The organism is Pseudomonas sp. B1(2018) (assembly GCF_003097365.1).
Taxonomy (GTDB): domain Bacteria; phylum Pseudomonadota; class Gammaproteobacteria; order Pseudomonadales; family Pseudomonadaceae; genus Aquipseudomonas; species Aquipseudomonas laurylsulfatiphila.
This window is the reverse complement of sequence record NZ_PYUK01000001.1, coordinates 1-115,343: the sequence shown is the minus strand read 5'-3', so window position 1 is coordinate 115,343 and position 115,343 is coordinate 1. Positions and strand designations below refer to the sequence as shown.

Below are 115,343 nucleotides of genomic sequence, written 5' to 3'. Positions count from 1 at the left end.
CCTCCCTGGGCATGCTGGTCAAGGAAAACGGTATCTACCGCAATGCCGATGTGGTTGAGGACCTGATGGCCACGGACGACTGGCAACGTTTCAAGGATACCGTGGCCTTTGAAAACTACATCGTCTATGAAGGGCAGTTAGACTTTACCGAGGCCCTGCAGAAAAACACCAACGTCGGTCTGCAGCGTTTCCCAGGCGAAGGGCGAGACCTCTATCACCGCCTGCACCAGAATCCCAAACTGGAAAACGTGTTCTATCGCTATATGCGCTCGTGGTCCGAGCTGGCCAACCAGGACCTGGTCAAGCACCTCGACCTGTCGCGCGTGAACAAATTGCTCGACGCGGGGGGTGGGGACGCGGTCAACGCCATCGCCCTGGCCAAACACAACGAGCACCTGAACGTAACGGTACTGGATATCGACAACTCCATTCCGGTCACTCAGGGCAAAATCAATGAATCCGGGCTCAGCAACCGGGTAAAAGCCCAGGCACTGGATATCCTGCACCAGCCCTTCCCCGAGGGTTACGACTGCATTCTCTTCGCCCACCAATTGGTGATATGGACCTTGGAGGAAAACACCCAGATGCTGCGCAAGGCCTACGATGCGCTGCCAGAAGGCGGGCGTGTGGTCATCTTTAACTCCATGTCCAACGATGAAGGCGACGGCCCGGTCATGGCCGCACTGGACAGCGTCTACTTTGCCTGTCTGCCTGCCGAGGGCGGCATGATCTATTCCTGGAAACAGTATGAGGGCTGCCTGGTGGAAGCCGGCTTCAAAAACCCCATGCGCACCGCGATTCCAGGCTGGACTCCACACGGCATCATCATGGCCTACAAGTAATTCTTCCTCCTCCGACTCCATTGGGGCCGGAGGAGTCATTTCCACATTTCCGTATTGACGCCACCTGGCGATAGGGACACCGACATGGCACGGCCACCCAAGACAAATGTTGCGATGCCGCAACAGATAAGACAGCTTCTATACAGTCAACTTATTTCGCAATCGATTCAAACCTTCTGTGAACTGCGTCTGCCTGATGTTCTGCAAGCAGCCGGCCAGCCCACCTCCATCGAACGGCTGGCTGAGCAGACACACACCCATATCAGCGCCCTGTCACGCTTGTTGAAAGCCTTGAAGCCATTCGGGCTGGTGAATGAAACCGACGAAGGTTTTTCCTTGACCGCTCTCGGCGCCAGTCTGACCCATGACGCCTTTGCTTCCGCTCAGCCCAGTGCCCTGTTGATCAATGGTGAAATGGGCCAAGCCTGGCGTGGTATGGCGCAGACGATCCGAACCGGCGAATCCAGCTTCAAGATGCAATTTGGCATCAGCTTGTTCGAGTATTTTGAACAGCACCCGGAACGCCGGGCCATCTTTGACCGTTCCCAGGACATGGGACTGGACCTGGAGATCCCGGAAATACTGGAGAACATCAACCTGCAGGACGGTGAGATCATTGTCGATGTAGGGGGTGGTTCAGGGCATTTGCTGTTGCACATGCTGGACAAGTGGCCCGAAAGCAAAGGCGTACTCTTCGATTTACCCGTCGCGGCAAAAATCGCGCAGGAACATCTGCACAAGATTGGAAAAGCTGGCTGCTTCGAAATCGTCGCCGGGGACTTCTTCAAGAGCCTGCCAGACAATGGCAGCGCTTACCTGCTGTCCCATGTCTTGCATGACTGGGGCGACGAAGACTGCCAGGCCATATTGGCCACCTGCCGACGGAGCATGCCGGACAATGCGCTGCTGATTGTAGTGGACCTGGTGATTGACCAGGATGAAAGTGCTCAGCCCAATACCACGGGCGCAATGATGGATCTTTACATGCTGTCTTTGTTCGGTATCGCCGGTGGCAAGGAGCGCAATGAGGTTGAATTCAGAACCCTCGTTGAAAACAGCGGCTTTATCGTCAAACAGGTAAAGCGCCTGCCAAGTGGGAACGGCATTATCTTCGCCTACCCGAAATAAATGATCACCATCGCCCCTCGCCACTTTCGAGAGGTGCTCTTTATTTACGGGTCATTTCCCACCTGCATGACTACAAGGAAAACACATGTCGACGCTGGTCTATTACGTAGCTGCCACCCTGGATGGTTATATTGCCACTCAACAACACAAACTGGATTGGCTGGAGAACTTTGCGCTGGGGGATGATGCAACGACCTATGATGATTTTTATCAGACGGTCGGAGCGGTGGTCATGGGGTCGCAGACCTATGACTGGATCATGTCGAACGCTCCTGATGACTGGCCCTACCAGGATGTACCCGCCTTTGTCATGAGCAACCGGAATCGGTCAGTCCCTGCCAATCTGGATATCACCTTCGTACACGGTGATGCCGGGGTCATCGCGGCCAAGGCCAGGCAAGCGGCGAAGGGCAAGAATGTCTGGCTGGTCGGTGGCGGCAAAACGGCAGCCTGTTTTGCCGACGCCGGGGAATTGCAGCAGCTGTTCATCACCACCATTCCGATCTTTCTCGGCACCGGCGTTCCCGTACTGCCCGTTGACCGCGCGCTTGAAGTCGTTCCCAGAAAACAGCGTGCGCTGCAGAGCGGTGCCATGGAATTCGTCCTGGACGTGAAAGCGGATTAACGCCCGCAAGACGATCAGGTATCGAAACTCGCAGCGTCGGCCCCCAAGGGAAAAACCAGTGAAGCGTTTGGTATTAAGTTTATGTTTGCTGGCCGTTGTCGCTCTGGCGAGTGTTCATGGAACAGGGATGGTGAAAACCGCCGCCCTGACAGCCGCCGATGCTAGCGATATCGGATATCTGAATGTACTCAATAACTTGGGCGTCATCGCCGCCGCCCCCCACCCCACCGCATCACCACGCCAGGCCGCTGTCAGGCACTACTTGCAGGAAACGATTGCGGGTATGGGTTACCAGGTGGTTGAGCAACCCTTTCGATTTACCATCGAAAGCATGGTGTACCGGCAGAAAATGCTCTACGCCGAGCTGAACGAGCACCAGCGCCAAGCATTCGATGCCGAGCTGGCTCGGGTGGGCGCGGACAGTTTTGAAAAGGAAGTGCGAATCCGCTCCGGCCTGCTGGAAGGCGACAGCGGCCAGGGTATCAACCTGATAGCCTCACTCCGCGTACCGGGAGCGACCGCGACGGTCCTGTTCATGGCGCATTACGACAGCGTTGGCACCGCCCCTGGGGCCAGTGACGATGGCATGGCCGTCGCCTCGATACTCCAGCTGATGCGGGAAACCGTTACCCGTAACGATACCAAAAACAATGTTGTCTTTCTATTTACCGATGGCGAAGAACTGGGCCTACTGGGAGCGGAGCACTACGTCTCGCAGCTCAGCACGCCGGAACGTGAAGCCATCCGCCTGGTATTGAACTTCGAAGCCAGGGGTAACCGGGGCATCCCTTTATTATTCGAGACCTCACAGATGGACTACAGCCTGATCAGGAATCTGAACGCAGGGGTTAGGGACATCATATCCTTCTCATTCACCCCCCTGATTTACAAGATGCTGCAAAACGACACGGACTTTACGGCCTTTAGAAAAAAGAACATCGCGGGGTTGAATTTTGCGGTCGTGGAGGGTTTTCAACACTACCACCACATGAGCGACACGGTGGAGAACCTTGCGCCAGAAACCTTGTTTCGCTACCAAAAGACAGTGCGTGAAGTGGGCAACCACTTTATCCAGGGTATCGACCTCTCCTCCCTGAGCGCTGACGAGGACGCAACCTATTTCCCACTGCCAGGCGGCACGCTGCTGGTACTCCCTTTGCCCGCCATGTATGCGCTGGGCATCGCCTCGTTCGTGCTCTGCGGTCTTTGGGCGCAACGCTGCCGCACTCGCCGCCAACATCAGGGCAAGAATTCCGTGCTGCGGCCCATGGCCATTATCCTCTTCGGCATTGCCTGCGCAGTACTTGCATTCTACGTCCCCAGCATTGCCTATCTGTTCGTCATCCCCGGCCTGATTCTGGCTTGCGCCATGTTGTTGCGAAGCCTCTCCATCTCCTATTCGATCATGCTGCTGGGCGCTTATGCCTTCGGGATACTCTACGCGCCTATCGTCTACCTGATTTCATCAGGTCTTAAGATGCCGCTCATTGCCGGGGTCATTGCACTCCTCCCCCTATGCCTGCTGGCCGTGGGACTGGTCCCAGTTTGGGCGAAGCTACAATCTGAGGACATTTAGCTTTTCTGGGGTTTTTGATCGGTCTCACGCAAAGCGTCGTAGAGCACGGTCTTCCCGATTTTTAGCCGTATTGCCACTTCACGATCGTTGACCCCCTGTGTCAGCAGTACCCTCGCACTTTGTAATTTACGGATCGATTCGGCCGCACAGCGTTGCCGGAATTGGTCGATAAATTTGGCGGGAATGTCCTGAAACACTGCCGGCGCCAAGCCAATAACGTTGATGCACTTGAGCTTGGCGATGGCGACCAATACGCTGTCCAAGCTGGCCTTGCCGGGGTCGGTCTTGAGATTACTGAACGAGATGGCAGTAGCTTGCTCGCTATGCGTGTCGTCCGGGTCGACTTCCTCGTCGCCCAGCAGTCAGTCGAGAGCAGCCTTGTCATCTGCACTCAAGCCCGTGAATGATCGCTTGCTGCCTTGTTTCGTAGCTGCGCACGGAAGAACGGATGACACGATCAAGGTGATCGCCGGCGGGTGGTTCCAGGCGTGGCGCTTCGCCCGCGCCGACCTGCTGGCCGAAGTCCGTGGTTTTGCGCCGATCGCTGCGATCCAGGTCGAGTACAGCCTCGCCGAACGCACCGCCGAGCGCGAACAACTGCCGATGGCCGAAGCCCTTGGCCTGGCCGCGACGCTGTGGTCGCCGCTGGGTGGCGGCTTCCTCACCGGCAAGTATCGCAACAGCGAAGGCGACAACCGCGCGAACAAGCTCGGTGTGCTGATTCATGCCGAAAAAAGCGCCCGCGTTACCGCCCTGCTCGACACCTTGATCGACGTCGCCGCAGAACTCGACGCCAGCCCGACCCACGTGGTCATTGCCTGCATGCGGGTCTTACTGATTAGGCTGAATGCCATGTTGCGGGACGGCACCGAATGGCGGTGACGAGTGGCATGGTGAAGACAGTTGCTCCCACATTTTGATCGCACTCACCTTTCGAACCACTCCCGACGCTCGCTGAAGGTGTTCTCGATCAACTCGACGACCGTCCGCACCTGTGCTTCACCCTGTGACTCGGCGTTGACCGCCATCCACACCTGACGCCGCATCGGCCGGTCAAACAGGCCCGGCAAGGCCACCAGGCCGCGGTCAAAGTGGCTCATGTAGTGCGGCAGCAGGCCGACGCAGGCGCTGCAACGGATCATCTCCAGCATCAGTTCATAGGATTGCAACTGCACTGCTCCCGCCAGGCGTTGGTCCACCAGTGCATTCCATGGCCGCAAGCTTTCAACCTGGCAGTTCTGTTGCCATTGCACCAGGAGGAAATCGGCCAGTTCCTCCTGGCATTCCGGCCTGGAAGCCACCCGTGAGTAACGCTTGGCAATGTGCGGCAGGTACTCCAGTTGCGCCAGAGACCGGGGTTCGGTGGTGGCAAAGCTCGGACCCGGCAACGGCGATCCGGTTTCGCCCAGCCACACCACCACGTCGGCGCTGACCGCTTGCAGGGCCAATTCGCTGTCGAGCGTCTTGATGTCCAGGCGCACGCTGGCATTGCGCCGCAGCAGCGCCACCAGGTCACGCCCGAGAATGTCATGCAGGATCGAATCGGCCACGGCCAGGCGAATCAACGGCTGTTCGATCACCGGCAAATCGCGCTCATGGGCCAGGGCGATCAATTGTGCGTGCAGGCGCAAGCCATCGCGACTGAGGCTCAAACCATTGTCTGACGGGTTGAACAGTGAGCAGCGCAGCTGTGTTTCCAGCAGCGCCAGTTGCCTGCGCAGGCGGGTGGCCTTGATGTTCAGGCTGCGCGCGGCCTGCATGAAACAACCGCAACGGGCACTGACGGTGAAGCACAGCGCCAGTTCGGGGTCGATACCCGCGGCCAGCTGGCGCCAGGACGTATTTTTATCGATGGCTACACGATACTCGGCAGCACCCCGGTGGGCGCTGGTTTCCATGACTGACATCGAGGACTCCCTGTCGACATGACACTGACAGCTCCATCCTGCGGATCATTGATGAACCTGCTGTGACAATGACTCAGGCGCTGGGGGTCTGGCGAAAGCTCACGGCCAGGCGATTCCAGCTGTTGATGGTGGTGACGGCGATGGTCAGGTCGACCATTTCGCTTTCACTGAACTGCTCCCTTGCCTGCGCGTAAACATCGTCCGGCACGTGGCTTTGCGAGAGCAAGGTGACGGCTTCGGTCCAGGCCAGCGCGGCTCTTTCCCGCGGATTGAAAAAGTTGCTGTCGCGCCAGACCACGATGGAATACAGGCGGCGCTCGCTTTCGCCGAGGCGCCTTGCATCCACCGAGTGCATGTCGGTACAGAAGGCACAGCCGTTGAGTTGCGAGGCGCGAATCTTGACCAGGTGCAGCAGGCCCTGCTCGATGCTCAGGCTGCTGGTCAGGGCCTCCATGGCGATCATGGCCTTCATCGCTTTGGGGGACGCGCTGTAGTAATCCAGGCGGGGCTTCATGGAGCGTTCTCGTGCGGCCTTGAGTTGATTTTCACGGTAATCGCTGGCGCGCGAGCATGACAGATCCAATTTCGCGATTTCCCCGTGGACCAGGGCCTGCAGACCAATTGACGGTTTTTCCACTGCGCAACTTCTGCCGACCGAGCGGATAAGGGTAATCTTGCGCGACGCACACGCGCCTCAACAGCCCCGGAGTCTCGCCGGCATGGAACTACATGTTGTCATCAATGGCCGCAAGGACCTGGCCGGCCAGTTGTATAACCAACTGCGCAGCGCCATCGAGTCCGGACGCCTGGCCGCCGGGACGCAACTGCCGCCCAGCCGTTTGCTGGCTGAACAATTGGGCATTTCACGCAAGACCATTTCCGATACCTACGCCCAGTTGACCTACGAAAACTTCCTCACCGGGGTAGTCGGCAAAGGCACTTACGTCAATGCGCGCACGTCGAAGGTGCAGCGTAAACAGAACTACACGGAGCTTGGCGGCTTCGAGGTGATCGAGTCCTGGCGCAACCTGCCGGTATTCCTGCGTCATCCGACCCTGGAAGGCTCGCTGCGCTACGACTTCATTGGTGGCGCCACCAGCAAGGGCCAGTTTCCCCAGGATGACTGGCGACGCTGCACCTCCCACGCGCTGCGCCAGATTGCCGGCTCCAAGGGCTTGTACAGCTTGCCTGAGGGCTTGCCCGCCCTGCGCAACGCCATTGCGCGGCACATCGCGTTCTCCCGCGGGGTCAATTGCCAGGACGAGGATGTGGTGGTGTGCAACGGCGCGCAGCAGGCACTGGACCTGATTGCGCGGGTACTGATCAGTCCGGGCAGCCTGGTCGCCATGGAGGACCCCGGCTACCCGCCGGCGCGGCTGCTGTTCGGCACCCATGGCGCCACGGTGATCGGCGTGCCGGTGGACGCCGAAGGCATTGTGGTGGAGCAGATTCCTCGCGGCACACGCCTGATCTACGTCACCCCGTCGCACCAGTTCCCGCTGGGCATTGCGATGAGCCAGGCACGCCGGGAAGCACTGCTGGCCAAGGCTCACGAGCTGGGCGCGATCATCATCGAGGACGACTACGACAGCGAATTCCGCTACGAAGGCCGACCCACCGACTCCCTGCAAAGCATGGACGAACGGGGGATCGTCGCTTACGTCGGGACCTTTTCCAAAACCCTGCTGCCGGAACTGCGGCTTGGCTATGGGATCCTGCCGCCAGCGATCCTGGAGGCCGTGGTGCGCGCCAAACAGCTCACCGACCTGCACACGTCGACCCTGCCGCAGTGGGCGCTGGCCAAGTTCATCGCCGAAGGCTGCCTGCTCAAGCACATCCGCCGCTGCCATACCATCTATGCCGGGCGCCGCGAGCGGATCCTGACGCGCATGGCCGGCGACCTCTCACCCTGGCTGGAGGCGGTGCCGTCCACCGCCGGCTTTCACATGGTGGTGATGTGCAAAGTGCCCCTGGATATTCCATTGGTGATCGAACTGGCGAAAAAAGTCGAAGTCGGGCTCTATGCCATCGACAGCTTTTTCTATCAGCAAGCGCCCAAGGCCGGGTTTTTCCTCGGTTTTGGCGCCATTGAGACCCTGGACATCGACACCGCCCTGGACCGTGTGCGCGACATTTTGCAGCAGATGGCCTGACGGATTGGCCTGCGGCTTTATCGGGCGATTGGCTATTGGCGGTCCGCAGGGTCAGGCCTATCCTGCATAGGCGTTAACCCTCAATGAGCAGGATTCGTCCGGCCTGATTCAGGAGTGTGAGCAATGTCCCATGAAGTGATCAATACCGTACAGGTACGTGCCGTCGCCGGCCGCTCGGATGAACTGGGTAAGCAACTGCAAAAGATTGTCGAAACCCTGCGTGAACTACCGGGCTGCGAATCCTATATGGTCGACCGCTGCCCAGAGGACAGCAATCGCTGGACGGTCAGTGCCCGCTGGCAATCGGAAGCGGCCATGAAGTCGCATTTCAACTGCCCCGAAGTCCAGGGTTTCATCGGCCTGATCGACAGCCAACTGGCCAATGCCGTGGACTTCAACAGTTTTCCGATCGTCTGAAAACAAGATCAAGAGATCGCAGCCTGCGGCAGCGCCTACATGGGCTGCGATCTTTGCTTTGGTCTCCTCGCCTTCCGCCATATTGGCTGTTTAACCGCTACCGCTTGCGCACTACTGTGGTTTGCAACAACTAACCACCGCAGGTAAAGAACCATGAACATGCTGCGTTTGCGTGCTGCTTCCCTCGCCGCCCTGGCCCTGATTGTGTCCGCATCGGCCTTTGCCCATGACCCTTCGGAAAAGGTCACCGTCTTGCAGGACCAGATGCTTAAAAATGCCCCGGGCAAAAAGGCTTTGATGATCGAGGTCGACTACCAGCCAGGCCAATCGTCCATTGCCCACAAGCACGACGGCACGGCCATGGCCTATGTGCTTTCGGGGGCGATCACGTCTCAGGTGAAAGGCGAAAAAGCGGTCACCTACAAGGCTGGTGAGTATTGGTACGAACCCGCGGGTTCGGAACACCTGGTCTCGAAAAACGCCAGTACAACCAAGCCGGCGAAGCTGTTGGTGTTCATGGTATTGGCCCCCGACGAGAAAGTGTTGATCCCATTGGAAAACTGATGGCTGAACGTACAGCCATAAATAAAAAGGCTCGAATTGCGAATTCGGGCCTTTTTATTTCCCGAGGCAATTAACCGAAGACTGTTAAGCCAAACAAAACTATTGGCCAACGGATAAGTTCGGACATTGGCTATTTAAATAAAACAGCCAGGGTTTAGTCTTGAGTCACCGCCGGCACAGCACCGGCAACTTAAACTTTCGACCAAGCTGTTTCACTGGAGAAACACCATGAAACTTGCACTTGCCAGCACATTGACCTTAACGATTGTTTTAACCGGTTGCTCGATCCCTACTGCGCCCACGGCGGTCTCTTCACTCAATGGCATTTTCACCGAACCGGTAGGCCGCAGCGGAGCCACCCTGATTAACAACGGCAGCCAGGTCTCGTTGGGCATCGTCTACAGCCAGAATACCCAGACGAACCGTGCCTATCTGCGGGACTACCAGGCCAACGCAGGCACTGGTTTCGGCCAGAGCCTGCTGGTGCAGCCAATTCATGACGCCTATGTAGCCACTTCCAAGCCAGACCTGGCCGTGGATTGGGTCAAGGCCTCCCTGCAGCGGCAATTCGGTTCGGTGACCGTGTATCCGGATATGCAGAGCCTCAGGGCGGCGAAGCCGGACGTGATGGCGGTGGTCGACACCCGCAGCCAACTGATTACATCGCGCAGTTCAGATATCCAGTCGGATGTCAGTGCGGACTTTTACGACAAGAGCTTTAACTATATCGGCACTGCACAAGGGCATGACGCCAAAGCACTCAGTCCCGTGTGGGCTGACTACAAACGTAGCGAAGAGATCGTTGCCGACATCAATGAACAACAGAATGTGCAAATCAGGGCACTGCAGAAGTTTGACCAGTCGCTCAGCGACTTATTGACAACCCCCTCAAAGGAAATATCAAAACTCGACTCTAAAACAGAGAAAAAATTTTATTAACACTGAAAACTTGTCGCGAGCAAGTTCCCTACCACAGGTGATCGAACTCGCCTGGAAGAATTCGGTCACCTGTGCCGCCCACAAACGTCAGAACCTGGATCAAGGGGCTATTTAGTCACATCAAGAAATCATCGAGCACTTCACTCACAGTTTGGATACCATTACTTTGAACTGGCACAAAAGCCACTTCAACTTAATTCGAAATAAAGGAATATTTATGAACAAAGACCAAGAACGGTCCTTCGTTGCTCGCCTGTCTAGCGATTTCAGCAATATGAGCTTTTTTGACCAACAGTTGGACTCCAGCCTGTTTAACTCTTCCGGATTTTCCTCTCCGTATCCACCAAACATCATCACAACAAACGAGTTTGTCCTTGATGGCAAACTATTCCCGGTGGCAAACGACCGGCGCACGCCTAAACTTATTGTACATTTCCGGTGTTATGACGATTACTACAACCTGCAAATCCTCAACGAGCCGTACTCCCTAAAATACTTCAGTAAAGACAGTCAAGGTATCCTCGGGGCTTTCCCTGCAGCGGGGGGAGAAACAACATCATTCAATTTGTTGGACGACAACCACAACATCATTACATTGGATGATTTAGCTTCAAACGAGGCGACCATTTATCTTAAGGCACGGAGCGGAGAAATTATCAAAAAGAGCATCTGGGGTAAGCCGATCAATAAAGCAATATTTACTGACAAGAGCGGAGATATCTCTGCATTTCAGCTAACGATCCTTGAAAGAGAGGTCGCAACGCCGAAAAGTCCGGCAGATTACGCCTGAACAATAGATAACACTCACCTTAGTGAGCCACATCCAAAAGGCAATACTGGCAGCGCGAGATAAAAAAAGCCCCGCATCTCTCGATGCGGGGCTTTTTCATTCAACGCCTGATCAGGCCGCCGGTTCCAGCTCGGCGGCGACTGCGGCAGGCACTATCGCTTGACCGCTCAACGCCAGGTCCAGCAGTTCGCGGTTGGCCACCGCGTACATGGCGTAGTCGGTGCCGCTGGCGGCACGGATTTCCACCAGCATGGCGCGCCAGCGTTCGATCATGCCTTCGTGCTGCGCCATCCACAGGGAGAGCCGTGTTTCCACGTCCTGGGTGCCGTCGCCCTGTTGCAGGACCGAGATAGTGATCGCGCGTTGCTGCCAGTCGACGTCATCGCGGAACGCTTCACGGGCCAGGGCCTGCCAGTTGTTTTCAACCGGCAGAGCGCTGATCTGTTGCATGTACCAGGTGATGTCCAGCGCGCTGCCCACGGCGAAGTAAGCCTTGGCCACCTCGGCCGGATCCTGGCCGGTCACGTCGGAAGCCTCGATGATCGGCAGCAGGGTGTACAGGTGCGAAGTGCCAGCCACCATACGCGCCAGCAACTCCGGCACACCGGCTTCGACGTAGGCCTGATAACGGCGCTGCCAGGTTTCACGGATCTCGCCACTGAGCAGCTCGTCGAGCTTCAGGCCCAACTCTTTCAAGTGCGGACCAAAGTGCGCGACGTCACGGGCAGCGTTCTGCTCGTTGCGACGGGCACGCAGGAACCAGCGCGTGGCGCGACGGCCCAGGCGCATCAGCTCGTCCATCAGCTCCAGTTGAACGTCGGCCGAAACCTGGTAATCCAGGTTTTCGATCTGACGGAACCAGTGCGGGAGATGGAAAATGTCACGCACGATCACGTACGCGCCGGCCACGTTCGCCGGGCTCATGCCGGTCGACTCTTTGAGTCGCTGAACGAAGGTGATGCCCATGTGGTTGACCAGATCGTTGGCGATCTGGGTGCTGACGATTTCGCGCTTCAGGCGGTGACGGCGCATGGCCACGGAGAACTTGCTCACCAGGGTTGGCGGGAAAGCGGTTTCCATGTCGCGGGTCAGGTAGTCGTCGTCCGGCACCAGGGAGCCCAGCAGTTGCTCCTTGAGGTCGATCTTGCTGTAGGAGATCAGCACCGACAGCTCGGCACGGGTCAGGCCATGGCCTTCCGCGACACGCTCGTTGATCGCTTCTTCCGACGGCAGGAACTCGATGGCACGATCCAGCTTGCCACGGCCTTCCAGGTCGTTCATCAGGCGCTTGTACTCGGCAATCCGCGGCAAGGCGCGACGGGCTGCCAGGGACAGGGCCTGGGTCTGCTTGTAGTTGTTGCCCAGCACCAGACCACCGACTTCGTCGGTCATGCTCGCCAGCAACTGGTTACGTTGCTTGTCGGTCATGTCGCCGGCCTGAACCACTTCGTTCAGCAGGATCTTGATGTTCACTTCGTGGTCGGAGCAGTCCACGCCACCGGCGTTGTCGATGAAGTCGGTGTTGGAACCGCCGCCATTGAGGCCGAATTCCACACGACCCAGTTGGGTCATGCCCAGGTTACCGCCCTCGCCCACGACTTTGCAGCGCAGTTCGTTGCCGTTCACGCGCAGTGCATCGTTGGCCTTGTCGCCGACATCGGCGTGGCTTTCGCTGCTGGCCTTGACGTAGGTACCGATACCGCCGTTCCACAGCAGATCCACTGGCGCCTTGAGCAAGGCGTTCAGCAGTTCGGTCGGGGTCAGCTTGTCGGCCTCGATGTCGAAGCGCTCTTTCATCTGCGGGGAAATCGCGATGCTCTTCGCGCTGCGCGAGAAGATGCCGCCGCCTTCGGACATGATGCTGGTGTCGTAGTCCGACCAGGCCGAACGCGGCAGGTCGAACAGGCGCTGACGCTCGGCGAAGCTCGACGCCGGCTCAGGGTTCGGATCGATGAAGATGTGCAGGTGGTTGAACGCCGCGACCAGCTTCAGCTTGTCGGACATCAACAAGCCGTTGCCGAACACGTCACCGGCCATGTCGCCGACACCGACCACAGTGATGCTGTCTTCCTGGACATTGATGCCGCGCTCGCGGAAGTGGCGCTGTACGCCGACCCACGCGCCCTTGGCGGTGATGCCCATCTTCTTGTGGTCGTAACCGGCCGAACCGCCGGACGCAAACGCGTCACCCAGCCAGAAGCCGTAGTCGATGGCGATGCCGTTGGCGATGTCGGAGAAGGTCGCGGTGCCTTTGTCCGCCGCCACGACCAGGTACGGGTCATCGTCGTCATGACGCACGACGTTGGCCGGCGGTACCAGTGCGCCGTCCTTCAGGTTGTCAGTGATGTCCAGCAGACCCGAAATGAAGATGCGGTAGCAGGCGATGCCCTCGGCCGCGATCTCGTCACGGCTGCCGCCCAGTGGCAGGCGACGCGGCAGGAAGCCGCCCTTCGCACCCACCGGCACGATCACCGAGTTCTTCACTTGCTGGGCTTTTACCAGGCCCAGCACTTCGGTACGGAAGTCTTCTTCACGGTCGGACCAGCGCAGGCCGCCACGGGCAACGTTGCCAAAGCGCAGGTGCACGCCTTCGACGCGCGGCGAGTACACGAAGATTTCGAACTTCGGTACCGGCTTGGGCAGCTCGGGAATCAAGTGCGGGTTGAACTTGAAGCTGAAGTACGACTTGTTATGGCCGTTGGCATCGGTCTGGTAGAAGTTGGTACGCAGGGTGGCCTTGATCAGGTCCAGGTAGCGACGCAGGATGCGGTCTTCGTTCAGTACCTGGACGTCGTCCAGGGCGCTGAGAATCGCGTGTTCCAGACGCTGTTGCTTGTCGTCCAGGTCATCGCTGGTCAGCTTGCGCGCCAGGTAGAAGCGGGTCTTGAACAACCGGGTCAGCTCGCGAGCGATGTCGGTGTGGTTGTTCAGGGTGCTGGCGATGTAACCCAGGTCGAAGCCCAGGCGGATCTGCTTCAGGTAACGGGCGTAGGCACGCAGCAGCGCCACGTCACGCCATGGCAGGCCGGCGGTCAGTACCAGACGGTTGAACGCGTCGTTCTCGGCATCGCCACGCACGATGTGGACGAACGCGTCCTGCAGCGTGTCGTTGAGCTGCTGGATGTCGAGTTCCAGGCCTTCGGCGGCAGTGAACGCGAAGTCGTGAATCCAGAATTCGCGGCCGTTGCTGTGACGCAGGTGATACGGGAACTCTCCCAGCACGCGCAGGCCGAGGTTTTCCAGGATCGGCAGGACGTCGGACAGTGCCAGCGGCGTATCGGCGTGGTACAGCTTGCAATGCAGCTGGCGCTGGCCGGCGACCTGGCCCAGCGGCTGATAGAAGCTCATCACCAGCGGGTTCTTGTCGCTCAGGCTCAACAGGTGCTGCATGTCGACCACAGCGGAATGCGCAGCGAAACGCTCGCGGTAACCGGCCGGGAAGCCTTTCGGAAAGTCGGCCAGCACGTTGGTGCCCTGGGCTTCACCGAAGCTCTCGACGGTCAGTGCGGCGTAGTCGTCCTGCCAGCTGCGGCAGGCCTGCACCACTTCTTTTTCCAGCAGCAGCGGGTCGATGTCGAGGCGGTTTTTCGGGTCGACGCGCAGGATCAACTGCACGCGGGCCAGCACGGACTCGGAGAAGAAGGTCCAGAATTCGCAGTCGGTGGCTTTAAGGCGATCCATCAGCACTTGCTGGATCTTCTGGCGCACTTCGGTGGAGTAGATGTCGCGCGGCACGTAGGCCAGGCAGTAGCAGAAACGGCCGTACGGGTCTTTGCGCAGGAACACGCGAATCTTGTTGCGTTCCTGGATCTGCACGATCGACATCACGGTGCTGAACAGCTCGTCCACCGGGGTCTGGAACAGATCGTCGCGCGGCAGCACTTCGAGCACCTGCGCCAGTTCCTTGCCCAGGTGGGCCTTGGCCTGGAAGCCGGAGCGGTGTTCGATTTCCTCGACCTTGCGACGAATGTACGGGATCACCCGCACGCTCTCGCCATACACCGAGGAGGTGTACAGGCCCATGAAACGGCATTCCTTGATGACCTTGCCGTTGGCGTCGATTTCGCGGATCGACACGTAGTCCGGGTAAGCCGGGCGGTGTACACGGCTTGGGTGCGCGGCCTTGGCGAACGACAACAGGGTCGGTTCGCGCAGGTAGTTCACGGCGTAGTCTTCGATGCGCAGGTCATCGTAGGTCAGGCCGGCACGCAGCAGCTTGGTCAGGCCGAGGAAGGAGTCCTTGTCGTAGACGATATGGCCGCCATCGGCTTCGTCGCTGACCACGAATTCTTCATAACCGAGGAAGGTGAAGTGGTTGCCCACCAGCCATTCCAGGAAGCTCTTGATTTCGTTCTTCTCGTCGCCATCGACGGCAAACTGGCTGTTGTCCAGCTTGGTCAGGATCTCCTGGACCTTGGCCTTCATCGGCTCGAAATCGCCGACGGCCACGCGGACTTCACCGAGCACCTGCTCCAGCTCTTTGCTGAGCACATTGAGCTCGGCGGTGTTGGCGCAGCGGTCGATTTCCAGGTACATCAGCGATTCTTGCTGAATGTCGTCGCCCTGGGTGCCTTTAGGCAGGATTTCCAGCAACTCGCCCTTGCTGCCACGACGCACGCTGAGCACGGTGGTTTGCAGGGTATGGATGCTGTAGCCGCGGCGGTTCAGCTCGGTACGCACCGAGTCCACCAGGAATGGCAGGTCGTGGTGCAGCACTTCGACCGCCGTGTGGGTCGACTGCCAGCCGTGGCGTTCGTAATCGGGGTTGAAGACGCGCACTTGCGGTTGCGCGTGATCGAAGCGCTCAAGCAGGCGCCATGCAGAAAGGGTGCAGCCAGCAAGGTCGGACAACCGACGCTGGGTCAGCTCGTCAAGGGAAATGATGCCGAAGAATTGTTCAGCGAACAGCGCCACTTGTGGCAGTGCCTGTTCACTGATGTGCTGCGCCAGTGCCGCTTGCAGTTGGTGCTGGAAGTCGGCTTTGCTGGCTGCGGTGAAGAACGCCATCTGTGGTACTCCGCTTGGGCTTGTTATTGATGAAAGCGTCACGCGAAACCCCTTTCGGGGCTACGTTTCAAAGCTAGCCGTCACCCGGTTCCTGATTCTCGGGCAGAGGAAACAGGGTGACAGGTGGGTGAAGCTGGACGAGACACTCAGGTCACATTCACCTTCCGTGAATGGGCATCTGCAAAAACGACTGGCCCCGGGTTGCTCCAATGTCTTTACAGGTATCCATTGGTTGCGCAGCTTAACCAGTGCGGCAAGGCCCATGCTTGCGGCGCTGCGACATATTCGGTCATCGGCACGCTGCTCAAGGCATGCGCATCGAACAACACTAGCATTCGTACAGGAAAATGACGGTTATCCATCCGGTTTTACGGGACATCCGTACCAGAAATGACCAGTAACACTCTCCCCGCTCACAACCCGGTCACTGATACGCGAACGAGCAGAAATGTGCGCAGGCTGGCAGAATCGCCCCTTGTTGCGTTTACCACGCCCGTCGAGCCAGGAATTTCCCATGAAAATGAAAACCGCCCTCTTGATCGTCAACCCTTGCGATGACGAAGAAGACGACATGGCCATGCTTTGCTGCCACAGCGAACAGGGCGAAATGTTCCTCATGAGCCGCTACCCGGATGAAGACGAACTGGAAATCACCCTCGACGGCGAGCCTTCGACCCTGGAGGGCGTGAAAGTCACCCTCAGCCCTGCCCTGCTGAAGATCGAAATTGCGGCGGCAGATGCCGATGCGCTCAATGGGGACGATGTGCTGGAAATCACCTTTGATGCCGACATGACGGATCTGGCTGAAGTGGAAGAAACCCTGCAGAACATTCTCAAGGGTACCGGCACCTATATCAGCCAGATTTGATGGCGTCTGGGCGGGCGCCTTCGCGAGCAAGCCCGCTCCCACAGTCGACCGCGTTATTCCGGCAAGAATGCGATCAAATGTGGGAGCGGGCTTGCCCGCGAAGAAGCCCGAGAGAACACCCCCAACCTGCAACCTGTAGAAAGCTCCTACAACGATTGCCAACCATTTCCTGCACTTTGCGCAAAATGCCGTTAGTCGCCGCCCCCCGCGATGGATTAAAGTAACGCCCCCAGCCCTGGCGTATGTCGAACGTCCTCGGCCACCCTTTTGCAGGAACAGTCATCGATGGAACATCGTGAAGCGCTGCTCGCGCTGCGAACCTTTCTTTCAACGCAGATTCTCGGCCAGGAAAAACTCATCGAGCGCTTGCTCATCGCCCTGCTCGCCGACGGCCACATGCTGGTCGAAGGCGCCCCTGGCCTGGCCAAGACCAAGGCCATCAAAGAACTCGCCGAAGGCATCGAGGCTCAATTCCACCGCATCCAGTTCACCCCTGACCTGTTGCCGGCCGACATTACCGGCACCGAAATCTACCGCCCGGAAACCGGCAGTTTCGTGTTCCAGCAAGGCCCGATCTTCCACAACCTGGTTCTGGCGGACGAAATCAACCGCGCCCCGGCCAAGGTCCAGTCGGCGCTGCTCGAAGCCATGGCCGAACGCCAGGTCAGTGTCGGGCGCAGCACCTACGAGCTGTCGCCCCTGTTTCTGGTGATGGCCACGCAGAACCCGATCGAGCAGGAAGGCACCTACCCCCTGCCTGAAGCCCAGCTCGACCGCTTCCTGATGCACGTGAAAATCGGCTTCCCGGACGCAACCGTTGAACGCAAGATCCTGCAACAGGCCCGTGGCGAAGCCCTCAATGGCGAAACCAAGCCCGAACGCCGGGTCAGCCAGCAGGCCATTTTTGCCGCGCGCAAGGAAATCCTCGGCTTGTACATGGCCGACGCCGTGGAGGAATACCTGGTACAGCTGGTCATGGCCACGCGCATCCCGGCCAAGTTCGACCCGGAGATGGCCGAGTGGATCGCCTATGGCGCCAGCCCGCGCGGTTCGATTGCCCTGGACCGCTGCGCCCGCGCCCACGCCTGGCTGGCCGGCCGCGACTTCGTCAGCCCGGAAGACATCCAGGCCGTGCTGTTCGACGTGTTGCGCCATCGCATCATTCTTTCCTTTGAAGCCGAAGCCGCTGGCATCGATCAGGACCGGGTAGTCCAGCGGATTCTCGACGTCGTAGCCGTCGCTTGACCCCGATGAACGCCAGCCTGCCGCCCGAGCCGGGCATCCGTGTCAGCCTCGCCGACCTGATCGAGATGCGCCATCGCGTGCGTGAAGTGCAGTTGTTTTCCACGCCGAGCCAGCGCAGCCCGCTGATCGGCCTGCACCACTCCAAACTGCGCGGACGTGGCGTCGACTTCGATCAGGTGCGGGTCTATCAAGCCGGCGACGATGTGCGCACCATTGACTGGCGCGTGACGGCCCGTACCCAGGAACCCCACACCAAGCTGTTCCACGAAGAACGTGAGCGACCGATCTTCATCATGGTCGAACAGAGTCGCCGGCTGTTTTTCGGCTCGGGCCTGATGTTCAAGTCGGTGCTCGCCGCCCAGGCCGCAAGCCTGATCGGTTGGGCCGCCCTGGGGCATAACGACCGGGTCGGCGGGCTGGTGTATGGCGACAATGAGCACTACGAAATCAAGCCTCGGCGCAGCAAGCAAAGCCTGCTGCAGTTGCTCAACCGGCTGGTGCGGGTCAATCAGTCGCTCAACAGCGAAAGCGAACCGGACCGCGATGCCTTTGGCATTGCCCTGCGCCGCGCCCGGGAAGTGTCGCGCCCTGGCAGCCTGGTGATCGTGATCTGCGACGAGCGCGCCCTTTCGGACAGCGCCGAGCAACAGCTGAGCCTGTTATCGCGCCACTGCGACCTGTTGTTGCTGCCGTTGTCCGATCCGCTGGACCATGCCCTGCCCGCCGCGGGTCTTTTGCGTTTCGCCGAACGCGGCGCGCAACTGGAACTCGACACGCTGAATTTCGACCTGCGCCAGACTTACCGGGCCCAGGCCGAAGCACGTATCGCCCGCTGGGAACTGCTCGCGCAGAAACTGCGGGTGCTGATGATGCCGTTGAGCACTCAGAGCGAAATGGTCGAGCAACTGCGCGAGTACCTGAACCCACAGAAACCGGGGAAAGGCCGATGAGCAGCCTTGATCAACTGCAACCGCTGATATCCCCGCCACCAGTGGAGTTCTGGCCCCCGGCACCGGGTTGGTGGCTGCTGCTGCTCGTGGTCCCACTGATCGGTCTGGGCCTGTGGAAGCTGCGTCGCTTCATTCCGCAAAAACGCCCCGTGGTACGTGCCGAACAGCCGCTCGATCCGGTACGCCTTGCGGCCCTGGCCGAGCTGGCACTGATGCCCAAGCCTTACGACGGTGCGCCGGCGGGTGCCTGGCTGCAGCAACTCAACGGCCTGCTCAAGCGCCTGTGCCGCAACCACTATCCCTACAGCCAGAGCCACACCCTCAACGGCCGCAAATGGCTGGCGTTCCTCGACAATCGCTGCCCGGCGGCCGGCCTGACCCGCTGGATGGTGCTCGTGGAAGGCGCCTACAAACCCGAATGCAAACTCGACGACAAGGCCATTGCCGGCCTGACCCAAGCCGTCGATACGTGGATTCGCAAACATGTTTGAATTCGCCTGGCCGTGGATTTTTGCCCTTGCGCCGCTGCCGTGGCTGATGCGCATCGTATTGCCGGTGGCCGACAGTGGTGAACCGGCACTCAAGGTCAGCTTCCTCAGCGACCTGGAAGGCCTCGCCGGGCGACGCGCCCGGGCCAACCTGCCAGCCTGGCGCCAGCAGGCACCGTTCATCCTGCTATGGCTGTTGCTGCTGGTCGCGGCGGCTCGCCCGCAGTGGCTCGGCGAGCCCCTGCCGATTGCCGCCAGCGGCCGTGACCTGCTGGTGGCAGTGGACGTTTCCGGGTCCATGGATTTCCCTGACATGCAATGGCAGGACGAAGACATCAGTCGCCTGTCACTGGTCCAGCATCTGCTCGGCGACTTTCTCGAAAGCCGCGAAGGTGACCGGGTCGGGTTGATCCTGTTCGGCAGCCAGGCCTACTTGCAGGCACCGCTGACCTTCGACCGCCACACCGTGCGCGTCTGGCTCGATGAGGCGCGCATCGGCATCGCCGGTAAAAACACCGCCATCGGCGATGCCATCGGTCTGGCCCTCAAGCGCCTGCGTTTGCGTCCGGCCACCAGCCGCGTGCTGATCCTGGTGACCGATGGTGCCAACAATGGCGGTGAAATCGACCCACTCACCGCTGCGCGACTCGCCGCCAAGGAAGGCGTGAAAATCTACCCGATCGGCATCGGCGCCGATCCAGAGCAAAGTGGCACGGTCGGCTTCCTCGGCGTCAACCCGAGCCTGGACCTCGACGAACCGTCCCTCAAGGCCATCGCCGAGGCCACGGGTGGCCAGTATTTCCGTGCTCGCGACGGCAAAGAGCTGCAGGCAATCAAGGACACCCTGGATCAACTGGAGCCCGTGGCCCAGCAACCCACCCAGGCCCGCCCGACCCAAGCGTTGTACCACTGGCCACTGGCCCTGGCACTGTGGCTGAGCATACTGCTGGTGGCCCCCGTGCTCTGGCCGGACAACCCCTTGCAACGCCTGTTCACCAAGGATCTGTTCTTGCAAACCCAACTGCTGCCTGACTGGCGCCAGCGTCTCAAACGCCTGCGCCTGCGGAGGCGTCGATGAGTATGCTGTGGCCGTACTGGTTCCGCCCCTGGTGGCTGCTGTTGCTGCCGGTGCTTGGCTGGTTGCTCTGGCAACTGTGGCACCGCAAGAAGCGCGCCGGGCGCTGGCAAATGATTCTGCCACCGGCCTTTCACGCCGCACTGCTCAGTGGCGGCAGTGGCGGCAGTGGCCGTGACAGTAAACTGCCCTGGATCGCCCTCGGTCTCGCGTGGCTGTTGACCCTGCTCGCCCTGCTCGGTCCGGGCTGGCAGCGTGTCGAGCAGACCAGTCAAAAGCCCGCCGACCCGCTGGTGGTGGTGCTCGAGCTGACCCCGGAAATGCTCGCCACCGACGTCATGCCCAACCGCCTCGAACAGGCGCGACGCAAGTTGTTCGATCTACTGCAGATTCGCAGCGACGCGCAAACCGCCATCGTCGTCTACGCCGGCAGCGCCCACACGCTGGTACCGCTGTCGGATGATCTGTCCACCAGCCGCAATCTGCTGGACGCACTGAAACCGTCGTTGATGCCAGAGACCGGGCATCGCGCCGATCTGGCGGTGCTCAAGGCCCTGGCGCTGCTCGAACAAGCGGCGCTGGGCGACGGCCGGATCCTGCTGATCGGATCGTCCCTGACCGAACAGGAACGGCTGGGCATCCGTCATGCGCTCAGCGGCAAATCGACTCAATTTCTGATGCTTGGCATCGGCACCGCCGAAGGCTCGCCCATCACCCAGGAGGACGGCAGTTTCCTCAAGGATGAACAAGGGGCCATTCTCGTGCCGCGCCTGGACGAGCCAGGCTTGAAAGCTTTTGCCAACGACCTGGATGGACGCTTTCGCCAGGCGCGCCTGGACGACAGTGACCTGCATGCCCTTGGCCTGTTCGACGGCCCGCGCAACCTGCGCAACGACGGTCAGACCCTGCGCCTGGACACCTGGGCCGATCAAGGTTACTGGCTTTTGCTACCGCTGCTGTTGCTGGCGGCCTGCGCGGGGCGTCGCGGCTGGCTGCTGTGCCTGCCGCTGCTATTGGCGTTGCCTCAACCGAGCTACGCCTTCGACCTCGCCGACCTGTGGTTGCGTCCTGATCAACAAGGCGTGCACCTGCTCAAACAAAAGCGCCCGGCCGAAGCCGCCCGGCGCTTCGAAGACCACCAGTGGCAAGGCGTGGCGCTCTATGAAGCCGAAGATTACGCCCGCGCCGCCGAGCGGTTCGCAGAAGGCAACGATGCCCACGCCCACTACAATCGAGGCAATGCCCTGGCCAAGAGCGGTGAGCTGGAGGCGGCCCTGGACGCGTACGAACAGGCACTTGAACGTCAACCGGACTTGCGCCCGGCGCTGACCAACAAGGCGCTGGTGGAAGAGCTGCTCAAGCAGAAAAACAGCCCGCCTGCCCCGGAACCGGACCCTTCCGCCGGCAATGAACCCCAGGCCATGCAACAACAGACTCCACCCGGCGTCTCATCGCAATCTTCGGACAGCGGCGAGCCGCAGGCGCAAGAACCGCCGGCCGACTCCCACACTGTGCAACCGCCGGTGTCGCCGCCCAGACCGGGTGCCAATGAAGTGCCCGGCAGCGAGCTGGGTGACGAACAGCACACCACGCCGCCCTTGCGCCCTGCCACCGACAGTATCGAAGGTGAACAGCGTCAGGCACTGGAGCAGTGGTTGCGGCAGATCCCGGATGACCCCGGCGAGCTGCTGCGGCGAAAATTCTGGTACGAACAGCAACAACATCAGGATCAGGAAAAAACTCGATGACCCGCTTCACCGTTTTATTGCTCGCGCTGATGCACGGCCTGTTGTTCTGCACTGTCCAGGCACAGGCTGCAGAGCTGGCCGCCAGTGTGGACCGCAGTCGCCTGAGCTCAGGCGAGACGGTCGAGCTGACCCTGGAATCCACCGACGTGACCCAGTTCGGCAAACCCGACCTGACACCGCTGGAGCCGTTGTTCGAAGTGCGCGGCACCCGCCAGGTCAACCAGTTGAACACCCTCAGCGGTGAAAACCAGGCCGCCACGCGCTGGATCATCACCCTCCTGCCGCGGCAAAACGGCAGCGTCGTGATTCCGCCCCTGCAACTGGGCGAACTGCAGAGCCAGCCGATCACCCTGCAAGTGGTCGAAAGCGAAACACCGGACAACCCGAACAAACGCGCCCCGGTGTTCATCGATGCCAGCCTCGATCAAACCAGCGTGTACGTTCAGGCCCAGGCAGTCCTGACCCTGCGCATCTACCACTCGGTGTCGCTGTACGACGACAGCAGCCTGCCCCCCTTGCAGATACCTGACGCACGCATCGAACAATTGGGCGAATCACGCACCTACGAAAAAGACATCGATGGGCTGCGCCACGGTGTGATCGAAATGCGCTACGCGATCTACCCGCAACACAGTGGCGAACTGATCATTCCGGCACAGGTCTTCAACGCTGCGCTGGTCGATGCGCAACCGGTACAGGACAGCGCCACCCAGGGACCGAAATCCGACAAGCTGATGCGCGTCACCTCGGCCGAACTGCTGTTAACGGTCAAGGCCAAACCCATCACCTGGCCGGCCGATGCCCCCTGGCTGCCAGCGCGCAGCCTGACCCTGAGCGAAAGCTGGAACCCGGAGCCGGACCACGCCCAGGTCGGCGATTCACTGACCCGCAGCCTGACGGTGACGGCCGAAGGCTTGTCCAGCACCCAACTGCCACCGCTGCCCGGCACCGACGTCGGCGGGCTGCGCCGCTACCCGGATCAACCGGTGCTCGGCAACCAGAACAGCGAACGCGGCCTGGTCGGCAGCCGTGAAGACCGCGAGGCGCTGGTGCCGACACGCACCGGCGCCATCGAGCTGCCCACCGTCGACGTGGTCTGGTGGAACACCTTCGAAGACCATCTGGAACACAGCAGCCTGCCCGCCCGCACGCTGCACGTGGCGGCCAACCCGAGTCTGGTGGTCGACACCCCGGCCGGCGTGTCTGCGGTCGAAGCCGGCGCCGACAGCGAAGCCCTGTGGCGCTGGAAGCTCAGCACCCTGTTCCTGGCCTGCACCACCCTGCTCGGCTTCGGCCTCTGGTGGCGTGGCCGCTGGCAACCGGCGGTGGCGCGCGCCGCCCAAACCGGCCCGAGCCCGCGCACGGTACTCGACGACCTCAAGCGTGCCTGCCTGGCCAATGATTCCCACGCCACCCGCCAGGCCCTCGACGCCTGGGCCCGGCAACAACCGGAAACCCTGGCCGACATGGCCGCCCGCTTCGTGCCCCTGTCCAACGCCCTCGACGGCTTGAACGGCGCGCTCTACAGCGAAACCGGCCAGTACTGGCAAGGTGACGAGCTGTGGCGGGCGATCAAGGCGATCCCGATGGCCGAACGGGTGCAGGATGTGGTTGGCGACAGTGGGTTGCCGCCGCTTTATCCCAAATAACTCGCCCTTGAGACAAAGAGCGCCACCTGTGGGAGCGAGCTTGCTCGCGAATGCGGTGCGTCAGACACATCATTGTTGAATGGGCTAACGCTTTCGCGAGCAAGCTCGCTCCCACAGTTAATCGGGTATTGCCTTAAGATCGGAGCTGCCACAGGTTGAGTGCCTGACCACCTTGGGAGTGTTTACCAGTAAACTCTCCCCCCCTTTCGCCGCCTTCATTTTTCACGCGGCCATTACCTATTTTGTAGCGGAGTCCGCCTTGCGCTTGTTTCACACCTCCGACTGGCACCTGGGGCAAAACCTGCACGGCCAGGATCGCGATTTCGAACACGGTTGTTTTCTCGAGTGGCTGTTACGCCAACTGAAGTTGGATCAGCCGGATGTGCTGTTGATCGCTGGCGATATCTTCGACACGGTCAATCCGCCGGTCAAAGCCCAGGAGCGGCTCTACGACTTCATCGTCAGCGCCCATGAGCAGCAGCCGTCGCTGACCATCGTGATGATTGCCGGTAACCATGATTCCGGCTCGCGGATCGAACTGCCGGCCCCCTTGATGCGCCGCTTGCGCACCCACGCGCTCGGCCGTGTGCTGTGGCTGGACGACGGGCAGCTGGATGCCGAGCGCCTGTTGTTGCCGTTGCCTGACGCCAGTGGTGCGATCGCCGCCTGGTGCCTGGCGTTGCCGTTCCTGCGCCCGGCCGAAGTCACCGGCGCGCATTTGGGCGACAACTACCTGCGCGGGATCGGTCAGGTGCACGAATGGCTGATCGAAGCGGCCAACGCCAGGCGCACGCCAGGCCAGGCACTGATCGCCATCAGCCACGCGCACATGGCGGGCGGTTCGGTGTCGGAAGACTCCGAGCGCAGCCTGATCATCGGCAACGCCGAAGCCCTGCCCGCCAGTCTGTTCGGGCCGAGCATCAGCTACGTTGCCCTCGGTCACCTGCACAAACCGCAGAAGGTCAACGGCGAGGAGCGAATCCGCTACAGCGGCTCGCCGATTCCGCTGTCGTTCTCCGAGATCAGCTATCAGCACCAGATTCTCGACATCAAGCTCGACGGCGAAACTCTGGTCAGCGTCGAGCCGAAACTGATTCCCCGCGCGGTCAACCTGCAACGCATCGGCCCGGCGCCCTTGAGCGAGATCCTGCTGCAGCTGACGGACCTGCCGGACATCGACCTGTTGGCCGACATCCACCGCCAACCCTGGCTGGAGGTGCGGGTGCGCCTCGATGAACCGCAGCCCGACCTGCGCAATCAAGTGGAAACCGCCCTGCAAGGCAAGGCCGTGCGCCTGGTGCGCATCGCCGCCGAGTACGCCGGCAATGGCGGCCGTGACGGTGTCGATGAGGGCAGCACGCTGATCGAACTGGACCAGCTCACGCCCCAGGAGCTGTTCAGCCGCGCCTGGCAGGACAACTACGGCAGCGAGGTCGACGAGCAGACCCTCAAGGACTTTGCCGAGCTGTTGCAAGACGTGCAGATGGAGAGCGAACAGCCATGAAAATTCTCGCGATCCGCCTGAAAAACCTCGCCTCCCTGGCCGGGCCGTTTGAAATCGACTTCACCGCCGAACCCCTGGCCAGTGCCGGACTGTTCGCCATCACCGGCCCCACCGGTGCCGGCAAAAGCACGCTGCTCGATGCTTTGTGCCTGGCGCTGTTTGGCGCCGTACCACGCCTGAACAACACCGGCCGCGACGCCAAGGTACCGGACGCCGACGGCGAAATCGGCACCGGCGACCCGCGAACCCTGCTGCGTCGCGGCACCGGTGAAGGCTATGCGGAAGTGGATTTCGTCGGAGTCGACGGCCGCCGATACCGCGCCCGCTGGGAAGCCAATCGCGCTCGGGACAAGGCCGCCGGCAAACTGCAGGCCAGCCGCCAGAGCTTGCGTGACATCGATCAGGACCAGTTGCTGGCCAGCCAGAAAGGCGAATACAAGGCTCAGCTCGAAGCCGCGCTGGGGCTGAACTTCGAACAGTTCACCCGCGCCGTGCTGCTGGCGCAAAGCGAGTTCAGCGCCTTCCTCAAGGCCGACGACAACGACCGCAGCGAACTGCTGGAGAAACTCACCGACACCGCGCTCTACACCCGCCTCGGTCGTCGCGCCTTCGACAAGACCAAGGAGGCTCGCGAGGTTCACAAGCTGCTTCAGGATCAGGCCAGCGGAGTGACGCCGCTGGCGCCGCAGGCCCGTGCGGAACTGGATGAGCGCTTCAATGCCGCGCAGCAACAGCTGAAATTGCAGCAGGCACAACTCAAACAGCTTGAGCAGCAGCACACCTGGCTCAAGGATTTGCGTCAGTTGCAGGACGCTCAACTCGCCGCGACCGAACAACTTCACGGTGCCCAACAGCAGTGGGAAGGATTGGCCGGCGAACGCTTGAAGCTGACACGGCTGGAACAACTCGGCCCGCAACGGCATCAGTTCGCCCGCAAAACCGAACTCGATGCACTGCTGACGCCACTGGCCGCCCAGGTTGCTGCCCATACCCGGCAGCAGCACGAGCTGACTGAACGCCAGACGGTGCTGGAGCAGAACCTCTCTGCCACACAAATTGCCCTCAGCGAAGCCCTGCAACGACAAACCGACAGTGCTCCGCTACTGCGTCAGGCCTTCGAGGAACAAAGCACCCTCGCCCGCCTGGCCAGGGACACCGCCCTCAGCGCCGACGCGAAGCACACCGCAGAACAAACCTGCATCCAGGGCCAAAGCGCCATTCAAGCCTTGCTGGAAAAGCAGAACCAGGTTGCCGAACGTTTGCAGCGTATCGCCACCGAGCTTGAGCAAAGCGGCCATCTGGCGCCGCTCAGCGACGCGTGGAATGCCTATCGGGATCGCCTGCAACAGTTGATGTTGATCGGCAACCGCTTGAATAAAGGTCAGGCCGAGCTGGCGACCCTCGAACAAACCGCCACCCGCTGCGGCGAAGAGCTCGCCTTGCAAAAGCAGCAACTTGAAGTGCTGTTCAAGGAGGCCGGCGCGGAGCCGGACGCCGTGGCCGAGCAGATCGGCATCCTCGGCAACCTGTTGCAGGACAACCGTAAACAGCTGCGCGCCATCGAAGACCTGACGCGGCTGTGGGCCAGCCAGCAGGAACTGGACAAGCGCGGCGCCGAACTGCAACAACGTCAGCTTGCCGCGCAACAGGAACGTGAGCGCCTGACTCAGGACGGGGTGAAAACCAAAGCCGAACTGACGGTCGCCGAACAAGCCTTCAACGTCACCCGGGAACTGCTGGAACGCCAGCGTCTGGCCCGCAGTGCGAGTGTCGAAGAGTTGCGCACACAGTTGCAGGACGACCAGCCGTGCCCGGTCTGCGGCAGTCACGAGCATCCTTACCATCAACCCGAAGCGCTGCTGCAAAGCCTCGGTCGCCACGATGAAAACGAACAGGCCCGCGCGCAGCAAGCGGTCGACCAGCTCAAGGAAAAGCTCACCGAACTGCGCGCAGAGGTGGTGGGCGTCATCGCCCGGCAAAAGGAGCTGCTGCAACAACAGGAGCAACTGGACGCCCAACAACAAGCCTTGGCACCGAGCCTCGACGCTCACCCACTGGCCCCACAGCTGCTGGATCAGGACACCGAAAAGCGCGACGCCTGGCTGACCCGGCAAAACGATCAGTTGAACCAGAGCATCACTCAGGACGAACAACGTCAGCGCGCCCTGCTCACCCTGCAGCAGGACGCCGCGCGCTTGACCCAGCAATTGCGCCATGCCGAAACCGCGCATCAGCAAGCAGCCCAGCACCTGAGCAACCAGCAGCGCGAACTGGACAGCGACCGTCAACGACTCGACGAGGAACTCGCCGCATTCGGCAACCTTCTGCCAGCCGAAACCCTCGAAGCGCTACGGGTGGAGCCTGCTGCGACGTTCATCCAGCTGGATCGGCAGATCGCCGAACGCCTCACACAGCTCGATCAGCAGAAAGAAGAACTTGCCGAGCAGCAACAGCGCCAACAGACGCTTGAGAAAGAACAGGATCGCCAGCAAACCCGCGTGCAACAGCAGCTAATCGCCGAGCAGCAATTCAGTGCACTGGCCGAACAGCAAACGGCTTGCCAGCACCGACTTGCCCAATTGCTGGGCGAGCACGGCAGCGCCGAGCAGTGGCAGCAAGGGCTGGAAAGCGCCGTAGAGCAAGCGCGCAATGCCCAGGCAACAACGGCGCAGGAGCTGCAGCAGGTACGTACGCAACGGGTGCAGATCGCCGCCGAACTCAAGGCGCAGCAGGAGCGTTTGCAAGCGCTGGAAAACGAAGATCGCGATCTCACCGACAAGATCGCCGACTGGCGCGGCCGACATCCTGAGCTGGATGACGGTGGCCTCGAAGATCTGCTGCGGGTCGACGACATGCAAGTCAGCGAACTGCGCCAACGCTTGCAACACAACGAAAAAGCCATCGAACAGGCCAAGGTGCTGCTGCAGGAGCGTGATCAGCGCTTGCTCGACCATCAAGCCCAGCACAACGGCCACCTCGATGCCGAGCAACTCGCCACTGCCCTCACCGACCTGCAACATCAGTTCGCCGTCAGCGAGCAGCACTGCGCCGAACTGCGCGCCGAGCAGGTCGAGGACCAGCGCCGGCAGAACGCCAATCAGGCCCTGGCCCAACAGATTGCCGACGCCTACAACGAGTATCAACGCTGGGCACGCCTGAATGCGTTGATCGGCTCCGCCACCGGCGACACCTTCCGCAAGATCGCCCAGGCCTACAACCTCGACCTGCTGGTGCATCACGCCAACGTGCAATTGCGCCAACTGGTGCGCCGTTATCGCCTCAAGCGCGGCGGCAGCATGCTCGGGTTGCTGGTGATGGACACCGAAATGGGTGACGAACTGCGTTCGGTGCATTCGCTGTCCGGTGGTGAGACCTTCCTGGTATCGCTGGCACTGGCCCTCGGCCTGGCCTCGATGGCATCGAGCACACTGAAAATCGAGTCGCTGTTCATCGACGAAGGCTTCGGCAGCCTCGATCCGGAGTCCCTGCAACTGGCCATGGACGCCCTTGACGGCTTGCAGGCCCAGGGCCGCAAGGTCGCGGTGATTTCCCACGTACAGGAAATGCATGAACGGATTCCGGTGCAGATTCAGGTCCGCCGTCAGGGCAACGGCCTGAGCACCCTGGAGGTGAAATGAACACGCTGTATTCCTTCCGCCGCTGCCCGTACGCCATGCGTGCACGCATGGCCCTGCGTTATTCGGCAGTGGCCGTGGACATCGTCGAAGTCAGCCTGAAGGCCAAGCCCGCCGAGATGCTCGCGCTGTCGGGCAAAGGCACGGTGCCGGTGCTGAGCGCCGATGGCCGGGTGATCGACGAAAGCCTCGACATCATGCGCTGGGCGCTGGCACAGAACGATCCGCAAGACTGGTTGCTCAAGGATGATCCTGACGCAGCGGCGCAGATCGCCCCGCTGATCGAACAGAACGATCAGGTGTTCAAGGTGCACTTGAATCGCTACAAGTACGCCGAGCGTTATCCCGAGCAGCCGATGGAGGCGTATCGCGCCGAGGGCGAGGTGTTTTTGCAAAGGCTGGATGAGTTGCTGGAGGGGCGCGACTATTTGCTGGCCGACCATCCAAGCCTGGCCGATGTGGCGCTGATGCCCTTCGTGCGGCAGTTCGCCCACGTCGACCGTGAATGGTTTGCGCAGACGCCGTATCGGCGGTTGCAGGATTGGTTGCAGCGGTTTCTGGAGTCTGAACTGTTTACCAGTGTGATGCGCAAGTAAGCACGACCCCTGTGGCGAGGGGGCTCGCCCCCGTTGGGCTGCGAAGCAGCCCCAAGCTTTTTCTGGTCATCCGGATTTACGGCCGCTTCGCGACCGAACGGGGGCAAGCCCCCTCGCCACAGGCAGCCCCCCTCACCACAAAAGCCCTTCAACGACAGCAGGGCTCAAGCCAACACCTCACACATCCCGATCGCCGAGCAATCGACCTGGAACGGCCCGAAAACCACGCCTTCATTCCTGATCGGCGGATTGCCGGCCAGCATGCCCTGCGCGTTGGCGTTTTCGATATTGCGGGCAATGTTGTGATTGGCTTCGATGGCGCGCGCCACCGAGCCCGCCGAGCCCTGTCCGATCCCCAGCAGGGAGGATCCGTTGGTCATGAACGCCAGGAAGGCGATGACCCAGAGTCTGTGCCCTTTCATGCGCCGGCGACTCCTGCGAGTTCAGCCTGATCAACGCTGGCGTTTTGCGCGCGGTGATCAAACTGGATGCCGGGATGAGCGACCTGGATCGGCGCTTCGAAGCTGGATTGTGACTGGGCTGACAGGCTGACCCACAGCACCATGGCAAGGTACAGGCCGATCGCTACATAGGCGCCGTGTTTGGCAGAAGTGAGAATTGCGCTGGCCATGATGTTCTCCGCAGGCATGTTTCAATGCCCACAGAATCGATCAAAAAAGCCTGGGTCACCACTCAGGGTTATCCATAGTGATCATCAGCTTCGTTGATCATCAAGCCAGACTATTTCAGTCTTCAATAAAACTCATCAAGCGCTCGCGCGCAGCTTCCGGTTCTCCAGAAACAGCGTCGGATGCCGACAAAATAGGGGTGGAATAGAGAAACAGAAGAACCAATGCCAGACGCGTCACCATGCTGCCGATCCTTGCCGTGAGGAGGAGTCAAAAAATCAGCGTCAATTTAAACGGATGGCCATGTGATATCAAGCGCGACATTGATAGCAAACTGATGCTGTCGCAAATGCGTTATGCAGGAGCGACATCACTCTGATCGTTTTCAACAGCTGTCGATCATCAGTGACTTCGCTCCTGCATAAAGGCAGGGGGGGAAGTTCAGGCTTGGGTCTTGTGATCCAGCGCGGCGTAGAAGTTGGCGCTCTGTTGCAGGTATTTCTGGGTGTAGCTCTGGGTGTGGGCTTTTTTGTCGCTGATTTCAACGTTGGCACTGGCTGGCAGCGCAACGGTGGCAGAAATGGCGGAAGCGGCGATGACAGAGAAGATGTTGAAGTTCATGGCGGTATTCCTCGGATTCAGTTGGCTTGCTTGCCCGGTGGGGCCGTGAAGCAAACTTAACCCTCGAGGGTTCATGCCTTGAAATGCTTTGTAGCAGTACCAGATATCAGCGTCATTGATAAAAGCAGGCAGGCCCCATCAACCGGGGCCTGCGGCTTATTGACGCGGTAGAAACTTCAGGTCGCTCGGGGCGCCCATCGGCAATTTTTGCACGGTTTTACCCAACAGACCGCTCTTGGCGTCGCGTTCGACGACGACAATCTGGTTGCTCTTCTGGTTGGCGATCAACAGGAATTTGCCGCTCGGGTCGAGGCTGAACTCCCGCGGATGATCGCCTTCTACCGCCCGGCGCTGCAACTCGGCAAGGCGTCCGGTTAGCGGATCAATGGCAAACACCAGCAGTTGATTGGCCGTACCACGGTTGCTGACGTAGAGGAACTTGCCATCGGCCGAGGCATGCAGCGCCGCGGCCGCCTTGTCCGAGACGGGTTGCCCGGCAGCCAGGTCGACCATCTGCGTCTGCTCGAGCGTGCCGTCGTGGTAATCGAACACCGCCACCTGAGCGCTCATTTCCATGGTCAGCCAGGCATGTTTGCCATCGGCGCTGAACAGTAAATGACGCGGCCCGCTACCGGGCGGCAGTTGCACGAATGCCGGGTTGGCCGGGGTCAATGGCAGCTGCGGATTGGCCTTGGGGTCGAAGCGGTAGGCAAACACCTTGTCGGCGCCCAGGTCGTTGGAGAACAGGTATTTGCCGTCCGGCGACGGGATGGTCGAATGCACGTGGGCCGAGGCCTGGCGTTCTGGATTGACTCGGCTCGCCGGGTGGCTGCTCATCTGCACCACCGGTTTGAGTTGGCCATCGGCCGCCACCGGCACCACCGCGAGGGTGCCACCGGGGTCTTCGGCCACCGAATAATTGCTGACAAACAAATGGCTGCCATCGACGCTGAGACTGGAATGGGTCGGCTCGTTGCCCAGGCTTTGCACCTGGCTGATCAGGTTTAGCGCATGGGTCTTGGGATCAATCGCGTAACTGCTGACGCGCCCGACCGGATCAGCCTGGCCCGGGCCATTTTCGTTGACCACGAACAGGTGGCGCTGGTCTTTCGAGAGGGTCAACCACGATGGATTTTCGCTCTTGACCACTTGCAAGGGCGTGGCGTTGATCTGCCCGGTGGTGCTGTCGAAAGCCAGGCGATAGATCCCCTGGCTTTGACCGGCGGTGTAGGAGCCCACCAGCAGTTGATCCTCCTCGGCGGATGCGGCCTGGACGCCCATCGCGCCGATGCTGCCGGCCATCAACAGCGGCCAGAGGTTACGCATCATCCTGGTCATCATCTTCGTTGTCACCGCTGACGATATCGCCCAGGCACACCAAACGGTGTTCGCCCGAGTCACCGGTGATCAACCAGCTTTGCAGCGTGGTGTCGAAGGTCGCGGACTGAACCTGCGTCGGGGTGAACTCCCAGTGTTTGGCCACACGGCCATCCATGCATTCAATGTGCAGGTTGTCGAACTCGTCGAGGGCGAATTCGAAGGCATGCAGTCCGTCGATTTCGACCATTCCGCAGTGTTCGAGGGCATTGAGCAAGGTGTCGGTTGGGGCAGTCATGGCAATCAGTCTTTAAATGAGAAAGACGCAATGATAGCTCAAGCACCCGACCAAAGTTTCACACAAACCTGTGGGAGCGGGCTTGCCCGCGATGGCGGTCAATCAGTCGACAACGATGTTGCCTGACCCTCCGCTATCGCGAGCAAGCCCGCTCCCACAGGGATTGTGGTCAGCCGCTAGAGGGCGTCGCGCGATGGTTGCCCATCCACCAGTCGCTGGATGCGCAGCGGATTGCCGTTCTTCAGCGCGTCCGGCAGCAAGCTGTCCGGGTAGTTCTGGAAACACACCGGGCGCAGGAAACGATCGATGGCCAGTGTGCCCACCGATGTACCGCGCGCATCGGAGGTTGCCGGGTAAGGTCCGCCGTGGACCATCGAGTCGCAGACTTCCACGCCAGTCGGATAGCCATTTAGCAGGATTCGCCCGACCTTCTGCTCCAGCAATGCCGTCAGCCCGGCGAACTGCTCGAGGTCTTGCGGCTCACCAATGACGGTGGCGGTCAATTGGCCGTGCAGGCCGTTCAGGGCCGCCGTCAGTTGCGCCTGATCCGCGACCTCGACCACCACGGTGGTCGGCCCGAACACTTCCTCTTGCAGGACCTCATCGCCATCGATCAGCAGGCGGACATCGGCCTTGAACAAGTGCGGCTGGGCCTGATTGCCCTGTTGCGGATTGCCGGCCAGGTGTTCAATTCCCGGATGCGCCAGCAGTTTTTGCAAGCCTTGACCGTAGCTGCCCAGGGTACCGGCATTGAGCATGGTTTGCGCCGGCTGGTCGCCCATCAGCCCGGCCACTTGCTGCACAAAGGCGCTGAACGACGCCGAGCGAATGCCGATCACCAGACCCGGATTAGTGCAGAACTGCCCGCAGCCCTGCACCACCGAGGCCGTGAGGTCCCGGGCAACAGTGTCGGCCCGCGCCTGCAATGCCTGGGGCAAGACAATCACCGGGTTGATGCTCGACATCTCGGCGAACACCGGAATCGGTTGCGCACGTGCCGCGGCTATGTCGCACAGGGCTCGACCACCCTTGAGCGAACCGGTGAACCCCACGGCCCGGATGGCCGGATGCTTGACCAGCGCCTCGCCGACACCGCCGCCGTAGATCATGTTGAACACCCCGGCCGGCATACCCGTTTTTTGCGCAGCGCGAATGATCGCATCTGCCACCTGCTCGGCCGTGGCCATGTGGCCGCTATGGGCCTTGAACACCACCGGGCACCCGGCGGCCAGCGCCGAGGCGGTATCGCCGCCGGCGGTGGAGAACGCCAGCGGAAAGTTGCTGGCACCAAACACCGCCACAGGTCCCAGGCCGATGCGGTACTGACGCAGGTCCGGACGCGGCAACGGCTGACGCTCCGGCAATGCCCGGTCGATTCGCGCGCCGTAGAAATCACCGCGACGCAACACTTTGGCGAACAGGCGCATCTGCCCGCTGGTACGCCCACGCTCGCCTTGAATCCGGCCTGCGGGCAACGCCGTTTCACGGCAGACGACAGCGACAAAGTCGTCACCGAGGGCGTCCAGTTCATCGGCGATGGCATCGAGAAACTGCGCCCGTCGCTCCGCACTCAGGCTGCGATAGGCCGGATAGGCGGCCGCTGCTGCGTTGGCCGCCGCATCGACCTCCTGCGGTGTCGCCTGAAAAAAATCGTGGGGCAAGGCCTCCCCCGTCGACGCATCGACACTCTGCAACTTGATGCTGCCGGCGGCGCTGCGTTGGCCGCCGATGTAGTTGTGACCAATAATCCCGATCATGGGCAAATCCTCAAAGTGTGCCGACAGTGCCGGGTTCGAAAGCCGCCGGGACCGGGGCGATGCCGTTGATCAATGGTGCGCCGAACTCGGCCTGGGTGATCTCGAACACGTCACCCGGTCGGGTGCGAATGCCGTCGGCAAAGGACAGGGTCGCGGTGCCGAAGAAGTGAACGTGCACATCCCCCGGGCGCAGGAACTGGCTGTACTTGAAATGATGGAATTCCAGGTTGGCGAGGCTGTGGCACATGTTCGCCTCGCCACTGAGGAACTCGTTCTGCCACAGCACTTCGCCGTTGCGCAGGATGCGGCTGGTGCCCGCCAGATGCTGTGGCAATTCACCGACCCGCAGTTCCGGACCATAACTGCAGCTACGCAATTTCGAATGGGCCAGGTACAGGTAGTTCTTGCGCTCCATGACGTGGTCGGAGAACTCGTTGCCCACGGCAAAACCCAGGCGATACGGCTTGCCGTCGTGACCGATCACGTACAGGCCGGCGATCTCCGGTTCTTCACCGGCATCTTCGGTAAATGGCGGCAATGGAAACGGCTGGCCCGGCCTGACGACGATGCTGCCATCGCCTTTGTAGAACCATTCCGGTTGCACACCGGCTTGATCCGCCGCCGGCTTGCCGCCCTCCACGCCCCATTTGAATATGCGCATGGTGTCGGTCATCGCGGTTTCGTCGCCGCTTTGCTGGTGCATCTTGTCCCGGGCCGACGCGCTGCCCAGATGGGTCAGGCCCGTACCGCTGACCAGCATGTGCGCCGGGTCCGGATGGTCCAGCGGCGGCAGGATGCGCCGTTGCGCCAGCAGATCGGCATAGTCCTGACTGATGCCCAGCCCCAGGCTCTGCACCTGTTGCTCAAGGCTCGCGCCCGCCTCGATCGCCGCCAGTGCCAGGTCGCGAACAGTGCGCGCGCCCTGCACTTCACGGACCAGGCCGTTGTCGACCACGCCGACACGGCGTTCGCCGTTACTCAATTCGAATTGAACCAAATGCATGAGTTTTCTCCTGTTAACCCAGAATCTGGGCAAACATGCCCCCCTGTGGGAGCGGGCTTGCCCGCGATGACGGCGGCACATTCAACATTGATGTGCCAGACAGATTGCTATCGCGGGCAAGCCCGCTCCCACAGAGTCCGTGGTGAATGACTGTTTCCTGTCAGGTACGGGTGGCCCCACGCGCGCTGGCGGCAAACTCATCGGCCGGCAACACGTGCTTGCGTTCCAGCAAGCGATACACCACACCGGTCAACACCAGCCCGAACACCATTACGCACGACAGGAAATACAGGCCCGAAGCCAGGTTGCCGGTGTATTCCTTGAGTGCGCCGATCACGAATGGGCCGAGGTAGCCGCCGAGGTTGCCCACCGAGTTGATCAAGGCGATCCCCGCCGCCGCACTGGCGCCGGCAAAGAAGCGGCCCGGCAAGGTCCAGAACACCGCCGTGCAGGAGAACAACGCGAACGCCACCAGGCACAGCGCCGCCAGTTGCAGTACCGGCACCGACAGCCAGGCGCTGAGAAACAGGCCGATCGCACCCAGCACGTACAGCACGGCGAGGTGGCCGTAGCGGTCATTCAGGCGGTCGGAACTGCGCGGGATGATCAGCAGGCCGACGATGCCGAAGATGTACGGCACCGCGGAGACGAAACCGGTCATCAGGTCGCTGCCGCCGAACTGCTTGATCAGGGTCGGCAACCATAAGCCGAGGCCATAGATGCTCAGGGTCACCGGCAGGTAGAACAGCGCCAGCAGCAGAACGCGCTTGTCCTTGAGGGCGTGCAGCGGATTGCCGTGTCGGGTCTGGCCGTACGCGTCCAGGTCCTTTCTCAGCTCGCCGCTCAGCCAGTCTTTCTCCGCCTGGTCCATCCACTTCACTTGCTGCGGGCCGTCCGGCAACCAGCGCAGCACAGGCCAGGTCAGCAGGATCGCCGGGGTGCCAATGACAATGAACAGCCACTGCCAGCCGTGCAGCCCGAGCACGCCGTCCATACCCAGCAGGCCGCCGGACACGGGGCCGGTGATCATCATCGCAATGGGTTGCGAGAGGATGAACAGCCCGAGGATCTTGCCGCGATGGCGCACCGGGAACCATTGGGTGATGTAGTACAGAACGCCCGGGAAGAATCCGGCCTCGGCGGCGCCAAGCAAAAAGCGCATCAAATAGAAGCTGTTCGGCCCCTGGACGAAGGCCATGCCGATGGTGATGGCGCCCCAGGTGATCATGATCCGTGCGAACCAGCGCCGTGCGCCAAAGCGGTCGAGCATCAGGTTGCTGGGGATTTCCAGCAGGAAGTAGCCGATGAAGAACAGCCCCGCGCCAAGTCCGTAGGCCGCATCGCCCAGACCGATGTCGGCGCCCATGTGCAGTTTGGCGAAGCCCACTGCGGAGCGGTCCACGTAGGCGATCAGGTACAGCAGGATCAGGAAGGGAATCAGTTTCAGCGTGATGCGACGGATAAGCCGCAGTTCCTGGCTCATGAGATCGGTCTCCGATTGTTGTTGTTATGGAACCTCGGGGGACGCCTCTCGCGAAAAACTCGCCAGGACCATCCCTCCGTTTGAGCGGACTATATAGTAATACTATTTACTCAACAACACTTCCAAACATCGCAATTTGAGCTTATGTTACGCCTCAGCTCGAACAATATAGTCATACAATAAGAGAACCGATCATGTCTGATAAGAAACCCACCCTGCGCTCGGCCCAATGGTTTGGCACGGCCGACAAGAACGGCTTCATGTACCGCAGCTGGATGAAGAATCAGGGCATCGCCGACCACCAGTTCCATGGCAAGCCGATCATCGGCATCTGCAACACCTGGTCGGAACTGACTCCGTGCAACGCGCATTTCCGCCAGATTGCCGAGCACGTCAAACGCGGCGTGATCGAGGCCGGTGGCTTCCCGGTGGAGTTCCCGGTGTTCTCCAACGGCGAATCCAACCTGCGTCCTACCGCCATGCTCACCCGTAACCTGGCGAGCATGGATGTCGAAGAAGCCATACGCGGCAACCCGATCGATGGCGTGGTGCTGCTGACCGGATGCGACAAAACCACCCCGGCACTGCTGATGGGCGCCGCCAGTTGCGACGTGCCGGCCATCGTTGTCACCGGCGGGCCGATGCTCAATGGCAAGCACAAGGGCAAGGACATCGGCTCCGGCACCGTGGTCTGGCAGCTCAGCGAACAGGTCAAGGCCGGCACCATCAGCATCGACGACTTCCTCGCGGCCGAGGGCGGCATGTCCCGCTCGGCCGGCACCTGCAATACCATGGGCACGGCCTCGACCATGGCCTGCATGGCCGAAGCACTGGGCACCTCCCTGCCCCACAACGCCGCAATCCCGGCCGTGGATGCGCGCCGCTATGTGCTGGCGCACATGTCCGGCATGCGTGCCGTGGAGATGGTGCGCGAAGACCTGAAACTGTCGAAGATCCTCACCAGGGAAGCCTTCGAAAACGCCATTCGCGTCAACGCCGCCATCGGCGGTTCGACCAACGCAGTGATCCACCTCAAAGCCATCGCCGGGCGCATTGGCGTGGAGTTGGACCTCGACGACTGGACCCGCATCGGTCGCGGCATGCCGACTATCGTCGACCTGCAACCGTCGGGACGCTTCCTGATGGAAGAGTTTTATTACGCCGGTGGCTTGCCGGCAGTACTGCGTCGCCTCGGCGAAGCCAACCTGATCCCGAACCCGAATGCCCTGACCGTCAACGGCAAATCCATCGGCGAGAACACCCAAGACGCGCCGATTTATGGCGAGGACGAAGTGATCCGCACCCTCGACAACCCGATCCGCTCCGATGGCGGCATCTGTGTCTTGCGCGGCAACCTGGCACCGCTGGGCGCCGTGCTCAAGCCGTCCGCCGCCACGCCGGCACTGATGCAGCATCGCGGACGTGCGGTGGTGTTCGAGAACTTCGACATGTACAAGGCGCGGATCAACGACCCGGAACTGGACGTGGATGCCAACTCGATCCTGGTGATGAAGAACTGCGGGCCGAAGGGTTATCCGGGCATGGCCGAAGTGGGCAACATGGGTTTGCCAGCCAAGCTGCTGGCCCAGGGTGTGACCGACATGGTGCGTATTTCCGATGCGCGCATGAGCGGTACCGCGTACGGCACTGTGGTGCTGCACGTGGCGCCGGAAGCGGCGGCTGGTGGACCGTTGGCCGCAGTGAAGGAAGGCGACTGGATCGAACTCGATTGCGCCAGCGGTCGTTTGCACCTGGATATTCCGGATGCAGAACTGGCTGCGCGCATGGCCGACCTGCAACCGCCGCAGAACCTGATTGTCGGTGGGTATCGTCAGCTGTACATCGACCATGTGCTGCAAGCGGACCAGGGTTGCGACTTCGACTTCCTGGTCGGTTGCCGTGGGGCTGAAGTGCCGCGTCATTCACATTAAAAGCAAAAGATCGCAGCCTTCGGCAGCTCCTACAGATTCAGGTCAGCCGGATCTCTGTAGGAGCTGCCGCAGGCTGCGATCTTTTCAAGGGCTGGATCACCCAACGCCCGCGCCTGCTATCATGCGCGACACCTATTCGCACAGGACCGCGCCACTCCCCATGGATTACCGCAAACCCTCCGACCGCAAAAGCATGCACTCGCGCATCGTCCAGGAACTGGGCATGCAGATCGTCTCGGGACGCTTCCTGCCGGACGACAAACTGCCCGCCGAAGCGCTGTTGTGCGAAGAATATGCGGTCAGCCGGCCGGTGCTGCGCGAAGCCACCCGAGTATTGGTTGCCAAGGGCCTGGTGTATTCCCGCCCGCGCGTCGGGACCGTGGTCAAGCCGCGCAAGGACTGGCACATGCTCGATCCGGACGTGCTGCACTGGCTGATGCAAAGCAGTCCGCAAAACCAGTTTTTCGACCTGCTGACCAGTGTGCGCAGCATCATCGAACCGGCCGCTGCCGCCCTCGCCGCACAATTCGCCACCGAAGCGGACATCGCGTCCATCGGTGAGGCCTACCAGCGCATGGAAGCCGCGCCGACACCGGAGGCGCTGTTGCAGCCGGACCTGGACTTCCACAGTCGCATCGCCGACGCCACCCACAACGACTTGCTGGCCAACCTGTGCAACATGCTCTCGGTGGCCATCGCCGAAGCCTTGAAGCATTCGAACCAGCGACCGAACCTGCATGAACTGGCGCTGCCGCGGCACAAGGCGATTCTTACCGCAATCGAAAACCGTGATGCTCTGGGCGCACGGCATGCGACGCTGGTGCAGCTGGATGATGCGCGCAGTGCGTTGAATGTGGTGCTCGGCGCCGATCCTTCGTAAATCAAAATCAAAAGATCGCAGCCTTCGGCAGCTCCTACAGGTGTACACCATTCCCCTGTAGGAGCTGCCGAAGGCTGCGATCCTTTGATCTTCACGCACACAAAAAAGCCGCAACCAAGGTTGCGGCTTTTTCATTTCAACATGGATCAGTGAGCAAACAACGAGTTACCCTTCTGCCCCGCCAGTTTCTCCGGCTTGATCAGGAACCGCGCCAGTGCCGGCAACAGCCACAGCGCACCGAACATGTTCCACAGCAGCATGAAGGTCAACATCAGCCCCATGTCGGCCTGGAACTTGATGGCCGAGAAGATCCAGGTGCACACGCCGATCGCCAGGCACAGACCGGTGAACAGCACGGCCTTGCCGGTGGACTTCAGCGTCTGGTAGTACGCCTCTTGCAGCGGCAGGCCGGCACGCAGGAAGCTTTCCAGGCGGCTGTAGATGTAGATGCCGTAGTCCACGCCAATCCCCACCCCGAGCGCCACGACCGGCAGGGTCGCCACTTTCACGCCGATGCCCATGAAGGCCATCAGGGCGTTGCCGAGTACCGAGGTCAGCACCAGCGGCAGCACGATGCACAAGGTCGCCGCCCATGAACGGAAGGTGATCATGCACATGACCGCCACGCAGATGTACACCAGGATCAGGATGGTCAGCTCGGACTTCTTGATCACCTCGTTGGTGGCCGCCTCGATCCCGGCGTTACCCGCAGCGAGGATGAACTCCAGGCCGTCCTTGTTGTTTTCCTTGGCGAACTCCTGCACCGCATGCACCGCGCGATCCAGGGTCTCGGCCTTGTGATCGTTGAGGAACACCAGCACCGGCGCCAGGGAGCAACTGTTGTTGTACAGGCCGTCGGCGCGGGCGATGGAGTTGTTCAGCACATCAGGGTTACGCGACAGGGTTTCCCATTTCAGGTTGCCCTCGTTCATGCCCTTGATCATTTGCTTGGACACGGTCACCAGGGAAATCGCCGACTGCACGCCTTCGGTGTTCTGCATCTTCCACATCAGCTCGTCGATCGGCGCCATGGCTTCATAGCGCGAGCAGCCTTCGGACTTGGTCTTGACCATCACCACCAGCACGTCGGAACTGGTCGAGTAGTTGTTGATGATGAAGTTGTTGTCCTTGTTGTAGCGCGAGTCCGGACGCAGCTCCGGGGCACCCTGGTCGAGGTCGCCGATTTTAAGGTTCTGGCTGTACCACAGGCCGCCGCCGAAGGCGATCAGCGCCAGCAGAATGGAAACCGGTGCGACTTTGGCGCTGGCAAAATTCGCCAGCAGGCGCCAGAACGGATGTTCGCGGGTGGCGTCTTTCTTGCTGCGGGCCACGGCACGCTTACTGATACCGACATAGGAAATCGCCACCGGCAGCAGGATCAGGTTGGTGAACACGATCACCGCCACACCGATGGATGCACCGATGGCCAGCTCACGGATCACGCCGATATCGATGATCAGCAGCGTGATGAAACCCACGGCATCGGCGAGGATCGCGATCATCCCCGGCAGGAACAGTTGACGGAAGGTGCGACGCGCCGCCGTCAGGGCGTTGTCCGCTTCACTCGATTGCAGGGCGATCCCGTTGATCTTCTGCACGCCGTGGGAAATACCGATGGCGAAGATCAGGAACGGCACCAGCATCGAATACGGATCGAGTCCGAAGCCGAAGAAGTGCATCAGGCCCAGTTGCCAGACCACGGCCACCAGCGTCGTGCTCAACACGGCGACGGTACTGCGCAGGCAATTGGTGAACCACAGCAGGAGGATCAGGGTAATGACGAAGGCGATGCCGAAGAACATCACGACCATCACCAGGCCATCGATCAGGTCACCGACCTTCTTGGCGAAACCGACGATGTGGATCTTCACATTCGGGTTCTGCGCTTCGAACTTGGTGCGGATCTTGTCTTCAAGCTCGTGGGAGAACTGGCGGTAGTCCAGCGCCAGCAGCTTGCCCTGGTCCTGCGGGTCCGGGTAGGACTCCAGCAACGGAATGTCGACGATGCTCGATTTGAAATCGTTGGACACCAGGCGCCCGACCTGACCGGACTTGAGCACGTTGTTGCGCAGCAAATCGAGACTGGCCTGGGAGCCGTTGTAGCTCTGCGGAATCACTTCACCGCCGGCGAAGCCCTCTTCCGTCACTTCGGTCCAGCGAATGCTGGGGCTCCACAGCGACTTCAGACCGGAACGGTCGACACCGGAAATATAGAACACCTCGTCGTTGATCTGACGCAGGGTCTCCATGTATTCCTTGGAGAAGATGTCGCCATCGGTGGCTTCCACCGAGATCCGCACGGTGTTGCCCAGGTTCGCCAGATCGTTGCGGTGCTCCATCATCTTCTGGATGAAGGGATGCTCCAGCGGGATCATTTTTTCGAAGCTGGTGGACGGACGGATCAGCGTCGCCTGCCAGAACAGGAAAATACTGACCAGCAGGCAGATCGTGATCACTGCCGGACGGTTGTTGAAGATCAGGCGCTCGAGGAACGTCGCCTTGTCCTGGTGATGTGTACTCAAGGAAGTCATAGCTCCGCCTTCTTATTATTAACCCGGCTCATTTGCCCGACTCGGTACCGTTTGGCGAGGTGACGCGAACGCCGCCCTGCCCGGCCAGAACCAGATTGCCATTGCCTGCCGCCGCCACTGCCGAGACCGAAATACGGTCCGGACGGTTGACCACTTTGAAGGTTTCGCCATTGTCACTGCTGCGAATCACCGAACCGCCGTTGCCGACGATCACGATCGAACCATCGTCGAGCAGCGTGCCGCCGGACAGCCCGAACTCCAGGTCGCCGCGCTCAGCCTTGAGCTCGACTTGCTCCCAGGTGCTGCCGAAATCCGTGGAGCGATAAAGGTTGCCGCGCAGACCGTAGGCCAGCAGCGTATTGGCCTGCGCCGTGCCGATCACGCCAAACAGCGAACCTTCGTACGGACCTTCGAGCTTCTCCCAGGTCTGGCCCCAATCAGCGGAGCGGAACATGCTGCCCTGCTCGCCAACGATGAACAGCCCGGCATCCTTGACCGCGGCGATCGCGTTCAGGTGGTACTGGTCTTCGTTGTCCAGGCGGTCGCTGGCGTCTTCCCAATGCTTGCCACCGTCGGTGGTTTCCATCAGCGAGCCATAAGCGCCCACGGCAAAGCCGCTGTCGACGTCCTTGAACCAGACATCAAGCAGCGGCGATTCACGATTCAGATCTTCGAATTGCTTGGTCCAGGTCGCGCCGCCGTCCTCGCTGGCGAGGATCTGCGCGTCATGGCCCACGGCCCAGCCGTGCTTGTCATCGACAAAAAACACCGACGTCAGCAGGGCCCGGGTCGGAACCTTGGCCTGGGTCCAGGTCGCGCCCTGGTCATCGGAATACAGGATGTGCCCACGATCCCCGACCGCCACCAGGCGCTTGCCGGCGTGGACGACATCGAGCATCAGGCTTTTGGCAGCCTTGGCCGATTCAATGGAATAAACAACATCGGATGCTGGCGCCGCCGCGGCCAGCACAGGTGCCGACAGCATGGCAGAGCCCAACAGCGAGAGCGCTGTAGCCAGCAACGCTAATTTGCGCAGTGCCGGCGGGCGGCAGATACCCACACCCATGACAGGCTCACTCATAGACCTTCTCCCATTATTATTGTTAGGTCGTTCAACCTTTCTGGGCGCCGCAAGGATGCGTGTCTGGACCGGCTGTTTCAGAGCATAGTCCTGAAACCCGCCATCCAGAGCCCCTTCGGAAGCTGGCTTATCCTATCGGTGTTTTTTAATGTCTGACAATCGACGCCACGTTATCTTTTGTTAACCGAGGGGGATGGGGGCTTGGTCTGAATGGTTGGGTATCAGGTGGGGTGATGGGGGGGGGGATTGCTTGACCAGTTCAAGCTCGCTCCTACAGAGCCCGCCGCCATCCATGGGCAAGAAGATCAAAAGATCGCAGCCTGCGGCAGCTCCTACATTGACCGGGTACACCGCCAATATCGTGGACGGACAAAAATCCCCGCAGGAGCTGCCGCAGGCTGCGATCTTTTGATTTTGATTTTTGACAATATCGAAAGGGCGGAAGATCAAGATCAAAAGATCGCAGCCTGCGGCAGCTCCTACAGGCCGAGCGTTAGCTCGCCTGCAGCTCTTGATCTTGATCCACCCGCCCCCTCGGAAGGCTGAGTGGAGGCGTTCATCCGGGGGGTAGGCGCGCAGCGCCGTTCGGCGCAGCCGAACACATCGAGAGGAGGTCGAGCGAAGCCGACCGGAGGCGATGCCCCCGGATGAATGCCGGAGCGAAGGAACGCCGAGCTTTAGCGAGGGGCCGTACGTAAGGGGCGAGACCTTTTGGTTCCTTTTGGGGCGTTTGCCAAAAGGGACTCGCCGTAAGGGCGAAACCATAAGCCGCCGTTACCAAAAAAACGGATATGTACTCAATCAACCAAGAACCTGGTCGGCCCGAAGGCCGCCAAGGTCAACAACTGACTCAAGCCAAACTCTTGCTGACCACCTCAAACACATCACTGGACAACTGCCCCGAAGCCCGAATCCGCTCCAGCTCGCCCTTCATCAAAGCCTGCCGAGCGCTGTCGTACTTGCGCCAGCGCGTCAAAGGCGCCAACTGCCGAGAAGCAATCTGCGGATTGAACCCGTTCAGCTCGATCACCAGATCCGCCAGGAAGCGATACCCGGAACCATCCGCCGCATGGAAGTTGATCAGGTTCTGCCCGGCAAACGCACCGACCAGTGCCCGCACCTTGTTCGGGTTCTTGATGTTGAACGCAGGATGCTGCATCAACTGACGAACCCGCTCCAGACCACCCGGCAACACGCTGCCGGCCTGGACACTGAACCACTGGTCCATGACCAGCGGGTTGTCCTTGAAGTGTTCGGCGAAACTGGCCAGGGCCTTGGCCTTCTCGGCCTCGAACGGCGAGTTGACCAATACGGCGAGGGCAGTCAGGCGCTCGGTCATGTTGTCGCACGCCTCGAACTGCTCCAGCGTCGCCGCCAGAACCTCCGGCTTGCCGCTGAGCATCAGGTACGACAGCGCGATGTTCTGCAAGGCACGGCGGGCAAAATGTTCCGCCTCGGCCACGTACGGTGTTTGCTTCGAAAGTTCGCGGTTGGCCTGGTAACGCAGCCACAAGCCTTCGAACAACGCGTCAGCCAGTTGCTTGCGGGCAAATTCACGGGCGCTGTGAATCGCTTCGACATCCGCCACTTCGCTGATTTCGGTCAGGTACGCTTCGCTTGGCAGCGAGAGCATTTCGGCGACCATGGCCTGATCCAGCGACTCATCCGAGAGCACCGTGCGCAGCGCCGACACCAGACGCTGATCGAGCACCAGCGCTTCGCCCTTCTGCTGCTGGGCGATCAATTCCTGCAGCACCTGCACAGACAGTTGCTGGCCGGCATCCCAGCGGTTGAAGCCGTCGCTGTCGTGCTGCATCAGGAACATCAACTGGTCGCGGTTGTACGGGAAGCTCAGTTTCACCGGCGCCGAAAAGCCACGCAGCAACGACGGCAGCGGTTGTTCGGCGATATCGACGAAGGTGAAGGTCTGCTCGGCTTCGGTCACGGAAATGACCCGCGAAGTGCCTTGCGCGGCGGCCTCACCGGACAGACGCAGGGCAATCGCTACCCCTTTGGTATCCAGCAGCCCCAGCTCGACCGGAATCACGAACGGCAGTTTTTCAACCTTGTCCGGGGTTTCCGGGCAGCTCTGGCGGAAGGTCAGGCTGTAGGTTTTCGCCGCGGCATCAAAGGACTCGCTCACCGCCAGACGCGGTGTACCGGCCTGGCTGTACCAGCGCTTGAACTGGGTCAGGTCGACGCCATTGGCATCTTCCATGGCCTTGATGAAGTCATCGCAGGTCACGGCCTGGCCGTCATGGCGTTCGAAGTACAGGTCGCTGCCTTTGCGGAAGCCTTCGGCGCCGAGCAAGGTGTGGATCATGCCGACCACTTCCGAGCCCTTTTCGTACACGGTCAGGGTGTAGAAGTTGGAAATCTCGATGAAGCTGTCCGGGCGCACGGCGTGAGCCATGGGGCCGGCGTCTTCGGCGAACTGGTGGGTACGCAGGTACGCCACGTCCTGGATGCGCTTGACCGTGGCCGAGTTCATGTCCGAGGAGAAACCGGCATCGCGGAATACGGTGAAACCTTCCTTGAGCGACAGCTGGAACCAGTCGCGGCAGGTCACGCGGTTGCCCGACCAGTTGTGGAAGTATTCGTGGGCGACGATCGCCTCGACCCGCTGGTGCGCGGCGTCGGTGGCGGTTTCGGCCTTGGCCAGCACAGCGCTGGAGTTGAAGATGTTGAGGCCCTTGTTCTCCATGGCGCCCATGTTGAAGTCATTCACGGCGACGATCATGAAGATGTCCAGGTCGTACTCGCGACCGTAGACCTCTTCGTCCCAACGCATGGACTTCTTCAGGCTGTTCATGGCGTGCTGGCATTTGTCGATGTTTTCCGGCTCGACGTAAATGCGCAGCGCCACGTTGCGCTCGCTCATGGTGGTGAAGCTGTCTTCGACGCACCACAGGTCACCGGCCACCAGCGCAAACAGGTACGCCGGTTTCTTGAACGGGTCTTCCCAGGTCGCCCAGTGCCGGCCGTCTTCGCCGGGGCCGGAAGCGATCGGGTTGCCATTGGACAGCAGCACCGGATAGCTGTGCTGCTCGGCGACCACCGTGGTGGTGAAGGTGCTCATCACGTCCGGGCGGTCGAGATAATAGGTGATCTTGCGGAAGCCTTCGGCCTCGCACTGGGTGCAGAACATCGTGCCGGACTTGTACAGGCCTTCCAGCGCGGTGTTGGTTTCCGGGTGGATCCTGACACTGGTATCGACCGTGAAGGTAGCGCTGGTCGGCTGCAGGGTCAGGTGATTCTCGGTCAGTTGATACTGCGCCTCGGAAAGCTCCTGGTCGGCCAGGGTGACCGACAGCAGTTCCAGTTGCTGGCCATCCAGCACCAGCGGCGGCAGCCCCGGGCCACGCTCGGGATTGCGGCGCATCACCAGTTGCGCATGGACCAGGCTGTGGTCCTCGTACAACTCGAAGGTCAGGTGTGTTTCGTCGATCAGGTACTCGGGCGCCTGATAGTCCTTGAGGTAGATCATCTTCGGTTGTTCGGTGCGCATGCTGGAGTCCTTACTGATGCACGGCGAGCTGGTAAGCCGTGTATTTACGAATGTTGATCACGCCAGTGTCGAAGATCAGGTATTGGCCCTTGACCCCCATCAGCGTGCCTTCGGCAATCGGGTTCTTGTCCAGGTTGAAGCTGACAATCTTCGCCGGGTATTGCTCGACCGGATAGCGGATCTCCAGCGGTTCGACGCCGGTAACCGTCTGGATCGCCTGCAAGCCGAATCGTTCCTGCAACCCTTGCAAGCCTTCGGCGCAGCTGTCGAACAGTTGATCGCGAACCTCGGCCAGGTTCACCGCCGCCGCATCGCCCTTGAGTAAAGCACGCCAGTTGGTCTTGTCCGCCACCTGGCTGCGAAACAGATCCTCGACGAAGCCCGACTGCTGCCGGGTCGAGACGCGCACGATCGGCAAGGCCTGGCTAGCACCCTGGTCGAGCCAGCGGGTCGGCAGCTGGGTGGCGCGGGTAATCCCGACTTTGATCCCCGACGAGTTGGCCAGGTACACCACGTGATCGGTCATGCAGAACTTCTCGCCCCACTCCGGCTCACGGCAGGTGCCGGCGTCGAAGTGGCAGCGCTCCGGGCTCATGATGCACAGGTCACACTGGGCCAGCTTGGTCATGCACGGGTAGCAGTAACCCTGGCTGAAGCTGGTCTTGGTCTTGCGCCCGCAATGGGTGCAGTGGATCGCCCCCAGGTATTCCAGGCGCACCGTGGTGCCGATCAACGGATTGACCGGAACCTCGGTTTCGCCCAGACGGAAAGCGTATTGCACGTTCGGCCCGTCAAGGCGTGCCGACATTTTGCTGATTGCACCGCGGCCAATCTCGATCAATGGATGGCATCCGACTTGAACAGGATATTCGGCACTTCGATCGACTTCGAGGCGCATTCCTGCGGCCCCATGTAGCCGGTACGCTGGTCTTCGGGCAGGTTCTGGATTTCCCAGGCGATCATCGCCTGCAGCGACAGCTCGCGTTGTTCGGCGGTGAGTTTGCCACCGTCGGACCATTTGCCGATTTCCACCGCGAGTTTCAGGCTCTCGTAGATATCGGGGGTGATGTTCTGGATCATTTCGTTAAAAGAGGACATTGGGTCTCCGTCTCTTTATTGCATGTTCTTGAATTAGGCGGCCAGTTTACGGCGGTTATACAAACCGCCCAACAAACCGGTGAAGCATCCGATGAGTAACCCGCTGACGTGGGCCGCGTTGGCGATTTCGCCGAAGCCGATCATCGAGACCAGCCCGGACAGGCACAGCAGCAACCACACCAGCATCATCACCAGTACGCCGCGCGGCAGGCGATAAGCCGGGTTCGGCGCCAGCAGCTGGAAGATCCAGCAATGCCCGAGCAGGCCGTACAGTACGCCGGACAATCCGCCGAACAAGGTCGGGCCGCTGAAATAGTACTGGGCGTAGTTGGACACCAGGCTGAACAGCAGGGTCAGGCCGATCAGGTTGATGCTGCCCTGGCGCGACTCGATGCGCCGCCCCAGCTCCCAGTACCACATGCCGTTCATCGCCAGGTGCAGGATGCCGAAGTGGATCAGCATCGGCGTGAACAGGCGCCACCACTGCCCCGCCGCCAGGCTGTCGGCCAGCGGTGTGAAGTGGAGGTATTCGCCGACTACGCGAAATTCGAGGAAGGTCAGCCAGCGCATCGTTTCCAGGTTGTCACCGAGCAAGGTGACCGCACCGACGATGAGGCTCAGCAGCAATACCAATGCAGTGGCCCTGGCGTATTTCAGCTGTTCGACAAAGCCCGGACGCTTGATGGTCTGCGCCACCGGAATGTCCAGTTGCTGGTCGGGATCGCCCGCCGGAAACCGTTCGTACAGTGCGCGCACGTCTTCACTGATGTTGTCCGGCACCCACAGCACCTGCTCGCCCGCTTCTTCGCTGACCCGATGGGGCACTTGCATGCGTTTGAGCAAGGTGACGAACCCGCTCAAGTCCACCGCCAGGGGCAGACGCAAAACCGCTACAGCACTCATTGCAGCACCTCCGGCCGCTCGACATCGACCCAGACGAATTTATCCGGATCGAGGCGGGTTTCCTGATCCAGTCGATAGGCAACCAATTTGCCGTAGAGCACTGCGCTGTAATCCAGGCAGGCCAGGTTCGGGCGGATCGGTGCCGGCTTGCCGCTGCGCCAGTAATGGCCGACGAACAACAACGGCTCATCGATGCCATAGCGCAGCAAGCTGTTCTTTTCAGTGGACGTCAGCGGCGTCCGCGCCACGGGCTCAGGCAGCGCGTCCGGCTGGAACACGATGTCGCCGTAGGTTTTCGGATCGTCTTCCCAGAACTTGGTGCGGAAGAACGAACGCACCAGGCCGTCGCCGCTGGTCATGGTCAGGCCATGGGGCAAGCGCATGTCGGTGCCGCGCAGCAGGCGATCGAACACGGTGCAGGCAAACGAACCCGACTCCGCCGACGCCTGGAGAAAATGCTCGTCGATACAACCGTTGGGGAACAACGCCCGCAGCGGCTCGATCAGCCCGGCATCCCAACAGGCGTGGACCACGCGGAAACGCCCGGCATCGACGAACAGCGGCAGCTCATAGAACCATTGCTGGAAATCGTGCCAGTCAGCCGGATGGCCTTCGAACTGGGTCAGGGTTTCGTGCAGCAGGCGGGCATGGCGCGGCGTATGTTCGCGCACGAACTGCTTGCCGCTGCCGGGCAGCGCCGGCGTGCTCCAGCCCAGCGCATTGAACTCATGGTTGCCCATGATGCACAGCGCCTGACCGGCCTCGACCATGTCGTGGACGATGTGCAGCGCCTCGCGAATCCGCGGGCCGCGGTCAATGATATCGCCGACGAACACCGCCATGCGCGAGGCATGCCGCCAGACGCCACCCTGTTTGTGATAACCGAGTCGGTCGAGCAAGTGCTCCAGGGTCAGAGCGCAACCGTGCACGTCACCGATCAGGTCGTAGCTACGCGCGGGATCGAGCATCAGTCGCCTCCACCCCCCAGCTTGCTGCCCCAGCCGAGCTTGGTCCGGCAGACTTCGTAGTAGTTGTGGTCGAGCGGGTGAATCAGCCGCAGTTTCTGGGCTTTTTTGCTGACGGTAATGGTGTCGCCGGGCGCGCAGGTGAAGTGGTTCTGCCCGTCGCACGAGACTTGCGGGTAAATCTGCATATCCTTGGACACGACGATTTTCAGCTCACTGTTGCCATCGACCACGATCGGTCTGCCCGACAAGGTATGGGGGTACATCGGCACAATAACAATAGCGTCGAGCTTGGGGTGCATGATCGGCCCGCCGGCAGACAGCGCGTACGCGGTGGAACCGGTCGGCGTGGCGACGATCAGGCCGTCGGCCTTCTGGCTGCAGACGAACTGGCCGTCGATGTACAGCTCGAATTCGATCATTCGCGTGGATTTGCCAGGGTGCAGCACGACATCGTTCAGGGCATCGCCCTGGCCGATGGCCTCACCATGGCGGCGGACTTCGGCCTGCAGCAGGAAGCGGTTTTCCACCAGATAGTGGCCATCCAGCACTTCGGCGACCTTGGCCTCGAGCTCGTCGGGACGGATGTCGGTGAGGAACCCCAGGCTGCCCCGGTTGATGCCGAGCACCGGAATATTGTGCTTGGCCAGCGCCCGGGCAGCGCCGAGCAGGCTGCCGTCACCACCGACCACGATGACCATGTCGCAGACTTCGCCGAGCATCTTGCGCGACGAGGTTTGCAGGCCGTGCCCTGGCAGCACTTCGGCGATGGTGTCTTCGAGGATCACGTGCAGGTGACGATCGAGCAGAAACCGTTTCAGTCGGCGGACGGTATCCAGCACCTGGGAACTGCCCAGGCGACCGATGATGCCGATATTGCGAAATTGCTCCATGGGGCTCCTGCGGGGATCTGTGTGGCGGCGAAAACCACGATTATGGGCGAAAGCCGCCCGGAGACAAAATCCTTTCAGCTTCAAGGGTGTGCCCGGGTTTCGGGCTATGCTCGCAAGATGATGCTATTTCCGGATCTGCTCCACCTGCCCCATCAGTTACGCCATCCCGAAGTGCGTGACCTGGCGTGGGTCATCCTCGCCCCGCCCATGCTGGACGATACCCCGTGGCCGCAACGTCACCCGTTGGCCGGCAGCGACTGGGTGCAGGCACCGGACCGGCTGGAGCATTGGCTGCGGCAGCTGGACCGGGACAGTTATGGCTTGCTGCACTGGCTGGCCCAGGCCCGCACCCGCCGCCTGGGCCTGTACTACGAACGCCTCTGGCAATTTGCCGTGAAGCATGCGCCGGGCATTGAGCTGATTGCCGCCAACATGCCGATTCGCCGCGAAGGGCACACCCTGGGTGAGCTGGACATGCTGCTGCGTGACCGCGACGGCGTGCATCACCTGGAACTGGCGATCAAGCTCTACCTCGGCCCGCAATCCGGTGACGGGCACGACACCGCCCAGTGGCTGGGCCCGGGCTGCCACGATCGGCTCGACCGCAAACTGGCGCACCTGAGCCAGCATCAACTGCCGATTTCCGCACGCCCCGAGAGCCGTGAAGTACTGGCGGCGCTGGATATCCAGGCCTTCAGCGCCCATTTGTGGCTGGGGGGGTATTTGCTCTACCCCTGGCCCGGACAGGCCGCCCCGCCGTCGGGTGCCCATCCGCAGCATTTGCGCGGTCGCTGGCTGCATCAAAAGGATTGGCCGGCGTTGGTTGCCCAAAGCGCGCCCGGTCGCTGGCAACCCCTGCCTCGCCATGCCTGGCTGGCACCGGCGCACTATGCGGCGGAGCACACCTGGACCCCTGAACAGATGCAGGCATGGCTCAATGACCTGGACCCGCTGGCGCCGGCGCAACTGCTGGTGCGACTGACGGAAAATGCCAATGGCGACTGGGAAGAGGCCGAGCGCTTGTTTCTGGTGGCGGATCTTTGGCCGAATGTGCCGGGACAGGGTTGAGTTTTGCATTGCCTGAGCCGGCCCCTTCGTCGGATCGCCGCCCGGACCAAGCCCGCTCCCACAGGGATTCTCAGCGGATACAAAATCTCTATTCGACCGAGATCAAATGTGGGAGCGGGCTTGCTCGCGAAGAAGTCACCACGGTCTATCCGGGATGCACGAAGACTGCCCGCCTACAACCGAATCACATGCCCCTCGACAGGTGGGACCTGGCCATGGAACAAGCGGGAAATGACGCTTTGCGCGGCCTCGTAACCTCGACTTTCAATGACTTCCAGCAAGGGCTTTTCCCGAGCTGTCACCTGCCGAACAAACCGCAGCAACCCCTCGCCGATATGCTGGCTGACCCCTTCCGGCCCCCATTCGGCATTGCGCTTGCGGATCTGGATCGGTGCAAAAAAGAACACCGGTTGTGGCCCTTCGATAGCCGTCAACCGTGCCTCATCGGTACTTTGCGCAGAGCCGGCGAAGCAGCTGTAGACCAGTTGCCCGGCAAAGTGCCGATGGACCCGATCGCGTAGATCCAGGTCGCCGGAAAAATCCACGTACAACGTAGGACGGTCGCCGGCAAGGGTCGCCAACTCGGCATAGGACACCACGCGCTCGTAACACCCGAGGTTTTCGACAAACGCTTTGTTGCCGGCAGATGTCAGCGCCACACGCTCCAGTTGCGGATAGTTCTCCAGACACACGGCCGTGCCGTAGGCAGTTTTGCTGGAAGCACTGGAGAACACCAGGCGGGTCGCTTCGAAAAATCGATTGTCTTGCAGGAAATCCGCCAGCATTGACGAGGTCAGAAACAACGGCTTGAGCAGAATCTGCAGGTTTTCGGTTTCAGGCCTGTAGTACGTATCCCAACCGCAGCGCGTGTATTGGTTGTACGCCGAGGTCAGCCCCAAGCGATGCGCGGCCCCATCATAGAAGCCACGTTCGGTAACCCGTTCCGGGCGCATCCACAGGTGGCTGGCCAGCGGAAAGTAACCGTAGAAGCGCTCGCCCACCTCGATGCCGGTCACGGTCGACGCAATGACGTCCGCGAACCCCCAGGCCGGAATGTGGCCCCAGCCCTCCTCGCCGGCGGGAAAGAAACCCCAGTAGTTCATTGAATTGCCATAAGCCGCGTACGTAATGTTGTTGGTGGTCAGTGCGCAACGATCAATCTTCAGGATCACCTCGCCGGCTGCCGGAACCAGGCTACGTCGCTCCTGCGCTATGCGGCTCTGGTCCAGGGCATTTTTACGGGTAATCAGGCGTGTTACCGTGGTGAAATCCTGCATGTTCGGTCTCCTGCTGCGACACGGTGGCGGGTCACACAAGGGTAATGACTGCCGATGAAGAGTGGGTTCGGAAACACCAGGGGCGGCCCACCCACCCTCAATTCCCGCGCCAAGCCGCTGAAACGACCCAGCCAGGCTCGGGCGATCTTCACCGTCGAGGCGATTTACGAGGCTTTTGTTCGGATTTGGCAGCGCAACGGCTGGTCAAGACTGACCACCCGGGACGTGGCACTGGAAGCCGGTGTGGCGATTGGCACGCTGTATGACTATTTCCCGAGCAAAAAAGCCCTGCTGTCGGGTTACATCCGGCATCGCCTGGATGTACTGCTTGCTCAACTGGATCAAGACGTCATCCAGGCAAACGACCTCGACTGGCCGGCGCGCATCAAGCGACTGGTGCGCCTGACCTGCGACCCTGACGATCCCCGACAACCCTTGTTCAACCATGCCGTGTCGCTCATCGAGCATCAGATCGCCGAACCCAAGCATCACCGAAGGGTGTACGAGGAACTGTCGCAAAAATGGCGGGAAGCCTTCGCGGCCTGCGGCGATTTGCCGATGCAGCCGTCAGCGCCGACTATCGAAGCCTGGGTCATCATGGCCTGGGGCGGTCGTCGCTACTGCATCACGGCACAACCGGCGGCGGAACAAACCGCCGCCTGGCTGTCGGAAATGGAAGCACTGGTTTGCAGCCGATTGGCCAGCGCTTCGCAGGACTGAGCGCTGGCAAACGAACATCAGACTTTCTTGTGCTGCTCGACCCATTGCCCATAGGCATTGATGAAGCTTTGCAGGAACTGCTTGACCGACTCGGACAATTTGCCCGCCTCGTCGAACGCCGAACCGGCGTTCCCCAGATAGGCCTCCGGTTGCTGCATCAGCGGTACATTGAGAAACACCATGGATTGACGCAGGTTGTGGTTGGCACCAAAACCGCCGACGGCCCCCGGAGAAACGCTGATAATCGCGCCTGGTTTGCCGTTCCAGGCACTTTTCCCATAAGGACGCGAACCCACGTCAATTGCGTTTTTCAACGGTGCCGGCACCGAGCGGTTGTATTCCGGGGTTACGAACAGCACCGCGTCGGATGAACTCACCTGTTGTCGGAAAGTGCTGTAGGCTGCCGGCGGTGAAGCGCCATCGATGTCTTCGTTGTAGAGCGGCAGGTCGCCAATTTCGACGATGTTGAGCTTGAGATTGGCCGGTGCCAGTTCAGCCAGGGCCCGTGCGACCTTGCGGTTGATCGATTCCTTTCTCAAGCTGCCGACCACGACGGCGACCGAATAGACGTTGCTCATGGGAATGTCTCGACTGTCCGATATGAAGAGCTTGTAGTTATAGATGACGATTCAAGCAGCGGGCGACTGAAAACGCCGTCCCTGACTATTTTTTTCCCGTAGGAAAACTTACCTCACCCAGACACGGTCTACAGAGCCGCAAATTGAGTGATTTATCTCCAGAGGTTCTAAGCAGATGGCAGCAGTACTCGTCGGTCAGTTCCATGCAAGAGACGCGGAAGGCCGTATTTATTCGGTGCACGAGTTCCAGGAATCCACCCCGGCGGTAGACGGCTCAGGGCCTGTCACTACCTATAAGCTGGCCATTGGCGACCGTGTCAACAAGGTCGACGACAATGAATTCATGCTGGTGCAAACCGGCGTGACCATTACCCGCGAACCGCAAACCGTCAGCGCTTCATAACCCGTCGTTATGAGCAGAAGTCATATGCGCGGACTTGGGGTAGGATTCAGCCACTGACTCCTCCACCTGCTGAACATGGACTTCACGCATGCGCTTACGCCATATCGAAGTGATCCAGGCGCTCCTGCAGACCGGTCACCTGGGCACCGCCGCCGAATGGCTGCAGTTGCCAGTGGCCGAAGTCGAGCGCTTGCTGCGCGACGCCGAGGATCAGTTTGGGTTCATGCTGTTCGCCAGCGTTCGCGGACGATTGCAGGCCACCCGCGAAGCGCAGCAATTGCAGGTGGAAATTGCCCGGGTCTACGACGCGCTCGAACCGGTGCAGCGTCTGGCCAACAGCCTCAGGCAATACCTGGCGCCGCCGCTGCGCATCATCTGCACCCCGCCCCTGGCCAACCAATTGTTGCCTCACAGCATCGCGGCCCTGCGCCGACGCCTGCCCGACGCGCCTTGCACACTGCTGAGCCAGCCGACCCGCGACATTGTCCGAAGCCTGCTGCTGCGTGAAAGCGATCTGGGCCTGAGCCTGCACGACCCCGATCACGCCGACCTCGATTGCCAGGTGATTGCCCAGGGCAAACTTCAGTTGCTCGCCCCTCATGGCTGGCTGCAACCGAAACAGAAATACATTTCACTGCAGGACCTGGCCGGTCAATCGATGATCGGCCTGGAGGGGCACGACCCGCTGAGCCCGGCACTGGAAAACAAACTGCACGGCTTGCGCCCTGCCCCGGTGATCCAGACCCGGGTGCAGACGCACCAGATGATGCGCAGCATGGTCGAGGCCGGCGAAGGCCTGGCCATCGTCGACCCCTTCACCGCCCTCGGCGCCAAAGCCTCGGGACTGGACAGCTGCCCGCTGGCCCCCGCCATCCCGGTCAGCCTCTACGCCCTGTCCCTGAAAAACACCGAAGCGTCTCCGGCGGTTCAGGCCCTGTTGGCCATTGTCACGGAACAAGCCGCGGCGATGCTGACGAACTGAGCGGGTATTCCAGCGGGTTTTCGAATATTCGATACCAGAACAGCGCCACTTCGGCGGTGTTCGGATCGATGCCGCGATAGCGCAGGTGGTCGACCCCGCCGATCACGTAACCGCAGCGTTCATAGAGCCGGCAGGCCCCCAGGTTGTTGTTCTGGGTTTCGAGCATGATGCCCGGAAGTTTCTTCTTGCGGCTCCAGAACTGCGCCACATCCAGCAGGGCCTTGGCCACGCCGTGCCGCCGGGCCGGCGCATGCACCGCCAGTTCGTCGATATGGGCAAAGCCGTTCCAGTTGGTGCTGACCACCAGGTGCCCCACGGGCTGGTCATCCAGATAGGCCATGAAAATCGCGCTGTCGGCGGCATCGCGAAAGCTGCTGAACTCCTCCGGGTCGATGCCGTAGCACTTGCGGTAAGGCGTGATCGGCGTCACCGGCCACTGCGCGACCGGTTTGCCGATTTCGGCCGCACCATAAGCTGCGACTTCAAAACTGAAATCACTGCCCCAGATGTAGGCGGCAAAACCTTCATCGGCAACCCGTACCGACAACCCTGGATAATTCGGATTTATAACCGGCTGCATACTGGGAAAGGTCCTCACTCCTTGATGCAATCGACGGTGTAGCACCGCCCACTGCCCTGATCTTCGTGTTGCAATCCGTGCACATCAGCAACGAACCCCGGGAAACTGCTATCGAACGTGCGGGCAAACGCCAGGTAATCGATGATCGAGCGGGTCGACTCGGTAAAGCGTTCACCCGGCATGATCAACGGAATGCCGGGTGGGTACGGCACCAGCATCACCGCGGCGATCCGTCCGTCCAGCGCATCGATCGATACGGCTTCGACTTCACCGCGCACCAATTGATCATAGGCGTCCGCCGGCTTCATCGCGACTTCCGGCAGTACCGTGTACATGCGCTTGAGGTGCCTGGCGGTGGCATTGCTGCGATAACAGGCATGCAACTGATCGCATAGATCACGCAGGCCCATGCCCTGATACCGCGCGACATTCTCCTGCGCCACGCAAGGCAGGCAACTGGCCAGACTGACGTTGGCGTCATAGCTGCGCTTGAACTCCAGCAATTCGGTGAGCAGCGTGCTCCACTTGCCCTTGGTGATGCCCATGGAGAACAACACCAGGAACGAATACAGCCCGGTCTTCTCAACCACCAGGCCACGTTCCCAAAGGAACTTGCTGACCACCGCCGCCGGAATCCCGCGCTCGCTGAGGGCGCCACCGGCCGTCAGCCCCGGCATCACCAGCGTGACCTTGATCGGGTCGAGCAGCACATAATCCTCGGTCACTCCGCCAAAGCCGTGCCAGTCGGCGTCCGGCTGCAGCAACCAGTCCTCGGTGACGACCCGCTCGATGCCTTCCGCCGACGGCGGTTGCCAGATCGAAAACCACCAGTCATCAGCGGCAATATGCTGGCGCAAGTTAGCCAGCGCCCGGCGAAAACTCAGGGCTTCGTCGAACATTTCCTGCAACAGCGAACGCCCGGCCGGCCCTTCCATCATGGCCGAAGCCACATCCAGCGAAGCGATGATGCCGTACTGCGGCGAGGTCGAGATGTGCATCATGAACGCTTCGTTGAAGCGATCCCGGTCCAGTTGCCGCGCGCCGCCATCGCGCACGTGAATCATCGACGCCTGACTGAAGGCCGCCAGCAACTTGTGGGTGGAATGGGTGGTGAACACCAACGGACTGTCTTCATCACGGGACGTGCCCATGCCGTAGCGCCCGGCAAAAAACTCATGGAACGCCGCATAGGCGTACCAGGCCTCGTCGAAGTGCAATACCTCGACGCTATTGCCCAGTTGCTGCCTGATCAGTTCGGCGTTGTAGCAGAGGCCGTCATAGGTCGAATTGGTCACTACGGCCAGCTTGACGTTCGGTGCACGCCCCTTGGTCAGCGGGCTGGCGTCGATCTTGGCCTGGATCGATTCACGACTGAACTCGCTCAGGGGAATCGGGCCGATGATCCCCAGTTCATTACGCTCCGGACACAAGTACAGCGGGATCGCGCCGGTCATGATGATCGAGTGCAGCACCGACTTGTGGCAATTGCGATCCACCAGCACCAGGTCATCGCGAGCGACCACCGAGTGCCAGACAATCTTGTTGGCGGTGGATGTGCCATTGATCACGAAAAAGGTGTGATCGGCACCAAAGTTGCGGGCTGCGCGGGCCTCGGCTTCAGCCAGGGGGCCCGTGTGATCGAGCAAGGAACCGAGCTCCGGCACCGACACCGAAAGATCCGAGCGCAGGGTGTTTTCCCCGAAAAACTGGTGGAAGGCCTGCCCGACCGGGCTTTTGTGATACGCCACGCCACCACCGTGACCGGGGGTGTGCCAGGAATAGTTGGAATCCGCGGTGTGCTGCACCAGGGCCTTGAAGAACGGCGGCAATAGGCCATCGAGGTATTTGCGCGCAGCACGGGCTACCTGCCGGGCAAGAAAGGGTACGGTGTCTTCAAACAGGTAAAGAATGCCGCGCAACTGGTTGAGCTCGGCCATGGCATCGGCGGGCGCGTTTTCCAGGGTCACTTTTTCGCCCAGGGCGAAAATCGGCAGATCCGGCGCACGCACTCGCGCCAGACCGATCAGTTCGGCCATGTTTTGCAGCAAATGGGAATGGGTGCTGGCGTCCTCAGAGGCTATCAACATGCAGGACAGGCCATGGTAGGTCGACGCCACCAGTCGTCCTTCGGTGTAGTCCACCGCCGAAACGACGCTGAACCCTTCCTGCTCCAGCTCCCGGGCAATCCCCCGCACACGGTCGCCGGCGACGCTGTCGGCCTTGATGTCGCGATGGACAATCAGGACCGGGAATTTCAAATCTTTATACATGAGGCTCAGTGTCCTGAGGCGGCAGACCAGAGCCTGCCAATCACCTCAGGGTAGAGTGTTGCAGCGCAAGTGGCGAGCGGTGCGGTTATTCGAAGATCAAAAGATCGCAGCCTTCGGCAGCTCCTACAGGAGACGCGTTTCTCTGTAGGCGCTGCCGAAGGCTGCGATCTTTTTTCAACGTCCTTACGCCTGCTGCGCTTCAGCCTCAGCCAACTGCACCCACAACGCCGGGGCACCAGCGGATTTGCCGATGATTTCCAGGCGCGCCGCGTGGCGGGCCAGGTCGTCTTCGCTGGCGCGGATGATGCGCGTCGGCTGGCGATCCGCCGGCAAACGACGGATCTCGGTGGCCGAATTGTCCGCCCCTTCACCGGAGCCATTGCCATCGGAGGCGTTACCGGCCAGGGACAGGCTGGTCTGCCCGCCGGTCATGGTCAGGTAGACGTCGGCGAGAATCTCGGAATCGAGCAAGGCGCCGTGCAGTTCACGGCCGGAGTTGTCGACGCCATAGCGTTTGCACAAGGCGTCGAGGCTGTTGCGCTGCCCCGGGTGACGTTCCCGGGCCATCATCAGGGTGTCGAGGATCGAGCAGTGCTGCGTGATGTCCGCGCGGTCCTGCTGCCCCATCAGGGCGAATTCGTTGTTGATGAAGCCAACGTCGAACGCCGCGTTATGGATGATCAGCTGCGCGCCCTTGATGAACTCGAAGAACTCTTCGGCCACCTCGGCAAAACGCGGCTTGCCCACGAGGAATTCGTTGGTGATTCCGTGGACGCCGATGGCGCCCTCGTCACTTTCGCGATCGGGCTGCAGGTAGACGTGGAAGTGCCGGCCCGTCAGGCGTCGGCCGATCAACTCGACACAACCGATTTCGATAATCCGGTGGCCGTCGGTCACCGGCATGCCGGTGGTTTCGGTGTCGAGTACAACGGATCTGGTGGCCATCAGTGCTCAGCTCTCAATCGGTATTCGGGCAAAAGCCGCGATATTAACACGGTCCCCGTAGGAGCTGCCGCAGGCTGCGATCTTTTGCTTTTGATCTTGAAAGTAAAAGTCAAAAGATCGCAGCCTTCGGCAGCTCCTACAGAGACATCGCGATCAGTCCTGCTTGTAGCCGCGCACTTCGTCGACGCCACGGTTGGCCAATTGGTCGGCCCGTTCGTTGCCGTGATGACCAATGTGCCCGCGCACCCATTTCCAGGTGACCTTGTGGCGGTTGACCTGCTCGTCGAGCAACTTCCACAGGTCAGCGTTTTTCACCGGTTCCTTCGCCGCGGTTTTCCAGCCGCGCTTCTTCCAGTTGTCCATCCACTCGTTGATGCCTTTCATCACGTACTGGGAGTCGGTCACCAGCAGCACCTCACAGGGACGCTTGAGCTCTTCCAGGCCACGGATCGCGCCCATCAGCTCCATGCGGTTGTTGGTGGTATTGGCTTCGCCGCCCCAGAGTTCCTTTTCAACGCCCTTGCACACCAGCAGTGCACCCCAGCCGCCCGGGCCAGGATTGCCCTTGCAGGCGCCGTCGGTGAACAGTTCTACGCTATCGCTCATGCCAATCTATCCAGAAAATGCGCTGGCCCGCCGATCGCTGATCGACGACGCCCGAAGCCGGGACAGGCCCGGCCGCAAATGAAAAAGTGTGTGTTACGGTTCGATGTTGCGACGGTTGACCTTGGCCATCGGCAAGGGAATCAACTTGCCCATCGGCTCGCGCCGCTCCTGACGGACCGGGCGCAGGCCCACCACGATCTTACGCGCCACCAATAAATAGAAGCCGCCGCCCGACAGTTGCCAGTCACCGGCCTTGCGCTCCCAACCGGCCAGGCGGGTCTGCCACGCCGGTGACGCAAGCGGCGGACGATAGCACCCGAAGCGGCGTTTCTCCAGCGCGAAGCCCAGCAGGTTCAGCCAGTCCGCAACCCGTGACGGCGAAATGCAGCGCGCCTTGCGCAGCCCATCCTGGGCAAACACATGCCGCAGGCCCCAACTGCTCCAGGGATTGATGCCGATGATCAGCAAATGCCCGCCGGGCCGCACGCTGCTTGCCGCCTCGCGCAGCAAACCGTGGGGCGACAGGCAGAAATCCAGGCCATGTTGCAACACCACCACATCGGCGGCGTGCTCGCTCAGCGGCCAGGCCTGCTCCTCACAGACGATCTCGACCCCCGGCAACGGCGCGCCAAGGCGCACGTTACGCTGCACCTGCGGCGCTGACGGCGGGGTCTGGGCCGAGGGACCGTAATGCACCAGATAGCCACCAAAGAACCGCCCGAGTTCGTCTTCGAGCATGCGCCGCTCTTCGTCCAGCAGGAATTGCCCGATCGGACCTTCCAGCCACTCGCGGGCCGCGCTGATCAACGCCAGCCAGTCAGGATCAGCCTGTGCGAACGCTTTATCAGTCATTGCATTCTCCAACGCGCCAGGAAGTTCTAAGATGCGCCATTGTTTTCCGCTTGGCGAATCCGACGATGATACAGATCACAGCCCTGCCCGCCTTCACCGACAACTACATCTGGTTGTTACAAGACCACGGCAGCAAACGCTGCGCGGTGGTCGACCCGGGTGATGCCGCCCCGGTACACGCCTGGCTCACGGCCAATCCGGGTTGGGTCCTGAGTGATATTCTGATCACTCACCACCATCATGACCACGTCGGCGGGGTCGAACAGCTGAAAAAAGCGACGGACGCGAAAGTCTATGGTCCGGCCAGTGAAACGATCCCGGCACGGGAGGTTGCGCTCAAGGACAACGACCGCATCAGCGTGCTCGGGCTGGACTTCGATATCCTCGCGGTCCCCGGCCACACCCTTGGGCATATCGCCTATTACCATCACGGCTTGCTGTTCTGCGGCGACACCCTGTTTGCCGCCGGCTGCGGGCGGTTGTTCGAAGGCACACCACAGCAAATGTACAGCTCGCTGACACGTCTTGCGGGGTTGCCGGAAGACACGCTGGTCTACTGCACCCACGAATACACCCTGAGCAATCTGAAGTTTGCCGCCGCTGTCGAGCCGAACAACCCGGATACGGCCGAACGCCTGGCCAAAGTCACCCGCCAACGGGAATCCGGGATCATGACGCTGCCGTCGACACTGGCGCTGGAAAAGCTCACAAACCCGTTTTTGCGTTCTGCTGAAACATCCGTTAAAGAAAAAGCGGACGAACGGACCGGCACCGATAACTCGGCGCCCGATATGGTTTTTGCTGCGCTGCGAGCGTGGAAAGACACGTTCTAAAGGGGCTCCACAAGGCTGCAACAATTCTGAAAGGTTGACCGCGCAGGGTGCGCTTTCTAGAATCGCCCGACATTTTTGCCCGGAACTTACTTCCAGCCAATGTCGTCACCTATTCGCAAAGCCATCAGTTCAGACGCATTGACCCGCTTGGCTCAAGCCATTGCGGTGGCTGTGTCCGCCACCCTGGCGGGCTGTTCCAGCCATGCGCCGCAGACCGATGCGGCGCACACGCCGAACATCGCCGCGCGCGCCAAGCAGAAGCCGATCTGGCTCAGCGAAAAGCCCAGCCCGCAAATTCCACAGGACGTCTGGGAGCGTATGCGCCAGGGCTTCCAGTTGCAGGACGGGCTGGGTGTCAACCCGCGCATCGAGCAGCAGCGCCTGTGGTTCGCCAGCAATCCGTCTTTCCTCGAAAACGCCGGCGAACGTGGCAGCCTCTACATTCACTACATCGTCGAGCGCCTTGAAGAGCGCAACATGCCGCTGGAACTGGCCCTGCTGCCAGTGATTGAAAGTGCCTACAACCCGATGGCCTACTCCCGGGCCGACGCGGTGGGTCTTTGGCAATTCATCCCGTCCACCGGGCGTTACTTCAACCTGCGCCAGACCCGTTTCTATGATGGCCGTCGCGACATCACCGCGTCGACCACCGCCGCGCTGGATTACCTGACCCGCCTGCACGACATGTTCAACGGCGACTGGATGCTGGCCCTGGCGGCCTACAACGCCGGCGAAGGCACCGTCAGCCGGGCCATCGAGCGCAACGAGCGTCTCGGCCTGCCGACCGACTACTGGAACCTGCCGCTGCCCTCCGAAACCCAGGCATACGTGCCGAAGTTGCTGGCACTGTCGCAAGTGGTGATGGCGCCTGAAGCCTACGGCGTAAACCTCAACCCGATCGCCAACCAGCCCTATTTCCAGGTCGTCGAAATCAACCAGCGCATGGACCTGTCCAAGGTCGCTGAAGTGGCCAACATCGACGAAGACGAACTGTTCCAGCTCAACCCGGCCTTCAAGCAGCGCACCACCATCGACGGCCCACAGCACCTGCTGGTGCCGACCTCCAAGGCGCAACTGCTGACCAGCAGCCTGCAGACCATGCGCCCTGAAGAGTTGATCAGCAAGAAATCGCTCAAGCCGGTCTTCGAAGGCGCCGACGACACCCAGGTCGCCAGCGCCAGGCGCTCCTACCGGGTCAAACGGGGTGACAACCTCGGCTCCATCGCCAAGGCCAACAACGTTGACGTGAAGGACCTGCAACGCTGGAACAAACTGACCGGCAAGAATCTCAAGCCCGGCCAGACCCTGGTCATGCAGGACAACAGCAAACGCAGCTCCGGGCGCGTCAACACCGTGATTGCCGCCAACTCCAAAAAACAGCAGACCAAGTACAAGGTCCAGCGAGGCGATTCGCTGGCCATCGTGGCCAAGCGCTTCAACGTCGAGATGCAGCACCTCAAGCGCTGGAATCCTCGTGTCGGCCAGGCGCTGAAGCCCGGCCAGATGTTGACGGTGGCCAATCCGCATTAAAAATAGCCCCTGATTTCAGGGGCTTTTTTATACCTGTAGGAGCTGGCTTGCCAGCGAAGACATCGGCACAGTCAACATCGATTTCGCCCGTCACGCCGCCTTCGCTGGCAAGCCAGCTCCCACAGGATTGCGTCCAGCCGAATTTACCCATTAACCCCCGTCTTTTTCCTGTCCATACAAGCTGTTACTGTACGGTCCACAAAGCCCAAGCCGCCTGGATCGGATCTCCTATTTGAAGCGTCCCCTGCCCCTGCTCCTGCTCCTGATCAGCCTGGCCTTGAGCTCCACCGCAAGCGCGACGATCAGCGAAAGCCATGGTTATGCGCAGTTCGGCACGCTCAAGTACCCGGCCCGATTTACCCACTTCGACTGGGTCAACCCGCAAGCGCCCAAGGGCGGTACGTTGCGGGTGATGGCGTTTGGCACCTTCGATACGCTCAACCCGTACACCTTCAAGGGCACCAGCCCGGTCACCACGCCGAACTTCCTGCAATACGGCATCAACGAACTCAACGAACCGCTGATGGTCGGCACCGGGCAGTACGCGCCTTCGGGTGACGAGCCCGCGTCCAGCTATGGCCTGATCGCCCAGTCGGTGGAGTACAGCGAGGACCGCAGTTGGGTGGTGTTCAACCTGCGTCCTGAAGCACGCTTCCATGACGGAACGCCGATTACCGCCTTCGACGTTGCGTTCTCCTACCGCACGCTGCTCAAGGACGGGCATCCGCTATACCGCACCAACCTTCAGGAGGTACTGCGGGTCGACATCCTCAACCCGCAGCGCATCCGTTTCGTGTTCAAGCGCGCCGGCAATCCGCTGCTGATCCTGCGCCTGGGCGAAATGCCGGTGTTGCCACAGCACTACTGGAAAGGCCGTGACTTCAAGGCCACCACCTTCGAACCGCCGCTGGGCAGTGGGCCGTATCGCATCACGTCGGTCACGCCAGGACGCCAGATCGTCTTCGAACGGGTCAAGGATTACTGGGGCAAGGACCTGTCGGTCAATCGCGGCAAGTACAACGTCGACCGCATGGAAGTCGAGTTCTACCGCGACAGCGACGTCGCGTTCGAGGCGTTCAAGGCCGGTGAATTCGACATCTATATCGAGCATCAGGCGAAGAACTGGGACACCGGCTACAACTTTCCCGCCCTGCGCCGCGGTGACGTGATCAAGGCACAGATCCCCCACCAGATCCCGACCCAGACCCAGGGCCTGTTCATGAACGGCCGCCGACCGACTTTCTCGGACGCCAGAGTCCGTGAAGCGCTGGGGTTGATGTTCAACTTTGAATGGACCAACCGCGCGCTGTTCAGCGGTGCCTACAAACGCGCCATGAGCTACTACCCCAACAGCGAGTTCTCGGCCAGCGGCTTACCGGTCGGGCATGAATGGCTGTTGCTCAAGCCCTACCGTGAACAGCTGCCGGCCAGGCTCTTTACCGAGCCGTTCAGCCTGCCGCAGACCGATGGCCGCGGCATCCCCCGGGAGACCTTGCGCAAAGCCCTCGGCCTGCTCGCCGAAGCCGGCTGGAAGCTCAATGGCCAGCACCTGCAAAACGCCACAGGCCAACCCTTGCGCCTGGAGCTGTTGCTGGTCAACCCGAACCTGGAACGCATCCTCCAGCCCTACGTCGAGAACCTCGCCAGCATCGGCATCGATGCGCAGTTGCGCACGGTCGATCGCGCGCAATACAAGCAGCGCCTCGACCAGTTCGATTTCGACATGATCCTGATGACCCTCAACCAGACCCTCAGCCCGGGCCTGGAACAATGGCAGTACTTTCACTCCAGCCAGGCCGGGGTCAAGGGCAGCAAGAACTACGCCGGCATTGCCAACCCGGTGGTCGACCATCTGCTCGAACAGTTGCTGGCCGCCCAGACCCGTGACCAGCAAGTCGCCGCCGGCAAGGCCCTTGACCGTGTGCTGCTGTGGCAGCACTACATCGTTCCCAACTGGTACCTCAATTATCACCGTCTGGCGTACCGCAACCGGCTCGCCTTTGTCACCACGCCGCCTTACACCCTGGGCCTGAATGCGTGGTGGCTGAAATCTTCGGAGAAAGATCAATGAACCCCATCCGCACCCTGCTCCTGCAGGCCGGCGGCCTGTTGTTCGCCGGGCTGGCCTGCGCCGCCCCGCAACACGCCGTGACCCTGTACAACGAGCCGCCGAAATACCCGGCCGACTTCAAGCACTTCGACTACGTCAATCCCGACGCACCCAAGGGCGGGATCTTCCGCCAGGCCGGGTTCGGGGGCTTCGACAGCCTCAACCCGTTCATCAGCAAAGGCGTGCCGGCGGATGATATCGGCATCATCTACGACACCCTGGCCAAGCAGGGCCTGGACGAGCCGTTCACCGAGTACGGCCTGATCGCCCGGCTGATCGAGAAAGCCCCGGACAACGGCTGGGTGCGCTTCTACCTGCGCCCCGAAGCACGCTTCCATGACGGTCATCCGGTACGCGCCGAGGACGTGGTGTTCAGCTTCCAGATGCTGACCAAGGACGGCGCGCCGATGTACCGCGGCTACTACAACGACGTGGCCGAAGTAATCGCTGAAGACCCGCTGACCGTGCTGTTCAAGTTCAAGCACACCAACAACCGCGAGCTGCCGCTGATCCTCGGCCAGTTGCCGGTGCTGCCCAAGCATTGGTGGGCCGACCGCGACTTCAACAAGGGCAACCTGGAGATCCCGTTGGGCAGCGGCCCGTACAAGGTTGGCGAAGTGAAGGCCGGGCGCTCGGTGCGCTACGAGCGGGTCAAGGACTACTGGGGCAAGGACCTGCCGGTCAATCGCGGTTTCTATAACTTCGACGTGATGACCACCGATTACTACCGCGACAACACCGTGGCCCTGGAAGCGCTCAAGGCCGGGCAGTTCGATTACTGGCTGGAAATGACCGCGAAGAACTGGGCCAACGCCTACAACATCCCGGCGGTCACCGAAGGCCGACTGGTCAAGGAGCAGATTCCCAACGGCAACCCGACCGGCATGCAAGGCTTCGTGTTCAATCTGCGCCGCCCGGTATTCCAGGATGTGCGTGTGCGCCAGGCCCTGTCGCTGTTGCTGGATTTCGAATGGACCAACAAGCAACTGTTCAACGGGGCCTATGTGCGTACCCGCAGTTACTTCGAGAACTCGGAAATGGCCGCCACCGGCCTGCCTGACGCCGAGCAGGTGGCGCTCCTCGAGCCGTTCCGCGCCAAGCTGCCACCGCAGGTGTTCAGCGAAGCCTTCCAGAACCCGACCACCGACGGCAGCGGCATGATCCGCGCCCAGCAACGGCAAGCCTATCAACTGCTGCAGGAAGCGGGCTGGCGCATCGTCGATGACAAAATGGTCGACGCCACCGGCAAGCCGGTGGTCATCGAATTCCTGTTGGCCCAGACCGAATTCGAACGGGTGCTGCTGCCGTTCAAGCGCAACCTCAGCGACCTGGGTATCGATCTGGTGATCCGCCGGGTCGACGTCTCGCAGTACATCAACCGCGTGCGCTCCCGGGACTTCGACATGATCGTCGGCAGCTTCCCGCAGTCCAACTCACCGGGTAACGAACAACGGGAGTTCTGGATGTCGGCCGCCGCCGACAAACCCGGCAGCCGCAATTCCATGGGGCTCAAGGATCCGGTGGTCGATCAATTGGTCGAGCGCCTGATCAACGCCGATTCGCGCAAAAGCCTGGTGGCCCATGCCCGCGCGCTGGACCGCGTTCTTCAATGGGGCTATTACGTAATACCCAACTGGCACATCAAGACCTGGCGCGTGGCGTACTGGAACCACATCGGCCACCCGAAGGTCTCGCCCAAGTACGACATCGGCACGGCCACCTGGTGGGTCAAGCCCGACATCAAGCCGGCGATAGAAGTCGAAACCATACTGCAGGCCGATCCTGCGGGCACGGAGTAATCAGATGCTGGCGTACATTTTTCGTCGACTGTTGCTGATCATTCCGACCCTGTTCGGCATCTTGCTGATCAATTTCGTGATCATCCAGGCCGCACCGGGCGGGCCGGTGGAGCAGATGATTGCCAAGCTCGAAGGCTTCGAAGGCGCCACCAGCCGCATCGCCGGGGGCGGTGCCGAAGTCTCGGTGGCAGGCTCGGCCTATCGCGGTGCCCAGGGCCTGGACCCGGCGCTGATCAAGGAAATCGAGCACATGTACGGCTTTGACAAATCGGCGCCGGAACGCTTGTGGATCATGGTCAAGAACTATGCGTCGCTGGATTTCGGCGACAGCTTCTTTCGCGACGCCAAGGTCATCGACCTGATCAAGGAAAAGATGCCGGTCTCGATCTCCCTCGGGCTGTGGAGCACCCTGATCATGTACCTGGTGTCGATCCCTCTGGGGATCGCCAAGGCCACGCGACACGGCAGCCATTTCGACGTCTGGACCAGTTCGGCGATCATCGTCGGCTACGCGATCCCGGCGTTCCTGTTCGCCATCCTGTTGATCGTGGTGTTCGCCGGCGGCAGTTATCTGGACTGGTTCCCGTTGCGCGGGCTGACTTCGAACAACTTCGATGAACTGAGCATGGGCGGCAAGATCCTCGACTACTTCTGGCACCTGGCGCTGCCGGTGACCGCGCTGGTGATCGGCAACTTCGCGACCATGACCCTGCTGACCAAAAACAGCTTCCTCGACGAGATCAACAAGCAGTACGTGATCACCGCCAGGGCCAAGGGCCTGACCAACCACCGCGTGCTGTACGGCCATGTGTTCCGCAACGCCATGCTGCTGGTGATCGCCGGTTTCCCTTCAGCCTTCATCGGTATCTTCTTCACCGGCTCGCTGCTGGTGGAGGTGATCTTCTCCCTCGACGGCCTGGGCCTGATGAGTTTCGAAGCGGCGATCAACCGCGATTACCCGGTGGTGTTCGGCACGCTGTTCATCTTCACGTTGCTGGGGCTGGTGGTGAAACTGATCGGCGACCTCACCTACACCTTTGTCGATCCGCGCATCGACTTCGAAAGCCGGGAGCATTGAGATGAACCTGTCCCCTCTCAACCGCCGGCGCTTCGAACTGTTCAAGGCCAACAAGCGTGGCTGGTGGTCGCTGTGGTTGTTCCTGATCCTGTTCGGCGCCAGCCTGGGCGCCGAGCTGATCGCCAACGACAAGCCACTGGCGGTGCATTACGACGACAACTGGTACTTCCCGGCGCTCAAGCGCTACCCGGAAACCACCTTCGGCGGCGAGTTCCCGCTGGAAGCCAACTACAAGAGCCCGTACATCCGCGAACTGCTCAAGGCCAGGGACGCCTGGGTGCTGTGGGCGCCGATTCCCTACAGCTACCAGAGCATCAACTACGACCTGAAAGTCCCGGCCCCGGCCCCACCCTCGACGGACAACCTGCTGGGCACCGACGACCAGGGCCGCGACGTGCTGGCCCGGGTGATCTACGGTTTCCGCATTTCGGTGTTGTTCGCCCTGACCCTGACCGTGCTCAGCTCGATCATCGGCGTGATCGCCGGGGCCTTGCAGGGTTTCTACGGCGGCTGGGTGGACCTGGCCGGACAGCGCTTCCTGGAGATCTGGTCCGGGCTGCCGGTGCTGTACCTGCTGATCATCCTCGCCAGCTTCGTGCAACCCAACTTCTGGTGGCTGCTGGGGATCATGCTGCTCTTCTCATGGATGGCCCTGGTGGACGTGGTACGCGCCGAGTTCCTGCGCGGGCGCAACCTGGAATACGTGCGCGCCGCCCGCGCCCTGGGCATGCAGAACGGCGCGATCATGTTCCGCCATATCCTGCCCAACGCGATGGTCTCGACCATGACCTTCATGCCGTTCATCCTCACCGGCGCCATCGGCACACTGACAGCCCTGGACTTCCTCGGTTTCGGTCTGCCGGCGGGCAGTCCGTCGCTGGGTGAACTGGTGGCCCAGGGCAAATCCAACCTGCAGGCGCCGTGGCTGGGCATCAGCGCCTTTGCGGTGCTGGCCCTGATGTTGAGCCTGCTGGTGTTCATCGGCGAATCCGCTCGCGATGCCTTCGACCCGAGGAAGTGAAATGAATCAGGACAATCTGATCGAAGTGCGCAACCTGTCCGTCGAATTTGTCGTCGGCAATCGTTGTCAGCGGGCCGTCGAAGGCGTCAGCTTCGACATCAAGCGGGGCGAAACCCTGGCGCTGGTCGGCGAGAGCGGTTCCGGCAAATCGGTGACCGCACATTCGATCCTGCGCCTGCTGCCCTACCCGCTCGCGCGCCATCCCTCCGGTACCATCGAGTATTCCGGGCAGAACCTGCTGGACCTGAAGGAAAAAACCATCCGCCACATTCGTGGCAACCGGATTGCGATGATCTTCCAGGAGCCGATGACCTCGCTCAATCCGCTGCACTCGATCGAAAAGCAGATCAACGAGGTGCTGGGCATCCACAAGGGCTTGAGCGGCAAGGTGGCGACCAAACGCACCCTGGAACTGCTGGAGATGGTCGGCATCCCCGAGCCGCACAAGCGCCTCAAGGCCCTGCCCCACGAATTGTCCGGCGGCCAGCGCCAGCGGGTAATGATCGCCATGGCCCTGGCCAACGAACCGGAACTGCTGATCGCCGACGAGCCGACCACCGCGCTGGACGTGACCGTTCAGCTGAAAATCCTCGAATTGCTCAAGCAATTGCAGGCCCGACTGGGCATGGCACTGCTGCTGATCAGCCATGATTTGAACCTTGTGCGAAGAATTGCGCATCGCGTATGTGTCATGCAGCAAGGTTGCATCGTCGAACAGGCATCGTGCGAAGAATTGTTCCGCGCGCCGCAGCATCCGTACACTCGGGAACTGCTGGCAGCGGAGCCCGGCGGCAAGCCTGCAAGCAACGTGATCGGCCCGCCCTTGCTGGCGGTCGAGGACCTGAAAGTCTGGTTTCCGATCAAGAAAGGCTTGCTCAAGCGCACGGTGGATTACGTCAAGGCGGTCGACGGCATCAATTTCAGCCTGCCCCAGGGCCAGACCCTGGGGATAGTGGGTGAAAGCGGTTCCGGCAAATCGACCCTGGGCCTGGCGATTTTGCGGCTGATCGCCAGCAAAGGCGCCATTCGCTTTGAAGGCCAGGCGCTGGACAGCCTGACGCAGCAACAGGTCCGGCCGCTGCGGCGGGAGATGCAAGTGGTGTTTCAGGACCCGTACGGCAGCCTGAGCCCACGGATGTGCGTCAACGACATCGTTGGCGAAGGCCTGCGGATCCACAAGATGGGCACCGAGGCGCAACAGGAACAAGCGATCATTGCAGCACTCAAGGAGGTAGGCCTGGATCCGGACACCCGGCACCGCTACCCCCACGAATTTTCCGGCGGGCAACGGCAGAGAATCGCCATTGCCCGGGCATTGGTGTTAAAACCGGCGTTGATTTTGCTGGACGAGCCGACTTCGGCCCTCGACCGCACGGTACAGCGCCAGGTAGTGGAGCTTTTGCGTTCGCTGCAAACCAAGTACAACCTGACGTATCTGTTTATCAGCCATGACCTGGCTGTGGTGAAAGCGCTGAGCCACCAGTTGATGGTGGTCAAGCATGGCCAAGTGGTCGAACAGGGAGACGCGCAAAGCATTTTTGCCGCCCCCCAACATCCGTATACACAGCAGTTGCTGGAAGCCGCTTTTTTGGCTCCGGCCACTGCGCAATAACCTGAAAGAGGAGCAACACATGGGTTTTCTCGCCGGTAAGCGCGTACTGATCGTCGGTGTCGCCAGCAAGCTGTCCATCGCATCCGGCATTGCTGCCGCCATGCATCGCGAGGGCGCTGAGCTTGCCTTCACTTATCAGAACGACAAACTCAAGGGTCGTGTCGAAGAGTTCGCACAAAGCTGGGGCTCCAACCCTGAGCTGTGCTTCCCGTGCGACGTGGCCAGCGATGAAGAAATCGCCAAGGTCTTCGTTGAGCTGGGCAAGAAGTGGGACGGCCTGGACTGCATCGTGCACTCCGTCGGCTTCGCCCCGGGCGACCAACTGGACGGCGACTTCACCGAAGCCACCACCCGTGAAGGTTTCCGCATCGCTCACGACATCAGCGCCTACAGCTTCGTGGCCCTGGCCAAGGCCGGCCGCGAAATGATGAAAGGCCGCAACGGCAGCCTGCTGACTCTGTCGTACCTGGGCGCCGAGCGCACCATGCCGAACTACAACGTAATGGGCATGGCCAAGGCTTCCCTGGAAGCCGGCGTACGTTACCTGGCCGGTTCCCTGGGCCCGGACGGTACCCGCGTCAACTGCGTATCGGCAGGCCCGATCCGCACCCTCGCCGCTTCCGGCATCAAGAACTTCCGCAAGATGCTGGCTGCCAACGAAGCGCAAACCCCGCTGCGCCGCAACGTCACCATCGAAGAAGTCGGCAACGCCGGCGCCTTCCTGTGCTCGGACCTGGCGTCCGGCATCAGCGGTGAAATCATGTACGTGGACGGTGGCTTCAACACCACGGCCATGGGCAGCCTCGAAGAGTAATCTTCGGTCAGCATAAAAAACCCGCCTCTTTTTGGCGGGTTTTTTATGCCCGTAATTTCAGGCCTGATGCAATCCCCTGTGGGAGTGAGCTTGCTCGCGATAGCGATCTGTCAGTCGACATCAATGGTGAATGTCATTCCGCCATCGCGAGCAAGCTCGCTCCCACAGGGGGTTATGTTCAGTCAGCTACCGGCGTCAGGCATTGGGCAAACAACCGCTGAATCGCCTGATTACGCTGGCTGTAGCGCTGCAACAAGACAATTTCTCGATAGAAGGTCAGCTCGCCTAAGCGGATCACCCTGACCTTCGCCCCATGCTCCAGCCAAAGCCCCGCCTGCGGCAACAACGAAATCCCCAACCCACACTCGACCATTTTGACAATGGCCTCCAACTCATCCAGCTCCAGTGCCCCGTGCACTTCGATCTGCTGTTCGCGCAAAAAACGCGTCACCAGTCGCCCGCCAAACGAATTGCGGTCGTAACGCACATGCGGGTGCTCGGCGAGCAGCTGCAACGGATCATCGCCGTCCAGGTCCGCCGGTACGATCAGCACGAATGGTTCCCGGCGAATCACCTGCGCGGACAACTCCTTGGGCAACTCGAATGGCGGCTTGATCAGGATCGCCAGGTCCACTTCTCCGGTGTCCACCTGACTCAGCAGGTTCAGTGACACACCCGGCACCAGCTTGGGCTCCAGCAAGGGCGCCTGCTGGCGCAATCGCAGCAGCGCCTGAGGCAGCAGCCCGGTCTGGGCGGTCGCCACCGCGCCGATTTTCAACTCGCCACGGTACTCGCTGACATCGTCACTGACCGCCATGCGACTGAAGGTTTCGAGCATTTCCCTGGCCATCGGCAACGCACGCTGCCCCGCCGCATTGAGCAGCGCCTGGCGGCCGGTGCGGTCGAACAGACGGATGCCCAGGGCTTGTTCCAGGTTGCGAATCTGCGCGCTCACGGCCGACTGCGTCAGGCCGATGTGCATGCCGGCCGCGGCGAAGGTGCCGTGACGCGCCACAGCGACAAAGGTTTTCAGTTCTCGCAGCATGGCGGCCTCGATTGATCGAAATAATTTGAGCTCGACGCAAAAATTATCGTCTTTCAATCAAAAAGCACAGGACTAAACTCAACACACGCCCATCCCACCACCGAGGTTCGCCCGATGCAACTCTCCCCTTTTCACCTGGCCATTCCGGTCTACGACTTGCCCGCCGCCCGGCACTTTTATGGCGCGGTGTTTGGCCTGGAAGAAGGTCGATCGAGCGACCATTGGGTCGATTTCAACTTTTTCGGCCATCAATTGGTGATTCACCTGGCGCCGAAAAACCCTTCGCAAGAAGCAGCCCACACCAATGCCGTCGATGGCCACGATGTGCCAGTGCCGCATTTTGGCGTGGTACTCGGGATGGCAGAGTGGGAAGCGCTGGCCGAGCGGCTGAAGTCACTGGGAACTCGCTTCGTGATTGAGCCGGGGATTCGTTTTCAGGGGCTGGTGGGCGAACAGGCGACGATGTTTCTGTTTGATCCTTGCGGGAATGCGCTGGAATTCAAGGCGTTCAAGGATATTGGGCAGTTGTTTGCCAAGTGAGGATATGCGGTGCCTGTCAGGCCGCATTCGCGGGTAAGCCAGTTTCAGCGTTTGATTTTTGACAATGTCGAAAGGGCGGAAGATCAAGATCAAAAGATCGCAGCCTTCGGCAGCTCCTACAGGGGCGTGTGTTTAGCCGAACGGCGTACACAAACGCTCTTCACCATTCAACAGGCCGAGCGTTAGCTCGCCTGCAGCTCTTGATCTTGATCCACCCGCCCCCTCGGCAGGCTGAGCGCAGGTGTTCATCCGGGGATGGGCGCGCAGCGCCGTTCGACGCAGTCGAACTCATTGCATGTAGGTCGAAGCGAAGCCGACCGGAGGGCAATGCCCCCGGATGGACACCGGAGCGAAGGAACCCCGAGCCTAGGCGAGGGGCCGTACGTAAGGGGCGAGCGTTTTTTGCTTACTTTTTTAGGCGCTTGTAAAAAAGTGAGTCGCCGTAAGGGCGAAACCATAAGCCGCCGTTACCGAAGAAACGGATATGTACACAGTCAACCCGCCAACACAGCACAGCCCTAACGACTCATCACACTTTCAGCTTCCCCCAGCAACTCCTCGATCGAGCCATGCACAACCGGGTCATATTCGACCTGCACAACGCTGAAGTGAATGTCATAACTGCGATGCGCCGCAGCGTTGCGCTCGTCGAGTATCTCATTGAGTCGCGCCTTGATCGCCGCAATCTCAACGCTGCCCGATCCGGTCAGCAGCGCCACGAAGCGGTCGCCTTCGAGCCGGCCAACCACATCGTTTTCTCGAAACCCGATGCGCAGGACATCGGCGAAGGTCTTGAGCGCATCGTCACCTTTGGCCCGGCCATACAGATAGCTGATGCGCTTGAACTCATCGAGGGAGAAGTACAGCAGCGTCGCCGGCGTCTCCAGCGCCCGGCAAGCCTCCAGTCCGAGTCGGGCCAGCGCGGTGAAGCCATGGCGATTGGACAGCAGCGTCAGCTCATCCATGCTTGCCATTTGCACGCCCGCCAGCTCTCGCTCGGCCTGGCGCGACATTTCACGCAGCCGCTCCCGTTCTTGCTGTGGCGTGAGCAACGGGCTCGCGGCTCGACCCGATTTGCCCGTTTTGCCTGAGATCAACATCGTTCACTCCCATTGCAGGTATGCACTTTAGAGTCGCCCATACCCGCATTGACTCCCCGCAAGCGTGCCGTTGGTCAGCTCCCCGTCACCGGGCACGGCCCTCCTGCATCGGCCCAGCGTTTGAATTGGCTGACGAAGATGTCGTGCGGCACCGGCACCGGCGCGCGATTGCCGCCCGGGTTCCAGCCCCACAGCACCAGCTTGTCGTCGCTGACGTGCTTGATCAGCGCGGCGAAATCCCGGTCGCCGTTGCTGGCGCGATCCTTGATCATCGCGCACAGCCGGTCGGCCGGCAGGCCGATCCAGGCCATCCGCTGCGCTGCCGGCGGCAGGCTCCAGTGTGGCGCCCCGGGCGGCGCATGAGGACCATAACTGGCCGGTGGATTGCTTTGCCCATGGCAGGTTGCACAGGGCAACCCGGCCGCGCCCTTGCCGTCCATGCCACGCACGACATTCATCGCATGGGGCACGCCGGCATCGAATTGCAGCGGCGAATCCCCGGGAATGTGGCAGTTCTGGCAACGCGGGCTCTGGAAGACCTTCTGCACGGTGTCGAACGCCTGCAAGGCCTCGCGGTCATCGGCGAACACGTGCGATGCATAGGCGATGAGACAGACCAGGATCACCGTCCCGAGCAACCAGTGATGACGTTTCATCTCACACCCCCGACAGCTGCAAGGGCAGCTCGCGCAGGCGCTGCCCGGTCAGGGCAAACACCGCGTTGGCCACCGCCGGCGCCGTGGGTGGCACACCGGTTTCGCCGATACCGCCGGGTTTATCGCTGCTGGGCACGATATGCACTTCGACCACCGGCATTTCGTTGAGCCGCAGCACCTGATAGTCGTGATAGTTGGACTGCACCACCTGCCCGTCCTTGAGTGTCAGCTTGCTGTGCAAGGCGAAGCTCAGGCCAAAGGTGATGCACGACTCCATCTGCGCGGCAATGCTCTGCGGGTTAACCGCAATGCCGCAATCCACCGCACACACCACCCGGTGCACGCGGATGGCGAGGTTGTCCTCGGACACCTCGGCCACTTGCGCCACATAACTGCCGAACGATTCATGCACCGCCACACCCAGGGCATGGCCGTCCGGCAGCGGCGCCTTCCAGTTGGCCTTCTCCACCGCCAGGTTCAACACACCGAGGTGGCGCGGATGATCCTTGAGCAGGGTGCGCCGGTACTCCACCGGGTCCTTGCCGGCCGCCGTCGCCAGTTCATCGATCAGCGACTCCATGACAAACGCGGTGTGGGTGTGGCCCACCGAACGCAGCCACAACACACTGATCCCGGTTTGCGGTGAGTGCAGTTCGATCTGGTGATTGGCCATTCCCTCGAAGTAAGGGCTGTCGGCCACGCCTTCGACCGAGGTCTTGTCGATCCCATCCTTGACCATGCTCGCTTCGAGCGAGGTCCCGGCCATGATCGACTGCCCGACCATCACATGCTTCCAGGCCAGCGGCAGGCCGTCAGCACCCAGCCCGATACGCGCATGGTGCAGGAACGCCGAACGGTAATAACCGCCGCGGATGTCGTCCTCCCGCGCCCATACGGTTTTCACCGGCATACCGGCGGCCTTGGCGACATGCACCGCTTCGCTGACGAAATCCGAAGTCGGATTGGCCCGGCGCCCGAAGCCGCCACCGAGAAACTCGGTATGGATCTCGACTTGCTCGGGCTTGAGCCCGGTGATTTGCCCGGCGACCATCTGGTCCAGGGTCTGGAACTGGGTGCCGGTCCAGATTTCGCACTTGTCCTTGCTGATGCTCACGGTGCAGTTGAGCGGTTCCATCGGCGCGTGGGCCAGATAAGGCACGCTGTATTCGGCGTCGATGGTCTTGGCCGCTTTCGCCAGCGCAGCCGGGGTATCGCCCGCCTGACCGGCGTTCAGGCCAGGGGTGGCGGCGAGTTTGCGAAAGCTTTCCAGCAGCGCCCGGCTATTGAGCCCCGCGTTCGGCCCCGGGTTCCACTCGACTTTCAGCGCATCGCGCCCCAGCTTCGCCGCCCAGTAATGATCGGCAATCACCGCAATGCCCGTCGGCACTTGCACCACTTTGTGCACGCCGGGAATCGCCAGCGCCTCGGCGCCTTCAAAGGATTTGACGCTGCCGCCGAAGGTGGGCGAACGGGCGACCATCGCCGTCATCAGCCCCTCGAATTGCACGTCCATGCCGAATTTCGCCCGGCCGGTGATTTTCTCCGGTGTGTCCAGGCGTTTTGTGGGTTTACCGATCAGCCGCCAGTCTTTCGCGTCCTTGAGTTTGATCGAGGCCGGGTCCGGGGGTGGCAGCTGTCCGGCGTCATCGGCCAACTCGCCGTAGGTGGCACGATGCTCACCGGCAACCACTACGCCCGACTCTGTATGAATTTCGGAGGGAGCAACGTTGAAACGCTTGGCCGCGGCATCGATCAACATCAAGCGCGCCGCCGCGCCGGCCTGACGATAGCGATCGAATTCCATCCAGGTCGAGGTCGAGCCGCCGGTGATCTGCATCCCGCCAAACCCGGGCATGCCGTAATCGGCGGCCGATGCCGGGGAGTGCTCGACGCGGATCTTCGACCAGTCGGCGTCCAGTTCCTCGGCAATCAGCATGGTCAGGCCGGTCCAGATGCCCTGGCCCATTTCCGAATGGCCGAGCAACACGGTGACGCTGTTGTCATTGCCAATGCGCAGGAAAGCGTTGGGCGCAAACACCTTGCCCTGATTCTCCGCGCCCATGGCGAACCGGTGGGCGCCGGGCATGACAAACGCCACCACCAGCCCACCGCCCAGCACAGCACTGCCTTTGAGAAAACCCCGGCGCGATAACCCGTTGCTGCTGTTCATGGCCACCTCAACCCAGCTCGGCGGCGCGCTTGACCGCCGCGCGTATCCGCGGGTAAGTGCCGCAGCGGCAGATGTTGCCGGACAGCGCCTGATCGATGTCGCTGTCGGTCGGTTTGGGAATTTTCGCCAGCAGCGCCGCCGCCGACATGATCTGCCCGGACTGACAGTAACCGCACTGGACCACGTCGAGCTCCGCCCAGGCCTGTTGCACCGGGTGCGAGCCGTCCGCCGACAGGCCCTCGATGGTGAGAATCTTTTGTCCATGGGCGACGGCGGTGGCCGGCGTGATGCAGGCGCGTAGCGGCGCGCCATCGACATGCACCGTGCAGGCTCCGCATTGGGCGATGCCGCAACCGAACTTGGTGCCGGTGAGGTGAACGACATCGCGCAAGACCCAGAGCAACGGCATGTCGGCGGGGACATCCAGCTCCTGATCCTGGCCATTGATGTTCAGGGTGAGCATGGCGCGGTTCCTCAGACTCACGGTGATCTGAAGGGGCGTCGCTGCAGCCTTGTACAACCTGCGCGCGCCTCGGGTTATCCCTTCAGCTAAGCGCAGATTTGCCGCCAGACCTTGGCGCATCGACCACCGGTCATGCAAAGGCCGCCTCGATGGGCGGCCCTGGAACCCTTCGCTAGAGCCTTGGCCCCAATAAAATCCCGGTGTAGCGCCAGACGAACAGCGCAAAAGCGCTACACCACAGCAACGCCGACAGCGCCAATCCGAGACTGGAAAAAGGCACCAGCCCTACCCGGCACGCCCCCGCCAGCAACACCAGGACAAACCCTGCAACGACCACCCCGGACGGCTGCAGCAAACGCCCGGTATGTCCCAGGCTGACCCGCGCGATCATCGCCAGAATCAAGCCGCCGATAGCGCCGACGGCCAGCGCGTGGGTGGCCAGGCTTTGTTGCGGCAGCCAGCCCAGGTGCCACAGCGCCATGGCCAGCGTCGCCACGGCGAGCCAGGCGTAGGCCAGGTACAGCGACCACAGCAGCGGCACGCGCCACAGGCCGCGGTCATGCCAGCGCCACAGGCGCAGTAGATGCAAAACACTGATCAACGCAAACAGCAGCGCCAGCCACACACGGGGAACGTCATTCAAACCGTCGGCAAAGGACAGCGCTGCCAGCATGGCGCTGACCAGCAGCACCCTGCCCGGCAACGGATGGGCCGCAGCCGTTGCCGGGCGGTTCAAGCCGCGCTGGATAAAGAACGGAATCACCCGCCCGCCAATCACACTCATCAGCGCACCGACCAGCCACAGGGCGGCCAGCACGCCATGCCGCTGCAGGTTGCCGTCATCAATGGCAATCCCCAGCAAGGTCAACGCCTGACACCCGGCCAGCAGCGACACCATCAACAGAATCGGATAATTCTCGCGCTTGCCCGCAGCCACCAGGTCGCGCCCCAACGCCCACGCCAGCAGCGGCAGAAAAGGCACCTGCAAAGCCAGCAGCAAGGACGCAGGCATCGGCAGGCACCAGGCCAGTCGCGCCAGCAGCCACACCAGCACCAGGCCGATTAGCGGCCAGCCCTTGAGCCCCGGCCGACCTGTCCAGTTCGGCACCGCGGTCAGGAGGAACCCGGCAATGATGGCCGCGGCAAATCCGAAGGGCATTTCATGTCGATGCCAGGCCAGCATGCCGCCCACGGGTTGCGCCTGAGGTAAACGGCCGTACAGCCACACTGCCCAGACGGCCACAGCGAGGGTGGCGAAACCGGCCCCGGCCAGAAAGAACGGCCGAAAACCAACACTGAAAAGCGCTGCAGCGCCAAGCCGACGCATCAAGCCACCACCCGAACCGGGCCTCGGCTCAGGCGATATTGGGAAAGCAGGCGCATGACATAACCGATTTTCAACAGGGTCGGGCCGAGAATGGTCATGGCGTGCAGGCTCACCAGCACGACGATCGACAGCTGACCGCCGTAGAGATAGGCGCCGTAGATGCCGGCCAGCAGCATCGCCAGGCCAGCGCCGAGCACACGGCTCGACAGTTGAAGAACGTTCTGAGGGTTGCTGAAGAAGTCGGACATTTTGCGTACTCCTGAAGGCGTTCAGTTGTATGTTGCCTGCTTCATGTTTCGTGCCATGAGCTAACTCCCTGTAAATCAATGACCTCAGGGAGCCGCAGTCAATTTGACTCCTACCAGAAATAGTCTTTATGACACACACAGGTGTCATAAAGACTGCAAATCCATCCGAACCCGGATCTAACTCTGTAAAAGCAAACCAATATCATTTGCACAGTCGTAGGCCTTTTGTTTTAATCGCGATCAATTCTTATTTACACAAACGTGCGGATCGCCCATGGACATGTGCTCACGATGACGGTTGCCGACTCCTCCAGCGTCCAGAACCTCTACGCCAGCCACCACCACTGGCTGCACGCGTTGCTGCGCCGACGTTTGAACAATGCGTTCGATGCAGCAGACCTGGCCCATGACACCTTCATTCGGGTGCTCAAGCGTCCGCAGGTGTTTGACGGGGAAACCCACGAACGCTCTTATCTGGCGACCATCGCCCGAGGCCTGTGCATTGATCACTGGCGTCGTCGCCAGCTGGAACAGGCCTGGCTCGAGACCCTGGCCGCGCAGCCCCAGGCCGTCCAGCCTTCGCCCGAGCAGCGGGCGATCATCGTCGAAACCCTGTACGAAGTGGATGCCATGCTGCAGCGCTTGCCCCAGCGGGTGCGTGATGCGTTCGTTCTGGCGCAGGTGCATGGGCTGCCCTACCGAAACATTGCCGAAGAAATCGGCGTGAGCGAGCGCATGGTGAAAAAGTACCTGGCCCAGGCGTTGATGCATTGCGCAATGCTCGAAGCCGAACTCGACGGCCTGCTGATTCAATGACCCGCCCCGCCGCCCACGCCATCAGCCACGCCAGCCTCGAACAGGCGGCCAGTTGGTACGTGCAACTCAACGACCAGCACGCCAGCGAGCAGGAACGCGAGCATTGGCAAGCCTGGCTGGCGCAAAGCAGCGAGCATCAGGCTGCGTGGCACTATGTCGAGCGTGTGAGCCAGCGCTTTGCCGCGCTACAGGACACTCATCAACAAGCGGCCGGCCACGTGTTACGCAACAGCGGACGCGCTTCCATCAGCCGCCGCCAGACGGTCAAGAGCCTGCTGGTGCTGGTCTCGGGCAGTTGCCTCGGCTGGAGCGCGTGGCGGCAAGGCGCCCTGCCGCTGTCCCTGGCCCGATGGACCGCCGACCTCTCCACCGGCACCGGCGAAACCCGGGAAGCCCGCCTCAGCGACGGCAGCCGGATCTGGCTCAACGCCCTCAGTGCGCTGGATGTACGTTTCGACACCGCACAACGGTTACTGCTGTTGCAGGCTGGAGAGGTGTTGATCGACACCGCCAGCGACACCAGTCGCCCGCTGCTGGTGCAAACCGTCGAGGGCCGCCTGCGCGCGCTGGGTACGCGTTTCAGCGTGCGTCAGGAAGACCGGCAAACGCTGTTGAATGTCTACGAAGGCGCGGTTGAAGTCCGCACCACCCAGGGTCAGGTGCAGGTAATCAAGGCCGGACAGCAGCTGTGTTTTACACAAGACCACACGTCGACACAGACCGCTGCGTCGGCCGGCCGCGAAGCCTGGCGCCGCGGCCTGTTGCTGGCGGACAACCTGCCGCTGGGGCAGTTGCTCGAAGAACTGAGCCGCTATCGTCCCGGGCATCTGGGATGTGACCCGGCGGTGGCCGGGCTGCCGGTCATGGGTGCGTTCCCGCTCAAGGACACCGATCAGGCCTTGCGCCTGCTGGAAGCGGCATTGCCGGTACGGGTGCAGAAGCCGTTGGAGTGGTGGGTCAACGTAGGCCCGAAAACCTGATGAGCGTTTTTTCCGGCGCGTCGGTTCCCTTTTGCCTTTTTCGCTCGGTTAATCCTTCAAGCACTTCGAATGCAGATTGATCCGACTCCCGGGAACTCCATGCCGCGCGCCCCCCTTACTCGCCAGCGTTTCGCCTTGCATCCGCTGGTGCTGGCGCTGGCGGTGCTCCTCCCGGGTCTGGACCTGTCCCGCAGTCAAGCCGCCCCTCTGGTCGATAGCGAACAACCCGGCAACCAGGCACGCCATTACGCAATCGCCGGCGGATCGCTGGTGAGCGTTCTCAACCGCTTTGCCGAACAGGCCGGGATCTTTCTCGCCGGACACAATGAACTCGCTGCCGGCAAACGCAGCCCTGGCCTCAACGGTGTCTACAGTCAGCAGCAAGCCTTGCAACGACTGCTGCAGGGCAGCGGCCTGCAAGCGCAACGCCAGGGGAACGGCGGGTATGTGCTGCACGCCGCCCCCGTCATACAAGGCCCGCTGGAACTGGGGGCGACCAACATTTCCGGGCAGGCCCCCGGGACCATCAGCGAAGACTCTCATTCCTACACCGTCGGCTCGACGTCTTCAGCCACCGGCCTGCCGCTGTCCCTGCGCGAGACGCCGCAATCGGTCACGGTCATCACCCGCCAACTCATGGACGACCAGGGCGCCACCAGCATCGTCGACGCCCTGCGCCGCGCGCCCGGCATCAGCGTGCAAAACTACGACAGCGAGCGCTGGGAGTTTTCCAGCCGTGGCCTGCCGATCACCAACTTCCAGTACGACGGCGTCAATACCGACTACGACGGTGTCTACGACTACGGCACCACCAGCACCGACATGGCCCCCTATGACCGTGTCGAAATCATCAAGGGCGCGACCGGCCTGATGACCGGGGCGGGCGATCCCTCGGCGACCGTCAATCTGATTCGCAAGCGCCCGACCCAAGCATTCAAAGCCTCGGTCAGTGGCACCGTCGGTTCCTGGGACAACTATCGCAGTGAGGGCGATATATCCGGACCGCTGAGCGCCAGCGCCAATGTCCGCGGGCGTCTGGTCGGGGTCTATCAGGACCGCAGCGCCTACGTCGATCACTACCGCAACACCAGGGACATCGCCTACGGCATTGTCGAAGCCGACTTGACCCCGGACACCCTGGTTACCCTCGGTATCGACCAGCAAGACACCCGCTCCCGGGGCGCCAGCTGGACCGGTTTCCCGATGTACTACAGCGACGGTTCGCGCACCGATTTCTCCCGTTCCTTCAACCCGGCCACCGACTGGAGCCGTCGCGACTTCACCAACCAGACGCTGTTCGCCACCGTGCAGCAACAACTGGCCAACGACTGGGCACTCAAGGTCAGTTACGACCGCAAGCACCGCCGGCACGATACCTTCCTCGCCTCCGCCAGTGGCGGCAACCCGGACCCGGTCAACGGTAACGGCATGTTCATGTACATGGGCAAGTTCAAGGGCGACCAGGTGCAGGACAACATCGACGTCAACCTCAGCGGTCCGTTCACCCTGGCAGGTCGCGAGCACGAATTGATCGCCGGGTTCATGTCGATGAACACGCGCCAGGACATCCCAGTGTACGGCTCGGTGTACCCGCCGGTGGACGGCAGCATCTTCGATTGGCGCGGCGAGTTTGCCAAACCCGAAATCCCGCGGGTGGGCACCGACGACATCGTCCAGCGCCAGACCGGCGCCTACCTGGCCGCCCGACTCAAACCCCTCGACGACCTGGCGCTGATCCTCGGCGCGCGCGTCAGTAACTTCAGCGGACACGACGACCTGGACTACAGCGACCCACACAGCGCCGACCTGCGCGACAGCTATCGCCAGAGCGGTGTCGTCACGCCTTACGCCGGGCTTGTCTATGATCTCGACGACACCTGGTCGGTGTACACCAGCTACACCAGCATCTATCAGCCGCAAATGAGCAAGGACGCCAACGGGCAACTGCTCGATCCGGTACAAGGCAAAAGCCTTGAAGCGGGCATCAAGGCCGAATACTTTGGCGGGCGCCTGAACGCCAGCTTCGCCCTGTACCGCATCGAACAGGACAACATCGCCGAACATGTCAGCGGCGTTGATACCGAGTCGGTGTACCGCGCCGTCCAGGGCGCCACCACCCAGGGCTTCGAGTTGGAACTGGCCGGCGAGTTGCGCGACGGCTGGAACCTGTCGGCCGGCTACACCTACAACCACACCCGCGATGCCCAGGGTGATTACGTCTACGGTTCGGTGCTGCAAACCACCGCACCGGAACAGCTGGTGCGGGTCTTCAGCACCTACCGCCTGCCAGGTGCGTGGGACAGGCTCACCGTCGGCGCCGGGGTGAACTGGCAAAGCGAATTCTTCGGCAAGGTGTTCCGTCCCGACCCCGCCGATACGGTGAACTTCGGTCAGTACACAACGATCGCCCAACCGGGCTACACCCTGGTGGACGCGATGGCGCGCTATCGCTTCAACGAGCACCTGAGCACTACGCTGAACGTGAAGAACCTGTTCGACAAAACCTACTACACCGGGCTGGGCAACTTCGGCACCGGGTTTTATGGCGAACCGCGCACCGTGCAACTGACCACCCGGTGGGCGTTCTGATCGCGCCCTGAAACGGCTGTTTGGCGATCTACGGTACTGCCGACCCCACTCAGGCTGGCTACGCTGTATTCCTGCATGCATAACCTGCCGAGGAGTGCCCGCCATGCAACGCGTACAAAAACTCACGCCCTGCCTGTGGTTCGACGATCAGGCCGAAGCAGCGGCGAAGTTCTATTGTTCGATCTTCGACCATTCGAAAATCACCGCCATCACCCATTACGGCCGCGCCGGTTTCGAATTCCACGGGCGGCCCGAAGGCTCGGTCATGACCGTCAGTTTCGAGCTCGACGGCCAGAGTTTCACCGGCCTCAACGGCGGCCCCCTGTTCAAGTTCACTGAGGCGGTTTCGTTTCAGGTCAATTGCCTGAGCCAGGAAGAAGTCGACCATTACTGGGGCAACCTGTCGGCCGGTGGCGCGCCCGAGGCCCAGCAATGTGGCTGGCTGAAAGACAAGTTCGGGCTGTCGTGGCAGATCGTCCCCGTCGCGATGATGGACATGATCAAAGACCCCGACACGAAAAAATCCCAACGGGCCATGCAGGCGATGATGCAAATGAAAAAACTCGATATCGCCACACTGCAACGAGCCTTTGACGGCGAGAGCTAATACACTCGGACGCTGACCTGCCGAGGAGTGAGCATGAAGCACGCCGTTGCCAAGAACGCCGACAAGGCCCCGCGCTTCTGGCGCGATGACGCCCTGCCCTTCATCGAAGCCCGCGCCATCGCCGACGGACGCGAGGTCTGCTACACCCGGCACGCCCACGAACACTTTTCCATCGGAGCGATCACCGCCGGGCGCAGCACCTATCTCCATGAGCAGTCAGCCTTCGAGGTCAGCGCCGGCACGGTGGTGCTGATGAACCCCGGCGACGTCCACGCCTGCAACCCGATCGAAGACCAACCCTGGTCGTACCTGATGCTGTACGTCGATACGCCGTGGCTGACCGATTTGCAGCACCAGCTCGGGTTCAGCGATGACGCGGCGTTTCGCCGTTTTTCAGCGACCCATACGCGGGATGCCCATCTGTTTTCCGGCCTCGCGCAGTTGTATGAAGTGTTGGTCGATCCGCAGCAGGATGTCCTGCGCAAGCACAGTGTGGCCGTGGAGTTTTTCACTGACGTGCAGCTACGACTCAACCCGGTCGATCAACCGCTGCGCGAACCCAATTTCAAGCTCGAGCGTGCCGCCGATTACATCCGCGACCACTGCACGCAAACCCTCAGGCTCGAAGACATTTGCGAGGCCGCGCAACTGTCGCCGTCCTACCTGATCCGCGCCTTCAAACAGCATTACGGCATGACACCCCACGCGTTCCTGGTGAACCGGCGCATCCAGTTCGCCCGGGATCAATTGCGCAACGGCAAGCTGATCGCGGACGTGGCACTGGAAGCGGGGTTCGCCGATCAGGCGCATTTTCAACGGGCGTTCAAACAGCATCTGGCGGCGACACCGGGGCAGTATCGGGGGTGATACCCGAAGTTTTACCTAGATCTGTGGTTCGGTTAAATCTGTGGCGAGGGAGCTTGCTCCCGCTCGGCGGCGAAGCCGTCGCAAAACCTGCATGCAAGATTTGTCTGAAGAAAAGCGGAGGCCGCTACGCAGCCCAGCGGGAGCAAGCTCCCTCGCCACATAGGCTGTGTTGCAAGCTTTTTCACTACGGCAACACCAGATACACCGCACTCACCACCAACAACGCCGCCATGACCCGATTGAACAACCGCATCCCCACCGGGTTGTTCAGGAAGCCGCGCAAAAACGTCCCGGCATACGCCCAGCAACCCACCGACACATAACAGATCACCAGATAAATCGCGGCAAACTGCCAGACCAGACGTGCCTCGCCATCAGCGACAAACGCGCCCATGCCGGCCACGCAGGCCAGCCAGGCCTTGGGGTTGAGCCATTGCATGATCGCGCCATACAGCATCGACGGGGCCTGCGTCGATTCACTGGCTTGCACCTGCCCATTGTCGGCCGTCAGTTTGAAGGCCATGTACAACAGAAAGGCCACACCGGCCCATTGCACCCACTGCGTCAACGCCGGCCACTGTTGCAACAGCTCATGCAGGCCCAGCCCCATCAGCACCAACAGCAGGACAAACCCCAGCGTGGCCCCGGCCACGTGACGCTGGCTGGCCCGGAAGCCAAACCGCGCGCCGGCGCTCAACGCCACAATATTGACCGGCCCCGGCGTGATGGACGCGACCAGCGCAAACGCCGCCATGGACATCATCAGATTCATTGCACACCTTCTTCCATCGTGTTGAACAAGGCCCTCAAGGTAATGAGCCGAGCGGCTCGCGTATTGAACAAAACTGCCCTGCTTCGCTATGAGTAATAACCAACGACGCTTTTCACTTTGCCCAGGGCAATGCGCAGCGAATCCATGTCCACCGATCCCAACGCCAGGCGTATCGCGTGGGGCACATGGGCTGAAATCGCAAAGGGCTCGGCCGGCGACACCGACACTTGCTCGCGCATCAGCGCCATGGCGATCTGGTCGGCCCGGGCGTCTTCCGCCAACGGCAACCAGATGAAGTAGGAATTCGGGTGACTGACGGTCCTGAGTCCCGCCAACACTTCACGGGCCAGGGTTTGCCTGGCCCGGGCGTCCGCACGTTTTTGCGCTTCCAACTGGAGGACGGTGCCATCGTCGAGCCAGGCCGTGGCGATGGCGGTCATCACGCCGGGGGTGTTCCAGGTGGTCGCCATGATGGTGCGTTCGAAGGCAGCGATCCATTGCACGGGTGCGGCGATAAAGCCGACGCGCAAGCCGGTGGCGATATTCTTCGACAGACCGGACACGTACACCGTTCTCTCCGGCGCCAGCTCGGCCAGCGGTGGCGGTACGTTTTCGGCCAGGAACGCGTAGGCGGCGTCCTCGATGATCGTCAGGTCATGCTGGCGCGCTATCGCCACCAGTTGCTCGCGCTGATCGGCGTCCATCACCCATCCCAGCGGGTTATGCAAGGTCGGCATCGAATAAACGGCGCGCACCGATCGGCTACGACAGAGTTTTGCCAGGGCCGGCAGATCAGGCCCGGTATCCGTGACCGGAATGGGCAAGACTTCCAGATGCAGGGTTTCGGCCAGCGTCTTGAAACCGGGATAGGTCAGCGCATCAGCGGCGATGACATCGCCGGGCTTGAGCAGCGTCATCAGCGTCACCGCCAGGCCATGCTGGGCACCGCTGACGATCAACACCTGCTCGGCCGGCAAGTTCAGCCCGCGCTCGGCCAGATGACGGGCGACCGAGGCCCGCTCGTGCAGGCGCCCCGCATGGGGCTGGTAACGCAGGAGCGCCTCCAGGTCACCGGACAACGCCAGTTGACGCAAGGCATGGCGCAGCAGGTCGGCCTGGCCGGGCAATGACGGGTAGTTGAAATTGAGGTCAATCATCCCCGCCGCCACCACGTGCTGCGAAATACCCTGCCCCGGCGGCAGCGAGGTCTCCCTGACAAAGGTCCCGCGACCGGTTTCGCCACTGACCAGGCCCATGCCCTCCAGCTCGGCATACACCCGGCTGGCGGTAACCAGCGCCAGGCCGTGCTCGGTTGCCAGCTGCCGGTGCGTCGGCAGGCGCGTGCCCGGCGGCAAACACCCGGAACGGATGTCGGCGGCAAAGGCATCCACCAGCGTTTTATAGCGGGATCGAGGCATGTCGAGATGTATCCATGACAATTTTTTGATTGTATCGATACTCGCTCATACGATGGGTTTCGTGCAATCAGACAATGAGCGTGAACCAAATGGAACGGACTTCGAACCTGCAACACCGGACGCTGGAAAACAGTACCAGCGGCTGGATCAACGGACTGATCGGCGTGGTGATTTTCAGCGGCTCGCTGCCGGCGACCAGAGTGGCGGTGCTGGAATTCGACCCGGTGTTCCTGACGGTTGCGCGGGCGACCATCGCGGCGATCCTGGCGCTGTGCCTGCTGGGGTTATTCAAGGAAAAACGCCCGGCGCGCCAGCAACTGGTCCCGCTGATCATAGTCGCCCTCGGCGTGGTCATCGGTTTCCCCCTGCTGACGGCCCTGGCGCTGCAATACGTGACGTCCGCGCACTCCATCGTCTTCGTCGGCCTGTTGCCCCTGGCGACGGCGGTGTTCGGCGTGCTGCGCGGCGGCGAGCGACCTCGGGCGGCGTTCTGGATTTTCTCGGTGCTGGGCAGCCTGTTGGTGGTCGGCTTTGCCCTGTCCCAGGGGCTGAGCGCCTCCCCGCAGGGCGACATCCTGATGCTGCTGGCGATCCTTGCCTGTGGCCTGGGTTATGCCGAAGGCGCGAAGCTGTCGCGCACCCTCGGTGGCTGGCAGGTGATTTCCTGGGCGCTGGTGCTGTCGCTGCCGGTCGTGGCGCTGCTCAGCTGGATGCGCATGCCGGCTTCGTTCAGCGGCATCAGCACGCCCGCCTGGTTCAGCCTGGCGTACGTCTCGCTGTTCAGCATGCTGATCGGTTTCGTGTTCTGGTATCGCGGCCTGGCCCAAGGGGGCATCGCCGCCGTTGGACAATTGCAGCTGCTGCAGCCGTTTTTCGGGTTGACCCTGGCGGCGACCCTGCTGCATGAACAGGTCAGCCTCGGCATGCTGGGTGTGACCGTCGCGGTGATCCTGTGCGTCGCCGGGGCGAAAAAATTCGCCAAATAGCCCTGATACGGTGGTTTACGCCCATCACTGTATGGGTCTGAGCACCGCCGGGCTGTGATAAAAATAGCGCTCTTGCTACAGGAGCCGACCATGGACCTCGCCACCCTCACCCTGTTTCTGCCGGCCTGCTTCGCCCTCAACATGGCACCCGGGCCCAACAACCTGCTGTCGGTCAGCAATTCGACCCGCTATGGCTACCGCACCGCGTGCGTGGCCGGCATCGGCCGGTTGCTGGCGTTCGCCGGGATGATTGCCCTGGCCTCGGCGGGGCTGGCGGTGGTGCTGCAAACCTCAGAGCTGTTGTTCTACGCCATCAAGATCCTGGGGGCGGCGTATCTGTTCTACCTCGCCTGGCAATTGTGGCGTGCCGATCCCGGTGTCGAGAACGTCGCCACCAGCGCACCAGCGGGCACCTTGGCACTGGCCCGGCAGGAGTTCCTGGTGGCGGCCGGCAACCCCAAGGCGATCCTGATCTTCACCGCCTTCCTGCCGCAATTCGTCGACTCGACCCAGGCCATTGCGCCGCAGTTCGTGGTGTTGGGCGCGCTGTTCCTGGTGCTGGAATGGATCGCCATCGGCGCCTATGCCTACATGGGCCTGCACATGCGCCGCTGGTTCGCCAGGCCATCCGGCAAGCGCCTGTTCAACCGCTGCTGCGCCGGGTTGCTGTCGGCGGCGGCTTCAGTTTTGCTGATGGCGCGACGCGCCTGAACATTCCCCCTGCTCATGGAGTGCAAATGCCAATGGATCACCCAACACCAGAGCCTCAAGCTGTATGCAGCCCCATCACCGGCAGCGCGATGTTCATCGTCGCCACATTGACGCCCGGCGGGGATGCGGCCGCTAAAGTGCGGGCCTGGTGTGCAGACATCGCGGCCCTCACGCGCTCGGTCGGCAAACGTGTTCCCTCCGGCAATTTGTCGTGCATCTGTGGCTTTGGCTCCAGTGCCTGGAACACCTTGTTCGGCAGCCCGCGCCCGGCTTCGCTGCACGGGTTTCGCGAGTTCGGCGCCGAAGGACGTCGAGCGGTGGCAACACAGGGCGACATCTTGCTGCACATTCGTGCCGAGCAGATGGACCTGTGCTTCGAACTGGCCACGCAACTGCTCTCGTCCCTTGGAGACGCGGTCACGGTCGTCGATGAAGTTCAGGGTTTTCGCTATTTCGATATGCGCAGCATCATCGGCTTTGTCGATGGCACCGAAAACCCGGTCGGTCGCAAGGCTGCCCACTTCACGATGGTCGGCGATGAAGACCCGCTGTTTGCCGCGGGCAGCTATGTGCTGGTGCAGAAATACCTGCACGACATGACCGCCTGGAACGCGCTCTCCGTCGAAGCTCAGGAACGGGTGATCGGGCGCACGAAATTGTCCGATATCGAACTGGATGACTCGATCAAACCCAGTTGCTCCCACAGCGCCTTGACTACGATCACCAAGGACGGGCAGGAAGTGAAAATCCTGCGCGACAACATGCCGTTTGGCCGGCCCGGTGCCGGTGAATTCGGTACGTATTTCATCGGCTATGCCCGCTCGCCGGAGCCTATGGAACAAATGCTCGAGAACATGTTTGTCGGCAAGCCGCCTGGCAATTACGACCGCCTGCTGGATTTCAGCACGGCAGTCACGGGTGGCTTGTTCTTTGTGCCTTCGGCCGATCTGCTGGAAGAACTGGCCGATCGCGAGCCATCCCACACCTGATTGGAAACCACTGGAATTCGCTGTCGATTTTCCGGTGGAGGCCACCCATGACGCCCTCTATGCTGCGCCCATGAACCTACAAAAAACGCTGCTCCCGCCCCGCACCGAGATGGTTCGCGCCATGCTCGAACGAGACACCTCCTACGAGGGCGTGTTCTTCACGGCGGTCAAGACCACCGGCATCTTCTGCCGCCCCGGCTGCACCGCCCGCAGCCCGAAGCCTGAGAATGTCGAGTTCTTTGCCAACGCCGAGCAATGCCTGGCGGCGGGCTACCGCGCCTGCCTGCGCTGCAAGCCGCTGGACACCGCCGCCAGCGCGCCGGACTGGGTGCAGAAGCTGTTCAAATCGGTAGACGCCGACCCGGAACAGCGCTGGACTGACGCCCAGCTACTGGCCGTAGGTATCGAGCCGCTGAAACTGCGTCGCTGGTTCAAGCAGCATTTCGGCATGACCTTCCATGCGTGGCTGCGCGCCCGGCGCCTGGGCATGGCGTTGGGCGGGATCAAACAGGGCGACTCCATCGACGCCGTCGCCTTCGATTCCGGCTACGAGTCCCTGAGCGGCTTTCGCGATGCCTTTCAAAAGTCGTTTCACATCACCCCGGGCCGCGCGGCCAACAGCGAGCCGCTGCTGTTCACGCGCCTGACCACGCCGCTGGGGCCGATGATCGCCATGGCCGAACGACGCGGGCTGGTGTTGCTGGAGTTTCTCGATCAGGCCTCACTGACCCCGTCGATCGAAGCGCTGCAAAACCGTTTCGGTTATGCCGTTGCCCCGGGGCACAACACCCATTTGCAGCAGATCGAAGCGCAATTGTCGGCGTATTTCGCCGGGACGCTGACTGAGTTCAGCGTTGCCCTGCACATGCCCGGCAGCGAGTTCTCCCGCCGCGTCTGGGCGGAACTGGCGAAGATCCCCTACGGCCAGACCACCACCTACGGCACCATTGCGGCGACGTTGGGCAAGCCCGGTGCCAGCCGGGCGGTGGGCCTGGCCAACGGGCATAACCGCTTATCGATTGTCGTGCCGTGCCACCGCGTGATCGGTGCCGACGGCTCGCTGACCGGCTACGCTGGAGGCCAGCCGCGCAAGGCGTTTCTGCTCAGGCTGGAAAACGCTGCAGTGCAGCTCACTGGGCAATTGGCGCTCTGATCCCCCCACAGGCTTTTCATAAGGAAGAAAACTCGATGGACAGACTCGACCATCAACTGCACCAACTGCATCACGAAGGCTTGCTGATCCTCACCAACGTCGCCGATGCCGCCGGGGCGCGACTGGTGGAGCAACTGGGCAACAAGGCCGTCGCCACCAGCAGCGCCGCGGTGGCCTGGGTGCATGGCTACCCGGACGGCAACACCCTGCCCCTTGAGCGCCTGGTCTCGACCGTCGAGTCGATTGCCCGCGTCATTTCGGTGCCGCTGACGGTGGACATCGAGGCCGGTTACTCCGATGACCTGGAACGGGTGGCACAGGTGGTTGACGCGGTGATCGCCGCCGGCGCGGTCGGGATCAATATCGAAGACGGTTCCTCGCCGCCGGAGTTGCTGGTACGCAAGATTGAAACCGCGCGCCAGGTGGCCGATCGACGTAACGTGAACCTGTTCATCAATGCGCGCACCGATGTCTACCTGCGCGGCCTGGTGCCTGCCGAAGACCGCGTCGCCGAAACCCTCAGGCGCGCCGCGCTGTATCAGGCGGCCGGTGCCAACGGCCTGTTTGCGGCGGGCGTTACCGCCGAATACGAGATCAAGGCGCTGTGCCACGGCACCTCGTTGCCATTGAATGTGCTGGGGGTCCCGGGCCTGCCGTCGCCCGAAGCGCTTGAAGCGCTCGGCGTACGCCGTCTGAGCGCCGGCTCCGGCATCGCTGAATTCCTTTACGGCGCCATGGCCGGCATTGCCCAAAGCTTTCTGCAAACCGGTAAGTTCGACAGCCACAACCTGAAGGCTTTCACCTATGGCGAAATCAACGCCCTGTTGAAACCGTCCGGGAAAGCCTGAATCCATGACCGACGGCTATCAGGCGGCCACTGAATTCCTGGCCGCCATCGATGACGACTGGCGCCGCCACATCGACGCCATCGGTCCGTGCCTGCACCAGCCGCATGCGGCGCGTGATCCCTATGAGTCGCTGGTGCGGGCGATTGCCTATCAGCAACTGCACGCCAGGGCCGGCGATGCGATTGTCGGGCGGCTGCTGGCGCTGTTCGGTTCGGGTGCCTTTCCCCGGCCTGAACAGATCGTCGCCACGGATTTCGACCGATTGCGCAGTTGCGGGTTTTCCGCGAGCAAGATTGCGACCATCCAGGGTATCGCCCAGGCATCGCTGGACGGTGTGGTACCGGATTACGCCACGGCGCTGGCCATGGACGATGAAGCGCTGATCGAGCGGTTGACCACGTTGCGCGGCGTCGGGCGCTGGACCGTGGAGATGCTGCTGATCTACAGCCTGGAACGCCCGGACATCCTGCCGGCCGATGACTTTGGCGTGCGTGAGGGCTATCGACGGCTCAAGGGACTGGAGGTACAGCCGACGCGCAAGCAGATGATCGAGATCGGCTCGGCGTGGAGCCCTTACCGGACGGTAGCGGCCTGGTATCTATGGCGGGTGCCCACCCGCTAGACCACTGTAGGAGCTGCCGAAGGCTGCGATCTTTTGATCTTGAAAAGCCAAATCAAAAGATCGCAGCCTTCGGCAGCTCCTACAAGGGTCGGGTTGATCTCACAACCCCGACTTCAACCGGCTGAACGCCCGGATAAAGATGATCGAGATCGGCTCGGCGTGGAGCCCTTTCCGGACGGTGGCGGCTGGTATCTATGGCGGGTGCCCACCCGCTAAACCGCACCGCGGTCCCTGTAGGAGCTGCCGAAGGCTGCGATCTTTTGATCTTGATCTTGAAAAAGCCAGATCAAAAGATCGCAGCCTTCGGCAGCTCCTACAAGGGTCGGGTTGGCCTCACAACCCCGACTTCAACCGACTGAACGCCCGGATCAACGCCCGGTTGAACGCCTTGCCATTGTCATTCTTGCTGTACAACGAAGCCTTGACCGCGGCCGGTGGATACGTCCCCGGATCATTGCGGATCGCCGGGTCGATCAAGTCATCCGCCGCCGTGATCGCATTGGCGTAATGGATGGTGTCGGTGATCGGTGCGATCACTTCCGGGGTCATCAGGTAGTCCATCAATGCCAGGCCGGCCTTCGGATGCGGCGCATCCCTGGGAATGACCATGGCATCGAACCAGATCAACGTGCCCTCCTTCGGAATCCGGTACTGGAGCGAATAGGGTTTACCCGCCGCCTCGGCCTGGCCCGCGGCGATGCCCACGTTGCCGTTCCACGACATCGCCACGCAGGTGTTGCCGTTGGCCAGGTCGCTGATGTTCAGGTCGTTGTCGAAGTAGCGGATGTACGGCCGAATCTTCGCCAGTTGCTGCTCGGCGAGTTTCAGGTCGTCGAGGTTCTGGCGGTTGATGTCCAGCCCCATGTACTTCATGACCGCCGCAAACACTTCATTGGGATCGTTGAGCAGGCTGACCCCGCAATCGGCGAATTTCGAGACCACGGCCGGGTCGAACAGCATCGCCCAACTGTCGGTCGGCGCGTCGGCCAAGCGCTGTTTCACGGCCTGTTCCTGATAACCCACGCCCGTGGTGCCCCAGGCATAGATCCCGGCATAGCGGTTGCCCGGATCGAACACCGCCATGTGCTGGCGGAACTCCTCGCCGACGCCGGCGAAATGCGGCAGTTGCTGCTTGTCGACCGTCTGCACCGCGCCACTCTCGATGGCGCGCGACAGGTGCTGCCCCGCCGTCAACACCAGGTCGTAGCCACTGCGGCCGGTGAGCAGCTTGGTCTCGACGGTTTCCAGGGAATCGAAATGATCGACCACCACATGAATGCCGGTTTTTTCCTCGAAGTTCTTCAGGGTATCCGGGGCCAGGTACTCGCCCCAGATATACAGGTTGACTACCGGCTTGGCGGTGTCGGCGGCCTGCACACACAGGGGTGCAAGCACCAGCAGTATTGCTTGAGTCAGTTTGTGCAGGCCCATATTTAAACTCCCTTTTTGTTGCAAGCAGTGCCGGCGTACTGCGGCATGGTGATGCATGCGACGTTGCCACCGCCGAGGAGGATTTCCCGGGAGTTTTCGATGCCGACGATGTTGTGTTTCGGAAACAGCTCGGCCAGGGTCGCCAGCGCCACCTTGTCGTTGCGATCACCAAACAGCGGCACCACGATGGCGCTGTTGCCGGCGTAGTAGTTGATGTACGACGCGCAGATCTTCGTCCCGACCTGGCGGGTATGGGTGCTGTCCTGCTGGTCCAGACCTTCGGCTTCTTCGGCCGTCCATTCCAGCACGTCCGGCTGCGGCAGCTTGTGCACGATCAGCTCGCGGCCGCGACTGTCGCGGGTGCTGCGCAGGATGTCATAGGCTTCCTGATAGATTTCCCACTGCGGGTCGTCGCGGTTGTCGGTCCATTGCAGCACCACTTCACCGGGGCGCACGAAGCAGGCGAGGTCGTCGACGTGGCCATCGGTTTCGTCGAACTTGCAGCCCCGCGGCAACCAGATCACCTGCTCGGCGCCGAGGTAATCGGTCAGGCGACGGGTGACTTCGTCCTTGCCCAGATGCTGGTTGCGGTTGCGATTGAGCAGGCATTGCTCGGTGGTGAGGATGCTGCCCTGGCCGTCGCTCTGGATGCCGCCCAGTTCGGCAATCAAGGGGGCGCGATAGCGGTCGAAGCGTTCGATTTCGAGGATCTTGCCCGCGATCTGGTCGTCCTTGTCCCATGGGTAGTACAGGCCGCCGTCGAGTCCGCCGTAGGCATTGAACTCGAAGTCGACGCCGCGCACTTCGCCGCTCTGGTCATTGACCACAAAGCACGGGCCGCTGTCGCGGAACCAGGTGTCGTTGCAGGTCATTTCCACCACACGCACCTGCGGCGGCAACTGGCGGCGCGCGGTGGCGAACTGTGCCGCCGAGGCGCACACGGTGACCGGTTCGCTCATGGAAATGGCGGTGACGATCTGCACCCAGACTTTCTGCGCAGGCTTTGCACCGTTGCGCCAGACGTCGGTGCGCTCCGGCCAGCCGAGCCAGCAACCGGACTTGGCTTCGAATTCGCCGGGCAGACGGAAACCGTCCTGTTTGGGAGTGGTGTCGAGCAAACGGGCCATGGTCAAACCTCTTCAGCAGGGATTGGAATGACCACAGGCTAAGGGCGTTGGCGACTGGCTCGCCAACGATGATTATTTCGGAATACTTGAATTCAACTCATCAATCGAGCAACTGATCGTTGAACCATTCCAGCATCTGCGCCACGGCCGGACGTTCCAGCCGCACCCGCTCGCACACCAGCGCATATTGGCCCAGGGCAGTCATGCTCGAGGTAAACGGCCGTACCAGGCGGCCGCTGAGCAAATCTTCCTGGGCCGTCAGGTTGTCGCCCATGGCCACGCCCTGCCCTTGCGCCGCCGCCTCCAGCGCAAGCCCCGCATGGGCGAAATACAACTGGCGGTCGGGACGCTGGTCGCCGGCATGGCTGGTGAGCCACGCGGTCCAGGTCTTGCCGTCCTGGTCGTCGTGCAGCAGGCAGTGACGGACCAGGTCCTTCGGGGTTTTCAGCGAGCCCTGGTTGAACAGGCCGGGGCTGCACACCGGGAAGAACTGCAACGCCGGCAGCGGCCGGACGAAATACGCGCTGCTGTCCACCGGGCCGGTGCCGTAGGTGATCGCCAGGTCGATGTCTTCCCCCGGCGCCGTGGCGTCGATCGGTTGTTCGTACAGGTGCAGGGTGATATGCGGATAGCGCGCATAGAAATCCGTGAGACGGCTCATCAGCCACTTTTGCGCCAGCTCGGCGGTTACCGCCAGACGCAGCACCGCGAGCGATGAAGGATCGCGCAGTTCATCGCAGGCGTCGCCAATCAGTTCGAACGCCTGCTGCAAACTCTGCATCAGGCGCCCGGCGGCCAGGGTCGGGCGAATCTGCCGGCCTTCGCGCACGAACAGCGGCACACCGAGCTGCTCCTCGAGCTGGCGAATCTGGTGGCTGACCGCGCTGTCGGTGACACACAACTCGGCCGCCGCCCGGCCGAAATGGGCGTGGCGGGCGGCGCATTCGAAGGTTCGCAGGGCTGCCAGTGAAGGTAATCGTCGCATCAGGTCGTGTCCCGGTTTCGAGGGGGACATGCTGACTTGGCCTTTGGCGGGCGTCCAGTATCACCGCGTTATCGTTCATCGCTGGCAAGCCAGCTCCCACAGGGGGCCGTGGCAAATACGGATTTTTGTGCACTTCGATCCACTGTGGGAGCTGGCTTGCCAGCGATGAGGCCGGTCCATTCACCACAAATCCACCCGCCCATCACCTTCCCTTATGGATCATGACATCCACCCGCACCCGGCACATGCTGGACGTGACCCGCGCACAAAGCGGCGAAGCCGAACTCATCCTGGCTTTTCGCGCCTGTCGAGTCACGCTAACGGTCTAGGCTGTTCCGGGTACGCTCAAGACAGCCGGAGGCTCCCATGCAACTCGAAGGTTCCTGCCATTGCGGCGCGGTGTCGTTCAGCCTGACCTGCGCCCACCCCTACCCGTACCAGCGTTGCTACTGCTCGATCTGCCGCAAGACCCAGGGCGGTGGCGGCTATGCGATCAACCTCGGTGGCGATGCCGCCAGCCTCAAGGTGCGCGGGCGCAAGCACATCGCGATTTACCATGCGCGGCTCAAGGAAGAAGGCGACAAACGCGCCCACAGCAGCAGCGCCGAGCGGCATTTCTGTGCGGTCTGCGGCTCGGGCCTGTGGCTGTTCAGCCCGCAGTGGCCGGAATTGATTCATCCATTCGCCTCGGCCATCGACACGCCACTGCCGGTGCCGCCGGAACACACGCACCTGATGCTCGGCTCGAAAGCGCCGTGGGTGGAGGTCCAGGCACAACCCGGGGATCAGCAGTTCGATCTGTACCCTGAAGAATCCATCGCCCAGTGGCATCAGCGTCTCGGCCTGGCTCGCTGAGAATAATTATCAGTTTTTTTCAGGCGGCAGTTCCCCTTTGCATGTTTCGTTCGGTTAACCCCTCAGAAGCACTTCAACTACCGATCGATTCGATGCAAAGGGATCCCCATGTCGCACCCGCTTGTCGCCCGTTTCCGTTTTGCCCTGTGCCCTCTGGCCCTGCCCGCCGCCCTGCTGAGCCTCGCCGCCCACGCCGCTGATACCGATGCCGAGAAGAAGCCGGCGAAGGACGACGGCGTACTGCAGCTGGGCGCAACGAACATTTCCGCCCAGGCGCTGGGCGCCACCACCGAAGGCACCCACTCCTACACCACCGGTTCAACGTCTTCGGCCACCGGCCTGCCCCTGTCGATCCGCGAAACGCCGCAATCGGTGACCGTCATCACCCGCCAGCAGATGGACGACCGCGGCGTGCAGACCATCGGCGACGCGCTGCGCAACACCCCCGGGATTTCGACGCAGAAGTACGACAGTGACCGCACCGAGTTTTCCGCCCGTGGCTTTGCCATCACCAACTTTCAGTACGATGGCATCAACATCCCGTATGACGGCGTCTACGGTGAAAACCCCAGCAATGGCGAAGACGCCTCCAGCCTGGACCGCATCGAAATCGTCAAGGGTGCGACCGGCCTGATGACCGGTTCGGGCGACCCGTCTGCCACCGTCAACCTGATCCGCAAGAAGCCGACCAAGGAATTCAAGGCATCGATCAGCGGCACCGTCGGTTCGTGGGATGCCTATCGCAGCGTCGGCGACATTTCCGGTTCGCTGAACGATTCCGGCAGCGTGCGTGGCCGCTTTGTCGGCGCCTATTCCGACAAGAACTCCTACCAGGATCACTACAGCCAGAAGAAGGACCTGTTCTACGGCATCCTCGAAGCCGACCTGACACCCGACACCCTGCTGACCTTCGGCGTCGACAAGTCCAGCACCACCCCGCGAGGCTCATCCTGGACCGGCAACCCGGTGTACTTCTCGGACGGCGGCCGTACCGACTTCCCGCGTCACTTCAACCCGGGCGCCGACTGGAGTCGTCGCGACTTCGACGACATCACCTACTTCGCCTCCCTGGAACAGGCCCTGGCCAACGACTGGACGTTCAAGGCCACTTTCGACCAGAAAACCACCGATCACGACACTCGCCTGGCCTCGGCCAGTGGCGGCAACCCGGATCGCGCCACCGGCGAAGGCATGTTCCTGTACTGGGGGCGCTGGGAAGGTCATCGCGTGCAAAACACCGCTGACGTGAACGTCACCGGCCCCTTCTCCCTCGGTGGCCGCGAGCATGAACTGGTGGCCGGCTTCATGGCCTCCCACTCGCGCCAGACCGGCGCGACCTTCGACACCAGTGCCTTCGCCATGGTCCCGGGGAGCATCTACGACTGGAACGGCGATCTGCCGGAACAGGACTTCCCGAAGAACGGCAAGTACGAACGCACCCAAAGCCAGAACGGCCTGTACCTGGCCACGCGCCTGCACGCGACCGATGACCTGTCGATCATCCTCGGCAGCCGCTTGAGCACCTTCAAGTACAACGAAGACTATTCGTACTATCCGGGTGCGGGACTCGATGACACCCATGCCAGCTACAAGGAACATGGCGTGGTCACGCCTTATGCCGGTGTGGTCTATGACCTGGACGACACCTACTCGGCCTACGCCAGCTACACCAGCATCTACCAGCCGCAAACCTACAAGGACATCAACGGTTCGACCCTGGCACCGGTCGAAGGCGACAGCTACGAAGCCGGCCTGAAAGCCGCCTACTTCGACGGGCGACTGAATGCCAGCCTGGCCTTCTTCCGCATCGAGCAAGACAACCTCGCCGAATCGATCGGCACCAACCCGGTGACCAACGAAGGCATCTACAAAGCCGTCGACGGCGCGACCACCAAAGGCGTGGAGCTGGAATTGGCCGGTGAACTGGCCGAAGGCTGGAACGTATCGGCCGGCTACACCTACGCCCGCACCCGTGACGCCGATGAACAGCGCATCTTCGGCTTCCCGCTGTCCACCAGCAAACCGGAACACGTCGTGCGTACGTTCACCACCTACCGCCTGCCCGGCGCACTGGACAAGGTGACCATCGGCGGCGGCATCAGCTGGCAGAGCGCGTTCTACGGCAAGATCTACAGCCCGACCGTGGGCGACTACACCCGCATCAAGCAAGGCGGATACACCCTCGTCGACCTGATGAGCCGCTACCAGTTCAACGAGAACCTGAGCTTCACCGTCAACGCCAATAACGTCTTCGACAAACGCTACCTGACGGGCCTGGGCAACTTCGACACCACGTACTACGGCGAACCACGCAACGTGATGCTGACCACCACGTGGGATTTCTGAAGCTGAAGACCTGACAAAAAACCGGCCAGAAAGGCCTAATGCCAGTCAGTTAAGCGTTTGATCACCGCAAACCTCGTGGGAGCGAGCTTGCTCGCGATGGCGGCTGGACAGTCAAACAAGGGGTGCCTGACCGTCTGCCATCGCGAGCAAGCTCGCTCCCACAATGTCCGGGGCTTAACTGATCGGCATTAGCCAGAAAGGCCGGTTTTTTTTTGGAGGGGACATTCACTGGTTAGGAGGTCACCGTCCCCTGTGGGAGCTGGCTTGTCGGGCCGCCGCATCGCAGCGATGGTCGTTAACGATAACGCGGGTGAACTGGATGAACGCGGCGCACTCGAGTCCATCGCCAGCAAGCTGGCTCCTAAAGTTTCCCGGGTTTGCGTTGATTATGCCGCGACCGGTACGCCGCTATGGAAACGGAATTCCACATCCGGGGATTCGATCAGTTCCTGTTCGGCGGCGCGCACCTTGTCGATCACCTGGGCGATGTCCCTGGCGTCGCCATACTGGTAGGCCAGTTTCAGGTAACCCTGGAAATGCCGGGCCTCGCTCTTGAGCAGGCCGAAATAGAACTTGCCCAGTTCTTCGTCCAGATGCGGCACCAGCGCTTCGAAACGCTCGCAACTGCGGGCCTCGATAAAGGCGCCCACCACCAAGGTGTCCACCAGTTTTACCGGCTCGTGACTGCGCACCACCTTGCGCAGGCCCGACGCATAACGCCCGGCGGACAGCTGGCGCAGCGCAATCTTGCGGCGCTTCATCAGGCGCATGACTTGCTCGTGGTGCACCAGTTCTTCCCGGGCCAGGCGCGACATCATGTTGATCAGGTCGACGTGGGAATGGTACTTGGCGATCAGGCTCAACGCGGTGCTGGCGGCCTTGAATTCGCAGTTCTTGTGGTCGATCAGCAAGGTTTCCTGATCGGCCAGCGCGGCTTGAACCCAGCCGTCGGGGGTGCGGCAGCCAAGGAACTCGTGAATTTCGGGAAGGATCATGGGGCTCACGGACAAATAGGTTCAAAACGAAGGGCGCCGATTATACCGGCCTGCCCGCAGACCACCAGTCGCCAACCGTTGATATGCATCAAGACCCCGAATCGCAGGCAGCAACTATAGTTGTGCAACGCCGTGCTTTTTAATTTTCAGGAGATCGCGCTCATGCAAGCCGTACGCAGCATTCTGGTGGTCATCGACCCCGAACACTCCGAAAGCCTGGCGCTCAAGCGGGCGAAGCTGATCGCCGGGGTGACCCAGGCGCAGTTGCATCTGCTGGTATGCGACCCCAAGCATGATCACAGTGGCATGTTGAGTGTGCTCAAGGCCGCTTTGACGGAGGACGGCTACAGCGTCACCACCGAGCAGGCCTGGAACCACAGCCTGCATCAAACCATCGTCGAGGTTCAGCAAGCCGAAGGCTGCGGTCTGGTGGTGAAGCAGCACTTTCCCGACAACGCCCTGAAAAAGGCCCTGCTGACACCCGAAGACTGGAAATTGCTGCGCCAATGCCCTTCCCCGGTACTGCTGGTGAAAACCGCTGGGTCATGGAAAGACAAAGTGATCCTGGCCGCTGTCGACGTCGGCAACACCGACCTCGAACACCGCCACCTGCACGACACCATCATCAATCATGGCTATGAAATCGCAACCCTGGCCAAGGCCCGTTTGCACGTGATCAGCGCCCACCCGTCGCCGATGCTGTCGTCGGCCGACCCGACGTTTCAACTCAGCGAAACCATCCAGGCGCGCTACCGCGAGCAATGCAGGTCGTTCCAGGCCGAGTACGACATCGACGATGAACACCTGCACATCGAGGAAGGCCCGGCGGACGTGTTGATTCCGTTCATGGTGCACAAGCTGCAGGCGGCCGTGACCGTCATCGGCACCGTGGCGCGTAGCGGGTTGTCAGGCGCGTTGATCGGCAATACGGCGGAAGTGGTGCTCGATGCGGTCGAGAGCGATGTATTGGTGCTCAAGCCGACGGAGATCGAGGATCATCTTGAGGAGATTGCCGGCAAGCATTGAGGGCAGATCAAAGGATCGCAGCCTGCGGCAGCTCCTACAGAAAAACACGGTCAATGTAGGAGCTGCCGCAGGCTGCGATCTTTTCAGCCGCCAAAAGCGTCTTTCAGAAACCCCGGCGCAATATAGCGCTGGTAATGCGCCTCGGAGAGCAGGAAAAACTCCCGATCAATGGCATCGCGCAATTCCGGCAGGCTCCAGTCGCGAAACTCCGGCAGCAACACCATCCCGTAGGCTTCCAGGTTGTTGATCACCCGCGCCCCCCGGGCGATCAACTGGTAAGCCCAGCAATATTCCGACTGATGGGGCACGAAACGGATCTTGCGTTGCTCCAGCTGCATCCGCAGCTGCGCCGGATCGAAAACTTCCACCTTGGCGGCCATCACTTGCGACAGCAATTGCTCAAGACGCAGCCATACAGCGCGCTTTTCCTCCTCGTTGTAACCGTTCCAGTGGATCACTTCGTGGTGGAAACGCTTGCAGCCACGGCACACCAGGTCACCGTAAACAGTGGAGCAAAGGCCGACGCACGGCGTCTTGATGGTCTGATTGGGCATAGGTAGGCAAAACGCGAAAAAGCAGAACAGGCCGGCATGTTAGACCTTTGTCCACCATTGATCACCCCTCAAAGTTCAGGGCCATGGCTAAATCGGCGTTTAGCGGCCGCCACCAAAGTCCAATAAAACCTGACTTACCTTAAATTTTTTTTTGCCGTAGAATCAGCCTGCCTTTTTAGGCGCCAATGTCCGTTAGAAGCTGTTTTCAAAGCGTCACGAGCACAGTCGTTCCTTCAGAGCGGTGTTGGCGAGGGGTTTTTCCAGCGGGGAAAAGCCCAACGCCAACCCTCATCAGCTCCCGTTCTGCAGGCGTAAAACTTTGAAAGCAGCTTCTGTAAGGAATTGTCGGTAATTCTGGCTAAGTGGCTCACAACGCCATGCAGCGCATGAGTACGGCAATTTCGGGATGAGCGTCCCGGACACCCATTTGGGACCACTGATGAGGGTAATAACTGTGCTTGAAGCCTACCGCAAACATATCGAAGAGCGCGCAGCACTGGGTATCGTTCCCCAGCCGCTAAACGCCGAACAAACTGCAGGCCTGGTCGAGCTGCTGAAAAATCCCCCGGCTGGCGAAGAAGCATTCCTCGTTGACCTGATCACCAATCGCGTTCCGCCTGGAGTGGACGAAGCAGCCTATGTCAAGGCCGGCTTCCTGTCCGCCATCGCCAAAGGCGAAGCCAACTCCCCCCTGATCGACAAGAAGCGCGCTGTTGAACTGCTCGGCACCATGCAGGGCGGCTACAACATCGTGACCCTGGTGAACCTGCTGGACGACGCCGAACTGGCGCCAGTAGCTGCCGAAGAACTCAAGCACACCCTGCTGATGTTCGATGCCTTCCACGACGTCGCTGAAAAAGCCAAGAACGGTAACGTTCACGCCAAAGGCGTGCTGCAATCCTGGGCTGACGGCGAGTGGTTCGTGAAGCGCCCGACCCTGGCCGACAAGATCAGCCTGCGCGTGTTCAAGGTCACCGGCGAAACCAACACCGACGACCTGTCCCCTGCGCCTGATGCCTGGTCCCGTCCGGACATCCCGCTGCACGCCCTGGCCATGCTGAAAATGGCTCGCGACGGCATCGTGCCTGACGCACAAGGCGTCACCGGCCCGATGAAGCAGATCGAAGAAATGCGCAACGCCGGCTTCCCGATCGCCTACGTCGGCGACGTGGTCGGTACCGGTTCTTCGCGTAAATCGGCGACCAACTCCGTACTGTGGTTCTTCGGCGACGACGTTCCTTACGTACCGAACAAGCGTGCCGGCGGTTTCTGCTTCGGCAGCAAGATCGCTCCGATCTTCTACAACACCATGGAAGATGCTGGCGCACTGCCAATCGAATTCGACGTTTCCAACATGCACATGGGCGACGTGATCGACCTGTACCCGCATGCTGGCAAAGTCTGCAAGCACGGCACCGACGAAGTCCTGACCACCTTCGAAATGAAGACCCCGGTCCTGTTGGACGAAGTTCGTGCCGGCGGCCGTATTCCGCTGATCATCGGCCGTGGCCTGACCGAGAAGGCTCGCACTGAGCTGGGCCTGCCACCTTCGACCCTGTTCAAGAAGCCTGAAGCTCCGGCTGAAAGCACCAAGGGTTTCACCCTGGCGCAGAAAATGGTCGGCAAGGCTTGCGGCGTGACCGGCGTTCGTCCGGGCACCTACTGCGAACCTAAGATGACCACCGTGGGTTCCCAGGACACCACCGGTCCAATGACCCGTGACGAACTGAAAGACCTGGCGTGCCTGGGCTTCTCGACCGACCTGGTGATGCAGTCCTTCTGCCACACCGCGGCTTATCCAAAGCCGATCGACGTGACCACCCACCACACCCTGCCTGACTTCATCATGACCCGCGGCGGTGTTTCCCTGCGTCCGGGCGACGGCATCATCCACTCGTGGCTGAACCGCATGCTGCTGCCGGACACCGTCGGTACCGGTGGTGACTCCCACACCCGTTTCCCGATCGGCATCTCGTTCCCGGCCGGTTCCGGCCTGGTTGCGTTCGCCGCAGCCACCGGCGTCATGCCGCTGGACATGCCTGAGTCGGTCCTGGTTCGCTTCAAGGGCGAACTGCAGCCAGGCGTCACCCTGCGTGACCTGGTTCACGCCATTCCTTACTACGCGATCCAGGCTGGCCTGCTGACCGTAGAGAAGAAAGGCAAGAAGAACGCCTTCTCCGGTCGCATCCTGGAGATCGAAGGCCTGCCTAAGCTGACCGTCGAGCAAGCGTTCGAACTGTCCGACGCCTCGGCTGAACGTTCGGCTGCCGGTTGCACCATCCAGCTGTCCAAAGAGTCGATTGCCGAATACCTGCAGTCCAACATCACCCTGCTGCGCTGGATGATCGGCGAAGGCTACGGCGATGCCCGTACCCTGGAGCGTCGTGCCCAGGCGATGGAAGCCTGGCTGGCCAACCCTGAGCTGATGGAAGCGGACAAGGACGCCGAGTACGCCGAAATCATCGAGATCGACCTGGCCGACATCAAGGAGCCTGTACTCTGCGCTCCGAACGACCCGGACGACGCTCGCCTGCTCTCCAGCGTTGCTGGCGAGAAGATCGACGAAGTGTTCATCGGTTCGTGCATGACCAACATCGGTCACTTCCGCGCTGCCGGCAAGTTGCTGGAACAGGTCAAGGGTCAGCTGCCAACCCGTCTGTGGCTGTCGCCGCCGACCAAGATGGACGCTCACCAGCTGACCGAAGAAGGCTACTACGGCATCTACGGCAAGGCCGGCGCGCGCATGGAAATGCCGGGCTGCTCGCTGTGCATGGGTAACCAGGCACGTGTAGAGCCGAACTCGACTGTCGTGTCGACTTCGACCCGTAACTTCCCGAACCGTCTGGGTGACGGCGCGAACGTCTACCTGGCTTCGGCCGAGCTGGCGTCCGTGGCTTCCATCCTGGGTCGCCTGCCGACCGTCGAGGAGTACATGGAATACGCTGGCAAGATCGACAGCATGGCGGCCGATGTCTACCGCTACCTGTCCTTCGACCAGATCGCCGAGTTCCGTGAAGCTGCTGCGAACGCCAACATCCCGGTCGTTCAAGCCTAACGTTGCAACGCAATGAAAAACGCCGCCCATCGTGAGATGAGCGGCGTTTTTTTATGCCGATGAAAAGTCACCGCCTGTTCCGGCCTCATCGCGGGCAAGCCCGCTCCCACAGTGATTAATGTCGTTCACAAAACCTGTGGGAGCGGGCTTGCCCGCGATGAGGCCAGCACATTCAGCAGAGTCATTTGTTCAGCTTGAGCGCCTGCTGCACCGCCCCATCTACACTCAAACCACTCAGAATCACACCGCTTGATTGCACCTGCGGCAACGCCGCCAACGCCGTTTGTGCATCGTCCTTGAGGCGAGCCAGGATCAGGCTCTGGCCTTCCTGATGCACATGCACGAAAAATCCCTGCAACGCCTCAATGCTGGTGCCATCCAGATCCGGCGACTCCTCCAGGCTGAGAATCACCGTATGAATCGGCGTTTGCGAATGCCGGATCAAGTGCAAGGCAGCGCCGAGAATCCGCTCGACATTGGCAAAGAACAACGCTTCAACCGGCCGCACAATCAACACGCCAGGCACGGCCTGGGCCGTTGGATGGCGTTGCAGGTCGACAAAGTCGTGACCACCATCGATGCGCCCGAGAATCTGGATATCCGCCGCCGACAGTTGCTTGAGCATCAACAACACACTGATCGCCACCGCCACCAGCAAGCCGTCCAGCACACCCAGCACCAATACCGCACCCACGGCGCAGATCACCAGCAAGCGGTCACGGCGCCAGATGAAATAGCGTCCCAGCGGTTGCAGGCTCAAGCCACGCCCCAACGCATGGATAACGATGGCGGCGAGAATCGGCTCCGGTGTCAGGGCGATATACGGCAGCACCGTCAGGACAATGAACAGCACCACCAGCGCCGCCACGATACCGGCCAGGCGCGAAGTGGCACCGGCGGCCTCATTGGCCGACGTCGCCGAATACCCCGCGCCCGCCGGCATGCCGTGGAACAGACCGGACAGCAGGTTGGAAGCACCCAGCGCCAGCAGGTCGCGGTTCGAGGTGACGCGATCACCGTGCTTGAGCGCATAGGCACTGATCGAGCCATACGACTCGGCATACAGAATCATCACCATGGCGAACGCCAACTCACCCAGACGCAACCAGTCGGCAAACGGCAGTACCGGCAGCTTTGGCACCTCCAGGCTCAGGTCGATCAAGCCGATCAGCTTCACGCCGTAGGCCGGCAGGTCCAGCCACTGCCCCGCTGCGATGCCGATCACCACCACCAGCAAACCACCCGGCAGGTGCCGGAACCGCGCGAACAGCCATAACAAGGCCAACGCCACGGCGCCGACCGTGGCTGCTACCCAGTTCCATTGCGGCAGTTGCTCCAGCAATTGCGGCAGAAAACCCACCAGGTTGGCTTCGGTCAGATGCACGCCCACTACGCTGGCGACCTGCTTGAGAATGATGGTCAGCGCCAGGCCAAAGGCAAAACCACGCAGCACCGGCTTGGCGATGAACGAGGTCACGCTGCCGAGTTTGAACAGCCCGGCCAACAGGAAAAACGCCCCGGTCACCAGCACCAGGCCGATGGCCAGGGTCGAGCGAAGCTCAGGGTCGCCATTGGCCAGGGTGGCGGTCGCGGCGGCCAGCACGGCGGCGGAGGATGAAGTGGCCGAGACAATGGCAAAACGGCTGGTGCCGAACAGGCCATAACACAGCAACCCGGCAAACAGGGCGATCACCCCGGCCTGGGGTGCCACTGCGGCGATGATTGAATAGGCGACGGCTTCGGGCAACAACAGGCCGGCTATCGACAACCCGGCCAACAGGTCCTGCCAGCGGTTGGGTTGCTCGGTGGGGGTTGCGTTGGGGGCGCTCGACAATCGAATGTCTCCAGGCGAAAAAAAGCCGCTGCACGTATCACGTGCAGCGGCCACTGTAGCTGAAAATCAAAGGGTAGCAGCCTGTAGGAGCTGCCGAAGGCTGCGATCTCTTGATCTTACGCGCTCAACGAATAAATCAACGCGGTAATCGCCACCAGGCCCACCGCCGTCACGAAGACGTTGGACGCCTGACCGCGATAGCGTGCCATCGCCGGCACCTTGCGAATGGCGTACATCGGCATCAGGAACAGGATCGCCGCGATCACCGGGCCACCGAGGGTTTCGATCATGCCCAGGATGCTCGGGTTCAGCGTGGCGACAATCCAGCACACCACCAGCATGAACGCGGCGGTCATGCGGTCCAGGGCCTTGGCGGACGGACGCTGGCCGCTCTTGACGATCAGCCCCTTGAGACCTTCGCTGGCGCCGATGTAGTGCCCCAGGAACGACTTGGAAATGGCCACGAAGGCAATCAACGGCGCCGCGAAGGCGATGGTCGGGTTGCTGAAGTGGTTGGCCAGGTACGACAGGATCGACAGGTTCTGCGCCTTGGCTTCAGCCAGTTGCGCTGGCGACAGGGTCAGCACGCAACTGAAGACGAAGAACAGCACCATCACCACCATCAACAGGTGCGCCCGGGACAGGATCTGCGAGCTGCGCTCCTCGGCGTGATCGCCGTAGCGACGCTTCTGGTCCACGGCGAAGGCCGAGATGATCGGTGAATGGTTGAACGAGAACACCATCACCGGAATCGCCAGCCACAGGGTGTGCAACAGCGCCGACGGAGCCGGCACGCTGCTGGCGGTGGTCAGGATGCCGCCGTTCCAGTGCGGAACCAGGTACACCGCCAGGAACAGCAAGGCGACGATGAACGGATAGACCATCAGGCTCATGGCCTTGACGATCAGTTGCTCACCGCAACGCACCACCGCCAGAAGGCCGAGGATCAGCACCAGCGACAGCACGGCGCGCGGTGGCGGCGTGATATGCAGTTGATGCTCGAGAAAGCTGCCCACGGTGTTGGTCAGGGCCACGCTGTAGATCAGCAGGATCGGGAAAATGGCGAAGAAGTACAGCAAGGTAATCAGCGCGCCGGCCTTGATGCCGAAATGCTCTTCCACCACTTCAGTGATGTCGGCGCCTTCGCGACCGGACAACACAAAACGGGTCAGCCCGCGGTGCGCGTAGAACGTCATCGGGAACGCCAGCAACGCCAGGATCAACAGCGGCCAGAAACCGCCGAGACCCGCATTGATCGGCAAAAACAGGGTGCCCGCACCAATCGCCGTGCCAAACAGGCCCAGCATCCACGTGGTGTCCTGGCGATTCCAGCTCGAAAGCGTTGCGGGTGTTGCTGCTACATAGCGTTTGTTGACGCTATTGGCCTGATCATTCATCCGGTGGGATCTCCACATTCCGGTCACTTGCCACCCGGTCAGAACGCGTCGGAATACCCGACAAGCAGCGCCCTGACCGGAACAGGGGCGCGATTCTGGAGGATTAGTGAACAGAAGCAAAGACTTAGGTGAGGAACGGTGGTACCAGATTGACGAGAGTCCCCCTGTGGGAGCGGGCTTGCTCGCGAAAGCGGTGTGTCAGACACATCAATGCTGAATGTGCCGCCGTCTTCGCGAGCAAGCCCGCTCCCACAGGGACTTGGCGGTTTTCAGATCCCGCGCTTGATCGCAAGATGGCGTTTGCCACTTGATAAAGGTCTACCATCATGTATTTTTAAACAACCTGCATTCCTTCTGGAGTCTTCCCATGCCACTGGTTCGCGTCGACATCAAAAAACATCAGGACCCCACCCACGCCAAACGCATCGGCCAACTGATCTACGCCGCCATGCACAGCACCATCGGCGTGCCGGAGAACGATAATTTCCAGATACTCGCCGAACACGATGAGCAGCATTTCATCTTTGATCCCGGTTACCTGGGTATCGACCGCACGGACCAGTTGGTGGTGATCCAGATCACCATGAGCGAAGGGCGAACCGTCGAGCAGAAAAAAAACCTCTACAAAACCATCGCCGAAAGCCTTCACACAGAGCTGGGTGTGCGCCTGGAGGATGTTTTCATCAATCTGGTGGAAGTCAAAAAAGAGAACTGGTCGTTCGGCAACGGAATTGCCCAATACGCCCTCTGATATTCAACCTGCAACCGAGAAAGCCCCATGCCCCGCGTTTCCCGCAAACAAGCCGACCTCAACCGCGAGACCATCGTCGAAGCCGCCACGCGGTTGTTCCGCGAACGCGGTTTGCATGGAATCAGCGTGGTCGATGTGATGGCCGCCGCAGGCCTGACCCACGGCGGCTTCTACGGGCACTTCGAATCCCGCGAAGCCTTGGCGCAAGAGGCCAGTGGCCGGGCTTTCGAGCAGGCCGCGCAACGCTGGCAAGCACGGGTGGCCGATCAGGAGAGCAAGGACACCGCCCGCCGTGCCGTGATCGGAACGTACCTGTCCAGCGAAAGCCGGGACAATCCGGGTGACAGCTGCCCGGTAGTGGCCTTTGCCGGGGACATGTGCCACGAGGCCGCCGAGAGCGGTTTGCGTCAAACCTATCTGCAGGGCCTGAACAACCTGCTCGACTCCCTGGGCTCACTGCTCGACACCGAGGACGAAGCCGACAAACGGCAGCAGGCGCTGGTGCAGTATTCGCTGATGTTCGGCGCGCTGATGTTGTCCCGGGCGACCCGCGGCGATCCACTGTCGGATGAAATTCTCGAGGCTGCACGGGCAGCACTCTCGGCTTCAAAATAAAAGGTTCTTCACGCAATCCCGGGAAACGGTAGGAGCCAGCCTGCTGGCGATGGACTCAAGCGCGCCGCGTTCATCCAGGTCACCCGCGTTATCGTTAACGACCATCGCTGGCAAGCCAGCTCCCACAGGGGACCGCGTCCACGCTAAAACTGTAGGAGCCAGCCTGCTGGCGATGGACTCCAGTGCGCCGCGCTCATCCAGCCCACACGCGTTATCGTTAACGACCATCGCTGGCAAGCCAGCTCCCACAAAGGACCGTGCCCACGCTAAAACTGTAGGAGCCAGCCTGCTGGCGATGGACTCCAGTGCAACGCGTTCATCCAGCTCACACGCGTTATCGTTAACGACCATCGCTGGCAAGCCAGCTCCCACAGCGGACCGCGTCCACACAGAAAAACTGTAGGAGCCAGCCTGCTAGCGATGGACTCAAGCGCGCCGCGTTTATCCAATTCACACGCGTTATCGTTAACGACCATCGCTGGCAGGCCAGCTCCCACAGGGGACCGCGTCCACTCCGAAACTGTAGGAGCCAGCCTGCTGGCGATGGACTCAAGCGCGCCGCGTTCATCCAGCTCACACGCGTTATCGTTAACGACCATCGCTGGCAAGCCAGCTCCTACACACGCAGTTCCGCATGAAATGGCGCAGACCGCGATCGCCGGCGGTTGCCAAGCTATCCTGAAATCAGCAATCTCAAGCGACGTTCGAGCCGATTTTCCGATGCCCACAGGGAGCCAAGCATGCCTGTAACCGTTCTGGTACTGGTTGAAACCATCAATGATTACCTGCCTATCCTCGAACATCAGGGTTTCCACCTGATACTGGCCCCGACGCCCGCCGAGCGCGCCGAAGCCATCGCCCGCCACGCCGGGCAGATCGACGCCGTCCTGACCCGGGGTCCATTGGGGCTGTATGCCGATGAAATCGCCGCGCTGCCCAAACTCAAGATCATCTGCGTGATCGGCGCCGGCTATGAACACGTCGACTTGCAAGCCGCCGCCGACCGGGGCATCACCGTCACCAATGGTGCCGGGGTCAACGCCTCGTCCGTCGCCGACCATGCCATGGCGCTGTTGCTGTCGCTGGTACGCGACGTGCCCCGCTGTGATGCCGCCGTTCGGCGCGGCGAGTGGCCGAAGATCATGCGCCCTTCCCTCGCCGGCAAACGCCTGGGCATCCTCGGCCTCGGCGCGGTCGGCATGGCCATCGCCAAACGTGCCGGTGCCGGCTTCGACATGAGCATCTGCTACCACAACCGGCAACGTCGCAGCGATGTGCCCTACACGTTCTGCTCCACCCCGACCGAGCTGGCGCGCGCCTCGGACTTCCTGATCGTCGCCACGCCCGGCGGCCTGGGCACCAAGCACCTGATCAATCGCCAGGTGCTCGACGCCTTGGGCCCCCAGGGTTTCATCGTCAACATCGCCCGAGCCAGTGTGATTGCCACCGCCGACCTGATCACCGCCCTGGAGCAACGCCGGATCGCCGGCGCCGCGCTGGATGTGTTCGACGCTGAACCGAAGGTGCCGGATACGCTCAAGACCCTGAGCAACGTGATCCTCACGCCCCATGTCGCCGGACTGTCCCCGGAGGCCACCCAGGGCACCGTCGAACTGGTGGGCAAGAACCTCGTGGCGTTTTTCTCCAGCCAACCGGTGCTGACGCCGATCGACTTGCCGCCGGCCAGGAGCCGGGTCGTTCATTGACGGCAATTCAAACAGCTGTATCAAAAACAATGATTGGTCGGCAACACGCTCACCTATAAGAGCCGATCGCGGTTGTGGCTGCGGGGTGTGCGCATTAGATTAGCCAATAGTTTCAGGCCTCCAGAATAAGCAGAAGGGATAAGCATGGCGCTTACTGACCAGTCCACCCGTATCCGCACCGGCGAAGAGCTCGATGCCAGCCTGATCGATCCCTACCTCAAGGCCCATATACCGGGGCTCAGCGGTTTGCCGAAGATCAGCCAGTTCCCGGGCGGCGCTTCAAACCTCACCTACTTGCTGGAATACCCCGAACAAGAGTTCGTCCTGCGTCGCCCGCCCTTCGGCCACAAGGCCAAGTCAGCTCACGACATGGGCCGTGAATTCCGCATCCTCAATCAACTGCGCGACGGATTTCCGTACTGCCCCAAAGCTTACGTGCACTGCACCGACGAATCGGTGATCGGTGCCGAGTTCTACGTGATGGAACGGGTCAACGGCATCATCCTGCGCTCCGACCTGCCGCCGGAACTGGGGCTGGACTCAGCGAAAACCGAAGCCCTGTGCAAGAGCTTCATCGACAAGTTCGTCGAACTGCACCAGGTCGACTACAACGCCTACGGCCTGGGTGACCTCGGCAAGCCGGAAGGCTACGTGGCGCGCCAGATCAAAGGCTGGAGCGATCGCTACGAGAAGGCCCTGACCCCGGACGCGCCACAATGGCAAACGGTGAAAGCCTGGCTCAACGACAAGATGCCGGCCGACCATCCGACCTCCAGCATCGTGCACAACGACTACCGCTTCGACAACGTCATCCTCGACCCGGCCAACCCGATGCAGATCATCGGCGTGCTTGACTGGGAGCTGACCACCCTGGGCGATCCGCTGATGGACCTGGGCAACACCCTCGCCTACTGGATCGAAGCCGATGATCCGGCACCGGTGCAGATGATGCGCCGCCAGCCAAGCCACGCGCCGGGCATGTTGACCCGCCGCGAGTTCGTCGATTACTACGCCCAACGCTCGGGCATCCAGATCGACAATTTCGACTTCTACTACACCTACGGCCTGTTCCGCCTGGCCGGCATCGTGCAGCAGATCTACTACCGCTTCTACCACGGCCAGACCCAGGACAAACGCTTCGCGCAATTCATTCACATGAACAAGCTGCTGGAGCAGATGAGCCTGCAGGTGATCCAGAAATCCAGCCTGTAGGAACGAGCCTGCTCGCGATGATCGTGAACGATAACGCGCACTGACTGGCCTCGACTGAACAGCATTGGCCACACACGGCATTTGACTCGATAACAAGACTTTTCATAAGGGAATCCCATGTCCAAGACTCAGTTGTTCGACCTCGACGGCAAGATCGCTTTCGTCTCCGGCGCCAGCCGTGGCATCGGTGAAGCCATCGCCAAACTGCTGGCCCAGCAAGGCGCCCACGTGATCGTCTCCAGCCGCAAGCTTGAGGGCTGCCAACACGTCGCCGACGCGATCATCGCCGCCGGCGGCAAGGCCACCGCCATCGCCTGCCACATCGGCGAAATGGAACAGATCAGCCAGGTCTTCGCCGGCATCAAGGAACAGTTCGGCCGCCTCGACATCCTGGTCAACAACGCCGCGACCAACCCGCAATTCTGCAACGTCCTGGACACCGACCTCAGCGCCTTCCAGAAAACCGTCGACGTCAACATCCGCGGCTACTTCTTCATGTCGGTGGAAGCCGGCAAGCTGATGCGCGAAAACGGTGGTGGCAGCATCATCAACGTCGCGTCGATCAACGGCGTTTCGCCGGGGATCTTCCAGGGCATCTACTCGGTGACCAAGGCGGCGGTGATTAACATGACCAAAGTATTCGCCAAGGAATGCGCGCAATTCGGGATTCGTTGCAATGCCCTGCTGCCGGGGCTGACCGACACCAAGTTTGCTTCGGCACTGGTGAAGAATGAGGCGATCTTGAACACGGCGCTGCAGCAGATTCCGCTAAAGCGCGTGGCGGACCCGAGTGAAATGGCGGGGGCGGTGCTGTATTTGGCGAGTGATGCTTCGAGTTATACGACTGGGGTTTCGTTGAATGTGGATGGTGGTTTTTTGTCCTGACTCGCTGCTCTGAATGAAAGAAAGGCAGCCGTTAGGCTGCCTTTCCTGGTTTCATTCGGCCCGGTTACACATGTTTGACAGACTGTAAGATCAGGGTGTTGCCACATCGCGATCACGCCCTCACAAGTCATTCTGAACAAGCGACATCTGGCATTAAGCTGCGACTACATCCACCAACACTTCCAACTCTCTATCTACGCCTGCCACCGTTGCAACTGCACGAATCGTATAAACACCTGCACGTTGAAAAAGACTTAGATTAAAGGCCAGTCCTCGGTTATCCGTTGTGACTTCGATCGTTTCTTCCTCCGAGCCTGGCGCGTAGAACGTCACAGGCACGCCAACCAAAGGCTGTCCCTCCAAACTGGTTAGCGCCACACGATAAGAAAAAAACGTATTGGTATCACTTGGATTTTTTTCAGGAGGACGAAGAAGCGGACTCCCGCCAAAACTTTCAAACCGAGTATTAATCGGCGCAAACAAACGATTACTCGGCGTCAGCAGCACCGCCTGCTCTTCCACAGTGAACAACTTCAGCTTGAATGCTCCAATCTTATTCTCCGCAGCTGTAATCACCCATTCGTGATTGACTGTTTGCTCAAGCAAAGGTGGCTGGCTAGTCAAGTCACCTGGTACAAGACCCGATTCCAGCAATGCGTCCAAGGCCAGATCGATACCGGGCAACAGATACGGGCTTTTGTAAGCCAGGGTGAGTGTTGCCGTACCTCCTGAAGGGATATCCGCTCCAGTTAATGGCATCTCAACACCGTTCAGCAAAACTGTCACTTCATCCGCCAGATCGCTCGAAATCACCAGACTTCGGTGTTCCCACACCTCCACTACTTCCCTGCTGAAAAAAACCAGGGTGACACGACCGCTCTTGCCAGCGTCCGGTGTAATCTTCCATTCGAACTTGCGGTGGTCGGGATCAACCCAATTGCCAAAATCCGGCGATGCAACGATGTTCAAACCGCCATTCTGAGGCAACCCCAGGTTGAGTGCCTTGGCGACTTCGGGTGGGGCCTCCACCGTTACAACGTTTTCCTGCCCACGGAGCAAAACGGGTTCCGCGCCCCCTTCCACTTTCTTGCCGTTGATCAACAACGTAGCTTGTTTCCAAGGGTTTGATACAGCGGTCGCGGCTTCTAATTCGGTGGTCATGAGGATGCGTCCCTTCTCAGTAATGGACATTAAAAACAGTCCGTTAACTATCGGGAAAAATCGACAAACTGAAAACGGGCATAAATGACAGGTCATTCAAAATAAATCGCGATAAAATATCTAAATTTGCATATCAAAGTCACGTATGGAATGAAGTCAGTGCTCGACTCGACAGCTGGTTCACCTTTGTCTCCGGTGCCAGCCGTGGTATTGGTGAAGCCATCGCCTGCCACATCGGTGAAATGGAGCACGGCACTGCAGCAGATCCCGCTCAAACGCGTGGCCGATCCAGACAAGATGGCGGGGGCGGTGCCTTCCCTCGCCAGCGATGCTCCCGCTATACCACCGCGGTTTCGTTGAAGGTGGATGCTGGCTTCCTGCCCTGACTTGGTGTCTTGAAAAAAAGAGAGGCAGCCGGTTGGCTGCCTTTTAGTTTCAACTGCGATGAATAATTATTAAGTGTCCTGCGGATTATGATTATCCCACTCCGCATTCACCAACTGTCTCCATGATTGCTCCACTCATCATCAAATCGCAGACCCAGCATTTACACTAACAAATACAAGCGTCATTTCGACAGACAAGAAAGCATTAACCACGTCTCAATGGGCGCGACACCGCCATACATTACAACCAACTCGAACCGCCCAGTTCCATTACGAGCCGTGACATCTCAATACTGACTAGTGTGCCAATTCTAATCGGCTGACAACACAGTACAAGAGATTTCCCAAGCCTGGGCAACGTCCTTACTCAGCAACGTATCATTTTTATATAAACTTCAGGGACCCGCTGCGAACCACACACTGTCTTCGGCAC

Annotated in this window: 100 protein-coding genes and 2 pseudogenes (1 of these 102 running past the window's edge); 57 read left to right on the top strand and 45 right to left on the bottom strand. The window is 61.1% G+C overall.

Annotated features, from left to right (window positions below):
- From C9422_RS00530 to C9422_RS00515, 4 genes are all read left to right on the top strand, one after another.
- Positions 1-842, top strand: the 3' portion of a protein-coding gene (locus tag C9422_RS00530; protein WP_116579278.1) for a methyltransferase. Its footprint begins 226 nt before the window's first position; 842 of the gene's 1,068 nt are visible here — the last part of the coding sequence; its start codon lies off the left edge, out of view; the stop codon is at positions 840-842.
- 84 nt (positions 843-926) lie between these two features.
- Entirely contained in the window at positions 927-1,970 is a 1,044-nt protein-coding gene (locus C9422_RS00525; protein WP_116579277.1) for a methyltransferase, read from the top strand.
- A gap of 85 nt (positions 1,971-2,055) precedes the next feature.
- On the top strand, positions 2,056-2,595 hold the full coding sequence (locus C9422_RS00520) for a dihydrofolate reductase family protein (protein ID WP_116579276.1): 540 nt from the start codon (positions 2,056-2,058) through the stop codon (positions 2,593-2,595).
- Positions 2,596-2,653: 58 nt separating this feature from the next.
- Positions 2,654-4,171 (top strand): M28 family metallopeptidase, encoded by a 1,518-nt coding sequence (locus C9422_RS00515; RefSeq protein WP_133248990.1) that lies wholly within the window; start codon positions 2,654-2,656, stop codon positions 4,169-4,171.
- On the opposite strand, the gene C9422_RS00510 is transcribed toward C9422_RS00515, so the two are convergent.
- On the bottom strand, positions 4,168-4,434 hold the full coding sequence (locus tag C9422_RS00510) for a hypothetical protein (protein ID WP_133248989.1): 267 nt from the start codon (positions 4,432-4,434) through the stop codon (positions 4,168-4,170). The genes C9422_RS00515 and C9422_RS00510 overlap by 4 nt on opposite strands.
- 217 nt (positions 4,435-4,651) lie before the next feature.
- Between C9422_RS00510 and C9422_RS00505 the strand changes: the two are divergent.
- A pseudogene (locus C9422_RS00505) lies at positions 4,652-4,999 on the top strand (aldo/keto reductase); the annotation flags it as partial.
- Positions 5,000-5,097: 98 nt separating this feature from the next.
- On the opposite strand, the gene C9422_RS00500 reads toward C9422_RS00505, so the two are convergent.
- Entirely contained in the window at positions 5,098-6,078 is a 981-nt protein-coding gene (locus C9422_RS00500; protein ID WP_116579273.1) for a LysR family transcriptional regulator, read from the bottom strand.
- Between the two features lie 73 nt (positions 6,079-6,151).
- A complete protein-coding gene (locus tag C9422_RS00495) occupies positions 6,152-6,592 on the bottom strand; it encodes a carboxymuconolactone decarboxylase family protein (protein WP_116579570.1) in 441 nt (146 codons plus the stop codon).
- Positions 6,593-6,797: 205 nt separating this feature from the next.
- Between C9422_RS00495 and C9422_RS00490 the strand changes: the two genes are divergently transcribed.
- The 5 genes from C9422_RS00490 (at position 6,798) to C9422_RS00470 (ending at position 10,941) form a co-directional block, all read left to right on the top strand.
- Positions 6,798-8,231, top strand: a complete 1,434-nt coding sequence (locus tag C9422_RS00490) for a PLP-dependent aminotransferase family protein (RefSeq protein WP_116579272.1) — start codon at positions 6,798-6,800, stop codon at positions 8,229-8,231.
- A 123-nt stretch (positions 8,232-8,354) separates the two neighbouring features.
- Positions 8,355-8,648, top strand: a complete 294-nt coding sequence (locus C9422_RS00485) for an antibiotic biosynthesis monooxygenase family protein (RefSeq protein WP_007979914.1) — start codon at positions 8,355-8,357, stop codon at positions 8,646-8,648.
- A 153-nt stretch (positions 8,649-8,801) separates the two neighbouring features.
- Complete coding sequence (locus C9422_RS00480; RefSeq protein ID WP_116579271.1) at positions 8,802-9,212, top strand: cupin domain-containing protein; 411 nt, start codon at positions 8,802-8,804, stop codon at positions 9,210-9,212.
- A gap of 228 nt (positions 9,213-9,440) precedes the next feature.
- A complete protein-coding gene (locus C9422_RS00475) occupies positions 9,441-10,151 on the top strand; it encodes an ATPase (protein ID WP_116579270.1) in 711 nt (236 codons plus the stop codon).
- Between the two features lie 217 nt (positions 10,152-10,368).
- A complete protein-coding gene (locus C9422_RS00470) occupies positions 10,369-10,941 on the top strand; it encodes a hypothetical protein (RefSeq protein WP_116579269.1) in 573 nt (190 codons plus the stop codon).
- 111 nt (positions 10,942-11,052) lie between these two features.
- Here C9422_RS00470 and C9422_RS00465 read toward each other — a convergent pair whose 3' ends face one another.
- Positions 11,053-15,948 (bottom strand): NAD-glutamate dehydrogenase, encoded by a 4,896-nt coding sequence (locus C9422_RS00465; RefSeq protein WP_116579268.1) that lies wholly within the window; start codon positions 15,946-15,948, stop codon positions 11,053-11,055.
- 514 nt (positions 15,949-16,462) lie between these two features.
- Here C9422_RS00465 and C9422_RS00460 point away from each other — a divergent pair.
- From C9422_RS00460 to C9422_RS00415, 10 genes are all read left to right on the top strand, one after another.
- A complete protein-coding gene (locus C9422_RS00460; RefSeq protein ID WP_116579267.1) occupies positions 16,463-16,816 on the top strand; it encodes a hypothetical protein in 354 nt (117 codons plus the stop codon).
- 285 nt (positions 16,817-17,101) lie between these two features.
- Positions 17,102-18,061 (top strand): MoxR family ATPase, encoded by a 960-nt coding sequence (locus C9422_RS00455; RefSeq protein WP_007979923.1) that lies wholly within the window; start codon positions 17,102-17,104, stop codon positions 18,059-18,061.
- Between the two features lie 5 nt (positions 18,062-18,066).
- A complete protein-coding gene (locus C9422_RS00450) occupies positions 18,067-19,011 on the top strand; it encodes a DUF58 domain-containing protein (protein ID WP_007979925.1) in 945 nt (314 codons plus the stop codon).
- Positions 19,008-19,502: a DUF4381 domain-containing protein gene (locus tag C9422_RS00445; protein ID WP_007979927.1), complete on the top strand. Its 495-nt coding sequence runs from the start codon at positions 19,008-19,010 to the stop codon at positions 19,500-19,502. Before C9422_RS00450 ends, C9422_RS00445 begins: the two co-directional genes overlap by 4 nt.
- Complete coding sequence (locus tag C9422_RS00440) at positions 19,495-20,577, top strand: VWA domain-containing protein (RefSeq protein ID WP_116579266.1); 1,083 nt, start codon at positions 19,495-19,497, stop codon at positions 20,575-20,577. The genes C9422_RS00445 and C9422_RS00440 overlap by 8 nt, the downstream gene beginning before the upstream one ends.
- Positions 20,574-22,322, top strand: a complete 1,749-nt coding sequence (locus C9422_RS00435; RefSeq protein WP_116579265.1) for a VWA domain-containing protein — start codon at positions 20,574-20,576, stop codon at positions 22,320-22,322. Before C9422_RS00440 ends, C9422_RS00435 begins: the two co-directional genes overlap by 4 nt.
- Positions 22,319-23,971, top strand: a complete 1,653-nt coding sequence (locus tag C9422_RS00430) for a BatD family protein (RefSeq protein WP_116579264.1) — start codon at positions 22,319-22,321, stop codon at positions 23,969-23,971. The genes C9422_RS00435 and C9422_RS00430 overlap by 4 nt, the downstream gene beginning before the upstream one ends.
- Before the next feature lie 259 nt (positions 23,972-24,230).
- Positions 24,231-25,475 (top strand): exonuclease SbcCD subunit D C-terminal domain-containing protein, encoded by a 1,245-nt coding sequence (locus C9422_RS00425; RefSeq protein WP_116579263.1) that lies wholly within the window; start codon positions 24,231-24,233, stop codon positions 25,473-25,475.
- Complete coding sequence (locus C9422_RS00420; RefSeq protein ID WP_116579262.1) at positions 25,472-29,113, top strand: AAA family ATPase; 3,642 nt, start codon at positions 25,472-25,474, stop codon at positions 29,111-29,113. Before C9422_RS00425 ends, C9422_RS00420 begins: the two co-directional genes overlap by 4 nt.
- Entirely contained in the window at positions 29,110-29,706 is a 597-nt protein-coding gene (locus tag C9422_RS00415) for a glutathione S-transferase (RefSeq protein ID WP_116579261.1), read from the top strand. The genes C9422_RS00420 and C9422_RS00415 overlap by 4 nt, the downstream gene beginning before the upstream one ends.
- 164 nt (positions 29,707-29,870) lie before the next feature.
- On the opposite strand, the gene C9422_RS00410 is transcribed toward C9422_RS00415, so the two are convergent.
- From C9422_RS00410 to C9422_RS00365, 9 genes are all read right to left on the bottom strand, one after another.
- Positions 29,871-30,128, bottom strand: a complete 258-nt coding sequence (locus tag C9422_RS00410; RefSeq protein ID WP_116579260.1) for a hypothetical protein — start codon at positions 30,126-30,128, stop codon at positions 29,871-29,873.
- Positions 30,125-30,337 (bottom strand): hypothetical protein, encoded by a 213-nt coding sequence (locus C9422_RS00405; RefSeq protein WP_116579259.1) that lies wholly within the window; start codon positions 30,335-30,337, stop codon positions 30,125-30,127. Before C9422_RS00405 ends, C9422_RS00410 begins: the two co-directional genes overlap by 4 nt.
- A 115-nt stretch (positions 30,338-30,452) precedes the next feature.
- Positions 30,453-30,578: a hypothetical protein gene (locus tag C9422_RS32435; protein ID WP_256356799.1), complete on the bottom strand. Its 126-nt coding sequence runs from the start codon at positions 30,576-30,578 to the stop codon at positions 30,453-30,455.
- A gap of 198 nt (positions 30,579-30,776) precedes the next feature.
- Positions 30,777-30,956 carry a hypothetical protein gene (locus tag C9422_RS00400; protein ID WP_007979950.1) on the bottom strand — a complete coding sequence of 60 codons (180 nt, stop codon included), beginning with the start codon at positions 30,954-30,956 and terminating at the stop codon, positions 30,777-30,779.
- Positions 30,957-31,112: 156 nt separating this feature from the next.
- A complete protein-coding gene (locus C9422_RS00395; protein ID WP_116579569.1) occupies positions 31,113-32,282 on the bottom strand; it encodes a lactonase family protein in 1,170 nt (389 codons plus the stop codon).
- Positions 32,275-32,571, bottom strand: coding sequence for a DUF5629 family protein (locus tag C9422_RS00390; protein ID WP_116579258.1), 297 nt, complete (start codon positions 32,569-32,571; stop codon positions 32,275-32,277). The genes C9422_RS00395 and C9422_RS00390 overlap by 8 nt, the downstream gene beginning before the upstream one ends.
- Before the next feature lie 176 nt (positions 32,572-32,747).
- Positions 32,748-34,328, bottom strand: coding sequence for an aldehyde dehydrogenase (NADP(+)) (locus C9422_RS00380; protein WP_116579257.1), 1,581 nt, complete (start codon positions 34,326-34,328; stop codon positions 32,748-32,750).
- Positions 34,329-34,338: 10 nt separating this feature from the next.
- Positions 34,339-35,331: an AraD1 family protein gene (araD1, locus tag C9422_RS00375; protein WP_116579256.1), complete on the bottom strand. Its 993-nt coding sequence runs from the start codon at positions 35,329-35,331 to the stop codon at positions 34,339-34,341.
- A gap of 160 nt (positions 35,332-35,491) precedes the next feature.
- On the bottom strand, positions 35,492-36,814 hold the full coding sequence (locus C9422_RS00365; RefSeq protein WP_116579255.1) for an MFS transporter: 1,323 nt from the start codon (positions 36,812-36,814) through the stop codon (positions 35,492-35,494).
- 194 nt (positions 36,815-37,008) lie between these two features.
- Between C9422_RS00365 and C9422_RS00360 the strand changes: the two genes are divergently transcribed.
- Both C9422_RS00360 and C9422_RS00355 read left to right on the top strand, forming a co-directional pair.
- The gene (locus C9422_RS00360) at positions 37,009-38,745 is read left to right on the top strand and encodes an IlvD/Edd family dehydratase (RefSeq protein WP_116579254.1); all 1,737 of its coding nucleotides are present in this window, start codon (positions 37,009-37,011) and stop codon (positions 38,743-38,745) included.
- A gap of 160 nt (positions 38,746-38,905) precedes the next feature.
- Positions 38,906-39,625 (top strand): FadR/GntR family transcriptional regulator, encoded by a 720-nt coding sequence (locus C9422_RS00355; RefSeq protein ID WP_165824740.1) that lies wholly within the window; start codon positions 38,906-38,908, stop codon positions 39,623-39,625.
- Positions 39,626-39,771: 146 nt separating this feature from the next.
- Here C9422_RS00355 and C9422_RS00350 read toward each other — a convergent pair whose 3' ends face one another.
- Entirely contained in the window at positions 39,772-42,156 is a 2,385-nt protein-coding gene (locus C9422_RS00350; protein ID WP_116579252.1) for an RND family transporter, read from the bottom strand.
- Between the two features lie 28 nt (positions 42,157-42,184).
- A complete protein-coding gene (locus C9422_RS00345) occupies positions 42,185-43,237 on the bottom strand; it encodes a YCF48-related protein (protein WP_007979965.1) in 1,053 nt (350 codons plus the stop codon).
- 246 nt (positions 43,238-43,483) lie between these two features.
- On the opposite strand from C9422_RS00345, the gene C9422_RS32130 reads away from it, so the two are divergent.
- A complete protein-coding gene (locus tag C9422_RS32130; RefSeq protein WP_165824734.1) occupies positions 43,484-43,783 on the top strand; it encodes a hypothetical protein in 300 nt (99 codons plus the stop codon).
- 304 nt (positions 43,784-44,087) lie between these two features.
- On the opposite strand, the gene pepN is transcribed toward C9422_RS32130, so the two are convergent.
- Genes pepN through C9422_RS00315 form a run of 6 tightly spaced genes read right to left on the bottom strand, consistent with a single transcriptional unit; the run spans position 44,088 to position 50,604 of the window.
- Positions 44,088-46,745: an aminopeptidase N gene (gene pepN, locus C9422_RS00340; protein WP_116579251.1), complete on the bottom strand. Its 2,658-nt coding sequence runs from the start codon at positions 46,743-46,745 to the stop codon at positions 44,088-44,090.
- A gap of 10 nt (positions 46,746-46,755) precedes the next feature.
- Positions 46,756-47,586 carry a DUF2797 domain-containing protein gene (locus C9422_RS00335; RefSeq protein ID WP_015095364.1) on the bottom strand — a complete coding sequence of 277 codons (831 nt, stop codon included), beginning with the start codon at positions 47,584-47,586 and terminating at the stop codon, positions 46,756-46,758.
- The gene (locus C9422_RS00330) at positions 47,583-47,843 is read right to left on the bottom strand and encodes a YeaC family protein (RefSeq protein WP_007979148.1); all 261 of its coding nucleotides are present in this window, start codon (positions 47,841-47,843) and stop codon (positions 47,583-47,585) included. Before C9422_RS00330 ends, C9422_RS00335 begins: the two co-directional genes overlap by 4 nt.
- A gap of 33 nt (positions 47,844-47,876) precedes the next feature.
- Positions 47,877-48,746: a rhomboid family intramembrane serine protease gene (locus C9422_RS00325; protein ID WP_116579250.1), complete on the bottom strand. Its 870-nt coding sequence runs from the start codon at positions 48,744-48,746 to the stop codon at positions 47,877-47,879.
- Entirely contained in the window at positions 48,743-49,717 is a 975-nt protein-coding gene (locus C9422_RS00320) for a metallophosphoesterase (protein WP_371319497.1), read from the bottom strand. The genes C9422_RS00325 and C9422_RS00320 overlap by 4 nt, the downstream gene beginning before the upstream one ends.
- Positions 49,714-50,604 carry an NAD(+) kinase gene (locus C9422_RS00315; protein WP_007979142.1) on the bottom strand — a complete coding sequence of 297 codons (891 nt, stop codon included), beginning with the start codon at positions 50,602-50,604 and terminating at the stop codon, positions 49,714-49,716. The genes C9422_RS00320 and C9422_RS00315 overlap by 4 nt, the downstream gene beginning before the upstream one ends.
- 117 nt (positions 50,605-50,721) lie before the next feature.
- Here C9422_RS00315 and C9422_RS00310 point away from each other — a divergent pair, with 117 nt between their 5' ends.
- Positions 50,722-51,672: a DUF1853 family protein gene (locus tag C9422_RS00310; RefSeq protein WP_116579248.1), complete on the top strand. Its 951-nt coding sequence runs from the start codon at positions 50,722-50,724 to the stop codon at positions 51,670-51,672.
- Positions 51,673-51,845: 173 nt separating this feature from the next.
- Here C9422_RS00310 and C9422_RS00305 read toward each other — a convergent pair whose 3' ends face one another.
- Positions 51,846-52,949 (bottom strand): DUF2855 family protein, encoded by a 1,104-nt coding sequence (locus C9422_RS00305; protein WP_116579247.1) that lies wholly within the window; start codon positions 52,947-52,949, stop codon positions 51,846-51,848.
- A gap of 54 nt (positions 52,950-53,003) precedes the next feature.
- Between C9422_RS00305 and C9422_RS00300 the strand changes: the two genes are divergently transcribed.
- Positions 53,004-53,669 carry a TetR/AcrR family transcriptional regulator gene (locus C9422_RS00300; protein ID WP_116579246.1) on the top strand — a complete coding sequence of 222 codons (666 nt, stop codon included), beginning with the start codon at positions 53,004-53,006 and terminating at the stop codon, positions 53,667-53,669.
- Between the two features lie 17 nt (positions 53,670-53,686).
- Here the strand turns inward: C9422_RS00300 and C9422_RS00295 are convergent, their stop codons facing one another.
- On the bottom strand, positions 53,687-54,247 hold the full coding sequence (locus C9422_RS00295; protein WP_116579245.1) for an NADPH-dependent FMN reductase: 561 nt from the start codon (positions 54,245-54,247) through the stop codon (positions 53,687-53,689).
- A 175-nt stretch (positions 54,248-54,422) separates the two neighbouring features.
- Between C9422_RS00295 and C9422_RS00290 the strand changes: the two genes are divergently transcribed.
- Both C9422_RS00290 and C9422_RS00285 read left to right on the top strand, forming a co-directional pair.
- A complete protein-coding gene (locus C9422_RS00290; protein WP_007979133.1) occupies positions 54,423-54,650 on the top strand; it encodes a hypothetical protein in 228 nt (75 codons plus the stop codon).
- An 88-nt stretch (positions 54,651-54,738) separates the two neighbouring features.
- On the top strand, positions 54,739-55,632 hold the full coding sequence (locus C9422_RS00285) for a LysR family transcriptional regulator (protein WP_116579244.1): 894 nt from the start codon (positions 54,739-54,741) through the stop codon (positions 55,630-55,632).
- On the opposite strand, the gene C9422_RS00280 is transcribed toward C9422_RS00285, so the two are convergent.
- The 5 genes from C9422_RS00280 to C9422_RS00255 all read right to left on the bottom strand — a co-directional run bounded on the left by C9422_RS00280 (position 55,598) and on the right by C9422_RS00255 (position 60,885).
- Positions 55,598-56,212: a GNAT family N-acetyltransferase gene (locus C9422_RS00280; protein ID WP_116579243.1), complete on the bottom strand. Its 615-nt coding sequence runs from the start codon at positions 56,210-56,212 to the stop codon at positions 55,598-55,600. The two genes, C9422_RS00285 and C9422_RS00280, sit on opposite strands and share 35 nt — an antisense overlap.
- A gap of 14 nt (positions 56,213-56,226) precedes the next feature.
- A complete protein-coding gene (locus C9422_RS00275) occupies positions 56,227-58,482 on the bottom strand; it encodes an arginine/lysine/ornithine decarboxylase (RefSeq protein WP_116579242.1) in 2,256 nt (751 codons plus the stop codon).
- 183 nt (positions 58,483-58,665) lie between these two features.
- The gene (gene dnaQ / locus C9422_RS00270; RefSeq protein ID WP_116579241.1) at positions 58,666-59,427 is read right to left on the bottom strand and encodes a DNA polymerase III subunit epsilon; all 762 of its coding nucleotides are present in this window, start codon (positions 59,425-59,427) and stop codon (positions 58,666-58,668) included.
- 153 nt (positions 59,428-59,580) lie between these two features.
- Positions 59,581-60,033: a ribonuclease HI gene (gene rnhA, locus C9422_RS00260; protein WP_007996378.1), complete on the bottom strand. Its 453-nt coding sequence runs from the start codon at positions 60,031-60,033 to the stop codon at positions 59,581-59,583.
- A gap of 93 nt (positions 60,034-60,126) precedes the next feature.
- A complete protein-coding gene (locus C9422_RS00255; protein ID WP_116579240.1) occupies positions 60,127-60,885 on the bottom strand; it encodes a class I SAM-dependent methyltransferase in 759 nt (252 codons plus the stop codon).
- 65 nt (positions 60,886-60,950) lie between these two features.
- Between C9422_RS00255 and gloB the strand changes: the two genes are divergently transcribed.
- The 8 genes from gloB to fabI all read left to right on the top strand — a co-directional run bounded on the left by gloB (position 60,951) and on the right by fabI (position 71,682).
- On the top strand, positions 60,951-61,718 hold the full coding sequence (gene gloB, locus C9422_RS00250) for a hydroxyacylglutathione hydrolase (RefSeq protein ID WP_116579239.1): 768 nt from the start codon (positions 60,951-60,953) through the stop codon (positions 61,716-61,718).
- A 99-nt stretch (positions 61,719-61,817) separates the two neighbouring features.
- Entirely contained in the window at positions 61,818-63,248 is a 1,431-nt protein-coding gene (locus tag C9422_RS00245; protein ID WP_116579238.1) for a transglycosylase SLT domain-containing protein, read from the top strand.
- Positions 63,249-63,492: 244 nt separating this feature from the next.
- Positions 63,493-65,319 carry an extracellular solute-binding protein gene (locus C9422_RS00240; protein WP_371924655.1) on the top strand — a complete coding sequence of 609 codons (1,827 nt, stop codon included), beginning with the start codon at positions 63,493-63,495 and terminating at the stop codon, positions 65,317-65,319.
- Positions 65,316-67,157 (top strand): extracellular solute-binding protein, encoded by a 1,842-nt coding sequence (locus C9422_RS00235; RefSeq protein ID WP_116579236.1) that lies wholly within the window; start codon positions 65,316-65,318, stop codon positions 67,155-67,157. The genes C9422_RS00240 and C9422_RS00235 overlap by 4 nt, the downstream gene beginning before the upstream one ends.
- 4 nt (positions 67,158-67,161) lie before the next feature.
- The gene (locus tag C9422_RS00230) at positions 67,162-68,235 is read left to right on the top strand and encodes a microcin C ABC transporter permease YejB (RefSeq protein ID WP_007979116.1); all 1,074 of its coding nucleotides are present in this window, start codon (positions 67,162-67,164) and stop codon (positions 68,233-68,235) included.
- A gap of 1 nt (position 68,236) precedes the next feature.
- On the top strand, positions 68,237-69,256 hold the full coding sequence (locus C9422_RS00225) for an ABC transporter permease (RefSeq protein ID WP_116579235.1): 1,020 nt from the start codon (positions 68,237-68,239) through the stop codon (positions 69,254-69,256).
- A gap of 1 nt (position 69,257) precedes the next feature.
- Entirely contained in the window at positions 69,258-70,868 is a 1,611-nt protein-coding gene (locus C9422_RS00220; protein WP_116579234.1) for an ABC transporter ATP-binding protein, read from the top strand.
- A 19-nt stretch (positions 70,869-70,887) separates the two neighbouring features.
- A complete protein-coding gene (gene fabI, locus C9422_RS00215; protein WP_007979113.1) occupies positions 70,888-71,682 on the top strand; it encodes an enoyl-ACP reductase FabI in 795 nt (264 codons plus the stop codon).
- A 178-nt stretch (positions 71,683-71,860) separates the two neighbouring features.
- Here the strand turns inward: fabI and C9422_RS00210 are convergent, their stop codons facing one another.
- Positions 71,861-72,727, bottom strand: a complete 867-nt coding sequence (locus tag C9422_RS00210; RefSeq protein WP_116579233.1) for a LysR family transcriptional regulator — start codon at positions 72,725-72,727, stop codon at positions 71,861-71,863.
- Positions 72,728-72,841: 114 nt separating this feature from the next.
- Between C9422_RS00210 and C9422_RS00205 the strand changes: the two genes are divergently transcribed.
- A complete protein-coding gene (locus C9422_RS00205; protein WP_015095381.1) occupies positions 72,842-73,267 on the top strand; it encodes a VOC family protein in 426 nt (141 codons plus the stop codon).
- 518 nt (positions 73,268-73,785) lie between these two features.
- Here the strand turns inward: C9422_RS00205 and C9422_RS00195 are convergent.
- From C9422_RS00195 to C9422_RS00170, 6 genes are all read right to left on the bottom strand, one after another.
- Positions 73,786-74,367 carry a GGDEF domain-containing protein gene (locus C9422_RS00195; protein WP_116579232.1) on the bottom strand — a complete coding sequence of 194 codons (582 nt, stop codon included), beginning with the start codon at positions 74,365-74,367 and terminating at the stop codon, positions 73,786-73,788.
- Positions 74,368-74,441: 74 nt separating this feature from the next.
- On the bottom strand, positions 74,442-75,023 hold the full coding sequence (locus C9422_RS00190) for a hypothetical protein (protein WP_116579231.1): 582 nt from the start codon (positions 75,021-75,023) through the stop codon (positions 74,442-74,444).
- A gap of 1 nt (position 75,024) precedes the next feature.
- Positions 75,025-77,193 carry a xanthine dehydrogenase family protein molybdopterin-binding subunit gene (locus tag C9422_RS00185; RefSeq protein ID WP_116579230.1) on the bottom strand — a complete coding sequence of 723 codons (2,169 nt, stop codon included), beginning with the start codon at positions 77,191-77,193 and terminating at the stop codon, positions 75,025-75,027.
- A gap of 7 nt (positions 77,194-77,200) precedes the next feature.
- Positions 77,201-77,656 (bottom strand): (2Fe-2S)-binding protein, encoded by a 456-nt coding sequence (locus C9422_RS00180; RefSeq protein ID WP_116579229.1) that lies wholly within the window; start codon positions 77,654-77,656, stop codon positions 77,201-77,203.
- A 172-nt stretch (positions 77,657-77,828) separates the two neighbouring features.
- Positions 77,829-78,983: an NnrS family protein gene (locus tag C9422_RS00175; RefSeq protein WP_116579228.1), complete on the bottom strand. Its 1,155-nt coding sequence runs from the start codon at positions 78,981-78,983 to the stop codon at positions 77,829-77,831.
- Entirely contained in the window at positions 78,983-79,231 is a 249-nt protein-coding gene (locus C9422_RS00170; RefSeq protein ID WP_116579227.1) for a transmembrane sensor/regulator PpyR, read from the bottom strand. Before C9422_RS00170 ends, C9422_RS00175 begins: the two co-directional genes overlap by 1 nt.
- Positions 79,232-79,522: 291 nt before the next feature.
- On the opposite strand from C9422_RS00170, the gene C9422_RS00165 reads away from it, so the two are divergent.
- The 5 genes from C9422_RS00165 to C9422_RS00145 all read left to right on the top strand — a co-directional run bounded on the left by C9422_RS00165 (position 79,523) and on the right by C9422_RS00145 (position 85,090).
- Positions 79,523-80,047 (top strand): sigma-70 family RNA polymerase sigma factor, encoded by a 525-nt coding sequence (locus C9422_RS00165; RefSeq protein ID WP_116579226.1) that lies wholly within the window; start codon positions 79,523-79,525, stop codon positions 80,045-80,047.
- On the top strand, positions 80,044-81,027 hold the full coding sequence (locus C9422_RS00160) for a FecR domain-containing protein (protein WP_116579225.1): 984 nt from the start codon (positions 80,044-80,046) through the stop codon (positions 81,025-81,027). The genes C9422_RS00165 and C9422_RS00160 overlap by 4 nt, the downstream gene beginning before the upstream one ends.
- 99 nt (positions 81,028-81,126) lie before the next feature.
- Positions 81,127-83,616 carry a TonB-dependent siderophore receptor gene (locus C9422_RS00155; protein WP_116579224.1) on the top strand — a complete coding sequence of 830 codons (2,490 nt, stop codon included), beginning with the start codon at positions 81,127-81,129 and terminating at the stop codon, positions 83,614-83,616.
- A gap of 103 nt (positions 83,617-83,719) precedes the next feature.
- On the top strand, positions 83,720-84,223 hold the full coding sequence (locus tag C9422_RS00150) for a VOC family protein (RefSeq protein ID WP_116579223.1): 504 nt from the start codon (positions 83,720-83,722) through the stop codon (positions 84,221-84,223).
- A 33-nt stretch (positions 84,224-84,256) separates the two neighbouring features.
- Positions 84,257-85,090: an AraC family transcriptional regulator gene (locus C9422_RS00145; protein WP_116579222.1), complete on the top strand. Its 834-nt coding sequence runs from the start codon at positions 84,257-84,259 to the stop codon at positions 85,088-85,090.
- A gap of 184 nt (positions 85,091-85,274) precedes the next feature.
- Here C9422_RS00145 and C9422_RS00140 read toward each other — a convergent pair whose 3' ends face one another.
- Together C9422_RS00140 and C9422_RS00135 are read right to left on the bottom strand one after the other, a co-directional pair.
- A complete protein-coding gene (locus C9422_RS00140; protein WP_116579221.1) occupies positions 85,275-85,862 on the bottom strand; it encodes a LysE family translocator in 588 nt (195 codons plus the stop codon).
- An 86-nt stretch (positions 85,863-85,948) separates the two neighbouring features.
- Positions 85,949-87,280, bottom strand: coding sequence for a PLP-dependent aminotransferase family protein (locus C9422_RS00135; RefSeq protein WP_116579220.1), 1,332 nt, complete (start codon positions 87,278-87,280; stop codon positions 85,949-85,951).
- A gap of 89 nt (positions 87,281-87,369) precedes the next feature.
- On the opposite strand from C9422_RS00135, the gene C9422_RS00130 reads away from it, so the two are divergent.
- The 6 genes from C9422_RS00130 (at position 87,370) to C9422_RS00105 (ending at position 92,589) form a co-directional block, all read left to right on the top strand.
- Complete coding sequence (locus C9422_RS00130; RefSeq protein ID WP_116579219.1) at positions 87,370-88,266, top strand: DMT family transporter; 897 nt, start codon at positions 87,370-87,372, stop codon at positions 88,264-88,266.
- A gap of 90 nt (positions 88,267-88,356) precedes the next feature.
- The gene (locus C9422_RS00125) at positions 88,357-88,977 is read left to right on the top strand and encodes a LysE family translocator (RefSeq protein ID WP_116579218.1); all 621 of its coding nucleotides are present in this window, start codon (positions 88,357-88,359) and stop codon (positions 88,975-88,977) included.
- 32 nt (positions 88,978-89,009) lie between these two features.
- Entirely contained in the window at positions 89,010-89,966 is a 957-nt protein-coding gene (locus tag C9422_RS00120; RefSeq protein ID WP_371924654.1) for a Dyp-type peroxidase, read from the top strand.
- Between the two features lie 70 nt (positions 89,967-90,036).
- Positions 90,037-91,119 carry a bifunctional transcriptional activator/DNA repair enzyme AdaA gene (locus tag C9422_RS00115; protein ID WP_116579216.1) on the top strand — a complete coding sequence of 361 codons (1,083 nt, stop codon included), beginning with the start codon at positions 90,037-90,039 and terminating at the stop codon, positions 91,117-91,119.
- A gap of 35 nt (positions 91,120-91,154) precedes the next feature.
- Entirely contained in the window at positions 91,155-91,967 is an 813-nt protein-coding gene (locus C9422_RS00110) for an isocitrate lyase/phosphoenolpyruvate mutase family protein (RefSeq protein WP_116579215.1), read from the top strand.
- A gap of 4 nt (positions 91,968-91,971) precedes the next feature.
- Positions 91,972-92,589 (top strand): DNA-3-methyladenine glycosylase, encoded by a 618-nt coding sequence (locus C9422_RS00105; RefSeq protein WP_116579214.1) that lies wholly within the window; start codon positions 91,972-91,974, stop codon positions 92,587-92,589.
- Between the two features lie 333 nt (positions 92,590-92,922).
- On the opposite strand, the gene C9422_RS00095 is transcribed toward C9422_RS00105, so the two are convergent.
- The 3 genes from C9422_RS00095 to C9422_RS00085 form a co-directional block, all read right to left on the bottom strand.
- Entirely contained in the window at positions 92,923-94,020 is a 1,098-nt protein-coding gene (locus C9422_RS00095) for an extracellular solute-binding protein (RefSeq protein ID WP_116579213.1), read from the bottom strand.
- A gap of 2 nt (positions 94,021-94,022) precedes the next feature.
- Complete coding sequence (aguA, locus tag C9422_RS00090) at positions 94,023-95,147, bottom strand: agmatine deiminase (protein WP_116579212.1); 1,125 nt, start codon at positions 95,145-95,147, stop codon at positions 94,023-94,025.
- A 100-nt stretch (positions 95,148-95,247) separates the two neighbouring features.
- Positions 95,248-96,132 carry a LysR substrate-binding domain-containing protein gene (locus C9422_RS00085; RefSeq protein ID WP_116579211.1) on the bottom strand — a complete coding sequence of 295 codons (885 nt, stop codon included), beginning with the start codon at positions 96,130-96,132 and terminating at the stop codon, positions 95,248-95,250.
- Positions 96,133-96,498: 366 nt separating this feature from the next.
- Between C9422_RS00085 and C9422_RS00080 the strand changes: the two genes are divergently transcribed.
- Both C9422_RS00080 and C9422_RS00075 read left to right on the top strand, forming a co-directional pair.
- On the top strand, positions 96,499-96,987 hold the full coding sequence (locus C9422_RS00080) for a GFA family protein (RefSeq protein ID WP_116579210.1): 489 nt from the start codon (positions 96,499-96,501) through the stop codon (positions 96,985-96,987).
- A 108-nt stretch (positions 96,988-97,095) separates the two neighbouring features.
- On the top strand, positions 97,096-99,333 hold the full coding sequence (locus C9422_RS00075) for a TonB-dependent siderophore receptor (protein WP_116579209.1): 2,238 nt from the start codon (positions 97,096-97,098) through the stop codon (positions 99,331-99,333).
- 386 nt (positions 99,334-99,719) lie between these two features.
- Here C9422_RS00075 and C9422_RS00070 read toward each other — a convergent pair whose 3' ends face one another.
- Positions 99,720-100,328 (bottom strand): tRNA-(ms[2]io[6]A)-hydroxylase, encoded by a 609-nt coding sequence (locus tag C9422_RS00070; RefSeq protein WP_116579208.1) that lies wholly within the window; start codon positions 100,326-100,328, stop codon positions 99,720-99,722.
- Between the two features lie 162 nt (positions 100,329-100,490).
- On the opposite strand from C9422_RS00070, the gene C9422_RS00065 reads away from it, so the two are divergent.
- On the top strand, positions 100,491-101,354 hold the full coding sequence (locus C9422_RS00065; protein WP_116579207.1) for a universal stress protein: 864 nt from the start codon (positions 100,491-100,493) through the stop codon (positions 101,352-101,354).
- An 83-nt stretch (positions 101,355-101,437) separates the two neighbouring features.
- Here C9422_RS00065 and C9422_RS00060 read toward each other — a convergent pair whose 3' ends face one another.
- Entirely contained in the window at positions 101,438-101,908 is a 471-nt protein-coding gene (locus C9422_RS00060; protein ID WP_116579206.1) for a DUF1289 domain-containing protein, read from the bottom strand.
- A 454-nt stretch (positions 101,909-102,362) separates the two neighbouring features.
- On the opposite strand from C9422_RS00060, the gene acnB reads away from it, so the two are divergent.
- Positions 102,363-104,963, top strand: a complete 2,601-nt coding sequence (gene acnB, locus C9422_RS00055; RefSeq protein WP_033048038.1) for a bifunctional aconitate hydratase 2/2-methylisocitrate dehydratase — start codon at positions 102,363-102,365, stop codon at positions 104,961-104,963.
- A 181-nt stretch (positions 104,964-105,144) separates the two neighbouring features.
- On the opposite strand, the gene C9422_RS00050 is transcribed toward acnB, so the two are convergent.
- Both C9422_RS00050 and C9422_RS00045 read right to left on the bottom strand, forming a co-directional pair.
- Positions 105,145-106,797 (bottom strand): SulP family inorganic anion transporter, encoded by a 1,653-nt coding sequence (locus C9422_RS00050; protein WP_116579205.1) that lies wholly within the window; start codon positions 106,795-106,797, stop codon positions 105,145-105,147.
- 116 nt (positions 106,798-106,913) lie between these two features.
- Positions 106,914-108,194 carry a serine/threonine transporter gene (locus tag C9422_RS00045; protein ID WP_015095407.1) on the bottom strand — a complete coding sequence of 427 codons (1,281 nt, stop codon included), beginning with the start codon at positions 108,192-108,194 and terminating at the stop codon, positions 106,914-106,916.
- 367 nt (positions 108,195-108,561) lie between these two features.
- On the opposite strand from C9422_RS00045, the gene C9422_RS00040 reads away from it, so the two are divergent.
- The 5 genes from C9422_RS00040 (at position 108,562) to C9422_RS00015 (ending at position 113,363) form a co-directional block, all read left to right on the top strand.
- A complete protein-coding gene (locus C9422_RS00040) occupies positions 108,562-108,945 on the top strand; it encodes a tautomerase family protein (RefSeq protein ID WP_116579204.1) in 384 nt (127 codons plus the stop codon).
- A gap of 27 nt (positions 108,946-108,972) precedes the next feature.
- Positions 108,973-109,560, top strand: a complete 588-nt coding sequence (locus tag C9422_RS00035; protein WP_116579203.1) for a TetR/AcrR family transcriptional regulator — start codon at positions 108,973-108,975, stop codon at positions 109,558-109,560.
- A 740-nt stretch (positions 109,561-110,300) separates the two neighbouring features.
- Positions 110,301-111,266 (top strand): 2-hydroxyacid dehydrogenase, encoded by a 966-nt coding sequence (locus C9422_RS00025; RefSeq protein WP_116579201.1) that lies wholly within the window; start codon positions 110,301-110,303, stop codon positions 111,264-111,266.
- Positions 111,267-111,410: 144 nt separating this feature from the next.
- Positions 111,411-112,478, top strand: a complete 1,068-nt coding sequence (locus C9422_RS00020; RefSeq protein WP_116579200.1) for a phosphotransferase family protein — start codon at positions 111,411-111,413, stop codon at positions 112,476-112,478.
- A gap of 117 nt (positions 112,479-112,595) precedes the next feature.
- On the top strand, positions 112,596-113,363 hold the full coding sequence (locus C9422_RS00015; RefSeq protein WP_007976320.1) for an SDR family oxidoreductase: 768 nt from the start codon (positions 112,596-112,598) through the stop codon (positions 113,361-113,363).
- A 153-nt stretch (positions 113,364-113,516) separates the two neighbouring features.
- Here the strand turns inward: C9422_RS00015 and C9422_RS00010 are convergent, their stop codons facing one another.
- Positions 113,517-114,524, bottom strand: coding sequence for an Ig-like domain-containing protein (locus C9422_RS00010; protein WP_133248987.1), 1,008 nt, complete (start codon positions 114,522-114,524; stop codon positions 113,517-113,519).
- Between the two features lie 246 nt (positions 114,525-114,770).
- Here C9422_RS00010 and C9422_RS32430 point away from each other — a divergent pair.
- Positions 114,771-114,910, top strand: a pseudogene (locus tag C9422_RS32430) (SDR family oxidoreductase); the annotation flags it as partial.
- Positions 114,911-115,343 lie beyond the last annotated feature (433 nt).

What these genes read in the sequence shown, in the direction of transcription:
- C9422_RS00525 (WP_116579277.1), top strand. Translation starts at nt 927, where the DNA reads ATGGCACGGCCACCCAAGACAAATGTTGCGATGCCGCAACAGATAAGA.
- C9422_RS00520 (WP_116579276.1), top strand. Translation starts at nt 2,056, where the DNA reads ATGTCGACGCTGGTCTATTACGTAGCTGCCACCCTGGATGGTTATATT.
- C9422_RS00500 (WP_116579273.1), bottom strand. Translation starts at nt 6,078, where the DNA reads ATGTCAGTCATGGAAACCAGCGCCCACCGGGGTGCTGCCGAGTATCGT.
- C9422_RS00495 (WP_116579570.1), bottom strand. Translation starts at nt 6,592, where the DNA reads ATGAAGCCCCGCCTGGATTACTACAGCGCGTCCCCCAAAGCGATGAAG.
- C9422_RS00490 (WP_116579272.1), top strand. Translation starts at nt 6,798, where the DNA reads ATGGAACTACATGTTGTCATCAATGGCCGCAAGGACCTGGCCGGCCAG.
- C9422_RS00485 (WP_007979914.1), top strand. Translation starts at nt 8,355, where the DNA reads ATGTCCCATGAAGTGATCAATACCGTACAGGTACGTGCCGTCGCCGGC.
- C9422_RS00480 (WP_116579271.1), top strand. Translation starts at nt 8,802, where the DNA reads ATGAACATGCTGCGTTTGCGTGCTGCTTCCCTCGCCGCCCTGGCCCTG.
- C9422_RS00475 (WP_116579270.1), top strand. Translation starts at nt 9,441, where the DNA reads ATGAAACTTGCACTTGCCAGCACATTGACCTTAACGATTGTTTTAACC.
- C9422_RS00470 (WP_116579269.1), top strand. Translation starts at nt 10,369, where the DNA reads ATGAACAAAGACCAAGAACGGTCCTTCGTTGCTCGCCTGTCTAGCGAT.
- C9422_RS00465 (WP_116579268.1), bottom strand. Translation starts at nt 15,948, where the DNA reads ATGGCGTTCTTCACCGCAGCCAGCAAAGCCGACTTCCAGCACCAACTG.
- C9422_RS00460 (WP_116579267.1), top strand. Translation starts at nt 16,463, where the DNA reads ATGAAAATGAAAACCGCCCTCTTGATCGTCAACCCTTGCGATGACGAA.
- C9422_RS00455 (WP_007979923.1), top strand. Translation starts at nt 17,102, where the DNA reads ATGGAACATCGTGAAGCGCTGCTCGCGCTGCGAACCTTTCTTTCAACG.
- C9422_RS00450 (WP_007979925.1), top strand. Translation starts at nt 18,067, where the DNA reads ATGAACGCCAGCCTGCCGCCCGAGCCGGGCATCCGTGTCAGCCTCGCC.
- C9422_RS00445 (WP_007979927.1), top strand. Translation starts at nt 19,008, where the DNA reads ATGAGCAGCCTTGATCAACTGCAACCGCTGATATCCCCGCCACCAGTG.
- C9422_RS00440 (WP_116579266.1), top strand. Translation starts at nt 19,495, where the DNA reads ATGTTTGAATTCGCCTGGCCGTGGATTTTTGCCCTTGCGCCGCTGCCG.
- C9422_RS00435 (WP_116579265.1), top strand. Translation starts at nt 20,574, where the DNA reads ATGAGTATGCTGTGGCCGTACTGGTTCCGCCCCTGGTGGCTGCTGTTG.
- C9422_RS00430 (WP_116579264.1), top strand. Translation starts at nt 22,319, where the DNA reads ATGACCCGCTTCACCGTTTTATTGCTCGCGCTGATGCACGGCCTGTTG.
- C9422_RS00420 (WP_116579262.1), top strand. Translation starts at nt 25,472, where the DNA reads ATGAAAATTCTCGCGATCCGCCTGAAAAACCTCGCCTCCCTGGCCGGG.
- C9422_RS00415 (WP_116579261.1), top strand. Translation starts at nt 29,110, where the DNA reads ATGAACACGCTGTATTCCTTCCGCCGCTGCCCGTACGCCATGCGTGCA.
- C9422_RS00410 (WP_116579260.1), bottom strand. Translation starts at nt 30,128, where the DNA reads ATGAAAGGGCACAGACTCTGGGTCATCGCCTTCCTGGCGTTCATGACC.
- C9422_RS00405 (WP_116579259.1), bottom strand. Translation starts at nt 30,337, where the DNA reads ATGGCCAGCGCAATTCTCACTTCTGCCAAACACGGCGCCTATGTAGCG.
- C9422_RS32435 (WP_256356799.1), bottom strand. Translation starts at nt 30,578, where the DNA reads ATGGTGACGCGTCTGGCATTGGTTCTTCTGTTTCTCTATTCCACCCCT.
- C9422_RS00400 (WP_007979950.1), bottom strand. Translation starts at nt 30,956, where the DNA reads ATGAACTTCAACATCTTCTCTGTCATCGCCGCTTCCGCCATTTCTGCC.
- C9422_RS00395 (WP_116579569.1), bottom strand. Translation starts at nt 32,282, where the DNA reads ATGCGTAACCTCTGGCCGCTGTTGATGGCCGGCAGCATCGGCGCGATG.
- C9422_RS00390 (WP_116579258.1), bottom strand. Translation starts at nt 32,571, where the DNA reads ATGACTGCCCCAACCGACACCTTGCTCAATGCCCTCGAACACTGCGGA.
- C9422_RS00380 (WP_116579257.1), bottom strand. Translation starts at nt 34,328, where the DNA reads ATGATCGGGATTATTGGTCACAACTACATCGGCGGCCAACGCAGCGCC.
- araD1 (WP_116579256.1), bottom strand. Translation starts at nt 35,331, where the DNA reads ATGCATTTGGTTCAATTCGAATTGAGTAACGGCGAACGCCGTGTCGGC.
- C9422_RS00365 (WP_116579255.1), bottom strand. Translation starts at nt 36,814, where the DNA reads ATGAGCCAGGAACTGCGGCTTATCCGTCGCATCACGCTGAAACTGATT.
- C9422_RS00360 (WP_116579254.1), top strand. Translation starts at nt 37,009, where the DNA reads ATGTCTGATAAGAAACCCACCCTGCGCTCGGCCCAATGGTTTGGCACG.
- C9422_RS00355 (WP_165824740.1), top strand. Translation starts at nt 38,906, where the DNA reads ATGGATTACCGCAAACCCTCCGACCGCAAAAGCATGCACTCGCGCATC.
- C9422_RS00350 (WP_116579252.1), bottom strand. Translation starts at nt 42,156, where the DNA reads ATGACTTCCTTGAGTACACATCACCAGGACAAGGCGACGTTCCTCGAG.
- C9422_RS00345 (WP_007979965.1), bottom strand. Translation starts at nt 43,237, where the DNA reads ATGAGTGAGCCTGTCATGGGTGTGGGTATCTGCCGCCCGCCGGCACTG.
- pepN (WP_116579251.1), bottom strand. Translation starts at nt 46,745, where the DNA reads ATGCGCACCGAACAACCGAAGATGATCTACCTCAAGGACTATCAGGCG.
- C9422_RS00330 (WP_007979148.1), bottom strand. Translation starts at nt 47,843, where the DNA reads ATGTCCTCTTTTAACGAAATGATCCAGAACATCACCCCCGATATCTAC.
- C9422_RS00325 (WP_116579250.1), bottom strand. Translation starts at nt 48,746, where the DNA reads ATGAGTGCTGTAGCGGTTTTGCGTCTGCCCCTGGCGGTGGACTTGAGC.
- C9422_RS00315 (WP_007979142.1), bottom strand. Translation starts at nt 50,604, where the DNA reads ATGGAGCAATTTCGCAATATCGGCATCATCGGTCGCCTGGGCAGTTCC.
- C9422_RS00310 (WP_116579248.1), top strand. Translation starts at nt 50,722, where the DNA reads ATGATGCTATTTCCGGATCTGCTCCACCTGCCCCATCAGTTACGCCAT.
- C9422_RS00305 (WP_116579247.1), bottom strand. Translation starts at nt 52,949, where the DNA reads ATGCAGGATTTCACCACGGTAACACGCCTGATTACCCGTAAAAATGCC.
- C9422_RS00300 (WP_116579246.1), top strand. Translation starts at nt 53,004, where the DNA reads ATGAAGAGTGGGTTCGGAAACACCAGGGGCGGCCCACCCACCCTCAAT.
- C9422_RS00295 (WP_116579245.1), bottom strand. Translation starts at nt 54,247, where the DNA reads ATGAGCAACGTCTATTCGGTCGCCGTCGTGGTCGGCAGCTTGAGAAAG.
- C9422_RS00290 (WP_007979133.1), top strand. Translation starts at nt 54,423, where the DNA reads ATGGCAGCAGTACTCGTCGGTCAGTTCCATGCAAGAGACGCGGAAGGC.
- C9422_RS00285 (WP_116579244.1), top strand. Translation starts at nt 54,739, where the DNA reads ATGCGCTTACGCCATATCGAAGTGATCCAGGCGCTCCTGCAGACCGGT.
- C9422_RS00280 (WP_116579243.1), bottom strand. Translation starts at nt 56,212, where the DNA reads ATGCAGCCGGTTATAAATCCGAATTATCCAGGGTTGTCGGTACGGGTT.
- C9422_RS00275 (WP_116579242.1), bottom strand. Translation starts at nt 58,482, where the DNA reads ATGTATAAAGATTTGAAATTCCCGGTCCTGATTGTCCATCGCGACATC.
- dnaQ (WP_116579241.1), bottom strand. Translation starts at nt 59,427, where the DNA reads ATGGCCACCAGATCCGTTGTACTCGACACCGAAACCACCGGCATGCCG.
- rnhA (WP_007996378.1), bottom strand. Translation starts at nt 60,033, where the DNA reads ATGAGCGATAGCGTAGAACTGTTCACCGACGGCGCCTGCAAGGGCAAT.
- C9422_RS00255 (WP_116579240.1), bottom strand. Translation starts at nt 60,885, where the DNA reads ATGACTGATAAAGCGTTCGCACAGGCTGATCCTGACTGGCTGGCGTTG.
- gloB (WP_116579239.1), top strand. Translation starts at nt 60,951, where the DNA reads ATGATACAGATCACAGCCCTGCCCGCCTTCACCGACAACTACATCTGG.
- C9422_RS00245 (WP_116579238.1), top strand. Translation starts at nt 61,818, where the DNA reads ATGTCGTCACCTATTCGCAAAGCCATCAGTTCAGACGCATTGACCCGC.
- C9422_RS00235 (WP_116579236.1), top strand. Translation starts at nt 65,316, where the DNA reads ATGAACCCCATCCGCACCCTGCTCCTGCAGGCCGGCGGCCTGTTGTTC.
- C9422_RS00230 (WP_007979116.1), top strand. Translation starts at nt 67,162, where the DNA reads ATGCTGGCGTACATTTTTCGTCGACTGTTGCTGATCATTCCGACCCTG.
- C9422_RS00225 (WP_116579235.1), top strand. Translation starts at nt 68,237, where the DNA reads ATGAACCTGTCCCCTCTCAACCGCCGGCGCTTCGAACTGTTCAAGGCC.
- C9422_RS00220 (WP_116579234.1), top strand. Translation starts at nt 69,258, where the DNA reads ATGAATCAGGACAATCTGATCGAAGTGCGCAACCTGTCCGTCGAATTT.
- fabI (WP_007979113.1), top strand. Translation starts at nt 70,888, where the DNA reads ATGGGTTTTCTCGCCGGTAAGCGCGTACTGATCGTCGGTGTCGCCAGC.
- C9422_RS00210 (WP_116579233.1), bottom strand. Translation starts at nt 72,727, where the DNA reads ATGCTGCGAGAACTGAAAACCTTTGTCGCTGTGGCGCGTCACGGCACC.
- C9422_RS00205 (WP_015095381.1), top strand. Translation starts at nt 72,842, where the DNA reads ATGCAACTCTCCCCTTTTCACCTGGCCATTCCGGTCTACGACTTGCCC.
- C9422_RS00195 (WP_116579232.1), bottom strand. Translation starts at nt 74,367, where the DNA reads ATGTTGATCTCAGGCAAAACGGGCAAATCGGGTCGAGCCGCGAGCCCG.
- C9422_RS00190 (WP_116579231.1), bottom strand. Translation starts at nt 75,023, where the DNA reads ATGAAACGTCATCACTGGTTGCTCGGGACGGTGATCCTGGTCTGTCTC.
- C9422_RS00185 (WP_116579230.1), bottom strand. Translation starts at nt 77,193, where the DNA reads ATGAACAGCAGCAACGGGTTATCGCGCCGGGGTTTTCTCAAAGGCAGT.
- C9422_RS00180 (WP_116579229.1), bottom strand. Translation starts at nt 77,656, where the DNA reads ATGCTCACCCTGAACATCAATGGCCAGGATCAGGAGCTGGATGTCCCC.
- C9422_RS00175 (WP_116579228.1), bottom strand. Translation starts at nt 78,983, where the DNA reads ATGCGTCGGCTTGGCGCTGCAGCGCTTTTCAGTGTTGGTTTTCGGCCG.
- C9422_RS00170 (WP_116579227.1), bottom strand. Translation starts at nt 79,231, where the DNA reads ATGTCCGACTTCTTCAGCAACCCTCAGAACGTTCTTCAACTGTCGAGC.
- C9422_RS00165 (WP_116579226.1), top strand. Translation starts at nt 79,523, where the DNA reads ATGACGGTTGCCGACTCCTCCAGCGTCCAGAACCTCTACGCCAGCCAC.
- C9422_RS00160 (WP_116579225.1), top strand. Translation starts at nt 80,044, where the DNA reads ATGACCCGCCCCGCCGCCCACGCCATCAGCCACGCCAGCCTCGAACAG.
- C9422_RS00155 (WP_116579224.1), top strand. Translation starts at nt 81,127, where the DNA reads ATGCCGCGCGCCCCCCTTACTCGCCAGCGTTTCGCCTTGCATCCGCTG.
- C9422_RS00150 (WP_116579223.1), top strand. Translation starts at nt 83,720, where the DNA reads ATGCAACGCGTACAAAAACTCACGCCCTGCCTGTGGTTCGACGATCAG.
- C9422_RS00145 (WP_116579222.1), top strand. Translation starts at nt 84,257, where the DNA reads ATGAAGCACGCCGTTGCCAAGAACGCCGACAAGGCCCCGCGCTTCTGG.
- C9422_RS00140 (WP_116579221.1), bottom strand. Translation starts at nt 85,862, where the DNA reads ATGAATCTGATGATGTCCATGGCGGCGTTTGCGCTGGTCGCGTCCATC.
- C9422_RS00135 (WP_116579220.1), bottom strand. Translation starts at nt 87,280, where the DNA reads ATGCCTCGATCCCGCTATAAAACGCTGGTGGATGCCTTTGCCGCCGAC.
- C9422_RS00130 (WP_116579219.1), top strand. Translation starts at nt 87,370, where the DNA reads ATGGAACGGACTTCGAACCTGCAACACCGGACGCTGGAAAACAGTACC.
- C9422_RS00125 (WP_116579218.1), top strand. Translation starts at nt 88,357, where the DNA reads ATGGACCTCGCCACCCTCACCCTGTTTCTGCCGGCCTGCTTCGCCCTC.
- C9422_RS00120 (WP_371924654.1), top strand. Translation starts at nt 89,010, where the DNA reads ATGGATCACCCAACACCAGAGCCTCAAGCTGTATGCAGCCCCATCACC.
- C9422_RS00115 (WP_116579216.1), top strand. Translation starts at nt 90,037, where the DNA reads ATGAACCTACAAAAAACGCTGCTCCCGCCCCGCACCGAGATGGTTCGC.
- C9422_RS00110 (WP_116579215.1), top strand. Translation starts at nt 91,155, where the DNA reads ATGGACAGACTCGACCATCAACTGCACCAACTGCATCACGAAGGCTTG.
- C9422_RS00105 (WP_116579214.1), top strand. Translation starts at nt 91,972, where the DNA reads ATGACCGACGGCTATCAGGCGGCCACTGAATTCCTGGCCGCCATCGAT.
- C9422_RS00095 (WP_116579213.1), bottom strand. Translation starts at nt 94,020, where the DNA reads ATGGGCCTGCACAAACTGACTCAAGCAATACTGCTGGTGCTTGCACCC.
- aguA (WP_116579212.1), bottom strand. Translation starts at nt 95,147, where the DNA reads ATGGCCCGTTTGCTCGACACCACTCCCAAACAGGACGGTTTCCGTCTG.
- C9422_RS00085 (WP_116579211.1), bottom strand. Translation starts at nt 96,132, where the DNA reads ATGCGACGATTACCTTCACTGGCAGCCCTGCGAACCTTCGAATGCGCC.
- C9422_RS00080 (WP_116579210.1), top strand. Translation starts at nt 96,499, where the DNA reads ATGCAACTCGAAGGTTCCTGCCATTGCGGCGCGGTGTCGTTCAGCCTG.
- C9422_RS00075 (WP_116579209.1), top strand. Translation starts at nt 97,096, where the DNA reads ATGTCGCACCCGCTTGTCGCCCGTTTCCGTTTTGCCCTGTGCCCTCTG.
- C9422_RS00070 (WP_116579208.1), bottom strand. Translation starts at nt 100,328, where the DNA reads ATGATCCTTCCCGAAATTCACGAGTTCCTTGGCTGCCGCACCCCCGAC.
- C9422_RS00065 (WP_116579207.1), top strand. Translation starts at nt 100,491, where the DNA reads ATGCAAGCCGTACGCAGCATTCTGGTGGTCATCGACCCCGAACACTCC.
- C9422_RS00060 (WP_116579206.1), bottom strand. Translation starts at nt 101,908, where the DNA reads ATGCCCAATCAGACCATCAAGACGCCGTGCGTCGGCCTTTGCTCCACT.
- C9422_RS00045 (WP_015095407.1), bottom strand. Translation starts at nt 108,194, where the DNA reads ATGAATGATCAGGCCAATAGCGTCAACAAACGCTATGTAGCAGCAACA.
- C9422_RS00040 (WP_116579204.1), top strand. Translation starts at nt 108,562, where the DNA reads ATGCCACTGGTTCGCGTCGACATCAAAAAACATCAGGACCCCACCCAC.
- C9422_RS00035 (WP_116579203.1), top strand. Translation starts at nt 108,973, where the DNA reads ATGCCCCGCGTTTCCCGCAAACAAGCCGACCTCAACCGCGAGACCATC.
- C9422_RS00025 (WP_116579201.1), top strand. Translation starts at nt 110,301, where the DNA reads ATGCCTGTAACCGTTCTGGTACTGGTTGAAACCATCAATGATTACCTG.
- C9422_RS00020 (WP_116579200.1), top strand. Translation starts at nt 111,411, where the DNA reads ATGGCGCTTACTGACCAGTCCACCCGTATCCGCACCGGCGAAGAGCTC.
- C9422_RS00015 (WP_007976320.1), top strand. Translation starts at nt 112,596, where the DNA reads ATGTCCAAGACTCAGTTGTTCGACCTCGACGGCAAGATCGCTTTCGTC.
- C9422_RS00010 (WP_133248987.1), bottom strand. Translation starts at nt 114,524, where the DNA reads ATGACCACCGAATTAGAAGCCGCGACCGCTGTATCAAACCCTTGGAAA.